We start from the raw sequence: 114,340 nt of genomic DNA, 5'->3' as shown, positions 1-114,340 counted from the left end.
CAGCTCTTCACTGGCCGATCCGTAAATCTGGCGGAGGCGCTCATTCGAAAGCTGAGTGCTCGGGCCGTCGAAGACGACCGTGCCCGCCTGCATGGCGATGGTGCGCGCGCAGAAACGGCGGGCATATTCGACCTGGTGCAGCGCCACGACGACGGTGATGCCGTCCTGGCGGTTGATGTTTTCGAGCGTCTCCATCACGCGGCGGGCGGAAGCCGGATCGAGCGAGGCGATCGGCTCGTCGGCGAGGAGGATGCGCGCACCCTGAACGAGGGCGCGGGCGATGGCGGCGCGCTGCTGCTGGCCGCCGGAAAGCGTGGAGGCGCGCTGGCGCGCCGTCTCGGCGATGCCGACGCGCGTCAGGGCCGCCATGGCGGCCTGCTGCTCGATGAGCGGGAAAGCGCCGACGCTGCCGCGCCAGGCCGGGATCCTGCCGAGCACGCCGGTCAGCACATTGGTGAGCACCGACATGCGGCCGACGAGATTGAACTGCTGGAAGATGACGCCGATCTCACGGCGGATGTCACGCACATTGGCGGCGATGCGGCCTTGTGCCTGAACGGCGCGGTCATGGACGGAAATGGCGCCGCCCTGCTCCTTGTCGGCGGTGACGAGGCCGGCGATGTGACGGATGAGGGTGGACTTGCCGGAACCGGAAGCACCGATCAGCGCGACCATCTCGCCCTGGCGGATGGTCAGTGAAATATCGTCCAATCCTCGTTTGCCGCTGCTGAACGTCTTGCTCAATCGTTCGATACGGATCGCGTCCAACGTCATCCCCTTCATGGTTTCCAGACGCGTAGCGGCGTTGTGTGACAATCATCTGAAGGCTTTGTGTCAGTCGGACTAAGAGACGTGGTGTTCCACTGCCTGTGGAAAAACACAGGCATTCTCCCTAAATTCCACTGTTCACGATTGCGGGAGGACTTGTGATGACGACAGAAAAGGCACGCGACCCTCAGGATCTCGAGCAGTTCCTGATCGAGCGGCAATGGGCGGGCGATATCGACGGCATGGTGGCGTTGTTCGCGCCCGATGCGGTCATCGACACGGGCGAGGGGGCATTGATTCGCGGCCACGAGGCCATCCGGGCGCTGTTTGAGGGCTTTGCCGCCGAGGGTCGAAAGTTCGCCAAGGGCAAGCAGAGCCCGGCCGTGATCAATGGCGATGTGGCGCTCACCTCGACGCATCTACCCGACGGCAGCATCACCGCCGAGGTCGCCCGCCGGCAATCGGGTGGGACGTGGCTGTGGGTGATCGATCGTTATTCGGTTACGTAAGACCGAGTATCGGTTCAGAAAGCCTCTCTAAGACCCTCATGCTGAGGTGGCCGCGAAGCGGCCCTCGAAGCATCCCTCAGGATAGAGCGAGCCTGGTGAAACATGTCCTTCGAGGCTCGCTGCGCTCGCACCTCAGGACGAGGGAAATGAAGCCGCAAGCCCTTAAGCCGCTCGGGTCAAATCAAATTCACGCGTGCACACGGCCTTGCGGTCGGATGCGTCGTGGAAGATGCCGATGATGGCGGAGCCCTGGTCCCGCGCTTCGTCGATCATCTTGAGGACGCGCGCCTTGTTCTCCTGATCGAGCGAGGCGGTCGGCTCATCGAGGAGCAGGATCGGATAGTGCGCGGCGAAACCACGGGCGATGTTCACACGCTGCTGCTCGCCGCCCGAGAAGGTCATGGGTGAAAGCGACCACAGGCGCTCGGGGATGTTCAGCCTTTCGAGCAGCAAGGCGGCACGTTCGCGCGCCAGCTCCGGAGCAATACCGCGTTCGAGCAAGGGCTCGGAAACGATATCGAGGGTCGGCACGCGCGGGATGACGCGCAGGAACTGGGTGACGTAACCGATCGTGCGGCGGCGCGCTTCCAGCACCTGGCGCGGCTCGGCCTGCGCGAGATCGACCCAGCTGTCGTCATGGCGCACCAGGATCTCGCCCTGGCCTGCTTTGTAGGTGCCGTAGATGATCTTGAGCAGCGAGCTCTTGCCCTTGCCGGACGGACCGGTGACGGCCAGCGCCTCGCCCTCGGCGAGCTCCAGATGGAGGTCGTCGAAGACCGGAATGCGCACGCCGCCCTGGAGATGCAGGCGGAACTGCTTGGCGAGATTGCGGATCTTGAGAATGGTGCGCATCGGGTCACACTTGCAGGACGGAGGAGACGAGAAGCTGGGTGTAGGGCGCCTGCGGGTCCTCGAGCACCTGGTCGGTGAGACCGGTCTCGATGACCTTGCCCTGCTGCATGACCAGGATGCGGGTGGAGAGAAGGCGCGCCACCGCGAGATCGTGCGTCACGATGACGACCGACAGGCCCAGCGTGCGCACCAGCCCGCGCAGAAGGTCGAGCAGACGGGCTTGCACCGAGACGTCGAGGCCGCCGGTCGGCTCGTCCATGAAAACCAGGCGAGGGGCGGTGACGAGATTGCGGGCGATCTGCAGGCGCTGACGCATGCCGCCGGAATAATTGCGCGGGCTTTCATCGATGCGGTCGCCTGCAATCTCGACGCGGTTGAGCCAGTCGAGCGCGGTCGACCGGATGCGGCCATAATGGCGTTCGCCCACCGCCATCAGGCGTTCGCCGACATTGGCGCCGGCCGACACGCCCATACGCAGGCCCTCGCGCGGATCCTGATGCACGAAGCCCCAGTCGGTGCGCATCAGGAAGCGGCGCTCGGCCTCGCTCAGATCTGACAGCGACTCGGTGCGCCCATCGCGCAGGGAATAAAGCACGCGCCCGGCATTGGGGGCGATCTGCATCGACAGGCATTTGAGCAAGGTGGTCTTGCCCGAGCCCGATTCCCCGACGATCGCCAGGACCTCGCCCGGCCACAGCTCGAAATTCACTTTCTCGCAGGCGACGCGGCCGTCGTAATATTTGCTGATATTCTCGGCAACGAGCAGAGGTTTGGTCATGCCGCTTTCTCCTGCGCCTTGCGGCAATGGTCGGTGTCGGAGCAGACGAACATGCGCTTGCCCTTGTCGTCGAGAATGATCTCGTCGAGATAGGTGGTGGTCGAGCCGCAGAGCGCGCAAGGCTCTTCCCATTTCTGCACGCTGAAAGGATGGTCCTCGAAATCGAGGCTCGTCACCTTCGTATAAGGCGGCACGGCATAGATGCGCTTCTCGCGGCCGGCGCCGAAAAGCTGGAGGGCGGCGCAATCGTCGAGCTTGGGATTGTCGAATTTGGGGATCGGCGAGGGATCGAAGACATATCGCCCGTTCACCTTGGCCGGATAGGCGTAAGCCGTGGCGATATGGCCGTGACGCGCGATATCCTCATACAGCTTCACATGCATGATGCCGTATTCTTCGAGCGCATGCATCTTGCGGGTCTCGGTCTCGCGCGGCTCGAGGAAACGCAAAGGTTCGGGGATCGGCACCTGATAGACGAGGATCTGGTCCTCGCGCAGGCTGGCCTCGGGAACACGATGCCGGGTCTGGATGATCGAAGCCTTCTCGGTTTCTTCGGTCGTTGCCACACCGGCGGTGCGCACGAAGAATTTGCGGATGCTCACCGCATTGGTGGTGTCGTCGGCGCCCTGGTCGATGACCTTCAGCGTGTCGCCGGGGGTGAGGATCGACGCCGTCACCTGGACGCCGCCGGTGCCCCAGCCATAAGGCATCGGCATTTCGCGGCTGGCGAAGGGCACCTGGTAGCCCGGAATGGCGACCGCCTTCAGAAGCGCCCGCCGGATCATACGTTTGGTCTGTTCGTTGAGATAAGCGAAGTTGTAGCCGGTGGTCATTCCGCCGCCTCCTGATCGAGGCCTTGCGCTTCGCGGCGCAGGCGCCTCAGCAATTCGAGCTCGGCCTGGAAATCCACATAATGCGGCAGCTTCAGATGCTCGACGAAACCCGTCGCCTGCACATTGTCGGCATGCGAAAGCACGAATTCCTCATCCTGAGCAGGCGCCGTCTGCTCCTCGTCGAGCTCACGTACCCGCAGAGCGCGATCGACGAGCGCCATCGACATAGCTTTGCGCTCGCACTGGCCGAAGCTTAAGCCGTAGCCGCGGGTGAATTGCGGCGGCACGCCGGCCGAGCCTTTGAACTGGTTGATCATCTCGCATTCGGTGATGTCGATGGCGCCGATCTCGATCTCGAAGCCGAGTTCTTCCGGCGTGAAGCTCACCGCTACCTCGCCATAACGGATCTCGCCGGCGAAAGGATGCGAGCGGCCATAACCGCGCTGGGTCGAATAGCCGAGCGCCAGCAGGAAACCTTCATCGCCGCGCACCAGGCTCTGCAGGCGCAGGTCGCGATCGGCCGGGAAAGCGAGCGGCTCGCGGGTGAGATCGCCCGGTTCGCCCGAGGTCGAGGAAGCGGCTTCGATCAGGCCTTCGGCGCCGATCAGGTCGAGAACGCGCGGCATGGTGCGGTCGAGATCGGCGGGACCGGTTTCGACAGGCGCTGCTGGAGTCTCGCTCGCCTCGAATTCGAGGAGGCGATGGGTGTAGTCGAAAGTGGGGCCTAAGATCTGGCCGCCCGGCATGTCCTTGAAGGCGGCCGAGATGCGGCGGCGGATCAGCATGTCCGAGGTCTCGATCGGCGTCGAATAACCATAGCGCGGCAAAGTGGTGCGTGAGGCACGGATGAGGAAGATCGCCTCGATGAGGTCGCCGCGCGCCTGCTTGATCGCCACGGCCGCGAGCTCACGGTCGTACAGCGAGCCTTCGGTCATCACCCGGTCGACGGCCAAGGTGAGCTGCTCGCCGATCTGCGTGGTGGTGATTTCGGGAATGTCGGGATTTCCACGGCGTTCTTCGCCAAGGAGGCGATGCGCCGCATCGATAGCCTTTTCTCCACCTTTGACCGCGACATACATCAGGCCTGACCTTCTCTCTTGATTTGCGTCGAGCGCGGCAGGGCCGCGATTTCCTGAGGCGCGGCGAAATAGACATCGCGTCCCAAGGGGAAGAGCTGGTGATTTTCATCCATCAGCGCCCAGAAACGAGCGTCGAGGCCGGCGGTGGTGAAAGCGCGTTCGTCCTTGATGCCGGGACCCTTCAGCGTCAGCCTGTCGCCTGAGAAATCGGGGACCTGGATGACGAGGGTCGCCGAGGCATCGGGGTATTCGGCATTGCCGATACTGGCCCGGGCTAGCGCTTCGGCGGCGGTTGCCGGCGTGCAGAGAAGGAAGCTCGCCTGCGAGCTGTCATTCTCGATGCGTGCACCCGTGTGGAACCGCAGATAGTCGATGACGGCCGCCTCTCGCAGGCTGTCGTCGAGCCAGAGCGGCGTGTCATAGTCGCACAGGGTCAGGCAGATCGCCGCGGTGGAGTCGAAGAGCGGCGCCGGCGCCGCGAAATCAGGCTTCAGCGGCAGGATACGGCCGGGCTGCGCCATGGCGTCGAGCATCACCCGGAAGGCTTCAGCGCTGCCGCGCGCCTGGTCGGTGAAACCGCTCAAGAGTTCAGTCGACATCGCCCCTCACCATCGTAAAGAAGTCTACTTTCGTCGCGGCGTTCTTGAGCGCCATCTGGCGTTCGCGCTCGGCGCGCTCATGGGCCAGCGGCGTGATCACCGCTTCCGTCAGCTGCGCGTTTTCGGCGCCCTGCAGCAGAGCGTCGCAGACCGCGGCGCTCACCGCATGCTCATGCGAGCGGCCCATCACGAAAGCATGGCCGACCGTGCCATTGGCGAGGCGGATGCTGCAGCGCGTCAGCGTGGCTTCGCCGACATTGAACGGGCTGCCGGTGCCGCCCTGGCGACCGCGCAGCATCACGAGACCGGTCTCGGGCTTGCGCAAATAGGTGAAGGAGGGGCGGCGGTCGCGTGGAAAAAGCGCATCGAGCCGCTCTTTCCTGGCGCCAGCGAGCAGCGACATCCATTTCTGGCGCGCCGTTGTTTCATTCTTGGATTGCGGGGAATCGAGGGCCATGGCGGGCTATCAAACAGCCCATTGTAAAAGTTCTGTGACAGTCGGCTCAGTCTTTTGTGGACGGTGCTATGCGCGTCGTGGAAAGCCGCAGCTAAGGCACGAGACGCACCGTCATGCCGGGCTGAAACTCGGCTTGGTCGCTTTGCGGGTCGAGACGCAGACGCAACGTATTGCGGTCGTGGTCACCTACTGTCCGCTCGGCCTGCCACGTCGCGAAGGTCCCGATCGGCATGAGCTCGCTCACCACCGCCTGGGTGACGCCGTCCTTGCCCGCGCGGGCGACCTTGACGGTCGAGCCGATGGCCAGGCCGCGTAATCCATCCTCACGCAAATTGATGGAAAGCCAGGGTTTGCCATTCGCTTCGATGGCCAGCACCGGCTGGCCGGCGCGCACCGCCTCACCGATCTCGCCGACGATCACGCTGACGGTCCCGTCGGTCGGCGCCCGCAGAACAGTTTTCTCCAGGCGGCGCTCGAGCACCGCGAGCGCGGCTTCGGCGGCATGGACCTGCGCATCGGCGATTGCCCGCTCCTGCGGCGTCGCGCCGGCTACCGCCGCCGCATGTTCGGCCTTGGCACCGGCAAGGGCGGCGCGGGTGGTCGCGACATTCCTGGTGGCCTCGTCGAGCGACTGCTGCGAGGCGAAATCGCGCGACGCCAGATAGGTGGAGCGCTCGAGCTCCTTCTCGAAGAAGCTCAGGCTGGACTGGGTCTTGGAGACCTCATCTGCCAGTACCGCGATCTCCTCGGCGCGCACGCCGGCATAGATGTGATCGCGCTCGGCGCGAGCTGCGGCGAGAGTCGCACGGGCCTGTCCGACCGATGCGGTCAGCTCCAGCGCCGACAATTCGGCGACGATGTCACCCGCCGCGACGTGATCGCCTTTGCGGACCTTGATCGTGGCGAGATGCCCGCCCACTTCGGGCGCGACACGCAATTGGGTAGCCCGGACGACACCCAAAGCCGGTTGTGGTTCGGCCGATGGCCACAGGGCAAATCCAGCCCCGACGCCGGCGAGGAGCAGAAGGGCGATGGCAAGCTTGCCGATGCTACGCTTTGACATGGTCTCGCCTCAGAAAATAAGCGGAAATCACTGCGAGCAGAAGATAGACGACGGTCAGGATCGCGAGATCGCGCCAGTCATGCCCCACTTCCCACAGACGGGCGCCGAGCTGATTGATGCGCACCAGTCCATCGATCGCCGGATCGGCCGGAAAAATGCGGCCGGCGGCTAGGACTGCATCCGGAATGGCTTCGCGCGGCCAGGAGAAGCCGGTCAGGAAGAACTGCGGCAGGCTGGTGGCCAGGAAGATAAGTGTGGGCGTTTCGGGATTCTTGAACCAGGCGCCCGCCATCTGCCCCATGAAGCTGGTGGCGAGCACGAAGAGAGAAGCCAGTACGGCGAGCTGCAACGGATCACCGAGCGCCGAGAAACCGTAGAAGCGCGGCAGGACGATGAGATAGAGAGCGAGCACCGGCAGATAGAGCGTGAGATGCGCAACACCGCGACCGAGCACGTTGGTGAAGGCGCTGCCATGAAGCGTCGTGCCGACGGTCATCATGGCGGCGCCGATGAGCAAGGTCTGCTGCAGGATCAGCACGAAGGCCGCCGGCACGATGTAATTGGCATAGCCGCCCACCGGATTGAAGATCGGCTGGAGCAGGACATTGGCGGGACTGACGGAAGCGAGCGTCGTCCGGGCCAGACTGCCGTCGCGGCGCGCGCCGGCGAGAGCGATGTCGGAGGAGAGCGTGTTGATGGCGACGGCGATGGCGCTTGCCGTCGATCTGAAGATGAACAGATAGGTGGCGTCGGCATAGACCGGAATATGCGCTTTATTGCCCTTGAGCACGTCGCGCTCGGTGCCGGTCGGAATGCCCACGGCGGCGAAGGCCTCACCGCGCTGAATGACATCGTGGGCCTCGGCCAATGTAGCCACATTCGCCGCCACCCGCACGGCCCCGCTGGCATCGAGTGTCTGCACCAGAGCGCGACTGAGCTCACTGAGGTCGTTGTCCACGACCACGATAGGGACTTTGCGCAGGATCTGCGTGAGATAAGGTTGCGGATAGTAGGCGCCGTAGATCAGCGGTGCGAGGACGAGCAAAGCGAAGGCGCCGCGGGTCGCAAGAACGCGCCGCCATTCTGTGGCGAAGGCCTGGCCCAGTCCGCGGGGTGCTTCCGTGATCGATCTCGCCGGCGCCACTTCTTTTTCGCGAGAGGGCTTGCGGATGATCGCCCCGAGACGGAACAAAGCGAGCAGTGACAGGCCGACGGCCAAAGCGGCGAGCATGGCGAAGGCATGCGCCGACTGATGCGGCGGCAGCCCGCGCGCCGCCTGGCCCAGCAGGACGGCCATGTACCAGCGCAAGGGCAGGATGGTGCTCCAGCCTTCCGCGAAGGCGTTCATGCCGAGTGTCGGGAATCCTACGCCGGCATAACCGAAGGCCGGCGAGACGATGAGGCCGGCGAGACCCAGCCCGGTGGCGAGGTCGCGCACCAGAAGCTGCAGGAGCGCGCCGAGCGCCATATAGCCGACGATCAGCAGCATGCCGGCGGCGATCATCATCGCTACATTTCCCTTGAAGGGAATCTGGAACCAGCCTTCGAGGATCAGCACTACAGACAGCATGATGACGACGAAGATGGCGAAGAGCGGCGCCATCTTGCCGGCGAGCGCGACGATCGGGTTTCCCCCGGCGCAAGCGAGCCAGCTGCGCATGCTGCGGCGCCGGAACTCCGACCCGACCGAATAACCGGCGGCGATGGTGATCACCACATGAATGACCATGGGCAGCAACGCGCGCAGCAGGAATTGCGCATAGTTGCGCTGCGGATTGACGAGCGCGATGGTTTCGGGGACGAGCGATCCGCTCCGCGAGGCGGCAGGCGCCGTGGCACGGATAGGGGCTGCCTTCGTCACCGCGGCGGCGAGGGAATCGCCCAGGCCCTGTGAGGCTATGCCGGCGGCGGTCAGGAACTGCTGATTGTGGAAGGCCACGACCTGCGGGCGACGCTGCGCCTTCAGGTCCCGCTCGAAATTCGCCGGAATATAGATAGCTGCAATGGCATCGCCGGCCCTGACCGCGCGCGCCGCTTCGGCGAGGTCGCCTGGGCGCTCGACGATCTTGAGGCCGGGAGCGGTTGCGACCTCCTCGATGAAGGCCCGCGAGGTCTCCGAGCGATCGGCATCGACGACCACCGTGCCCAGCCCGCGGATGACGGGCTGGCTGAAGACGGCGCTCAGCACCAGAAAGGCGAAGAGCGGCACGCCGAAGATGAGGATGAGGGCGGTACGGTCGTGAAACAGCCAGCGGCATTCGCGCCGGGCGACGAGCCAGAAACCAGGTTTCGCCGGTCTTTTCATTTGCGCGCGCGCCAATCGAGATAGGCGCTCATGCCGGGCCTGAGCTCCGGCACCGGCGTAACCGGATAGGCGCGGATCGCAAAGGTGCGCAGATCGAAATCACCGGTCGAGCGGGTGGCGCGCCAGCTCGCATATTCGCCCTTGGTGGCGATCAGCTTGACCTCGACCTCGATCGCGCGATCGGCGAGCGCCGGGATGCGGACCGTGAAGCGGTTGCCGACCTTGATGTCTCTGACCAAATCCTCACGCAGGTCGAAGTGGACCCAGACATCGGAGAGATCGATCAGCGTCACCAGCGTGGCGCCCGGCGAGACATATTCGCCCGGTTCGATATTGCGCTGATAGACCTGGGAGGCGAGCGGCGCGTAGACGGTCATCTGATCGATGATCGACTGCGCCGCGGCGATGTCGGCCGCGGCCTTGTCCACATTGGCGGCAGCGATCTGGCGTTCCTCGGCCGTATAACCGTTGACGGCTTGGTCATAGGCGGATCGGGCCTGGTCGACACCGCGCTGACTTTCATGCAGTTCGTCCGAAACCTGGTCGAGCCTGGCCTGCGGGGCATTGCCGCGCGCCACGAGCTGGTTGACCCGATCAAAAGACTTCTGCACGAATACGACGCCCGCTTCTGCACGTTCGAGCGCGGCCTTGCGCTGGGCTATAACCTCGGCGCGCGTTCCTGCTGCGATATTGGCGAGCTGGGCTTCGGCGACCGCTTTGGCCGCGACGGCCTGCTCGTGCTTGGCCACTGTCTCGGGATTGTCGATCTTCACCAGAACGGCACCCGAGGCGACATTCTGACCGCGTTCGGCCACGACCTCGCTCACCCGCCCATCGACGCGCGCCGCGATATCGAGGCGAGTGGCGTCGACCTCGCCCTGAACGATCAGCGGTTCCGGATGAATGAGATACCAGATCGACAGCGCGGCGATAGCGAGCGAGATCAGCACAACGATGGTAGGCGCGATCCATCCGGAAGCTGGGGCCTTCCTGGGGGGCGGTCGGGGTGGAGATGGTGTGGATGGCGGTGTGGCGCTGGGTCGGCCCGACGGCCTGGAGCGTTGAGCGGGGGGAGGCTCGACTGGTTTTTCCACGACAGCCCTCGGTAGTGACAGATGGAAGACTCACGTTCCGGCATCATCGGCGGGGATTTGCGCGAAGGCAATACTGGCAAATGCCCCCGTTCCGGCGTGCGTCTTCTCCGCCACCCGGGTTTTGCGTCGCGCGCCGTCTCGTGCTTGAATGGAACTTGACCAGGGGGCTGTCTGGTCGGCTGGCGGCGGAATTTGCGCCAGATCAAAGACGGGGCGGAAAGCGCTCGTCTAGAGATAGTGCAAGGGGGGTCACGCGATGATCATCTTGACTATAGTGGCAGCAACATCATGATTGCACGGTTGACGGTCGCCGAACGGCAATCGGCTTTACTCATTCTTATTGTGATGTCGTTTCTGGGCCTCGCCATGGCGGTGGCGGGACGCGGCACACCCTTCGGCCTGCATGGCTTCCTGGTCATTGCCGCCTCGATCGGCGTCGGCATCCCGCTCTTGCGTAAATTCTACGCTCCGGAGCCAAATCCTGCGCAATTTGAACAATATTACGACGATCCGACCAAGGTCGGCATCGTGCTCGCGATGCTGTGGGCGATCGCCGGCATGTTCGTGGGTGTCTGGGTCGCGGCGCTGCTCGCCTGGCCGGACCTCACCATCGATGCCGCCTGGGCGAGCTTCGGCCGCCTCCGCCCCATCCATACCAGCGGCGTCATCTTCGGCTTCGGCGGCAATGCGCTGATCGCCACCTCGTTCCATGTGCTGCAGCGCACCTCACGCGCCCGTTTGCCGGACCAGCTGAGCCCGTGGTTCGTGCTCCTCGGCTACAACCTGTTCTGCATCGTCGCCGCCACCGGCTATATGATGGGCGTCACCCAGTCGAAGGAATATGCCGAGCCCGAATGGTATGCCGATATCTGGCTGGTCATCGTCTGGGTCGTCTATTTCCTGATCTATATCCGCACCCTGGCGCGCCGCAAGGAGCCGCATATCTATGTTGCCAACTGGTACTACATGGCCTTCATCCTGGTCGTGGCGATCCTCCATATCGTCAACAACCTGGCGGTGCCGGTATCGTTCGGCGGCTTCAAGAGCTACTCGGCCTTCTCGGGCGTCCAGGACGCGATGACGCAATGGTGGTACGGCCATAATGCGGTGGCCTTCTTCCTGACCGCCGGGTTCCTCGGCATGCTATATTATTACCTGCCGAAGCGCGCCGGCCGGCCGATCTTCTCCTACCGTCTGTCGATCATCAGCTTCTGGGGCATCACCTTCATGTATATGTGGGCGGGCTCGCACCACCTGCATTACACGGCGCTGCCGCAATGGGTGCAGACCCTCGGCATGACCTTCTCGATCGTGCTCCTGGTGCCGTCCTGGGCATCGGCGGGCAATGCGCTCGCCACCCTCAATGGCGCCTGGCACAAGGTGCGCGACGACGCCACCTTGCGCTTCATGATGGTCGCCGCCGTCTTCTACGGCATCTCGACCTTCGAGGGCTCGTTCATGGCGATCCGCGCCGTAAACTCGCTGTCGCATTACACCGACTGGACTGTCGGTCATGTGCATGCGGGCGCCCTTGGCTGGGTGGCGATGATCACCTTCGGCTCGATCTACGCGCTGGTGCCGTGGATGTGGAAGCGCGAGACGATGTATTCGGCGCGCCTCATCGAGGTGCATTTCTGGCTCGCCCTCGTCGGCACCGTCGTCTACGTCTTCGCCATGTGGAATTCCGGCATCATCCAGGGGCTGATGTGGCGGACCTATACGGACAGCGGGACGCTCGCTTATTCCTTCATCGACTCGCTCGTCGCGATGCATCCCTATTATATCGCGCGCGCCTTTGGCGGCCTGCTGTTCCTCCTGGGCGCGATCGTCGGCACCTATAATGTGCTGATGACGATCCGCGTCGCCAAGCGGGAGCGGGCGCAAAGCGATGGTGGGACCGATGTGCCGAGCTATGGCCGCGATCCGGTCCTGCAGGCGGGGGAGTGACGGACATGTCCGAATTCCACCGCAAGATCGAACGCAATACGATACGCTTCGTGCTCGCCATCATCTTTGTCGCCTCGATCGGCGGCATCGTCGAGATCGCACCGCTCTTCACCATCAAGAACACGGTCGAGGCGGCCCCCGACATGCGGGTCTATACGCCGCTCGAGCTCGCCGGGCGCAATATCTACATGCGGGAAGGCTGCTATGCCTGCCACTCGCAGATGATCCGTACCTTGCGCGACGAGGTCGAGCGCTATGGGCCTTATTCGCTGGCGGTCGAGTCGCAATATGATCATCCGATGCTGTGGGGCTCGAAGCGCACCGGGCCCGACATCGCCCGCCTCGGCGAGAAATATTCCGACGCCTGGCATGTCGCGCATCTCTACAATCCGCGTGACGTCGTGCCGGAATCGGTCATGCCGGCCTATCGCTGGCTATTGCGCAACGAACTGAAGATCGATGACCTTCCCGGCCATCTGAGAGCCATGCGCGATGTCGGCGTGCCCTATACGGATGCGATGATCGAGAATGCGGCGAAGGATGCTTTCGGCCAGGCGACGCCCGAAAGCGACGCGGCCGCCGGCGTCACCGAGCGCTATGGCGCGGCGACGCATATGCGCGCCTTCGACGGCAATGCCGGACGGCTCACCGAGATGGATGCGCTCGTCGCCTATCTGCAGATCCTGGGCAAGCTCACCGACGCCGCCCAGAAGACCGAACAGACCAAGATTGGAGAGTGATCATGCATGATATGGTCGTCGCCTTCTCCAAGAGCTGGGGCCTCTTCTATCTCATCGCGCTGGCGGTGGGCGTGGTGATCTATGCCTATTGGCCGGCCAACCGCGCGGGCTTCACCCGCGCCAAGAACAGCATTCTCGACAAGGATGACAGACCGTGGAGCTAGGCAAGCGTGATCCGATCACCGGCCGCGAGACGACCGGTCATGAATGGAACGGCATCGAGGAGCTCGACACGCCGGTGCCGCGCGTCGTGCTGTTCTTCCTCACCGTCACGACATTGTTCGCCATCGGCTACTGGATCGCGATGCCGGCCTGGCCTCTGTGGTCGACCTATACCAAGGGCATATTGGGCATCGACCAGCGCGAGATCGTGGCCAAGCAGGTGGCGGAGGCCCGCCAGGGGCGGGCGCCCTGGGTGGACAAGATCGCGGCGATGGATTTCGCCGCCATTCAGGCCGATCCCGATCTCATGGGCCGGGTCCAGATCGCCGGTCGTACGCTGTTCGAGGACAATTGCGCCGCTTGCCACGGTGTGAAGGCGAGCGGCGGTCCGGGCTTCCCCAATCTCAGCGCCAAGTCCTGGCTGTGGGGGGGTGAGCCCGACAAGATCGCCGAGACGATCCGCGTCGGCATCAACTCGACCAATGAGGATACACGCATCTCGCAGATGACCGCCTTCGGCCGCGACGGCGTGCTCGATGCGACGCAGATCAGCAATGTCGTCGCCTATGTGCGCTCGCTCTCCGGTCTTGGAAGCGACGATCCGGCGGAAGCGCCGGCCGTCGCAGTCGGCAAGGAAGTCTTTGCCGCCAATTGCGTGAGCTGTCACGACGAGGACGCCAAGGGCAAGCAGGATATGGGCGCGCCGGACCTCACCGACAAATATTGGATCTATGGCGGCAGTCTCGATACCGTCTTCACCAGCGTCTATTCCGGCCGGCAAGGTCACATGCCGCATTGGGGCAGCAGACTCTCGGATGTCGATATCAAGATCCTGGCGCTCTATGTCGACGCACTGAGGCCACCACAATGACGGTGCTGGCCAGAGGGCGATGGTCGTGGCGGTTCTTCGCCTTTGCCGTGGCGGGGTTCTGTCTCGTCATCCTCCTCGCCGCCAATGCGCATCTCGTTTATGTCGCGGTGACGTCGCAGCCCGATTGCGTGCCGCATCAAAAGGGCGAAGGCGGCGCCTATCAGGCCGCGAAGTCCGCCTGTTGAAAGGGAGATCCGGGATGACCGCCTCGAGCACGACGAATGAGACCGGTGATCGGCCCTATATCGAGCGCAACCGCCGCAATCTGCCGGCCGGCGCCGCTTTCGCATGGCTCAAGGCCGGCTGGCGCGATTTCCTCACCCAGCCAGGACCGAGCCTTGCCTATGGGCTTGCCGTCTTCGCCGTGTCGCTCGCCATCGTCTGGGGCCTCTACCGGCTCGGCTATGACTATATCCTCTTTCCGGCGCTTGCCGGTTTCATGGTGGTCGGGCCGCTCCTCGCCGTGGGTCTGTACGAGAAGAGCCGCGCCCTCGCCAACAAGGAGCCGGTCTCGCTCGCCCGCATGATCTTCGTCAGGCCGCGCTCGGGCGGGCAGATCTGGTTCACCGGTGCCATCCTGTGCGGCCTGATGCTGCTGTGGATGCGCGCCGCCGTGCTGATCTATGCCCTGTTCTTCGGGCTGACGCCGTTTCCGGGCCTCGATCACATCGCCCAGATGCTGTTCACCACCTGGACCGGCTGGGCCATGTTGCTGGTCGGCACGGCGGTCGGCGGACTCTTCGCCGCCTTTTCCTTTGCCATCAGCACCTTCTCCATTCCGATGCTGCTCAACGAGGATGTCGACGCCTTCACCGCCATGGGCACCAGCATCTCGTTGGTGTGGAACAATCTGCCGGTGATGATCGCCTGGGGCATCATCGTGCTGGCGCTGTTCCTGGTGAGCGTGGCGACGGCGCTCATCGGGCTCATCATCGTCTTCCCGCTGCTCGGCCATGCCACCTGGCATGCCTATAAGGCCATGAGATGAGCTGCTGCGGCCAGGCGGCGACGGCCGGCGCCCAGCTGCTCGGGCCGCCATCGGCCGACGAGGTCATCCTCGCCAGCCGCGATCTCGGCGACGGCCTGCGCCAGAGCGATCTTTCGGTTCCCGGCATTCATTGCGCGCATTGTATCGGCGCCATCGAAAGCGCCTTCAAACACGTCACCGGCGTCGAGGCGGCGCGGGTCAATCTGTCGAGCAAGCGGGTTGCGGTGAAATGGCGGGGCGCCGCGGCGCCGCCGATCATCGAGACCTTGCGCGATCTGGGTTATGACGCGCATCTCTTCACGCCGGAGGAACGCAGCGATCCCGAGCTCGCCCGTCTCATCCGTGCCATGGCGGTGGCCGGCTTCTGCTCGATGAACATCATGCTGCTGTCGGTATCGGTGTGGTCCGGCGCGGAGCCCGATACGCGCCAGGCCTTCCACTGGATCTCGGCCGGTCTCGCTCTGCCGGCGCTCGTTTATTCCGGCCGCATCTTCTTTCTCTCCGCCTGGTCGGCGCTGAAGCGCGGGCGCACCAATATGGATGTGCCGATCTCGATCGGCGTGCTGCTCGCCTTCGGCTTGAGCCTCTATGATACGATCATCGGTGGTGCCCATGCTTATTTCGATGCCGCCGTCTCGCTCATCTTCTTTCTGCTGATCGGGCGCGTGCTCGATCACCTGATGCGTGAGAAAGCACGCTCGGCGGTCCAGGGGCTCGTGCGGCTCACGCCCCGCGGCGCCACGGTCATCCACGCCGATGGCGCCAGAGACTATCTGCCCGCTCAGGCCATCGAGCCTGAGATGCTGCTGCAGGTGACGCCGGGCGAGCGCATATTGGTCGACGGCGTGGTCGAAACCGGCCAGTCCGACATCGACTGCTCGCTCGCCACCGGTGAGACGCAGCCGCAAAAGGTGGCGGCCGGCGACAAGCTCCGCTCCGGCATGCTCAATCTCACCGGTGCTCTCACCTTGCGGGCGCAATCGAGTGTCGCCAACTCCTTCCTCGCCGAGATGACGCAATTGATGGAGGCGGCCGAAAACAGCCGCGGCCATTACCGCCGTGTCGCCGACCGGGCCGCCAGCTATTACGCGCCAGTCGTGCACAGCCTGGCGCTGCTGACCCTCGTCGGCTGGCTCATCGCCACCGGCGACTGGTACCGCTCGATCAGCATCGCCATCGCCGTCCTCATCATCACCTGTCCCTGCGCGCTGGGCCTTGCCGTGCCGATCGTTCAGGCGGTGGCGGCGCGGCGGCTATTCGAAAGCGGCATCATGGTCAAGGACGGCGCCGCGCTCGAGCGCCTCGCCGAGATCGACCAGGTCGCCTTCGACAAGACCGGCACGCTCACGCTGGGCCGTCCGCGTCTCGTCAATGAGGCGACGATCGACAAGCGGGCGCTTAATATTGCTGCTGCCTTGGCGCAGCAGTCGAACCACCCGCTCTGTCGGGCGCTGTCACTTCACGACGATGGCCGGACGCATGTCGCGACGGATTTCACCGAGGTTCCAGGTTCGGGGATCGAGGCCAGGATCGACGGGCGTCTCTATCGGCTCGGGCGTTCCGCGTGGGCTGGTGGGGGCGATAAAGACGCCACAGTGCTGTGCGAAGACGGCAAGCCGGTCGCCAGCTTCATCTTCGAGGACGATCTGCGGCCGGGCGCCAAGGAGGCCGTGGCTGAGGTTCGCGCTTTGGGAGCAACACCTCTCATTCTGTCGGGCGATGCGCGGCCCATCGTGCGCCGCCTCGCCGATGGGCTCGGTATCGAAGAGGCGATGGGCGCCATGCTGCCCAAAGAGAAGACGGACTATGTCGCGGGTCTCGGCAAGGCGCTGATGGTCGGCGACGGGCTCAATGACGCGCCGGCGCTGGCGCGCGCCTATGCCTCGATGGCGCCTGCAAGTGCTGCCGATATCGGGCGCAATGCCGCCGATTTCGTCTTCCTGCATGGCTCGCTCACCGCCGTGCCTTTCGCCATGCGCATCGCGCGGGAGGCGAAGAAGCTGGTGGGACAAAATTTCGCGCTCGCCATTTTCTACAATGTCCTGGCGCTGCCTTTCGCCATGGCCGGCTATGTCACGCCGCTGCTTGCGGCGCTCGCCATGTCGGCGTCATCGATCGTCGTCGTCGCCAATGCGCTCCGATTGCGCGGGAGGGCCACATGAGCAGTCTCGTCTATCTCGTCCCCCTGGCCTTGCTCCTCGGCGGAGCGGCGCTATGGGCGTTCCTGTGGTCGTTCAAAAGCGGCCAGTATGAAGATCTCGACGGCGCCGCCCAGCGCATCCTGCTCGATGACGAGATGGAGCGTTAGAGCGATATCCTCATGCTGAGGTGCGAGCGTAGCGAGCCTCGAAGCATGATCCAGGTACATGGGCCTTGCCGCTTGCCCCCCTTAGAGGCCCGCCTTCGGCGGGCACCTCGGGGGTAGGGGTGGTAGCTCTACACACGTCCGACATGGTCGAGCAGGCGCGCACCATCGACGACGGTGACGCGCTTGCGGGTGCTGCGGACGAAACCCTGATGCTCCCAGGCGGTGAGCAGGCGGCTCACCGTGTGCAAGGTCGTGCCGGTCATGTCGGCGATGTCTTGGCGGGAAATCGGAAAGCCGATCTCGATGCCATATTCGGTCCGCCGCCCGGTCTGCTCGATGAGGCGCAGAAGCACATGGGCGACGCGCCGGTCGACGAGGGCGGTGGCGAGCTCGACGACGCGCTCATGCGCCTCCTCCATGCGGGCGCTGACCATCTTGTAGGTATTGGCGGCAAAGGCCGGATAGAGGCGGGCGAGCTCGTGCCAGGCCTCGTTCGGCCAGGCGAGGGCCAGCGAATCGACGGCGGCGATCGCCGTCGCCGGATAGGTCGTGCGGCCGAGCGCAGTGGCGATGCCGATGAGCTGACCGGCGCTGATATATCTCATGATGACCTGCTGGCCGTCGGCGGTGGTTTTCACGACGCGGACATGACCGTCGAGCAGCAGGAAGAAGGAATGCGCCTCGGTATCCTGCTCGAACACCGCCTGGCCCGCGGCGATGCGGAGCGGCCGCGCCTTCTCCAGGATCACATCGAGATCGGGGCGGCTCAGGCCTGAAAAAGGCGGCAGGCCGGCAATCAAAGATCGGTCGAGCGTGTACACGCGAAAGGCGCTCCTGCCAGCAGCGGACGGGACGGAAGGTCGCAGTCTCGCATGCCGGTTATTTGCGGTGCAGCAAAGTCAGAGAGGGCGGGACAAGTCAATAGTTGGCCGTAACGAAGCGAATGGAGACTGTGTCATGAGAATTCTGGCCCTGCCGTTGGCCGCCCTCCTGGTGCTCGGCGCGGGCGATGCGCTCGCAGCGGATCATCAGGTCCACATGCTCAACAAGGGTGCCAAGGGAACCATGGTGTTCGAACCGGATTTCGTCGCGGCGGTGCCCGGCGACACGATCACTTTCATTCCCACCGACAAGTCGCACAATGCCGAAGCGATCAAGGGCATGCTGCCGGAAGGGGCGGCAAGCTTCAAAAGCGCGGTGAACGAGACCTTCACGCTCACGCTCGGCCAGGAAGGCGTCTATGGCGTCAAATGCACGCCCCATTACGGCATGGGCATGGTGTTTCTGGCGGTGGCCGGAAAGCCGGTCAATCTCGATACGGCGAAGGCCGTGAAGCATCCGGGCTTCGCCAAGAAGCGGTTCGAGGCGATCTTCGCGGAGATGCCGCCGAACAACTGAGGACGTTAAACCCATGGCGATCGCGCGCGTCAGGCCTGGCAATTATCCGGCAGTCCTCTCTTACGGCTTCCGGCCATTCTTCCTGCTGGGGGCACTCCAGGCGGGGTTCGCGATCGTCTTCTGGTTGCCGCTCTTCCATGGCGAGCTCGCCACCAGGAGCTTGTTCGCGCCGATCGATTGGCATGTGCATGAGATGCTGTTCGGCTATCTGCCCGCAGTCATGACCGGCTTCCTGCTCACCGCCATTCCCAACTGGACCGGGCGCCTGCCGGTGCAAGGCCTGCCGCTGCTCGGCCTCGTGCTGCTCTGGCTCGCCGGTCGGGTTGCGGTGTTCTGTTCGGAGGAGACAGGCTGGATGATCGCGGCCGCGATCGATGGCGCCTTCCTCCTCGCCGTGGTCATGGTGGCGGCGCGCGAGATCATCGCCGGCAAGAACTGGCGCAATCTCAAAGTCCTGGCGCCGGTCAGCATGCTGTTCGCGGCGAATCTCCTGTTTCATTGGGAGGCCAGCCAGTATGGCATCACCGATTTCAGCCGCAGGCTCGGCCTTGGTGCCGTCATCGTGCTCATCATGGTCATTGGCGGGCGCATCATTCCGAGCTTCACCCATAACTGGCTCATGCGCGAGAATCCGGGACGCCTTCCCATTTCGTTCAATCGCTTCGACGCGGGGGTGACCCTGTTCTCGGCGGTAACGCTGGCGGCCTGGACCTTTGTGCCCGAGCATGCCGAGACCGGCGTGCTGCTGATCCTCGCCGCCGGCCTCAATGCCGCGCGCCTTCTGCGCTGGGCCGGTTATCGCACCTGGCGCGATCCGCTGGTGCTCATCCTGCATGTCGCCTATGCCTTTGTGCCCCTCGGCTTTCTGCTTAATGGACTTGCAGCCCTGGCGCCTGATCTCGTCCCAGCGGCGGCCGGCATTCACGCCTTCGGCTCAGGCGCCATCGGCGCGATGACGCTCGCGGTGATGACCCGCGCCACGCTCGGCCATACGGGGCAAGCGCTCAAAGCCGGACCAGGCACGTGTCTGATCCTTCTGGCGGTCATCGTCGCGGCGTTGCTGCGGCTCGCCGCCGCCTGTCATCCTTCCCTCGCCGGGCTGATGCCGTTCTCCGGCGTGACCTGGGCTGTGGCCTTTCTGGGATTTTCCGTCTTCTTCGCGCCTCTCCTACTCAAGCCCAGAAAGCGGGCGCAGCCTCTCGCCGCGCCCGCCTGACACTCAGGCCGGGATCGGACCCGGGGCTACGACCTGGGTCATCAGGTCGTCGTTCCATTCGCCATCCACCATCACATGCGCGGTCGCGCCAAGCTCGGCCGCCTCGATCAGATTGTGGTTCACATAGGCGTAAAGGCCGGGCTGCAGGAACGTGTAGAGCGCCGCTCCCGCCGATCCGCCGCGGATGAACCAGGTCTCGAGATCACGCGCCGGCGGGTTGTTGAACTTGCCCATCTCCCAGACGAAATCGCCATGGCCGCCGATCAGATGTGGGCGGGTATCGCGATTGGCTTGCGCATGCACCATCAGCACGGTCTCGCCGACCTTGGCCTTGAGCGCCTTGTCGCCGGTGAGCGAAGCGACGGCGCCGTTGAACACGACATGGGTCGGGATCAAGCCGCGCATCACCTTCAACGTGTCCTCGTAGCTCTCGCCGATCGAGTCATAGGCCTTGTATTTGCCGTCGCCGTCGCGTGGGACATAGAGGTCGTGCTCGCCGACATAGAAGATGCGGTCATATTTGAGCGGATTGCCGTCTCCGTCCTTCAGGCCGTCGCGCGGCAGCACCATCAGCACGCCGCTCATGCCTGAAACGACATGCCAGGGAATCATGCCGGGTGGCGCGCAATGATAGACAAAGGTGCCGGGGCGGGTCGCCTTGAAGCGCAGCACCGCCTGCTCGCCGGGATTGATCTCGGTCAGCGCGCCGCCGCCCAAGGCGCCGGTCGCGCCGTGGAAGTCGATATTATGCGGCAGCTCGTTGCTCGCCGGATTGATCAAGGTGATCTCGACATAGTCGCCCTGGTGAACGACCATCATCGGGCCGGGCATGCTGCCATTATAGGTCATGGCCCAGATCCTGGTGCCATCGGGGTCGATGACGAAGGGCTTCTCCTCGATGGTCAGGGTGAACTCGACCACCTTCGGGCCGTCGGTCGCGACCTGCTTGTGGCCATGCACGAATGGCGGGGCAATCAGGGTGATCTTCTCGCGCGCCAGGCCGGCAATCTCGGCGGCCTGAACCGGTGTCGGGGCGAAGGGCAGGGAGGCGGCAGCGGCCGCTCCCATCGCGCCTGCCCACAGAGCTTCGCGGCGTGTCAGCATCGACATTCTCCTCCATCAAAGATGTCATGACGGGAAGAGTAGGTGTGACCGCGCAGACGGTCTTTGTTGCAGTGCAAAAAGAAAGTGGATTTAATCTTTTTCCGTCGCCGCGGCGTCGAGCAAGAGCTTGTTCTGCCGGCGGATGGCGGCGCGCAGTTCGGCGATGGTCATGGCTTCGGTCTTCACGAAGACGGTGAACATCATATTGGTGTTGTTGAAGATCATCTCGCCGACGCTCTTCGCATCGATGTCACGGTGGACCAGCTTCAATTCCTGCAGGCGCTTGATCAGCGCGCAGGTCTGGTCGGTCAGCGCCCGGTCGAGATCGCCATAAGTCTTGCCGAACGGGCTTTCCGGCTGCTGCGTCGAGATCGCCATCGCCTGGCGCCACATTTCCTTGCTCAGATAGACGAGGGAATGTTCGATATAGCCGATGACGAGCTTGTCGACCGCCTTGGCGACATGGGCGGGCGGGTTCTCGATCACCTGGTGTCCGGCATTGAGAACCTCGTTGACCTCCATGGCGACGATGGCGACGAGCAGGTCACCCTTGTTCTCGTAGTAATTATAGATCGTGCCGATTGAAACCTCGGCCAGAGAGGCGATAGCCTCGATCTTGGCGCCTTCGTAGCCGGAGCTGCGAAATAGCTCTGATGCGGCCTGTAGAATCCGCTGATGCCGGTCGGCCTTCTGGCGTGCGCGCAGTCCTGTCATGGACTCACTCTGGCATATTTTTGGAATTGACTCAATTTTAGAAATGGTTCATTTTTTATTTCATAACATAAATTCTGGGAGGAGCAGACATGAAAACTCTGACGCGTTTCAAGAACGCTTTCCGCAAATTGGCGCTCTCCGCCACCGCCCTTGTGGCGCTCGGCCTTTCGCCGGCGCTCGCGGAGGAGATCAATGCGCTGGTCTGGTGCGATCACTCGGCGCCCGAATTCCTGAAACCCTTCGAGGATGCGAGCGGCATCAAGGTGAATGTGAAGGAATTCGAAGGCACCGGCGCCGGCATGGCGCTGCTCGATCAGTCGCAACCCGGCGACTGGGACGTGATGGTGATCGATTCCATCGACGTGCGCCGCGGCGTCGAGAAGGGGCTGTTCGAACCGCTGCCCGAGGACAAGCTGCCCTTCGGCGATCTCTATCCACAAGTGGTTCTCGATGCCTTCACCAAGCTCGACGGCAAGCGCTACGGCATCACCGAGAAATTCGGCTACAACACTATCGGCTTCAACAAGGATAAGGTCGACGGCAGCGACATGCAGACGCTGCAGTCGCTGGTGAGCGACAAATACAAGGGCCGCATCGCCATCTATGACTATTATCTCCCGGTGATGGGCATGGCGGCGCTGGCCGCCGGCAAGAAGACCGCCGACCTCACCGAGGCCGATCTGCCCGCCATCAAGGACGTGCTCCTCAAGATGAAAGCCAATGCCAAGCTCGTCGGCGAGGTGACCGCCAGCCAGACGGCGCTTGCCACCGGCGAGGTCGACATCCTGGTCGGCGGCGGCGAATGGGTGACGGCCGGACTCGCCAAGGAGAATCCGGCGCTCGACTTCTCAATCCCGAAAGAAGGCGGCATTCTCTGGTCGCAGTCGCTCGCCATGCTGGCGGCCAGCCAGAAGAAGGATGCGGCGCTCAAATTCATCCAATATGTGCTGAGCCCGGAAGGCCAGGCGCGGCTCGCCACCTCATCCTGCTATTGGGGCATGCCGTCGAACCAGAAGGCGACGCTCACCGATGAGCAGAAGAAGGTGCTGCGCTTCGACGAGCAGCCGGGCTTCCTCGCCCGCGCCCAGCTCTATCCGGCGCCCGACGAGAAGCTCGACAAGCAGATGCAGGATGTGTGGACCCAGATGCTGCAGGCGCAGTAGTCTGAAGGTCTGACCTCAGGCGGACTGTCTGATGACGCAAAGCGCGAATGCCCGTGGCGGCGCCGTGCCTTGGGTGGCGGTGGGGCCGGCACTCCTGTGGACGCTGGCCTTCTTCGCCGCGCCCTTCATCGCCATGGCGCTGGTGAGCGTCACGGTGAAGGGCGGCGGCTTCTCGCTCGCCAACTACCAGCAGTTCTTCACCGATCCGAGCTATTATCGGGCGCTGTTCAATTCGCTCGAAGTCACAGCGATCGTGACGGTGATTTCGATCCTGCTCGCTTATCCCTTCGCCTGGATCCTTGCCGAACAGATCCCCGAGCGCTGGCAGCGGCTGGCCCTCATCCTGGCGATCCTGCCTTTCTGGACCTCCTATGTGGTGCGCTCTTATAGCTGGCTGCTGGTGCTCGCTGAGAAGGGTGTCGTCAACAATACGCTGGTGCAGCTGGGCCTCATCGCCGAACCGATCCAGCTCGCCAATACGCGTTTCGCCACTGTCACCGGCTTCGTGCATTTCTTCGTGATGCTGCTGACGCTGACGATCTTCGCCAATCTCAAGCAGCTGAGCCCGAGCTACCGCAAGGCCGCCGCCGATCTGGGCGCCGGGCCGGTCAGGACTTTCCTGCATATCATTCTGCCATTGACCCTGCCCGGCATCATGGTCGGCGCCTTTCTCACTTTCGTGCTCGCGACCGGGGACTACATCACGCCGCAAATTCTCGGAGGTAACAATGAACTGCTGATGCCGCAGCTCATCATGCTGCAGATCGGCCGGCGCGGCGACTTCCCGCTCGCCTCCGCCTTGTCGATCCTGCTCATGCTGGTGGTGACGGTCGCCTATCTCGCCTGCGCCCGCTGGCTCAAGATCGAGCGGGCCTGATATGCGCAGCGCGATCCGCCTCGCCACCATCATCTACGCCGTTCTCATCTATGGCTTCATCTTCCTGCCGGTGGTGACGCTCGTCCTGTTTTCCTTCCAGGCCACGTCCTTTCCGATCCCGCCCTTCAGCGGTCCGTCCTTGCGCTGGTACCAGGCGGTGCTCGGTGATGCACGCCTCACTTCGGCGCTTCTCAATTCGCTGGCCGTCGCCGTGATCTCCTCGGCGGTAGCGACACTTTTGGGTTTCCTCGCCGCCTGGGGATTCGCGCGCTTCCGGCTGCCGGCCTCCGCCCTCATGCGCGGCCTCATCACCCTGCCGCTGACGGTGAGCTATCTCATCATCGGCATGGGGCTCCTCGTCCTCTTCAACAGCATCGGCTTTCCCAAATCGCTCACCGCCGCCGGCATCGGACATGTCGTGATCAACCTGCCGCTCTGCTTCGCCATTCTCTACAGCCAGATGGGCGAGCATCAGGCGAATATCGAACGCGCCGCGCGCGATCTGGGCGCCAAGGAATGGCAGGTGCTGACGCTGGTCACCGCGCCGATGCTGTGGCCGGCCTTGTTCGCGAGCTTCTTCCTGTCGATGACGTTCTCCTGGGATGAATTCGTCATCTCGTTCCTGCTCACCCGCTTCGACACCACCTTGCCGGTCGAGATCTGGAACTTGCTGCGCTCCGGCCTGAACCCCAAGACCAATGCGGTCGGCTCGCTCGTCTTCCTGGTGTCGATCGCCTTCGTGCTCCTGTTCGAACTCGTCTTCTTCCGGAAATCCAGATCATGACACCACTGGTCCAGGTCAAATCCGTCTCGCAGAAATTCGGCGCCATGTGCGCCCTCGATGATGTCTCACTCGATATCGCGCCCCGGAGCTACACAGTGCTGCTCGGTCCTTCGGGCTCGGGCAAGACGACCTTGCTGTCAATCCTGGGTGGCTTCCTGGTCCCGACCACCGGCCAGGTGCTGATCGAAGGACAGGATTGCACTGGCATGCCGCCGGCCAAGCGGCCGACCACGACGGTGTTCCAGGACTATGCGCTGTTTCCCCATATGACGGTCGGCGCCAATGTCGGCTTTGGCCTGCGTATGCGCGGCGTCGCTTCCTCTGAGCGTGACAAGCGGGCGCAAGAGGTGCTGAAGCTTGTCGGCCTGCCGGAAGCCTTCGGCAAGAAGCCGCATCAGCTCTCGGGCGGCCAGCGCCAGCGCGTGGCGCTCGCCCGTGCGTTGGTGGTCGAGCCGTCGGTGCTTCTGCTCGACGAACCTCTGGGCGCGCTCGATCTCAAGCTCCGGCGCCAGATGCAGGAAGAGCTGAAGGCGATCCAGAAGCGGGTCGGCACTGCCTTCGTCCATGTGACGCATGACCAGGAAGAGGCGATGGCGCTCGCCGACCACTGCGTCGTGATGAGCAATGGCCGTATCGAGGATGAAGGTCCGGCCGAACGCGTCTATTCGAAGCCGGCGAGCCGCTTCAGCGCCACCTTCATGGGCGAAAGCACGATCTTCTCTGGCCGCGTCATCGGCTCAGGCGAGATCGAGACCGTCTTCGGCCGCTGGCAGCTTGCAACCGACGTCAAGCCCGGCAGCGAGATCGTTCTGGCGCTCCGGCCCGAACATGTCGTCATCGACCAGAAGCAGCTGTTGCCACTCGGCGAAGGCCGCGTCAGCGATGTCGTCTTCCAAGGCAGCTTCAAACGTGTCACCGCAAGTCTCGTCAAGGACGAGAGCCTGATGCTGCTGGCGCGTCTGCCCGCCGATGCTGTAGTGCAGACGGGTGATATGGTTCATTTCGCCTGTGATCCCAAACATGTGCTGGTGCTGACGCGATGAGGGTTTCCGCCACCGACTGGTATGAGACGATCCGCCTCGCGGACGACGTGACCCTCATCCATGAACCGTGGATCAAGCCCTTCTATCGCTGCAATATGTGGCATGTGCGCGGGCGCGACCGCGATTTGCTGTTTGATTCAGGGCTCGGACATTTCAGCCTGCGCCGGCATGTGGCGCTGGTGCGTGAGCGACCGCTTTTATGCGTCGCGAGCCATACGCATTTCGATCATATCGGCTGCCATCATGAGTTCCCCGACCGGGCGGTGCATGAAGCCGAAGCCGCCATTCTCGCCGACCCGCGTAACGAGCTGACCTGTGCCGACAATTATGCGACGGAAGAGATGTTCGACCGAGCGCCCGAAGGCTGGAAAACGGAAGCCTATCGCATCAAGCCGGCGCCGGCGGAACGTATCCTCAAGGCCGGCGACATCGTCGATCTGGGCGACCGCGCCTTCGAGGTCATCCACACGCCCGGCCACTCACCGGGTGGCATCGGGCTCTTCGAGCGCAAGACCGGCATCTTCCTGTCGGGCGATGTCGTCTATGACGGGCCGCTGATCGACGATGCCTATCATTCGGACCGTCGTGACTATCAGGCGACCTTCGAGCGTATCCGGTCACTGCCGGTGAGCATCGTGCATGGCGGCCATTTCCCGAGCTTCGGGCCGGTGCGCTACAGGCAGCTGATCGATGAATATCTGGCCGGGCTGCGCAAGGCCGGCTGTCATCTTCCTTCTTCCTGATGCTGCTGCATGCGGCGAACCCACATGGCGATGTGGCTGCGCCGGATATAACCGACACTTTCCCAGTCGCCGAGCTCCATGGCGGCGAGGATGTCGGCCACTTCGCGGCGGAAAACGGCGACCTCGTCCTTGAGGTCGAGCAATGGCGCCGATCGGAGCCAGACGCGGTTGGTCAGGAAATAGAGGCGTTCGGAGATCTCGCGCAGCGGCTGGTTGCCGATCATCGCCGCGAGCTCATGGAAGAAATCCATATTGAGCCGGGCATAGGCCTTGGGGTCCGGGGCCTGGATGAGCGCGTCGCAGCGGCCGAGCAAGGCGCGCACGCGGGCGAGATCCTCCGGCGTTCGCGGGATCGGATCGAGCTTGCCCATCAGGGCCGCGAGCTCCATGCGCAAGCGATAGACGGGAAGCAAGGCGTCGAGATCGACATTGATGACGAAGGTGCCGACGCCATGCCGGCTTTCGAGCAGGCCTTCGCCCTCGAGACGGCTCAGCACGCGACGCAAGGGCGTGCGCGAGACGCCGAATTCGCGCGCCAGCTCCTCTTCGGCAAGGCGCGCGCCCGGCTCATATTCGATCAGGCAGATGCGGTCGCGGATCGTATTGTAGATGCGCTCGAAACGCTCGCGCGCCAGCGTCAGCGGCTTGTCGTCATTGTCGGCGGCAATACTCATCCGGCCTCCAGGACGGCATGCAGGAACTGCTTGGTGCGCTCATTCTGCGGATTACCGAAGAAAGCCTTGGGCGGACCCTGCTCGCAGATCTTGCCCTGATAGAAGAAGCAGACGCGGTCGGCGAATTCCTTGGCGAAGCCCATCTGATGGGTCACCATCAGCATGGTCAGGTCATGTTCGCTGCCCAATCTGCGGATCACCTGAAGCACCTCTCCGACGAGCTCCGGGTCCAAGGCGGAGGTCACCTCGTCAAACAGCATGATTTTCGGGCGCATGGCAAGAGCCCGGGCGATGGCGACGCGCTGCTGCTGGCCGCCCGACAGCTGGGCGGGATAATGCTCCTTCTTCTGGCTGAGCCCCACCATCTCGAGCAGACCCGCGGCGCGTTCCTCGGCCTCCTTGCGGTTCATGCCGAGCACGGTGATCGGCGCCTCGATGCAATTGGCCATCGCCGTCATATGCGGGAAGAGATTGAACGACTGGAACACCATGCCGATCTTGGCGCGGATCTTGCGGATATGGGCGCGGTCGGCCGGGATCAGTTTGCCATTGCGCTCCATATGGGTGAGCGGCTCGCCCTCGACCCAGATCACCCCGTCATCGATCGCCTCGAGCGTCATCAGCATGCGCAGGACCGTGGTCTTACCCGAACCCGACGGGCCGATGATGGCGACCTTCTCATTGCGGGCGATGTCGAGCTCGAGCGAATCGAGCACGGTCAGCGGGCCGTAGCGCTTCGAGACCTTGTCGAAACGAACCATCGGTCGATCTGTCATCGGGCTGGTCTCCGGTTGAGCAGGCGTTCGGCGGCGCGGATGAAAGTGGCGGAGACGAGGCTCATCGCCAGGAAGAACAAGCCGACCAAGGTGATGGGCTCGGTATAGCGGAAGGTCTCCGAGCCGATGATCTTGGCGGTCTGCATCAATTCGAGGACAGCGATGGCCGAGAGCAGCGGCGTCTCCTTGAAAAGCGCCACCAGATAATTGCCGAGCGCCGGCACGATGGGTGGAATGGCCTGCGGGATGATGATGTCGCGGAAGGTCGTCCAGGGGCTCAGATTGAGGGCGATGGAGGCTTCCCACTGGCCGCGCGGGATATTGTCGAAGCCGGCGCGATAGACCTCGGAGCAGTAAGCGGCATAGTGGATGCCAAGCGCCAGGACACCCGCGGTGAAGGCGTCGAGCGTCACGCCGAAGGAGGGGAAGACGAAATAGAGAAAGAAGATCTGGATAAGGAGCGGCGTCGAGCGGATGAGCTCGACCAGCACCGAGATCGGCCAAGCTGTCCAGGGAAAAGCGATGCGCAGCAGCGCGAGGACGAGGCCGAGCGTCGCGGCGAGCACAAAGCCGAAGAGTGTCGCCTCGATCGAGATCACCGCCGCCTTGGCGAGGGTGGGCAGGATCTCGAAGGTGAAAGCCCAGTCCCACATCAGGCGGTCCTCCCGCGGGCGAGGCCCTTCGCGGCGCGCTGTTCGAGGAGGCGCATGCCGATGGTGATGAGAAGCGACAGAACGAGATAGATCAGGAGAACGAGGGTGAAGATCGGGATGGTCTTCATCGTCGTCTGGTTCATCTGCTGCGCCTTGAAAGCGAGATCGGACAAAGTGATCAGCGAGACGAGGGCCGTCGATTTCAAGAGCTCGATGAAAAGATTGCCCCAGGGCGGGATCATGGCGATGAAAGCCTGCGGCAGGATGATCCGGCGCAGCATCTGGATGCGCGTCATGTTGAGGGCGGTGGCGGCTTCCCACTGGCCGCGCGCCACCGACTGAATGGCGCCGCGTACGCATTCGGCGCCATAAGCCCCGATATTGAGGCCGAGGCCCAGCACCGCGACAGCGAAGGGATCGAGGCTGACTCCGAATTGCGGCAGGACGAAAAACAGCCAGAAGAGCTGGACCAGAGCCGAAGTTCCGCGGAAGATCTCGATATAGAGATTGGCGAGCCAGCGGATCGGCGTGGGGCCATAGAGTTTGCCCAGCGCCGAGAGGATCGCCATGGCGACGGCGAGAAGGCAGCCGAGCACGGTGATCTGGGCAGTGAGCGCCGCGCCCTGGAGGAGGCCGGGGAGAAACAGACTGTAGGTGTCGCGCGTCGCCAGATAGGCGATCAGCAAAATGGACGCCACCAGCATGACGATGAGCGTGCGAATGCCCATACGTTTGCTTCTCCCCTTTCAACGACCCCACGCTGAGGTGGCCGCGAAGCGGCCCTCGAAGCGCCCATCAGGATAGGGCGAATATGCTGCAACACACCCTTCGAGGCTCGCTACGCTCGCACCTCAGGGTGAGGGGCCTAGCTCACCATGTCGGCGTGACAGAGATTATTCACCCTTGCAGAGCTGTTCCATCGTCTTGTTCGGCAGGTAGTCTTTGCCGAAGCCGAAGGGCGTCACCAGCGCGATATGCTCCGGCGTGCCGAGAAAGGCCTTCAGCTGCGTGTTGAAGGCGTCGATGAGATCGGTGTCGTCCTTGCGGAAGCCGAAGGCGCCATGGCCTTTCACCGACTTGCCGGCGACCTCGCCGAAAGGCGTCGTCGATTCCACACCTTCACCCTTCTTCGCCATGTCGGCGATGGAAAGCGCGGTCAGAGCGGCGCCATCGGCGCGGTCCGACTGCACGGCGGCGACGAGGCTCGACTGGTCGGGAAGAATGACGAGTTGCTCCTGCGGTACGCCCGCGTCCTTGGCGTAGCCGGCTTCGACGGCGCCCGCCATTACCGCGAGCTTGAGGGCGGAATTGTCCTTGAAGCTCGCATAGTCCTTGATGGCCTTGGGGTTGCCCTTCTTCACCAGCATGGCCTGGCCGATGCCGTAAGAGGGTTCCGAGAAGGCGATCTCGGCGCAGCGCTTCGGGTTGATGAACATGCCGGCGGCGATGACGTCGAAGCGGCCAGCCTTGAGGCCGGGAATGAGCGAACCGAATTCGGTGAGCACGCCGTCGACCTGGGCGACGCCCATCTTGGCGAGCACCGCCCTGGCGACTTCCGGCGCTTCGCCGGTGAGCTTGCCGTCGGGCGTCGCATAGCCGAAGGGCGCTTCATTGGCGAAGCCGATGCGGATGTACCCTTGAGCCTTGGCGCGCTCCAGTGTCGTCTCGGCATGAGCGATCGACGTGAAAGTCGTGGCGGTAAAAGTAAGGCCGGCCGTTCCCGCGAGCAGGCGGCGGCGCGTGATCATCTTGGACATGCGTATCTCCCGGGATTGTCGCGTTTCCTGCCCGGTCTCATCGCCGGGTGTCATTGTTGTATACATCTTATCTAGACATACCGCAAGCGAAGATGTAATTTGGCGTGAATAACACGAAAGGGCACAACGATAAGGTAATGTTGTGCACATTTAGGGAGTTCGATGGGGTTTTCCCTTGAAGCCGTCCGGGAGGCGCACAGGCTCATCCAAGGCCTTGCCCGCACGACGCCGCTGGTCGAAGCGTTAAGCTTCTCGGACCAGGCGGGCCAGCCCATCCTGCTCAAGCTCGAAACCCTGCAGCCGATCGGCGCCTTCAAGATCAGAGGGGCGGCGCATGCCTTGCTGCGTCTCGATGAAGCGGCGCGCCGGCGCGGCGTCGTCTGCTGTTCGACCGGCAATCACGGCAAGGCTGTCGCTTATGCGGCACGCCATCTCGGCATCAAAGCCACCATCTGCCTCTCCAATCTCGTACCCGAGGCGAAGGTCCAGGGCATCGCGGCGCAGGGCGCCACGATCCGGCGTTGCGGGACGAGCCAGGATGATGCGCAGCGGGAAGCCGACCGGCTGGTGCGCGAGAAGGGCTATACCGACATTTCGCCTTTCGATCATCGCAATGTCATTCTCGGCCAGGCGACGATCGCGCTCGAGCTACTCACCGAATGTCCCGATCTCACCCAGATTGTCGTGCCTTTGTCGGGCGGCGGTCTGCTCGGAGGCATCGCTGTCGCCGCCAAGCAGATCAAGCCGTCGATCCGCGTGACCGGCGTCAGCATGGCAGAAGGCGCCGCGATGCACGAGAGCCTCAAGGCCGGTCACCCGATCCACGTCGCCGAAGCCCCCTCACTCGCCGACACACTGGGCGGCGGCATCAATCTCACCAATCAGTGGACCTTCAAACTGTGTTGCGATTTCGCCGATGAGACGTTGCTGGTGAGCGAAGAAGAAATCTATCGCGGCATGCAGGCGCTGTTCCGGCGTGAACGCCTTATCGCCGAAGGCGGTGGTGCCGTCGGCATCGCGGCGCTCCTCGCCGGCAAGCTCAAGCTCGACGGCCCTACGGCCATGATCATCTCCGGCCAGAATGCCGATCTCGACCAGATCATCGCGGTGGCGAAGGGCGAGCCGGTGCGCGTGGGCGACCGCATGGTGAAAGGATAAATCATGGGCGACATCGCCATTCTCACCGAAGCCGATCTGCGCCGCGCGGTCACGCTTGGTGCGCCGGTGCTCAAAGCCGTCGAGGACGCGTTCCGGCTCCTCGCCTCGGGCAAGGTCGTCATGCCGCCGATCCTCTCGATGGAAATCGCCGAGGCCCATGGCGAGGTCGATGTGAAGACCGCTTATCTGCCAGGCTTCGAGCATTTCGCCATCAAGGTCAGTCCGGGCTTCTTCGACAATCCGAAGCTCGGCCTGCCGAGCCTCAACGGGCTGATGATCCTGTTCTCGGCGAAGACCGGGCTCGTCGCGGCACTGCTGCTCGACAATGGCTATCTGACCGATATCCGCACCGCCGCGGCCGGGGCCATCGCCGCCAAATATCTGGCGCCGAAGAAGGTCGAAACCGCCGCCGTGCTCGGCACCGGCGCCCAGGCGCGCCTGCAGATCATCGCCGCGCATCAGGTGCGGCCTTTCAAGAAAGTGATCGTCTGGGGCCGTGATCCGGTGCGTGCCCAAGCATGCGCCGAAGACATCGCGACGGCGCTCAAGATCGAGGCGGACGTGGTGAAGGATGCCGCCGCCGCCGTGGCCGAGGCGCAATTGGTGGTGACGACGACATCGGCGCGCAAACCGATCCTGCGCGCCGAATGGCTGCATAAGGGATTGCATATCACCGCCATGGGTGCCGACCAGGCCGGCAAGAACGAGATCGACCCACGTGCCGTGGCGCTCGCCGATCTCTATGTCTGCGACCGCGTGAGCCAAGCCGCCGCTCTCGGAGAATTGCGCGCGGCGCGTGCCGCCGGCCTGATGAATGGCGAGACACCGCCCGAGCTCGGCGCCATCGTGGCCAGAACCAATCCGGGGAGGCCGTCAGAGACAGCCATCACCCTCTGCGACCTGACTGGCACCGGTGCTCAGGATACCGCCATCGCTTCCTACGCCTTTGCCGCAGCACGGAAGCTCGGCATCGGCACCAAGATCACAGCCTGAGAGATAGAATGAGCAACATTCCCTTCACGCGCGCCGAATATGCCGAAAGGTTCGCCCAGGTCAAAGGCCGCATGGCAATAGCCGGCTTCGATCTCATCGTCTGCCAGGACCCGGCCAATATGGGCTGGCTCACCGGCTTCGACGGCTGGTCCTTCTATGTGCCGCAATGCGTGCTGGTGCATCGGGACGAAGAGACGCCAATCTGGTTCGGCCGCGCCCAGGACGCCAAGAGCGCCCACCTCACCACCTATCTGCCGGCGAAGAATATCGTGCCCTTCTCGGAACATCTGATTCAGCATCCGGTCGGCCATCCCTATGACGAGCTTGCCGAGCTCATCCGGGCGCGCGGCTGGAGCAAAGCCCGCATCGGTGTCGAGATGGACGCGCATTATTATACGGCGCGCTGCCATGCTCACCTGACCAATGGATTGCCGGAAGCAGCCTTCAGCAACAATGGCGATCTCGTCAACTGGGCGCGGCTGGTGAAGTCAGATGCAGAGCTCGTTCTCATGCGCGAGGCGGGACAAATCTGCAGTCATGCGATGAACCGCGCCATCGAAGTGATGAGACCGGGTGTGCCGCAATATCAAGTGATCGCCGAGATCTATCATGCGCAGACCATAGGCGTGCCGGGTGCCGGCGGCGACTATGCCGCCATCTGTCCGCTGATGCCGGTGGGCGAGGGAACGAGCACGCCGCATCTCACCTGGAGCGATGCGCCTTTGCCGACGTCAGGCCTCGCCATGCTCGAGATTGCCGGCGCCCGGCGGCGCTATCATGCGCCGCTCACCCGCACTATTCATCTGGGCAAGCCGCCGCAAGCGATCACGGATGTCGCCAAGGCGGTGGTCGAGGGCGTCGATGCCGGCCTCGCCAAAGCGAAGAGCGGCAACACCGCGGCGGAAGTCGAAGGTGCCTGGCAGGCGGTGTTACGCAAGCACGGTCTCAAGAAGGAAAGCCGCGTCGGCTATTCGATCGGACTCGCTTATCCGCCGGATTGGGGCGAGCGCACGGTGAGCCTCAGGCCCGGCGATGAGACGGCGCTCCAGGCCGGCATGTGCTTCCATATTCAGTCGGGCGTATGGCTCCAGGATTTCGGTGTCGCGATCTCCGAGTCCTTCGTCGTCACCGACACAGGCGGCGAGCGGCTGTGTGACGTCGCGCGCGAATTGATCGTGATCGACTGACATGTTCGACAATCCCTTCAGCGGCGCGGAGATCGCCCGGCGCTTGCGCCGGCTGCGGGCCGAGCTTGAGCTCCGAGGGCTCGAAGCGGCGATCCTCGCCAGCCCCGAAAATGTCTTCTATCTGACCGGGCTCGATCATTGGGGCTACTTCGCGCCGCATTTGCTTCTCGTGCCGCTCGAGGGCGAGCCAGTGCTGGTGACGCGCGCCATGGAGCGCGTCTCGGTCGAGAAGCAGGTTAAAGCGGCGCGCTTCTGCGGTCATTCCGACAGCGAGACAGCCGCCGACATGATGGCGCGTGTGCTGCATGAGCTGAAGCTCGCGGGCAAGGCGGTCGGTCTCGAATGTTGGACCTCAGGGTTGAGCTATGGCCTTGCGCTCTCGCTCACAAAGCAGGTCATGGCGCATTGGTCGGATGCGAGTGGCTTCGTCGATGCGATACGATTGGTGAAAAGCACTGAAGAGCAAGTGCTGATGCGCCGTGCGGCGCGGGTGAGCGATGCGGCGGGGGAGGCGGCAATCTCTGCCATTGCCGACGGCGCAAACGAAAGCGAAGTGGCGGCGGAATGTTTGGCGGCGATGATCCGCGCCGGTGGTCATCCGCCGGGCTTTGGCCCTTTCATCCGTCCAGGCAGCCGGCTTGGCGAGGAGCACGCGACCTGGGGAGACGGCCGCTACAAGAGAGACGAGCCGGTCTTTCTCGAATTGTCGGGCTGCGTCTCGCGCTATCATGCCCCCTTGGGCCGCCTTGTCCATATCGGCGCGATCCGCGACGGAGATGCACGGATCGCAGGTATCGTCCGACAGGCTTTCGACGCGGTCGTCGCGGCGATCCGGCCGGGTAACAGAGCGCGCGATGTCTATGCCGCCTGGCAAACGGTCGTCGATGAGGCCGGGCTCGCGCATTACCGGCGCCATCATTGCGGCTATTGCGTCGGTATCGGCCAGCCGCCGTCCTGGACCGGCGGCAATAGCGTGACGGGGCTACGGCATGATTCCGATCTCGAGATCAGAAGCGGCATGAGCTTCCATATCCTCTCCTGGTTGATGGGAAGCGGCCAGGGCGACGACTTCCTGTCGAACACCGTGCTCTTGACCGAGGCCGGGCCGGAAGTCCTGACGCAGCTGAAGAGCGGGCCGATCGTGGTTTGATCTTGCACTGGTGATTGCAGTAACCTCGCGCACGGGAGACCTCGTTGAGCAACCGTTCGCATTTTCCTTTCGACATATTGACGGTGGACAGATCGGCGCGTCTGCCGGCCCATCGCCAGCTCTATGACACGCTGCGTTCGCTCATCCTTAGCGGTCGCCTCAGGGCGGGCAGCACCTTGCCGGCGACACGGGGCCTGGCGCAGCAACTGAAGCTCGGCCGCAACACAGTGAGTGCTGCCTATGAGCGGCTTCTCACTGAAGGTTATGTCGAGGCGCGGCCGGGACGTGGCACCTGGGTGGCCAATCTGCCCGACCGTCCGGCGCCACCACCGGGAGCGCCGCCTGCCCAGAACCGCTCGCCCATCTCGCGGCGTGGCGAAGCGCTGGCGACACGGCTTCAACCTCTGCGCAATCCGGACAAGATCAATTTCCAGCCAGGCTTTCCGGAAGTCTCCAACTTTCCCTTCGCCACCTGGGCGCGTCTCCTTGCCCGCAATGCCAGGCGGCGCAGCGGCGATCTGCTGGGCTATTATCATTTTTCCGGCCATCCGCGTCTGCGCGCGGCGATCGCCGACTACGTCACAATATCACGCGGTGTCTCCTGCAGTCCTGAGCGTGTGGTGGTGGTTACCGGCGCCCAGGCCGGCCTCGATCTCGCGGCGCGGCTGCTGCTCGATGAGGGCGATCCGGTGTGGATGGAGGAGCCCGGCTATTGGGGGGCCCGCAGCGCGCTCGAGGCCGCCGGCGCCAGACTGCATCCGCTCTCCGTCGGTGCCGAGGGCTGGGCGCTCGATGATGCCGCCCTTCCGGCTCCGCGCCTCATCTATGTGACGCCCGCCTGCCAATGGCCGCTTGGCGCTACCATGCGCATGGAAGAGCGACTTCATCTTCTCAGCCATGCCGAGCGGCATGGCGCCTGGATCATCGAGGACGACTACGATGGCGAGTATCGTTTTCGCGGTCAGCCGATGCCGGCCATGCAGGGTCTCGACCGCGCCGACCGGGTCATCTATCTCGGCACTTTCAGCAAGACATTGTTCTCGTCGCTGCGCATCGGCTTCCTGGTGGTGCCGGATGCACTGGTCGAGCCGTTCAATCGCGCGGTCGGCGTCACCGGCCAATTCACGCCGTTGATCCTGCAGGTGACACTTGCCGATTTCATCGAGGAGGGCCATTTCGCCACCCATCTCAAACGCATGCGCCGTGTCTATGGCGAGCGCCAGAAGGAGTTCATCACTTTGTGCCGCCAGCATTTGAATCCGTGGATCGTGGTCAGCGACAGTGACTCCGGCATGCAGGTGATCGCCCGCTTCACGGCGAAGATGGACGATGTGAGGATCGCCGAGATCGGCCATGCCCATGGCATCGACCTGCAACCGATCTCGATCAACTATCATCACAAGACACCGGAGCAGGGGCTCCTGCTCGGTTACGCCGCTCTCAATGAGCGGGATATCCAGACCGCAGTCATGGCGCTGAAGGCCAGCTTCACGGAGGCCGGCAAACGGCGGGCCCCTAAACTTGGCTCTATATGAAATACAGAAATTGGCTCTATTGGGGGAGCCATGGAGGGGTTAAGCTTCTGATTGGAGTGGAGCAAGTCGGCGCGAGCCGGCTTATTTTCGAAATCAGATTTGGAACGTTCCACATCTTCATAACCTTGCCGCAGAGCAAGGCGTAATGACGGCTCAAAAAGGAGGTAAGCCCATGAAAAGACTGATTATCATCATGCTGGCTCTGATTGCCGGCATGATCTCGACCTTGGTCTCGCCAGAGCTCAAGGCCGACGAAAAGAAGATGCAGGTGATCTTCATCACCCATGGCCAGGCCGGCGATCCCTATTGGAACGCCATCAAAAACGGCCTCGCCGAAGCCGCCAAGACCTTCGAAGCGGATGTCCAATATGAAGCGCCCGATGTGTTCGACATGTCGGCGATGGGCAAGATGATCGACTCGGCCGTGGCGCGCAAACCCGACGGCATCGTCGTCTCCATTCCGGACGCCGATGCGCTGAAGGCGCCGATCCAGTCGGCGCTCGCGGCCGGCATTCCGGTGATCGGCATCGATTCCGGCCTCACCAAATACAAGGAGCTCGGCATTTCCGCTTATCTCGGTCAGGACGAATACCAGGCCGGCGTGGCGGTAGGCGAGAAACTGAAGGCCGCCGGCGCCACCCACATCATGTGTATCAACATGGAAGTGGGCAACACCGATCTCGACAATCGCTGCCGCGGTGTGAAGGACGGCTCGGGCGTCAAGCAGACGATCGTGCCGGTGACGATGACCGACCCGGTCGATGCCAAATCCCGCATCGCCAGTGCCTTGCAGCAGGACCAGACGATCGACGGTATCATCGCGCTCGGCCCCACCAGCGCATCGCCGATGCTCGCCGCCGTCGAGGAGATGGACGCCAAGAGCCGCCTCAAGGCGATGGCGACCTTCGACATGACGCCGGAGATCCTGGAGAAGGTGGCTGACGGCACATTGCTCTTCGCCACCGATGCCCAGCAATTCATGATGGGTTATCTGCCGGTCGCCTTGTTCAAGAACTACAAACTTTATGGCGTGATGCCGACCACGGCTTGGCCGACCGGGCCCGGCTTCATCACCAAGGACACGGCCGGCAGCGTTATCGAGCTCAGCCGCAAGGGCTTCCGCTGAGGCCCTGGTGATCCAGCGTGGCGGCTCTCTCCCGGCCGCCACGCTTTTTCCCGCTTTCATCATTCCCGCATTCTGTCAGGATGGAGCTTCGAGACGCCGATGTCCGCTGTAGCCCATAGCAAGATGTCCGACGAAAGGGTCCGCGCCATTCCGACCTGGCGCTTCCTGCTCGGCCGGCCGGAGCTGGGGGCGGTTGCCGGCACCATCCTGGTCTTCGGCTTCTTTCTCACCTTTGCCGGGGATTCCGGCATGTTCAGCGCCAAGGGCATCATCACCTTCCTCGATGTGTCAGCCCAGGTCGGCATTCTCGCCGCCGCCGTGGCGCTTCTGATGATCGCCGGCGAGTTCGACCTCTCCATCGGCTCGATGATCGGCTTCGCCGGCATCGTCATCGCCATCCCGGCAGTCGAATGGGGCTGGCCTCTTTGGTCCTGCATCCTGCTCGCCTTCCTGGTCGCCCTGGTGATCGGATTCATCAACGGCTATCTCACCATCAGCACCGGACTTCCCTCCTTCATTGTGACGCTCGCCAGCATGTTCATCCTGCGCGGCCTCACGCTGGCGCTCACCCGCGCCGCCACCAACCGCACCGTCGTGTCGGGCATTGGCGACTATGCCAAGGACGACTGGCTGGCGCCGATCTTCTCAGGCTATGTGCTCAAGGACCTCTTCCAGTGTATGGGCAGTCTCGGCTGGCTGCAGATGCGCACCGACGGCACACCTTTGGCGCCCGGCATCCCGATGGCGGTAGTCTGGTGGATGCTGCTCACCTTGCTCGGCACCTGGATCCTCATGAAGACGCGCTTCGGCAACTGGATCTTCGCTTCCGGCGGTGATCCGGTGGCGGCGCGCAATGTCGGCGTGCCGGTGACGCGGGTGAAGATCCTGCTCTTCATCGGCACCGCCTTTGCCGCCACCTTGCTGGCCGTCATCCAGGTTCTCGAAGCGGGATCGGCCGACACGCTGCGCGGTCAGCTCAAGGAATTCGAGGCGATCATCGCCGTGGTGGTGGGCGGCACCTTGCTCACCGGCGGCTATGGCTCGGCGATCGGCGCCGCTTTGGGCGCGCTCATTTTCGGCACGGTGCAGATGGGCATCTTCTTCACCGGCGTCGATACCGACTGGTTCAAGGTGTTCATGGGCGCCATGGTGCTGATCGCGGTGCTGTTCAACACCTATGTCCGCCGCAAAGTGACCTATTCACGGTGATGGCCATGACCGAGACATCGGATTTTCTCGAGCTCGCCCAGGTCAGCAAATTCTTCGGCTCCGTCATCGCGCTGAAGGAAGTCTCCTTCGGCGTGCGCCCGGGTGAGATTCATTGTCTGCTCGGGGACAATGGCGCCGGCAAGTCGACGTTGATCAAATTGCTGTCGGGCGTGTTCCAGCCGACGGCCGGCGAGATCCGTATCGCCGGCAAGGCCGTCACGCTCGCCTCGCCGCGTAACGCGCTCGATCAGGGGATCGCCACCGTCTATCAGGATCTGGCGACGGTGCCTTTGATGAGCATCGCGCGTAATTTCTTCATGGGCCGCGAGAAGACCAAAGGGCGTGGCGTCCTGCGCCGGCTCGACTGGGACTTCATGAACCGCACTGCGCGCGACGAGATGAGCAAGATGGGGATCGATATCCGCGATCCCCGCCAGGCGGTCGGCACCTTGTCGGGCGGCGAGCGCCAGTGCCTTGCCATCGCGCGCGCCGTCCATTTCGGCGCCCGCATCCTCATTCTCGACGAGCCGACATCGGCGCTCGGCGTGCATCAGGCCTCTGTCGTGCTGCGTCTTATCGCCCGGGCGAAGGCGCGGGGCCTCGGGGTGATCTTCATCACCCACAATGTGCATCACGCCTATCCGATCGCCGACCGATTCACTCTGCTCAACAGGGCGAAGAGCCTCGGCACGTTCGCCAAGGCCGAAATCTCGCGCGAGAAAGTCACCGACATGATGGCCGGCGGCAAGGAGCTGGTCGATCTCGAAGCCGAGCTCGAAGCGATCGCGGCGAGCGAGACGGCACAGCCGACGGCCGAACCGCGCCTGAAGCGCGCTGCGGGCGTGTGATCAACCACTTTTGCTCTTCTTGAGCGGTGCGGTCGAGCCGCGCACGATGAGGCCGCAATCGACGATCTGGCGCAGATGGCCGCCGGTCAGCTCGCCCTTGATGCGCGACGCGATCGTCGACACCGCAATGCGCGCCATCATCTCCTTGGGCTGTACCACCGTGGTCAGATTGATCCGCCGGAGACTCGCCAGCATGACGTCGTCGAAGCCGACGACGGAGAGATCCTGCGGCACCCGGACGCCCAGACGGTCGGCGCAATCGAGAAGTTCGATGGCGCCGAGATCGTTCGAGGAGAAGACGCCGGTCACCCGGTCGTCGCCGAGCAGTACCTTCTCGATCGTGGTCTCCTTGAGCGTTTTCCCTTCCGACCCTTGCCAGTGATAGACGGCGGTCGGCAGGCCCGCTTTCACCATGGCGCGGCGATAGCCGGACTGGCGCGCCTGATCGGCGGCATCCTCGACGGAAGGATCGGCGATGTAGGCGATGCGGCGGTGGCCGAGCTCGAGCAGATGCTCGGTGGCAATGCGCCCGCCTTTCTCGTCATCGGGAGAAACGACATCGCCCCAATCGGCAGTGCAGGTGAGAAAGAGGGCGGGCACGCGGCTTTCGGTGACGAGGCGGGCGCTTTCCTCATCTCCCGCATAAGCAAGGAAGATCAGACCGGCGATGCGGTAATCGAGCAGGCCGCGCAGCCCGGCGAGCTCGATATGCTCGTCGATCTGGGTGTTGCAGAACATCACCTGATAACCGTGCTGGCCGGCATAACGCTCGATCTGCTTGGTCATTTCCGAGAAGAACGGATTGGCGAGATCGCCCACCACCACGCCCAGCACATTGGTGCGCTGCTGGACGAGCTGGCGGGCCAGCACATTGGGACGGTAGCCAAGCTCATCGATGGCGGCGCGCACCCGGGCAATGGTCTGCGGCGCGATGCCCTTGGCGTCGCGGATGACATTGGAGACCGTCGACTTGGAAACCTTGGCGAGCCGCGCGACATCGAGAATGGTCGCGGGCTTCACCGATTCGGACGGGCCTTTCATGAGCTCGGGCCATGCATGTTCATGCCCTTCTGTTACTCCAGACCAAGTGGCTGATCCAGCTTGTCATTCCTCATCAACCGCGGGGAGGAGCGGGTGCGAGGGAACCGGCGAAGTCAAGCCAGCTCGATACTCGCACCCGCACTCTCTCCCCGGTCGCGGGTGAGAGGTTAAACTGTCAATCGGTCGCGGCCGCCGCGAGCAGCCGCCCCGCCTCGATGATGCCGGCCTTGGGCTCGACAAAGGGATCCTCATGCTCGATGGCGAGGGTCGTGACCGTGCCGGACTTGCCGAGATCGGCCAGGAAAGTCCGCCACCACTGCGCATTCCTGCCGCGCCCGACGGTGGCGAAATTCCACGGCATTTCGTCCGGCGGCTTCGGCCAGCGATTGTCGAGGAGCCCATTGAGGGCGAGTTGGTCCTTCTGGAACAATACGTCCTTGCCATGGGCATGGCCGATGCGGCTGCCGAGCCGCTCCACGATGCGATTGGCATCCATGCCCATCCAGAAAAAGTGACTGGGATCGATATTGGCCGAGATCGCCGGGCCGAGCGCGGCCAGGCGCTCGAAGGTCTCGACATTGTAAGCGATCGTGCCGGGATGGAGTTCGAGGCAGATCATGACGTCGGGGTGAGTCTCGCGGGCGAAGTCGGCGAGCCTGGTCCAATAGGGGACGATGCGGTCCTGCCATTGCCAGTCATGGATATTCTCGAGATAGGGCAGCCAGCCCCCGCCTGCGAAATGCGGGGTCTTGTCGCCAGCAGCACCCGCCGGGCAGCCGGCCATGGCGACGATGCGGTCGACGCCGGTCTCGGCGGCGAGCCGGATCGTGGCGCGCAGATCCTCGTCGTGCTTGCGGGCGATCGCCGGATCGGGATGGAGCGCATTACCCCAGACATTGAAGGCGGCGAGCCTCAAGCCCCGGGCCGCGATCTCCTCGCGCCAGGACTGTCGGGCGCCCGGATCGCGCAGGAGGAGCGGCATGTCGCAATGGCTGGTCGGCGCATAGCCGCCGGTGCCGATTTCGAGATCGGTGATCTCGGGAACTTCGGCGACGAGCCAGTCCATGAGATCGGTGAGCGCCATATTGGCGAGCGGTTCGGTGACGAGGCCAAGACGGGGAAGACGGTGAGACATGTGGATCGTTCCATCATAGTTTTATTAGGCGATTCTGTGGCACGCCCTACGAAAGGTCCCGGAAAGCAAGATTTCCGAACAGTGCAATAAGTGAGTTCTTGACAGAGTTTATACTGGCTTTTACGATTTATGGAACGTTCCAAAAGAGGGTTGCATGAAGAGGCTGCGTGTCGGGGTGATCGGCTGTGGATTGGTCGCGCAGGTCATGCATCTGAACTATCTGCGCGAACTGGCGGACCGCTATGAGATCGTGGCGCTCTGCGATATCTCCGAGAGCGTGCGCGAGGCCTGCGCCCGCGACTACAATGTTACCAAGACCTTCGGCGACTGGCGCGACCTGCTGAAAGAGCGGCTCGATGCCGTTTTCATCCTCACGCCCGGCAGCCACGCGCCGATCGCCATCGCGGCGGCGGAAGCCGGCATCCATGTACTCGTCGAAAAGCCGATGTGTTTCTCCGTGGCGGAAGGCCAGGACATGATCACCGCCGCCGCCCATGCCGGCGTGGTGTTGATGGTCGCCTATAACAAGCAATATGATCCGGCCTTCGTCCGCCTCAAGCAAGAAGCGAGATCGCTCGAGGATCTGCGCCTCATCCGTGTCACCACGCTTGAATCGCCGTTCAAGCCCTATGTCGATCATTATGTGCTCCATCGTGGCGGCCACGTGCCGGCCGATCTGCTCGCCAGGCTCGCCGCCGATACCGACCAACGCATCACCAAAGCCATCGCCACCCAGGATCCCTTGGCGCGCAGGGCCTATCACCTCGTGCTGCTCGACAGCATGGTGCATGAGTTCAACGTGGTGCGTGGCATCCTCGGCGAGCCGGATGAACTCGCCTTCGCCGATATCGGCGAGACCGGGCTCACCGCGATCCTGCGTTATGGCAAGGCGCAGTGCACGATCAACTGGGTCGATCTGCCGGGCATCGCCCGTTATCAGATGGAATTCGCCTTCTACACGCCGGCGCGGCGCCTTACTCTGTCGATGCCGTCGCCGTTCCTGCGCAGCGCGCCGACGCTCCTCGTCGATGAGGGCGGCGATGCGGCGTCGGCGAAATCCTACCGGAATGAAGAAATCGTCTCCTACAGCGAGAGCTTCAAGGAAGAGCTTCTGCATTTCCACGACTGCGTGACCAAGGGACTGAGCCCCCGCACCTCCGGGCCCGATGCCTTGCGTGACATCGCGCTCTGCCAGTCGATCATCAAAGCCCATCTGACGCGCCAGCCTGTCGCGCGTCCAACCGATATGGCGAGTTTTAGCGCCTGAAGGACAGACCATGACGCAGACCGCAAAAGACAAGATCGTTCTCGCCAATGCGCCGGTGAGCTTCGGTGCCTTCGAGATCACCGTCGGCATCGATCCCCATGTGCCGGACGGCGAAGGCATTCTCGATGCCGTATCGGGCGCCGGCTATCGCGGCATCGATCTCGGCCCCGCCGGCTATCTGGGCCAGGGCGACGAATTGAAGAAACGCCTCAACGACCGCAAGCTCGGCCTCGCCGGCGGCTATCTGGAGCTGCCCTATAGCGAGCCCGCGCGCATGAGGCCGGCGCTGCATGAGCTCGACATCCTGCTCGATGTCTTCGACGCGGCGGGCGTGCCGGAGAGCGGCCTCAAACCCAAACCGACGCTCGCCGATCTCGGCAGCGACAGGCGCAAGGCACATCCGGGCCAGGCGGCAACCAACCGTGATCTCGGTTTCGACAAGGAAGGCTGGAAGCGTTTTGCCGACGGGCTCGAAAGCGCCGTGGCGCGCTGCCGCGAGCGTGGTTATGAGCCGACATTCCATCACGAGACCGGCACCCATATCGAAGCGGTGTGGGAGATCGAGAAGATGCTGGAGCTGACCAGCATCGATCTCTGCCTCGATACCGGCCATCTGCTGCTCGGCCAAGGCGAGCCAGTCAAGGCGCTGAAAGAGTGGAACGGGCGCATTAATCATATTCATCTGAAAGATGCGCGCATCAATGTGATCGACAAGATCGTCAAAGAAGCCGCACCGGTGATCGAGATCTGGCGGCGTGGCGCCTTCTGCGCACTGGGCAAGGGTGACGTCGATATCGACGGTGTGCTCGATCACCTGCGCCGGCATTATGCGGGCTGGCTGGTGGTCGAGCAGGACATATTGCCCGATGCTTCGGCGCCCGACCGGCCGGCCAAGGACCAGGTCGCCAATCTGAATTATCTCAGCCAGCGGGGCTTCTGAGCCATGGCGCGGTTCCGGCTGGGACTCGTCGGTGCGGGCCGGATGGGCCAGACGCATTTGCGCGCCCTTGCCGGCAGCGAGCGCGTCGAAGTGGTGGCGGTCGCCGAGACGTCGGAAACGATCCGCTCCTCACTCAAGCTGCCCGACGGCGTCAAGCTCCATGCCGATGTCGAGGAGATGTTGAAGGCCGGCGGCATCGACGGCGCGCTGGTCGCGGTGCCCAGCAGCCATCACGTCAATATGGTGGCGCGGCTCGCGGTCGCCGGGCTTTCCATCCTGTGCGAAAAGCCCTGCGGCATCACGGCGCGCGAGGCGCGCATCGCGTCCGAGATCGCGGCGAAGGAAAATGTGCTGCTCCAGGTCGCTTATTGGCGACGTTTCGTGCCGGCCCTCAAACGCCTCAAGGACCGGATTGCGCAAGGCGAGTTCGGCGATCTCTATCTCGTCTCCTGCTATCAGTGGGACGAGATGCCGTCGCCCGCTTCCTTCCGCGCCACGAGCGGCGGCGCCTTCATCGACATGGGCGTGCATGAATTTGACCAGTTGCGCTGGCTGACCGGCCAGGAGATCTCCCATCCGCGCGTCGCCACCGCCAACACCGTCTTCGCCGAGAGGATCGAGGTCGATCCGGATGCCGCCCAAGCGCTCTGCGACCTGTCGGGAGGCGCCAGCGGCCTCATCTCGCTGGGCCGTCGTTTCCCGCTGGGCGATTCCTGCTGGGCGCAGGTCTTCGGCACCAAAGGCTTCGAGGATTGCCGGTTCTTCTGGCCGCCCAACGGCGAGAAAGTGTTCCTCGATGCGTTGAGGCTCCAGGCGGAAGGCTTTGCCGAAGCGGTCTGTGGCCGGCCGTCGGAAGGCGCCACGGCGGCGGATGCGATCGCTGCCCTCACTGCCGCCGAGCAGGCTTCGGCCGCCATGATGAAAGGGAGGACGAGATGACTTCATTGCCAAGAGTCCGCATCGGCATGATCGGTTATGGCGGCATGGGCAAGGCGCATTCCTATGCCTATCGGGCGCTCAATACCTTGCGCAAGCTTCCCGTCGAACCTGAGCTCCATATCATCAGCGGCCGACATCAAGCCGGCGTCGAGAAGGCGGCCGCCGCCTACGGTTTTGCGCGCTCGACCGCCGACTGGCGGAAGATCGTCGAAAGCCCCGATGTCGACATCGTCGATATCTGTACGCCGCCCGGCACCCATGCCGAGATCGCCGCCGCCGCCGCGGCGCATGGCAAGGCGGTGATTTCCGAAAAGCCACTCGCCACATCCTATGAAGAGGGCCGTATGGCGCTCGAGGCGGTCAGGAAAGCCGGTGTCCTGAACGCCGTCGGCTTCAACTACCGCAAGCTCCCGGCTGTCTCGCTGATGAAGCGGATGATCGACGACGGCAAGGTCGGCAAGATTCAGCACTGGCGCGCCATCTGGATGTCGGACGAGTTCATCGATCCGAACATCCCCTTCGACTGGCGTTTCGAGCGCAAGATGGGCGGCACCACCATTGCCGATCTCGGCGCCCATCTGATCGACATGGCGCAGTGGATGGTCGGCGATATCGCCGAGGTCAGCGCCCAGTCGGAGACTTTCGTGCGCGAGCGCACCGATCCGGCGAAACCCGGCGGCACGCGCAAGGTCGAGATCGACGATGCTTCATCGGCCCTGGTGCGGTTTTCGAACGGCGCGCGCGGCATCATGGAAATGACGCGTTCCTGCGTCCGGCGGCCCTGCGACTTCACCGTCGAAGTGAATGGCACGCTGGGCACGCTGCATTTTGATTATGCCAGGCTCAACGAGCTTCTCTATGGCGACGGCAGCGACGCGGTCGAGCTCTATGGCATGCGCCGAATCCGCGCCGAGCATATATCGCATCCTTATGCCGCCAATTGGTGGGCGATCGGCCAGGGCGTCGGTTATGGCTCGAGCTTCGTCAATCATTTCGGCGATCTGCTCGAGAAGTGGCCGCAGGGGCCGTGGGATCCCGACTTCGCGCAGGGCCTCAAGGTGCAGGCGGTGTGCGATGCAATGGAGCAGTCGGCTGCGGGCCGTCAGTGGGTGTCGGTGGCGAGCATCGGCAACTAGGCGTCCTGGAGCCAGCCGTCGCTCACTTCCGGTAAGGGAATGGAATCGCGCAGCAGCCGCGTATAGGCATGCTGTGGCTTGTCGAAGAGTGTGACGGTGTCGGCGTCTTCGACGATCTCGCCCTTGCGCATCACGATCACGCGGTCACACAGGCGGCGCACCACCGACAGGTCATGGCTGATGAAGGCCATGGTGAAGTTCATCCGGGCACGCAGCTCCATCAGCAGGGCCAGGATCTGCGCCTGACTCGACACGTCGAGACCCGATACGATCTCGTCCGCCAGGATAAAACGCGGCTTGAGCGCCACGGCGCGGGCGATGCCGACGCGCTGGCGCTGGCCGCCCGACAATTCATGCGGATATCGCGCGGCAAAGGAAGCCGGCAAGCCGACCTGAGTCAGCGCTTCCAGAGCGAGATCGCGGGCCTCGCCGCCGGCCGTCGCGACTTTGTGCAGGAGAAGCGGTGACGCGATGATGGCGCCGACGGTCTTGCGCGGGTTGAGGGAAGAGAAGGGATCCTGAAAGATGATCTGCAGGTCGCGCCGCAGCGGCCTCAGCGCCTCGTCGTCGAGACCGGCAATATCACGTCCGGCAAAGATGATCCGGCCCGCGTCAGGTGTGAGAAGGCGGATCAAAGTGCGACCGAGCGAGGTTTTGCCTGAGCCCGATTCCCCGACAATGCCGGTGATGGCGCCTTCCGGCACGGTGAAGCTCAGGCCTTTGAGGATCGTGATGCGCGGCGCCGTGCCGAAGAGCGGCTTGCGCGCCAGATCAGGAAGCGAGAGATGCAGATCTTCGACCTTGAACAGAGCGTCAGCCATGCGCCCGCTCCTTCGCCCAGAGAGCGTCGGTCTCGGCCACTTCGCGGGCGAGCTCACCCATGAGCTCGGGCGAGGCGGGTTTGAGGGACTCCTCGGGTCGGTCGTAGCGTGGCGTCGCCGCCATCAAGGCGCGCGTGTAAGCATGTCGAGGGTCGGCGAAGAGCCGGCGCACGCTCGTCTGCTCGACCACCTTGCCGGCATAAAGGACCGATGCCGTCTGGCAGAGCTTCGCCACCACGCCGAGATTATGGGTGATGAAAAGAAGGGCGGTGCCGTGGCGCGCCTGCATGCCGGCAATGAGCGCCAATATCTGCCGCTGCACCGTGACGTCGAGCGCCGTTGTCGGCTCGTCGGCGACGATCAGCCGGGGCTCGCCGGCAAAAGCGGCGGCGATGAGCACACGCTGGCGCATGCCGCCCGACAATTCATGCGGATAGAGCCGCATCACCCGTTCGGGATCGGCGATCTTCACTTCTTCGAGGAGGGCCGCGGCGCGTTCGTGCGCCTTGGCCTTGGGCATGCCCAGAATATGGATCAGGCGGTCAGAGATCTGATCGGCGATCCGCTTCGACGGATTGAGCGCGGTCAGCGGATCCTGGGGGATGAAGGCGGCGCGCTTGCCGATGAACAGACGGCGCGCGGCCTCCGACATGCCATTGAGATCGGCTCCTTCGATGGTCACCTGTCCTTCGAGGATCGTCACCGCTTTCGGCAGGATGCCGAAGACGGCGCGGGCGATCATACTCTTGCCGGCCCCCGACTCACCCACCAGAGCGTGGACCTCGCCCGGCCTCACGGCGAGCGATACCCGGCGCAGCAGACGGTCGCCGCTATGCTGGAGAGCGACACTCAGATCGCGAATGTCGAGGTAGGCCTCCGTCACCGCAGCACCGGATCGAAGCGCTCTTTCAATCCCTCGCCGAACTGGCTGAAGGCCAGCACGGTCAGGAACAGGGCGATCATCGGGAAGACCAGCACCCACCAGGCCTGATAGATGATGCCACGGCCTTCGGCGATCATGCTGCCCCAGGTCGCCTGGTCGGTCGACACCGAGAGATTGACGTAGGACAGAATGGCTTCGACGATCACCGCAATGCCCATTTCGAGCGACAGCAGCACGATGATCGCCGGCAAGACATTGGGCAGCACCTCGCGCGCCAGAGTGGCGATCGAGCTCAGGCCCATGGCACGGGCGCTTTCGACATAGTCCATGCGGCGCTGCTGCATCGTCTCGGCGCGCACCACGCGGCAGAAGCGGGTCCAGTCGATGATGGCGATGGCGATGATGACCGACTGCAGGCTCGGATTGAGGAAGGCGACCAGCAGGATGGACAGGAGCACCGGCGGAAAGGCCATCCAGATATCGACGATGCGCGAGATGACGCGATCGGTCCAGCCGCCGAAGAAGCCGGCGATCAATCCCAGCACCGAGCCCAGGATACAGGCGGCGAGGCCGGCGCCGATGGCGACGAAAAGCGCCGGGCGCGCCGCCGAGATCAAGCGTGACAGCACATCGCGGCCGAGGCTGTCGGTGCCGAGCAGATAACCGGGCTCATGGCCGGCGACCCAGGCCGGCGGCAATTTGCCGAGCATGAGGTCCTGGGCGAGGGGATCATGCGGCACGATGAGCGGCGCAAAAATGGCGGCGAGCGCGAAAAAGGTGAGCCACAGGCCCGACAGCCACAGCCGCGGGCCTGCTTTCACCCGGATGACACGCGCCTCAGCCATGACGGAGCCTCGGATTGAGCAGCGCATAGCTCAGATCGACGATGAGATTGATGACGACGAAGATCAGCGCGAAGACGAGGACGATGCCCTGGATCAGCGGCAGGTCGCGGTTGATGACCGCGTCGATCGCCATATTGCCGAGACCTTCATAAGAGAAAAGCCGCTCGACGATGACCGTGCCGCCGATCAGGAAGGTGAACTGCACGCCGGCGAGCGTGAGCGTCGGGATCACCGCATTGCGCAGGGCTTCGGAAATCAGCACGCGGGTCTCGGAAAAGCCCTTGGTGCGGGCGAGCATGACATAATCCTGCTGCATCGCCTCTTTCAGCGAGGTCTTGAGCAGCTGGGCGATGACGGCGGCAAGCGGCAGCGCCAAAGCCAAGGCCGGCATCAGCATATGGCGCATGAGGTCGAGGAAGATGTCGACGCGCAGGCGCAGGATGCTTTCGATCAGATAGAAGCCGGTGACGAAGGGCAGATCGAGGCTTGGCGAGACGCGGCCGGATATGGCGAAGACCGGGATGAGCACGCCGAAGAGCAGAATGAAGGTCAGGCCCCAGAGAAAGTCCGGCATGGCGAGGCTGGCGCCATTGGCGAGATCGATGCCGGTCTCGACCGCGGTGCCGCGGAAACGCGCAGCGGTGATGGCAAGGGCGCCGCCGAGCGCCATGGCAATGACAAGCGCCAAAGTGGCGAGCTCGAGCGTCGCCGGGAGACGGCCGAAGATCAGGCTCATCACATCCTGGCGCAGCGAGATCGACATGCCGAAGTCACCCTGCAGCGCGCGGCCGAGCCAGATCCAGAACTGGGTCAGTATCGGCTTGTCGAGGCCGTAATGGGCGGTGAGCAAAGCGATATCGGCATCGGAGGCGCCGGGCGGCAGCATCATGGCGATGGGGTTGCCGGGCACGACCCGCACCAGGATGAAGACGATGAACGCCACGCCGAACAGCGTGACCATCGTTGAGCCGAGGCGGATCAGCAGATTTCGGCTCATACTTTTGTGAAACCTTGCAAAGCGGTGCGGGAGGGGCGCCGGGGGCGCTCCTCCCGCTTGACGTTAGGCCGGCGTCATCAGCGCGGGCAAGAGGGCGCCCGAGACATGCGGCGTGACCTTGACCGACTTGGCATGAATGATCGGCTGCACATATTGCAGCAGCGGAATGACATAACCCTGCTCGGCGATGTATTTGCTGACCGCCTTCCAGCCTTCGATGCGCTTGGTCTCGTCCTTCTCACCCCAGAGCGGGATGATCATGTCGATGAGGTCCTTCGAATCCCACACCGAATGCGGGCTCGGGCCGAACATGGCGAAGCCGGTCGAGGTGGTCGGGTCGCCGATCGCATTGCCCCAGTTGTAGAAAGCGGCCGGCGCCAGCGTGTCGGCGGCGCGCAGTTCGTAATGCTTGGCGATCTCGTAGATCTCGATCTCCGCCTCGATGCCGACCTTGCGCCACATGCCGACGATGGCCTGGATCATCTCGTAGTCCTTGGGCTTGAAGCCCTTGGTGGTCTGGATCTTGAACTTCACCGGCTTGTCGGGCCCGAAGCCCGAGGCGGCCAGAAGCGCTTTGGCTTTCTCGGGATCAAAGCCGACCTTGATCGAGGCGTCATAGGCCGCATATTGCGGCGTCTCGAGCGTGTCGATCGGAATGCCATAGCCGTTAAGCAGGCGGTCGATGATGAGCTGCTTGTCGATGGCGTGATGGGCGGCGAGGCGGACATTCTTGTCGAGCATCACATCGATGTCGTTCAGGAAGATCATGCCGATATCGGAGATCGGCGTGGTGATGCCGGCAAGCCCGTCCTTGGCCTTCAGCCGGTCGAATTCGTCATAGGGAATTTCGAGCGTCACCTGCGAGGAACCGGATTCGACCTCGGCGACGCGGCTCGTCGAATCGGGCACGAATTTGATTATGACGGTTTCGAAAGCGGGCTTGCCGCCCCAGTAGTTCGGATTGGCCTTGAGGCGCACGAACGCGTTGCGCTCGAACTTCTCCATCATATAGGGGCCGGTACCGATCGGCGCCTTCTCGAAACCTTCGGCGCCGACCTTTTCGTAATAGGCCTTGGGCAGCACATAGCCGGTGAGGAAGGACATCCATTTGAACAGGACCGGCTCGAACTCCTTCACATCGGCGGTGATCTTATTGCCGTCGACCTTGAAGTTGCCGATCTTGCTCCACACGAACTGGATCGGATTGCCGGTCTCGGGCTTGCCGGCGCGCTCGAGCGACCAGGCGACATCCTCGGCGGTGAAGGGCGAGCCGTCATGCCAGGTGACGCCGTCGCGCACCTCCATCTCGACTTTCGTCTTGTCGTCGTTCCAGCCCCATTTGGTGACGAGGCCCGGCGCGAAGGAGAGATCGGGGTTCTGGGCGATATACATGTCGAAGACCGACTGATAGACCGCCTGGATGGTCGGGTTCACCGCCGAGGGACCGACCGTCGGGTCCCAGGAGGGCAGGTTCACATTATAGGCAATGGTGAGCTCGGCCCCTTGCGCGGAGACTTCCGCGCCCGGAAATCCGGCTATCAGAGCGGCGCCGCCAAGGGCACCGATTTTCAACAGATCACGCCTGGATGTCGTCATGTTTCTCTCCCTGTCGCCCCTTATTGTGCGGGCCATTGATAGATACTTTAGGTCTAAACTAAATCCCCCGCAAGCTCACTTGCTGAGCATCTTGGCCAGCATGAAACCCGACCCGGCGCCGACGCCGGCCCCCGGCCAAGTGGATGCGCCGACGAGATAAAGTCCCGGGACCGGCGTTTTATAGCGCGACCATCCGGGCGCCGGGCGAAAGAGAAAATTCTGGCTCAGATGATGGCTGCCGCCGAGATTGTCGCCACCCAGCAGATTGGGATTTTCACGCTCGAGATCGATCGGCGAGAAGACGGCGCGGCCGAGGATCTTGGCGCCGAAGCCCGGCGCGTAGGTCTCGAGAATGGCGAGCACGCGGTCGGCATAGGCCTCCTTGTTCTGGTCCCAGTCGGTGCCGGTGATCTCACTTTTGCCGTCGCCCCTGATCTCGGCCGGCAGGACACGGACCTGCAGCCAGAGAATATGCTTGCCGTCGGGGGCTCGGCTGGAGTCGATGGCGGTCGGCTGGCCGACGACGACGACCGGCTCCGCCGGCAGGAGCCCCGCCAGCGCCTCGTGATAGACGCGGCTCATCATGTCGAGCGAAGGGGCGAGATGGAGATAAGCGAAACGCTTGAGCTCGTCCCCCGCCGTCCAGTCGGGGAGGCCATCGCAGGCGACATGAATCATCATCGTGCCGGGGCCGGGCCGGAACGCCTTCATGCGGCGGTCGGTTTCGGCATCGCCGCTGCCGCCGTCGAGGAGGCGGCCGAAAACGGCCTGCGGCAAGGCATTGGCGATCACCGCGCGGGTCGCCTGGAACTGCCGTCCGTCGGCGAGCGTGACGCCGGTGGCGCGGCCGGCGCTCCTGTCGATGCGCAGGACCTCGGCGTCGAGATGGATTTCGCCGCCGAGCTCCTTGAGATAGCTGGTGAGCGCCTTGATCATCACATCGGCGCCGCCTTTGCCGAGCGCCATGCCGAAACTCTGGTCGGCCATCGCCTCGAGATAAGGAAAAAGCGCGCCGCCCGCGATATCGGGCGCGAAATCGAGATGCAGGCCCCAGGCGGCAAGCGTCGCCTTGATCTTCTCGGAGTCGAAGGTCTGGTCGAGAAAAGCGCGGGGCGAGGAGACAAGCAGCTTCAGCGTGTCGATGATCCAGGCGGCGCCTTGCGCCCGCCAGGCCTTCCAGCCCAAGGGCAGAAGATCGCGGGACGGCATCGGGCTGCCGAGCAAAGCGAAGATATGCGGCGCGTCGCGGCCGAAGCGATCGCTCAAGTTCCTCCAGGCCTCGGCGTCCTTGGCCGAGAAGCTCTGCGCCCGGGCGATGTTCTTCTCCTTGTCCATCGAGACGCCGAACCAGCTGCCATCGGCAAAGGGCGTTGCGAAGCAGTCGCCCGCGCCGGCGAAAGCCAGGCCGTGCCTGGTCAGCGCTTCGCCATGGGCGCGCATAAAGGGTGAGCCGGCGAAGAGGCCGAGATTCATGGCGAAGAGATCATGGCGGAAGCCGGGAAGCGTCACCTCGCGGGTCTGCACCGCGCCGCCCGCCACTTTGTTGCGCTCGAAGACGCCGACCTTCCAGCCTTGCCTGGCCAGATGCACGGCCGCGGCAAGCCCGTTATGGCCGCTGCCGACGATGATCGCGTCATAGTTCATGGCCGTCCCCTCCGGCAGACATACTGGCATATGCATATAATCTGTCCATGAGATTCCTTAGCGCTTGATAAAGTCCAGATTTGTTACTTGCATTTGCATGCATTGGGCATAGGATGCTGGACCAGAACAACAACACGCAGCGGAGGAATGCCTATGGCGCAGAAAGCCGATCTCACTTCATTGGCGGAAGCCCTTCTGTCGGGAGCCGTCGACGTCATCGATCTCTCGGCGCCGCTCGGGCCTGAGACGCCGCTGATCAAGCTGCCGCCCGAGATCGGCAAGAACACGCCGACGGTCGAGGTGCACAATATCTCCAATTACGATCAGAATGGTCCGTTCTGGTCATGGAACTGGCTCAAGCTCGGCGAACATTCCGGCACGCATTTCGACGCGCCGGTGCATTGGATCACCGGCAAGGACTATGCTGACGGCACGACCGACCGGATCGCGCCGAAGAATTTCGTGGCGCCCGTCAATGTCATCGACTGCAGCGCCGAGGTGAAGAAGAATCCGGACTTCCTGCTTACCGCCGATGGCGTGCGCGCCTGGGAGAAGACCCATGGCGACATCGCCAAAGGCACCTGGGTGCTGATGCGCACCGACTGGTACAAGCGCAATGGCAGCGAGAAGGAATTCCTCAACGCCAATGAGACGGGACCGCATTCGCCGGGCCCGACGGTCGACTGCATCGAATATATCCTGTCGAAAGGCGCCATCGGCTGGGGCAGCGAGACGGTCGGCACCGATGCCGGCGCCGCCGGTGGCATGACGCCGCCCTTCCCGGCGCATAATCTGATGCACAAGGCGAACCGCTATGGCCTCGCCAGCCTGTGCAATCTCGACAAGCTGCCGGCCAAAGGCGCCATCCTGATCGCGGCGCCGCTGAAGATCGTCAATGGCACCGGCAGCCCGTTGCGTGTGTTGGCGCTGGTCGCGCGCTGAGACACCCTCATCCGGCCTTCGGCCACCTTCTCCCGCAGGCGGGAGAAGGGAAAAGAGGAGAGAGGCTCAGAAACGAACATGGCCGATCCTGACTATGTGATCGTCGGCAGCGGTATCAATGCCCTGGTCTGCGCGGCTTTGCTGGGCCGCCAGGGTAAACGCGTGCTGCTCGTCGAGCGCAATGACCGGATCGGCGGCTGCATCCGCAGCGAAGAGATCACCGCGCCTGGATATGTCCATGACGTGATGGCGACGACCTTCGTCCTCTTCATCACCTCGCCCGCTTATGCCGCGCTCGCCGCCGATCTCGGCCGGCATGGGCTCGAATTCTGCCACACGGACCACCCCTCAGGCGTGCTTCTGCCGGATGGGCGTTCGGCCGTCATCAGCATGAAACGCGTCGCCAATGGCGCGGCGCTGGACCAACTCGCCTCAGGCGACGGCGCCCAGCATCTCGCCGATGTCGGCGGTGTCGAGCGCAACGCGCCTTTGCTCTTCGCCTTGCTCGGCGGCCAGCTGTGGAGCTGGCCGACGGCGAAGCTCCTCGCCCAGGAAGCGTGGCGGCGCGGTCCGCGCCAGCTGGCGCGCTTCTTCGGCGAGGCGCTCACCCCGGCGCGCACCTGGCTCGAGGCGAATTACCAATCCGACGTCGCCCAAGCGCTCTGGGCGCCGTGGGTGCTGCATACCGGCCTCGGGCCGGAAAGCGCCTATTCGGCGCAAATGGCCAAGGTCATCGCTTTCGCGCTCGAAGCGGCAGGCGCGCCGATCGTCAAAGGCGGCGGCCAGAAACTGCTCGATGCCTTCGCGGCCTTGATCGCGGAGACGGGCGGCGAGATCCGTACCGGCGCCGATGTCGTCTCGGTGCTTGCCGGCAGCGGCGGTGTGGCACGCGGGGTGCAACTTGCCGACGGTTCGGAGATCATCGCGAAATCAGGCGTCATCTGCTCGGTCACACCGACCCAGCTCTATGAGCGCCTGCTCCAGAGCTTCGACAAACCGCAAGGCCTTGCGGACGAGGTCCGCAACTATCGTTATGGCAAAGGCAATTTCCAGCTCCATTATGCGCTGAAGGCGAAACCGCGCTGGCTCTCGCCCGGTCTCGACAAGGTCGCGCTGCTCCATCTCACCCCGGGACTCGATGGTGTTTCGAAGGCGGCAAACGAGGCCGAGCGCGGCATGCTGCCGGAAGTGCCGACCATTTGCGTGGGCCAGCCGCATGCGCTCGATCCGAGCCGCTGCCCGGAAGGCGCTGCGATCCTGTGGCTGCAGCTGCCGGAAGCGCCGCGCCATATCAAAGGCGACGCGGCAGGCAAGATCGCGGTGCCGGCGGATGGCGCCTGGAGCGAGGCGGTGCGCGAAGCCTATGCCGACCGCGTCGAGGCGATCCTGGCGCATCACATCACCGACTTTGCCTCCATCAAGCTGGCGCGGCGGGCCTATTCGCCCGCCGATCTCCAGGCCATGAATGTGAATCTGGTCGGCGGCGACCCCTATGGCGGCTTCTGCGGGCTCGATCAGTCCTTCCTGTGGCGGCCGTTCAAATCCTCGGTCAACCACCGCACCTTCATCCGCAATGTCTATCATATCGGCGCTTCGACCCATCCGGGAGCCGGACTCGGCGGCGGGTCGGGCTTCATGCTGGCGCAAGCCTTGAGGTGATCAGATGGTCGGACGCTTCGGAACCACTCTCCTCAAACCCTCCAATTCGGTCGATGACGCGATCCCGTCGATCGGCGAGATCGGGCTCAATCACTTCGCGCCCTATCTGATCAACCGCATCTCGGCGCGCTGGAATGCCGACATGCAGGAGGCGCTGAAGCCCTTCGACCTCACCACCGCCAAGATGCGCACCCTTGCGGTGCTGTCGATCACGCCCGGCATGACGGCGAACGATCTGGCGCTCCACACCATCACCGAGCAGTCGACCATGAGCCGCACGCTCGATGCGATGGAGGAGCAGGGGCTGATCAAGAGCCGGCCGCGCAAGGGCGATCTCCGGGTCCGCGAGGTCTATCTGACCGACAAGGGCCGCCAGCTCTTCGCTGAATTCTGGCCTTTGATGTATAAGCTTTATTCAGAAGTCTTCAGTGGCGTCAGCGAGGCCGAATACGAGACTTTCATTTCGGTCCTGCACAAGATGCTGCAGAATGTGAACCAGGACTGAGGAAGGCGCCATGGCCGAACGTTCCTTCGCGAAAGAAGTCCAGCAGCTGAAGATCGGCGCCGGCGAAGAGTTCCGCGGTGAAGGCATTCTCGCCATCACCAAGGCGCTCCTTCAATGCGGCGTCGGTTATGTCGTCGGCTATCAGGGCGCGCCCATCTCGCATCTCATGGATGTGCTCGCCGATGCGCAGGACATATTGGGCGATCTCGGTGTTCACTTCGAAGCGAGCGCCAGCGAAGCCGCGGCGGCGGCGGCGCTTGCGGCCTCGGTGCACTATCCGATCCGCGGGGCGGCGACCTGGAAATCGACGGTCGGCACCAATGTCGCCTCCGATGCGCTCGCCAATCTCTCGTCGGGCGGCGTCACCGGCGGCGCCCTCATCATCGTCGGCGAGGATTACGGCGAAGGCTCCTCGATCATGCAGGAGCGCAGCCATTCCTTTGCGATGAAGTCGCAGATCTGGCTGCTCGATCCCAAACCCAATCTCGAAGCGATCGTCAAGGCGGTTGAGGACGGCTTCGCGCTTTCGGAGGCGACCAACACGCCGGTAATGCTGGAAGTGCGCATCCGCTCCTGCCATGTGCATGGCCGCTTCATCGCCAAGGACAATCAGCGCCCGCCGATGTCGGTGGCCGACGCCTTGGAATCACCGCGCCGCGACACGCAGCGGATCGTGCTGCCGCCCGCCTCCTTCCTGCATGAGCAGGAGAAGATCAAGAAGCGCTGGCCGGCGGCGATCGACTTCATCAAGACGCACAAGCTCAACGAAATGGTCGGGCCGAAGCGCGGCAAGGTCGGCATCGTGCTGCAGGGCGGCATGTATAATGGCGTCATCCGCGCTTTGCAGCGGCTGGGCCTCGCCGATCTCTATGGCACTTCGATGGTGCCGCTTTATATCCTCAACGTCACCTATCCGCTGGTCGATGACGAATTCCTGGAATTCTGCGAGGACAAGGATGCGGTGCTGGTGGTCGAGGAAGGCCAGCCCGATCATCTCGAACAGGCCTTCGGCCACATGCTGCATAAGGCGGGAGCGTCGACGCGGCTGCATGGCAAGGGCTATCTGCCGATGGCCGGCGAATATTCCGGCCAGGTGATGCTCGACGGCCTGTCGGGTTTCCTGCGCGATCATGCGCCGGCATTGCTCTCCGCCAAGATCCGCCTGCCCAACGCACCGGTGGCGCCGCCCGATGTGTCGCATCTGGCGCAAGTGGTGCCGATGCGGCCACCCGGCTTCTGCACCGGGTGTCCGGAACGGCCGATCTTCTCGGCGATGAAGCTGGTCGAGCAGGAGCTCGGGCAACATCATGTCGCCGCCGACATAGGCTGCCATCTCTTTTCGATCATGCCGCCCTTCAATATCGGCGCGACCACGATGGGGTATGGGCTCGGACCTGCCTCCGCCTCGGCCTTCAACATGCCGGCGAAGAAACGCTCGATCTCCATCATGGGCGATGGCGGCTTCTGGCATAACGGCCTCGCTTCCGGCATCGGCAATGCCGTCTTCAACAAGAATGACGGCGTCATCCTGGTGGTCGACAATTATTATTCGGCGGCGACCGGCGGGCAGGACATTCTCTCGTCCCGTGCCAATAACCGCACGCGTTCGACCAAACATCCGATCACCGATGCGGTGAAGGGTGTCGGCGTCAACTGGGTGCGCCATATCGACCGTACCTATGACGTCCAGAAGATGCGCGATACGCTCAGGGAAGCGCTGACGACGGACGAGAAAGGGCCCAAGGTCATCGTCGCGTCGTCGGAATGCATGCTCAACAAGCAGCGCCGCGAGAAGCCGCTGATCGCCAAGGCCATTCATGACGGCAAACGCGTGGTGAAGCCGCGCTTCGGCGTCGATGAGGAGGTCTGCACCGGCGATCATGCCTGCATCCGCCTGTCAGGCTGCCCGTCGCTCAGCGTGAAGCAGCTGGACGATCCGTTGCGCGACGATCCGGTGGCGTCGATCGACCAGTCCTGCGTCGGCTGCGGCAATTGCGGTGAAGTGGCGGATGCCGCGGTGTTGTGCCCGTCTTTCTACCGCGCCGATGTGATCAGCAATCCGAATCGTCTCGACCTCTTTCTCGCAAAACTGCGGCAGAAGGTGATCGGCTTTCTGCAGAAACGACGCGATGCGAAGTCCCTGCGCTTCCTCAAGGCAGGCACCGCGCAATGAACATGCAGCCGGCCCGCCAGAACCAGATCATCAAGCTCGCGATATTGGCGGTGGGCGGGCAGGGTGGCGGCGTGGTGTCGGACTGGATCGTGCATCTCGCCGAGGAAAATGGCTGGTATGCGCAGGCGACTTCGGTGCCGGGCGTGGCCCAGCGCACCGGCGCCACGATCTATTACATCGAAATGGTGCCCGATCGCGGCAGGACGCCGATCCTGGCCTTGATGCCCTCGCCCGGTGATGTCGACATCGTCATCGCCGCCGAGCTGATGGAAGCCGGGCGCGCGATGATGCGCGGCCTGGTGACGCCGGAACGCACCACCCTCATCGCCTCCTCGCACCGTGCTTTCGCCGTGTCGGAGAAAATGGTGCCGGGCAATGGCATCGCTGATGGCGCGGCCGTCATCGAGACGGCACGCAAGACGGCGCGTCGCTTCGTCGCCGCCGATCTCGAGGCGATCGCCCAGCGCAATGGCAGCGTCATCTCGGCGAGCCTGTTCGGCGCGCTCGCGGCGGCCTCGGTCCTGCCTTTTCCGCGCGAGAGTTTCGAGGCGACGATTCAAAGCGGCGGCAAAGGCATCAAGGCCAGCCTCAGGGCCTTTCATGATGCCTTCGACGCCGCGAGGGCGCCGGTCGCTGCCGCGGTCCCACCCGAGCGCGCCTCCGACCTGATCCAGGGACCGCCGGCTTTACTCGACCGGTATCGGACGCTGATCGCCCGCATCGACGATGAAATGCCGGCCGACAGCCGCGATATGGCGAAGCGTGGCCTCGCAAAAGTCGTCGAGTTCCAGGACATGGCCTATGGCGAGGAATATCTCGGCCGGCTGGTGAAGATCGCGGCGCTCGATCATGATCTGGGCGGCGACGGCAAGGGCCGCGCGCTGACGCGCGAAGCGGCGAAATACATGGCCAATGCCATGGCCTATGACGACGTCATCCGGGTGGCGCGGATCAAGACCGAGCGCCGCCGCTTCGAACGGGTGCGCGATGAAGTCCATGTCCGCGATGAGCAGATTTTGAAGCTCACCGAATTCATGCATCCGCGCTTGGAGGAGGTCTGTGGCATGCTGCCCACGAAACTCGGCCGCGCAATCGAAAGCCGCCCAGGCCTGTTCAAGGCGCTCGACCGCATGGTCAATCGCGGCCGGCATGTGCGCACCGACGGGATCTTCTGGTACACGGTGCTTTATGCACTCTCAGGTCTGCGGCGCTTCCGCCGCCGTCTGCTGCGCCATGAGGTGGAGCAGGCGCATCTCACGCGATGGCTCGGAGAGGCCGAGCGGGTCGCCCGGAGGAATTACGAGCTCGGCGTCGAGGTGCTGCGCTGCCGCCGCCTCATCAAGGGGTATAGTGACACGCATACGCGGGGGCTGTCGCGTTATGACAAGGTGCTCTCGGCGCTGCCGCTGCTCGAAGGGCGCGAGGACGGCGCGCAATGGCTGCGGCGCCTGCGCGAAGCGGCACTCAAGGACGAGAATGGCACGGCGCTCGACGGGGCGCTGAAGACGGTGGCGACCCTCTGAAACAGGCCCGATACAGGGATTTTCAGGGAATTACAGGGAATTTTTCGGAAAAAAGTGCCGCCTCCAACGATTTCAAAGGCTTGGAAGGCCGGTGATTGATCATGCAGGGAAATCGCCAGGACACTCTGCCGTTAGTTTCCCGTCGTTACGCCAGGATGAAATTTCCCAATTCCACGCCATAATGCGTAATTGCAAGGGCGCTACGCGCGGATCTCGTCCTGGATCCATTTGCGGAAGGCCTGAATGCGACGGTCGGTGCGCTTGCGGCTCTGATAAGCGAGATACCAACCACCGGACTGGGCGACTTTCGTCTTCATCGGCTCGGCAAGCTTGCCGGCGAGAATGTCGCTCCGCACCAATAGCTCGGGCGCGACCATGAAACCCAGGCCGTCGATGGCGGCTTCGATGGCAAGCAGATAGGAATCGAACTTCTCGACTGTTTCCGGTCTTGCGCGGCGGTCACTCGAAAACCAGGTTTCGAGATCATCGGGTGCGCTCGACACTTCGAGCGCCGTGAGATTTGCGAGATCCCTGGCCTTGGCGATCCGGCGGGCGAGCTTGGGGTTTGCGACGAGAACGAGAGATGTATCGAACAGATGCACATAATCGATGCCCGTCCGCTTCGGCGCCTGGGCATAGACGATCGCCATATCTGCCGCCTTCGGCACAAAGTCCCAGTCCATGAGGCTCGAATCAATGGCGAGGCGGATATCGGGATGGGCATGGCGGAAACGGTGCAGCCGCGGAATGAGCCAGCGCACCGCCAGGGTCACATAGATCTGCAGCGTCAGGCCGCCTTCGCTCTGGTCGCGCCTGAGAAGCGCTGTGCCGTTTTCGATCTGGTCGAAAGCCTCGCGCATGAAGGGGATCAGGATCTCACCCGACGCGCTGAGCTGCACGCCGCCGGGCTGGCGGACGAAAAGCTTTGTGTCGAGGGAGGCTTCGAGCGCCGCGATCTGATGGCTGACCGCCGATTCGGTGACGTTCAGCTCGCCCGCGGCCCGGCGAAAGCTGCCGTGCCGCGCGACGGCCTCGAAAGTCCGCAGGCCGACGAAGGAAGGGATGGCGTGTCGCTTGGGCATGGGTTTCATTCATGTAGCGGGAGCATGAGTTTAACTCATGTCGATGTGAAATACCATCGTTTGACCCGGCCGCGGATTCCGTCAGCCTGGAACCCGCAACAAGGGTTAAGGATCGCATCATGTCGAACAAGCCAAGGGAAGCGGCCTTGAAGGGGCTCGGACGGCGGGATTTCATGAAAGTCGCCCTGGGCGCCGGCATGAGCCTCGCTTCGGCGCAGCTTCTCTGGTCGCGCCGCGCCAAGGCCGAACCCAAGAAGGGCGGCCGCCTGCGCGCCGGTCTAGCCCATGGCTCGACAACCGACATTCTCGATCCGGCGACCTATGAAAACGGCTTTACCCAGGCCGTCGGCAACAGCGCCTATAACCGGCTCACCGAGGTTGGCCCCAAGGGTGACCTCGTGGGCGAGCTCGCCGAATCCTGGGAGCCGAGCGCCGACGCCAAGACATGGCGCTTCAAATTGCGCTCAGGGGTCCAATTCCACAATGGCAAGAGCTTCTCCAGCGACGATGTCGTCGCCTCGATCAACCATCATCGTGGCGAAGGCAGTACCTCGGGCGCCAAGGGTATCGTCGGCGAGATCGCCGAGCTCACGGCAGACGGCCCCAACGCCGTCACCTTCACGCTCAAGGGCGGTAACGCCGATTTCCCTTTCATCCTCTCGGATTTCCATCTCGGTATCTGTCCGGCGACGGCCGAAGGCAAGATGGACTGGGCGTCGGGCGTGGGCACCGGCGCCTATACGATCGCGCGTTTCGAGCCGGGCCAGCGAGCGGCCCTCAAACGCAACGCCAATTACTGGAAAGAAGGCCACGGGCATTTCGATGAAGTCGAGCTGCTGTCGATCGTCGATGTGAATGCCCGCACCAACGCGCTCGTCGCCGGCGATATCGATGTGATGGACCGCTGCGACCTCAAGACGGTCGGGCTCCTCAAGCGCAATCCCGCGATCCGCATCGAGCAGGCCTCCGGCACGCAGCATTATACCTTCGCCATGCAGACGGACGTGGCGCCGTTCGACAATCGCGACGTGCGCCTGGCGCTCAAGCTGGCGATCGACCGCCAGGAGCTGGTCGACAAGATCCTCATGGGCTACGGCTATCTCGGCAACGACCATCCGATCGGCAAATTCAATCGCTATTTCGCCAGCGATCTCGAGCAGCGGCAGTATGATCCCGATCAGGCCCGCTCGCTGCTGAAGAAGGCAGGGCACGAAAATCTGAAAGTCTCGCTGAGTGTCGCCGATGCCGCTTTCGCGGGCGCCGTCGATGCCGGGACGCTGTTCGCCGACAAGGCGGCCAAGGCCGGGATCACGCTCGATATCGTGCGCGAGCCCGATGACGGCTACTGGACCAATGTCTGGCTCAAGAAGTCTTTTGCCGCGGTCTATTGGGGCGGCCGGCCGACCGAGGACTGGATGTTCTCGACCGCCTATGCCGCCGGCGTGCCGTGGAATGACACGCATTGGAGCAATGAGCGGTTCAACACGCTCCTGCAGCAGGCACGGATCGAGCTCGACGATGCCAAGCGGCGGTCCATGTATGGCGAGATGCAGCGGCTGGTGCGTGACGATGGCGGCGCCGTCATCCCGATGTTCGCGAATTTCGTCTTTGCGATGTCCGACAAGGTCGCGCATGCGCCCGAAATCTCGGCCGAATGGGATCTCGACGGCCTGAAATTCGCGGAGCGGTGGTGGTTCCAGTAAATCTGCGGGATCTGATCGACTCGGCCGCCGAACTCTATCTCGCCACTGGCAATGCCCGCGCGGCGGAGGCGGCGAAGCTGATGCGCGCGGCGGTGCCCGAGAGACCAGCCGATCCACCGCAGGTGTTGCCGGTCCTCAGTCATTTGCCGTCCATCGCGATGCAGCATGAGCTGGCAAATCTTCCCTGGACCGATGGCGGCTTCTCCCTGCCGGACCCGATCCGGGGGCGCAATGCCTTTGCCGAGCTGATCGGGCCGGAAGGGCCGTTTCTGAGCGCCAAATGCCGCTTCGGCTTCTATTTGCAGGCGCCGGATTGTTTTTATCCGCCGCATTCGCATGCCGCGGAAGAGTTCTATTTGCTTCTCAGCGGCTCTGCCGAATGGCAGCTCGACGACAGCAGGTCTTTCACGCCACCCAGTCCCGGTCTGGTACATCACCAGCCCTGGCAAAAACACGCCATGCGCACCGGCGCTTCTCCGCTGCTCGCCTTGTGGGTGTGGCTCGGCAATATCAGCTACGGGACCTATTCGATCTGATCTGAATTACTTCATATCTATAGCATTGTCCGGAAAATAGTTTAGTTCTATAGTAATTCCAGGTGCCGCAAGAAAGACACCGGACCTGGCAAGGCACCGGCCTGTCCCGGAGGAACGCAACATGCTGAAGAAATTTGCCGCGTCGTTGTCGCTCAGCCTTTGCCTCGCCACGCCTGCGCTCGCCGGATCGCTGCCGGGTCTGCGCGGCCATGATCATACCGGCGTCACTGTTCCCGATATCAAGCAGGCGCTGGACTTCTTCACCAATGTGCTGGGCTGCCAGCATGCGATGACCTTCGGGCCCTTCTCAGACGACAAGGGCACCTTCATGCAGGATCTGCTCGACGTCCATCCGCGCGCCAAGATCGAGCAGATCTCGCTGGTGCGCTGCGGCTATGGCTCGAATATCGAGCTCTTCCAATATTCTTCGCCCGACCAGAAAGATGCGAAGCCGAAGAACAGCGATATTGGCGGCTATCACATCGCCCTCTATGTCGATGACATCAAGGCCGCGGCCGATTATCTCAAGGCCAATAATGTGCGCACCATGATGGGGCCGTTGCCGGTCGATCAGGGGCCGGCTGCCGGGCAATCGATTCTTTATTTCATGGCGCCCTGGGGGCTGCAATTCGAGCTCATCAGCTATCCCAAGGGGATGGCCTATGAAAAGGACGGCGGCACTGTGTTATGGTCGCCCAAGGATCCGGCGAAATAGCGAGAACGAATGATGCGGATCAAGGTGATCGGCGGCGGCCCCGGCGGCCTATATTTTGCTCTTCTCACCAAGAAGGCGAAGCCCAACTGGGACATCGAGGTCATCGAGCAGAACAGGGATGACGACACTTTCGGCTTCGGTGTCGTCTTCTCCGACGACACGCTCGATGAGTTCCTGTCGCATGATCCGCCGTCCTATGAGCGCATCCGCGATAAATTCGCCTATTGGGACGATGTCGCCATCCACTACAAGGGCAACGAGGTCCGCTGCGGCGGCAATGGCTTCTGCGGCCTGTCGCGCATGACCTTGCTGCAACTGCTGCATGCGCGCTGCCGCGAAGTGGGCGTGGGGCTGACCTTCAGCCGGCGCATCGATCCGGAAGAGATCGAGCAGCTTTGCTCCTCGGCCGATATCGTGGTCGCGGCCGACGGCATCAACTCGCTCATCCGTGACCATTACAAGGAGCATTTCAAGCCGGCCGTTTCGGTCAAGGCGAACCGCTTCTGTTGGATGGGATCGACCCGGCCAATGGGCGAGTTCAATTATTTCTTCAAGCAGACACCGCATGGGATCATCTGCGCCCACACTTATCAATATGAGAAAGGCAAATCGACCTGGGTCTTCGAGATGGACGAAGCCTGCTGGCAAGGCCATGGCTTCACGGAAACGGACGAGGAAGATTCGAGAGCAAAGCTCGAGGCGCTCTACAAAGATGAGCTCGAGGGCCATCCTCTCCTGCTCAATCGCTCGTTCTGGCGGCGTTTCCCCCGCATCTTCTGCGAGAACTGGAACCACAAGAACATCGTGCTGCTCGGCGATGCCAAGGCCTCGGCGCATTTCTCCATCGGCTCCGGCACCAAGCTCGCGATGGAATGCGCCATCGGCCTGTCGAATGCGGTGGTGAAGCATGCGGCGAGCGACGTAAAGGCCGCCTTCGCCGCCTATGATGCGGCGCGGCGCGTGCCCTGCCAGGTCGTCCAGCACAATGCCGATGTGTCGCTTGCCTGGTTCGAGCATATGAAACGCTCCTTCGATATGGAGCCGATGCAGTTCGCCATGGTGGTCATGTGCCGGGCCAAGACCATCACCTATGACAATCTGCTGGTCCGCGATCCGGGCTTCGTCGCCAAGGCCGACAGCGAATGGTACGAACGTTATTACCGTGAGACCGGCCACGACTATCGCAGTTCACGGCCGACGCCGATGTTCACCAAATTCCAGCTGCGCGGCATGGAGGTGGCGAACCGTGTGGTGATGTCGCCAATGGCGCAGTATTCCGCCGACACGCAAGGCAATCTCACCGACTGGCATTTCGTGCATTATTGCTCGCACGCGCTGGGCGGCATGGGGCTGATTTTCGCCGAGATGAGCTGCCCTTCGCCCGATGCGCGGATCTCGCTCGGCTGTCCCGGCCTGTGGAGCGACGCGCAGGAAGCGCAATGGAAACGTATCGTCGATTTCATCCATGCGTCGTCGGATGCGAAGATCTGCATGCAGCTCGGCCATTCCGGCCGCAAGGGGTCGACGCAGCTCGGCTGGGAAGCGGCCGATCATCCCATCAAGGAGGCGCAAGACAACTGGCCGCTGGTGTCGGCCTCGGCCCTTCCTTATTTCGATGGGATCAGCGCCCTTCCGATGGAGCTCGACCGCGCCGGCATGGATCGCATCAAGGCCGAGTTCGTCTCGGCGACGAAACGCGCGGCGCGAGCCGGCTTCGACATGCTGGAGCTGCATTGCGCCCATGGCTATCTCTTCGCCTCCTTCATCTCGCCGCTCACCAATGAGCGCGATGACGATTATGGCGGCGGCATCGAGAACCGGTTGCGTTATCCGCTCGAAGTCTTTGCGGCGATGCGCGCGGTGTGGCCGGAAGACCGGCCGATGTCGGTGCGCATTTCAGCCTCGGACTGGAAAGACGGCGGCATCAGCGAGGCCGATCTCTTCGTCATCGCCGAGCGATTCCGCGATGCGGGCTGCGACCTGATCGATGTCTCCTCCGGCCAGACGGTGCCCGATCAGAAGCCCGTCTATGGCCGCATGTATCAGGTGCCCTTCGCCGAAGCGATCCGCAATGTGCCGAAAATGGCGACCATGGCGGTGGGCGCCATCACCGAAGCGGCGCAGGTGAACACCATCCTGCATACGCGGCGCGCCGATCTCGTGGCGCTGGCGCGGCCGCATCTGTGGAATCCTTATTTCGCCCATCAGGCGCAGGCCTGGTACGGGGCCAGGGATCAGAACTGGCCGAAACAGTATCTGCCCGGGCGCAACCAGGCTTTCCGCGAGATGGAGCGGCTCAGGCAGAAGCAGATGGAATTGCAGATCAAAGCGCGGCCGAAACGTCACGCAGTGAAAGAGGAGGGCGCGTGACATGAGCGACGTAAAACGGGAACCTTTGCATCGCATTCTGCAGCCTGAGGGATGGCCGCGGCCCAAGGGCTACGCCAATGGCATATTGGCGCAAGGCCGGCTGGTCTTCACCGGCGGGCTTGTCGGCTGGAACGAAGAAGGCGTCTTTCCGGATGGTTTCGTGCCGCAAGTCCGCCAGACGCTGCACAATATCGTGGCGGTGCTGAAGGAGGCAGGTGCGGGCCCGGAGCATCTCGTGCGCCTGACCTGGTATGTCACCTCGATCGAAGACTATCTCGCCGATCCCAAAGGACTGGGGGGGGCCTATCGCGAAATCATCGGCAAGAATTTTCCCGCCATGGCGACGGTCCAGGTCACGCGTCTCGTCGAGCCCAAGGCGCTGGTCGAGATCGAGGCAACGGCGGTAATCCCGTAGAGGTTCAGATGGAATCTAGAGGGGGATCTGGATCTTTGGGCGGGTGACACAGTAACCGGCGCGATCGACTTCAGCCGAGACGATTTTCGGAACCGCCTTGCGTTTTGCGAACAGCCGCCACCGCGCCGCCGATGCCTTCTCGGGCAGTCCTGCGCCTTGCGGCACCGTCAGCAGAAGCGTCTTGCGCTCGACATGGCGATACACATCATACATAGCGTGTCCCTTTCCGGGGAAAGCAAGCGCGCATCGCGGCGAAGTGGTATCACTTCGCCGAAAAGGACTCGCGCAAAATCAATATCCTGAAGCGAATCCTCGTCGCCGAAGTCTTCGACTTTGGCGGGATTTGCTCCAAGCAGCTATTGCCCCGATGAACGGGTGAAGGATTTGACGGGAGCGCGCGGCATGCCGGATTTTTCGGCGATCTTGCGGTCCTGCTCCTCGATCAAGGAAGCGACGGCCTTGTCGCCGTCCAGCTCTCCGACATGCTCGGCCGGGATGCGGCGACGCGAGGATTTCGTACCGTCTTGATAGACGATATCGTACAGGACGAAGCTTTCAGGAGCGCGTGTCTTCTTTTTACCCATCAGCCAATCTCACTTTCGTTGATTCGTGTGTGCGCTGACGGGATGCGCGCTAAGTCGTTGAGCCCGGTGTCTTTTCGGCAGTCGGCGCAGCGCCGGCCGGTTGTGGCGAGCGGAAGAGGTCGCGCGGCTTTACCGGGCGCTCCTTGGGCTTGGGCGGAGGAAGCAGTCCCTCACGCTGGGCCTTCTTGCGGGCCAGCTTTCTCATCCGACGGATCGCCTCGGCCTTTTCGCGGGCCTTCCGTTCGGAGGGCTTTTCATAGGCCGAGCGCCGCTTGATTTCCCGGAAGACGCCTTCGCGCTGCATCTTCTTCTTCAGGATTCTGAGCGCCTGGTCGACATTGTTGTCGCGAACAAATACCTGCATGACACCTCACGCTCAAAACCAATTGAAATCCAATGCCAAGCAGAACAGCCGGTACATCCGCGGTCTGTTCTGCCGGCGTCGAAGGTTACGCGTTTTCCAGATTGTCGGCCGAGACCTTACCAGTACGGCGGTCGGTAGCCGCTTCAAACTGGACCTTCTGGCCTTCGCGGAGCGTGCCGAGATTGGCGCGCTCAACGGCGCTGATATGGACGAAAACGTCCTTGCTGCCGTCGTCCGGCTGAATGAAGCCGAAGCCCTTTTGGGTGTTGAAGAATTTAACTGTTCCTACCGGCATGATTATAACCTTTCACAAGCCAGGCGCCGCGGAAGCGCATCATCGCGCCCGCTCAAACGATCGATGTTCAGGAGAGAGGTCGTCAGTTGGCGCTGGGCTTGCCCCGCGCGAGACCGATAATCAATGCGGCCGAAACTCGAAGTGCCGTATATGGGCGTAATTCATCGATTTTGCAAGCCATAATCGGCCACTGGTCCGGGATGCGGGAAACGGCGCCGGTTTTTCGCCGTATTCGTGATTATTCGTCTGTCTCCACGTGAAAGCGCGTACCGCATTTGCGGCATGTCATGGCATTCGCCGAGGGACCCTCGGGGCTTTCGAACAGCTTGCCGGAAAGGCCCATGCGGACGAAGCAATTCGGGCACTCATATTCCCTTGCAATGACCGGCACATAGCTTCTCGCCCTTTCCATCGCGGATTGAGCGGCATCGCAGCCTTTTTCCAGAAACATGATCTGCTCGCGCGCTTTCACGAGGTCGATGCGATATTGCTGGAGCCGTGACAGAAATTCCTTCTCCAACTCGCCGGCGCGCTTGCGAAGCACCGCTTGGACGCCGTCCATGTTGAGATCAGTCTTTACCGCCACGACGTCATCTCCCTGATCGAGGCGTCACTCCGCCTTCTGGGAGACATGGTCTTCCTCGACCTTGACCTGGCTTGCCAGGCGCAACTTGCGCAACCGATCGGTTTTCAGCTGGCGTTGCTTCTGCTCGGCCTCGATGATTTTCATGGCCGTAACATGAGTCGATTGCGCCTTGAATTCTCGGGTCGTGCGGCTGACCATACTCTCCGCTCCTTCGGATGGCGGGAGCGCGTCCGCTCTCAGTCGTCGGAATGCCTTGGCGAGGAAGTGGTCTGACGATGGACGATTATTGCACAATATGGCGGCCAACGACACAGCTATTTGGTACGTGGAAATATCCAAACAGCTGCCGCTTGGTAGCCCAATCCTCTCAGAGCAGGCACGGGTGGAAACAAGTTTAGAGCATTACGCGTCGATAGGCGCGCCGCCCTCGCGGCTGCGCCTCGCGATGAAGTCATCAAGCTGATCACGCAAGGCGATGTCGAGCGCCGGCGCTTCGAAGTCGCCCAGCTTCTGTTTCCAGATCCGGTTGGCGCGCTCGGTTGCGCTCTTCGCGCCGGTCTCGGTCCAGCGGCCGAAATTCGACCAGTCAGATACCAGCGGCTCGTAAAAGGCAGTCTGGTAACGCTCCATCGTGTGGGACGTCGCAAAGAAGTGTCCACCCGGGCCCACGTCGCGAATGGCGTCGAATGCCAGGTCCTGCTCGTCGCAGCCGACCTGCCTGAACATCTCGGCGAATGACTGGAGGAGCTCGAGATCGGTGATCAGCTTTTCGAAGGACGCCGTCAGGCCGCCTTCCAGCCAGCCGGCGCCGTGCAGCAGGATGTTGCAGCCGCTCATCACGGCGCCCCAGGCGCTCATCTGTGTTTCGTAGTCGGCTTGCACATCAGGCATATTGGACGCCGTTCCGGCCGATGAGCGCCAAGGGATTCCCAGTCGCCGCGCCAGCTGGCCCGCCCCGAATGACGTCTTCACATGCTCGGGTGTTCCGAATGCCGGCGAGCCCGATCGCATGTCGACATTGGAGGCAAAGCTCCCATACATGACCGGCGCGCCCGGGCGAACCACCTGGTACAGGGTGATGGCGGCGAGCGCTTCGGCATGCTGCAAGGACAAGGCTCCCGCAATGGTGATCGGCGCCATGGCGCCGGCCAGGCAGAAGGGTGTCGCGATGAGCATCTGACCCGCTTCGGCGAAATCGATGATCCCCTGCGTCATGGGGACGTCCAGCTGAAGCGGCGAATTCGTATTGATGACCGTGTAGCAGTGCGGCGACCGGACGAATTCGTCTTCCGACAGCCCGCGGGCGATGCGGACCATCGCGAAACTGTCCTGCACCTGTCCGGCGCCGCGGCAGAATACCCAGGGCACCTTGTCGCTCAAAGTGAGCGCGGCCCGCATCGTCGCATAGTGGCGGAGATGAACGGGCACGTCCTGCGGCTCCATGACGGCGGCGAGCATATGCAGGATGTCGAAGCTCTGCGTCAGCCTTATGAAGTCTTCGAGATCAGCGAGCGTTCCCGGCCGCTTGCCACGGTCGATATCCGTGGCATGCGGGGCGCCGGCGACTGAAAGAAAGGCCACATTGCGCCCGCCCAGGGAAACATTTCTGGCCGCCGATCTGCCGATGAGCTCAATCGTGCGGGGCGCCGTCGCCAGAGCGTGTTCGACAAGACCCGTGTCGAAGCGCACGATCTGCGAGCCTTCATCGACGCTGGCGCCGGCGGCCTTGAGCCTTGCCCGGCCGTCCTGATGCAGCACGCGCATGCCGATTTCCTGGAGAATGCGCAGAGCGTTCCGATGGATCGCTTCGACCTGATCATCCGTGAAGACACGGATCGGCTCAAATGGATTGACCAGCTTTGTATAATCGGTCACCCGGCCTGAACTGCCCGGCCGCGGTTTGCGTCTGCGCCTGTGATCCTGCACGCCTGTGTCCATGACGACCTCCGGTGCTCTGAACACATGTGTACAGAGAGTTGCGTAACGGTGCAAGAACGTTATGCCGGCGGCTCGCGCGGCCGCGATAGAAGCGCGAGCTATAGGTATTTTGGCACATCCGCATTACGCTGCTCGCAGGGCAATACGAGTGGACATGCGTGTCCAGGATCGGTAATTTCCAGGTGAAATGAGAGGGAGCGGTCTCATGCAGGCACATGCACGGGTGGTGGTAGTCGGTGGTGGTTGCGTCGGGGCCGGGATCCTCTACGGCCTGGCGCGGCGCGGCTGGTCGGATATTGCGCTGCTCGAGCGCACCCAGCTGACCGCCGGTTCGACCTGGCATGCGGCGGGCCTGGTCCCGTCCTATACGAGAAACTTCAATATCGGCCGCATGATCGCCAGGACGATCGAGATCTATGAAGGGCTCGAAGCCGATACCGGGCAAAGTGTCGGCTGGCATAAAAGCGGCCAGCTGCGCCTGGCGACCAGCCGCGACCGGCTCGATGAGTTCAAGAGCTATATGAGCGTCGCCGATGCGCAGGGCACGCGGGCCGAGCTGCTGACGCCGGCAGAAGCCCGCAAGCTCTGGCCGCTGCTAGCCAATAAGGACATGCTGGCCGCCCTCTATAATCCCGATGATGGCCATATCGCGCCGGCGGATGTGACGCAGGCGATGGCGAAGGGCGCCCGCGACCGCGGCGCAAAGGTCTATCTGGAGACCGAAGTCCGTAGCTTTACGAGACTGCCCGGCGGCGAGTGGCGGATAACGACCAACAAGGGCGAGATCACCTGCGAGCATGTCGTCTGCGCGACCGGAAACTATGCGCGCCAGACCGGCGCTCTGCTGGGACTCGATATCCCGGCGATCCCGATCATCCATCAATACTGGATCACCGAAGCCGTGCCGGAGCTGGTCGAGCGCAAGCAGCAAGGCCTGCCCGAAATGCCGATCCTGCGTGATGAGGATGTCGAAGGCTATATCAGGCAAGAGGGCGACGGGCTGATGTTCGGCCCGTATGAGCGCACCGAGAAGCTCAAGCTCTTCGCCGAGAACGGCGTGCCCGAATGGTTCGGCGCCGATCTCCTGGAAGAGGACTTCGATGCCGTCGAGGTGAATTGGGAGCGCGCCATCGAGCTGCTGCCGGCGCTCGGACGCGCGGGCATCAAGGCGAATGTCCGCGGGCCCTTCCAGATGACCGCCGATGAGCTGCCCTTGATGGGGCCGGCCTGGGGCCTGAGGAATGTCTGGCTCGCCGAAGGCGTGCCGGGGGGAATTCTCTGGGGCGGCGCCATCGGCTATTATCTATCCGAGCGCATCGTGGAAGGCGGCAACAGCCTCGATACCTCCGATCTCGATCCACGCCGCTTCGGCGACTATGCCAACAAGAACTGGACGCGGGAAAAGGTGCGCGAGGCCTGGGGCACGCATGCCATTCAGCATTATCCCGGCGAAAGCCTGCCGGCGGCACGCCCGCAGAAGACCGCTCCTTCCTATGATCGCCTGAGCGAGCTCGGCGCTCAATGGGGCGTGCTCAATGGCTGGGAGTTTCCGAACTGGTATCGCCCGAATGGGGTCGAAACCGACGGCGCCTATAGCTGGCGGTGGACCGGCTACGACAAGTACATCGGCGAAGAAGTCCGCGCGGTGCGCACTGCCGTCGGCCTCGTCGAAATGACGCCGATGACGAAGTTCGAGGTCAGCGGTCCCGGCGCCGAAAAATGGCTGGATGGCATTCTCGCCAATCGCCTGCCGAAGCCCGGCCGGGTCAATCTCAGCCATCACCTCACGAAGAATGGCGGCGTGCAGGCCGAGTATATCGTGGCGCAGCTCGCCGCCGGTCTGTTCTATCTCATATCGACGCCGCGCGCCGAGCGCTGGAATTTCGACGAGCTGTCGCGGCTCCTGCCCGAGGACGGCAGCGTCCGCTTAAGCAATGTCACCAATGATCGCGGCTGCTTCACCATCGTAGGGCCGAATGCGCGGCAACTCCTTCAGCCCCTGACCGAGATCGATCTGTCCAACGAGGCCTTTCCCTGGTTCACCGTTCGCACAGGCGCGGTGGGGCTCGCCAGCGATGTGCGCCTGCTCAGGGTCAATTATGAAGGCGAGCTCGGCTGGGAGCTCTATCATCCTTTGGCCTATCAGCGACATCTGCTCGACCTGCTGCTGCAGGCGGGGCAGGCGCATGGTCTCAGGCCCGTCGGGCTCTATGCGCTCGAATCGCTCAGGCTGGAGAAGTCGTTCCGGGCGATGTTCCGCGACATCAATCCGGAGCTCTCGGCCTGGGAGAGCGGCATCGATCGCTTCATCGCCTTGGACAAAGGCGACTTCGCCGGCCGCGCGGCCCTCGTCCGGCAGAAGGAGGCGGGCGTCGCGCGGCGGCTGGTGACGCTTGCGATCGAAACCCAAGGTGCCAGCGCGCTGGCGCATGAAGGCGTCTATCAAAATGGCAGGCTGGTCGGGCGCATCACCTCGGGCGGCTTTGCCCACACGCTTGGACACGATATCGCTTTGGCGCTCCTGCCTCTTGGCCTTGGCGTTACCGGGACGGCGCTCGACGTGCCGATATTGGGCGAGATGCGCAAGGCGCGGGTGATCGACGATTCGCCTTACGATCCCCAGTCCCTGCGCAGCCGCAGCTAGAGCGCGTTACGCCGCGTTCCTGGCCGGATCGCGGGCGAAGATCTCCTTCACCTTATCGGCGATCGCCTTGCCGAGATCCTTGTTGTTCTCAGCAGTGAAGTGGATGCCGTCACAGCCGTCGGTCGAGACGAAGTCTCCGGCATTGAGGAAGTCCACTTTCATGAAGTCGGCCATGTCGCGATATTGCCGCGCCAGCTCACGCGACTTGGCGGTGCCGCCTTCGAACATGCCCTGGAAATAAGGATGCGGCATCTCGGTCAATGGCGGCGGCGCCACGACCAGCGCTTTGGGGGCGGGATAAGGCGTTCCGATGCCACCGCCGCCGGTCAGAATCTGACCGACCAGCTTCGACATGCCCATGGCGATCTCATAGGGCGTGCGGCGGAAATAGGACTTCGTGTCATTGGTGCCGAGCAGAACGATGACGAGATCGAGCGGCAGATGGCTGGCTATGGCCGACGGCAAATAGGCGCTGCCATTGAGCCGCGGGTCATTGGGATCATCGAGGCTGGTGGTGCGGGCGCTCAAGCCCTCTTCGATGATGCGATAGCCGTCGCCCAATTGCGCCGCCATCGCGCCGGTCCAGCGCTCGGCATAGGCATAACGCAATGTCGGCGAGCCCTCCGCAACGGGGATCCAGCCCCAGGTCAGGGAATCCCCGAAACAAAGAATGGACTTCTGCTCCATAATACTCTCCTCGACTGCTCGTGATGGTTTTCAGGATCAGGGCTTGGCGCTGCGTACCCCGTAGAAGATCGCCGCCAGAAGGATGATGAAGCCCTGGATGATCAGCTTGCCCGGCTCATCGACGCCCAAAGTCGTCATGAGGATGAAGAGCAGAGCAAAGGACAATACACCGAAGAACGGCCCCCATACGCCGCCTTCGCCACGTCCGAACACGACACCGCCGAGGATCGTCGCCGCGACCGCCAGGATCGGCAGATCGAGGCCGACGCGCACGCTGCCGACCGCGATGGAGGCGGTCTGCACCAATGCGGCGAGCGCCGCCATCAGTCCGGCAAGGATATGGGCGACGATCACCGTGCGCTCCACCGCGACGCCGGAGAAATGCGCGGCGCTCAGATTCTCGCCGACCGAGGCGACCGCGCGCCCGAAGACGGTGCGCGCCAGGAACAGCGACATCAGAAGGGTGAGCACGATCCACAGCAGCACCGGCGTCGGGATGCCGAGAAGCTTGGTGTTGTAGAGGGCGGCGAACATCGCCGGCACGTCGCCCGGCGGCTTGCCGCTCGAGAGATATTGCACGAAGCCGACCAGCACGATGCTCACCGCCAGCGTGACGATCACCGCCGAGACACGCCGTTTGGCGATCATGACGCCGTTGAACGTGCCGATGACGAGGCCGGTGGCGATCGCCATGGCGACGAAAGTCATCATCGAGGCGCCGGGGAAGAGGCCTGAGGAAATATAATAGTTGATCAGCAGGATCACGCCGCCGCCCGACAGGTCGATGCTGCGCACGCGCATGACCAGGAGCTGGCCGAGTACGAGAATGCCGAGCGGCACGATCTGGCGGATGAAGATACCCAAGATATTCGGGTTCATCATATGCGGGCGCAGCACCCACAAAGTGAGCAGTAGCGCCGCGAAGACGAGATAAGAGGGCGGGATGCGGCGCAGCCGCTGCCAGGTCTTGTCGGCCAGGATCATCGCCATCTCACAGCCCCATCTTCTTGCGCGACTGCAAGCCGACGACGAGCAGGAGGATCGCCCCCTTGACCGTCGTCTGGATGAAGGGCGACATGTTGGTGAGATTCATGCCATTGGCGAGAAGCGCCATGACCAAAGCGCCGATCACCGTGCCATGGAGGCTGCCGACTCCGCCCGACAATTGCGTGCCGCCGATCGCCACCGCGGTGATCGCGTCGAGCTCGAAAAGAAGGCCGACATTGGGATCGCCCGATACGATGCGCCCGGCGAGAAAGACGCCGGCAAGGGCGGCGAAGCAGGAGCAGGTGACATAGGCAAGAAGGATATTGCGCCGCTCGGCGACGCCGAAATTATGCGCGACCTTCTCCATGCCGGAGGCGATGCCGCCGCCGATGGCGAAAAGATGCAGCCCGAAACGCGCGCCATGCAGAAGCTTCCAGGAGAGGAGCAGCACCGCGATGCCCCAGAAGACGGGGAGCGGAATGCCGAGCAACGTGCCCGACACCGAGGCGATGACGATATCCGGCACCGTTCCGCCCGAAACGGGGCGCAGAATGCGCGTGACGCCGAGCACGATATATTGCATCGACAGTGTCGCGATGATCGGATGGACATTGAGCCTAGTCACGACGAGGCCGTTGACGGCGCCGATCAAAGCGGCCAGCAGGAACACCGCGGGGATCAGCACATAAGCGGGACCGCCCAGCGCCAGTATCGCGGTCGACAGGCTGATCACCGAGCCGACCGACAGATCGAGACCGCCGATCAAGATGACGAACATCTGTCCGATCGCGGTGATGATCAGCGGCATCGCCTGGGTGATCAGGTTGAAGAGATTGCCGGTGCTGGTGAATTGCTGCGTCGTGAGGCTCAGACCCAAAGCGATGGCGAGCGCAATGAAAAGGGGCAGGCTCCACAGGCCCTGGCGCGAGCCCTGGCCCAGGAGCCATTTCAGATAACTGGGCTTCATGGGTTGAGCGGGATGATCAGGCGACGAGGGCGGCATCGAGAATCCTGTGCTCCGTGGCCTCCCTGGCCGGCATCTCGCCCACCAGCGTATTGGCATGCATGACATAGATGCGGTCGCAGAGCCCGATCAGCTCGATCGTCTCGCGCGACAGCACGATCGCAGCGCCACCCTTGGCGGTGAAACGCCGCAGCAATTTGTAGATTTCGGATTTGGCGCCGATATCGACGCCACGTGTCGGCTCTTCGATGAGCAGCACGTCCATGTCGGCGGCGAGATAGCGGCCGAGCAGCACTTTCTGCTGGTTGCCGCCCGAGAGCGAGGCGACGGGCGCCTCGCTGCCGGCCGACTTCACCTGCAGGCTCGCGAGGGTCTCGGCGATTTCGCGCTGATAAGGTTTGGCCAGCGCCAGCGATGGGCGCCCGGCATGCAGCGCCATGGTGATGTTGTGGCTGACCGGCAGGCCGAGGAACAGGCCTTCATCCTTGCGGTCCTCGGGGATGAAGCCGATACGCGCCGCCTGCAGCCGGCGGATGCCGGAAGCCGCCGAGGCCGGCAAAGGCAGCGTCGTCCCGCCCTTGCTCACCGTTCCGGCGGCCGGTTGGAACAGGCCGACCAAAGCGCGCAGCAATTTCTGCTGGCCCTGACCCTCGAGGCCCGCCAGCGCGATGATCTCACCTTTGTGCAGCGACAGCGAAAAGGATTTCGCGGCGGCATCGATGCGGAAGTCCCTTATGTCGAGGACGACCTCGCCAAGCTCGGTGGCGCGCGGTGGAAACAGGTCTTTCAGCTCGCGGCCGACCATCATGGCGATGAGCCGGTCGGGCGTCATCTGGGCGAGCGGCTTGGTGCCGACGAGCTCGCCGTCCTTCAGCACGGTGACCGTGTCGCAGATCGCGAAGATCTCGTCCATACGATGCGAAATGTAGACGATGGCCTTGCCGGCATCGCGCAGGCGGCGGATCTGGCGGTTCAGCTTCTCGACATCGGCGGCGTTGAGCGCCGCGGTCGGCTCGTCGAGAATGAAGACATTCGCGTCGGCCTTGATGCCATGGGCGATCTCGACGAATTGCCGCTCGGCGATGGTGAGATCGGCAACAAGGGTGCGGGGATCGAGACTGAGACCGAGCTCCGCCAGGGCCCGCTCCGCCAGCTGGTTCATCGTCGGATAGTCGACGGTGCCGAGCCAGCCGGTCGGCTCGCGGCCCAAAAACATGTTCTCGGCGATGGTGAGATTGGGCAGGAGCGAAAGCTCCTGGAACACGGTCGAAATGCCGGCGGCGATGGCGTCCTTCGGACGGGCGAAGGTCACGCGTTCGCCCTTGATGCGGATTTCACCGGCGTCGGGCTGGTGCACGCCGGCGAGGATCTTCATCAAGGTCGATTTGCCGGCGCCGTTCTCGCCCATCAGCGCGTGAACGCTTCCCGGCGTCAGCGCGAGCGACACACTCTTGAGCGCGATGCTGCCGCCGAAGGCTTTGGCGATATTCGACATCTCGACGAGGCTGGCCATGGGACTATCCATGTATTTGCGAAAATCCCTCTCCCGGCGCCGTACGACGGGAGAGGGGACGTCGTCACTTCACGCCGTAGAGTTCCTTGAGCTGCTCCTCGGTGAGCTCGGAGGGCCACCACACATTGGCGGAGAGATCTTCGCGATAGTATTTCTTGACCTTCTCGAGATCCCAGCCCGGCGGGTTGTAGTCATAGTGCTTCATGAGCGCCTTGCCTTCGAGCAGCGCCACGGCGGCGCGGATGCCGGCCGCCCCCTGGGATGGGCTGTATTCGGCCGAGATCGACTTGAAGCCGTCCTTGATCCACTGGCCGAAGAAGCCGTTATTGCCTTCGCCGCTGATCGGCGGGATGGGTGTGCCGAACTGCTTGAAGACGTCGACGCAGGCGCGCGTCATGTCGGCGCCCGACGACCAGATGCCGTCGACCTGCGGGTTGTTCAGATAGAGCGTCTCGCAGACCTTCTTGGTCTTGTCATATTGCCAGTCGCCATGCTCCTCGACGATGATCTTGATGTCGGTGCCTTTCAGCGACTGCAGCAGGCCGTTGTAGCGGTTGGTGTCCTCAGGGTGCCCGGCGAGACCGCGCAGCACCCAGATATTGCCTTTGCCGCCGAGCTCCTTCACCAGGAAGTCGCCCATGACCTTGCCGAAATGCTCGGCACCGCCCTGGATCTCGGTGGTGAAGGCGTCGGTCTCGATGCGGCCGGTATGGACGATGACCGGAATGCCGGCGGCGACCGCTTTCGCTATGCTGGCATCGGCCGAGGTCGAGGTGACGGGCTGCACGATGATCGCATCGACCTTCTGGGCGATGAGGTCTTCGATGTCGGCGACCTGCTTCTTCTGATCGAAGCCGGCGTCGAGCAGGATGAATTTGCTGATGCGCTTGTCCTTCGCGGCGGCGGCCTTGGATTCATGCGCGACCTGGACCGTCCAGGTATTGGCGTTGACGCCGAAATGGCTCATGCCGATGACCCAGGGCGGGTCCTTCTTGAACTTGCCGGCTTCGACGGTCGAGTTGCCTTCGGCGCGCGCGGTGACGCCATCCAGCAGATTGACCTCGTCGGCCATGGCCGACGGCGTGAGGATGGTCGCGGCGAGCAAAGCGCCGGCGACGAGTGATTTCACCAGATGTCTCATTGAGAGTCCTCCCATTGGGCTCATGTCGGTCACGGTCGTTCCGGGCGCCAATTTTGAATGCAGTTCCCCCTTCACCGGACATCACAGTGATGGCCGGCGCGGCAGCGGGAATTCTTACGGAATGACTTCGAGGGTCAGAAAACACATTGTTTTTGGGCTTGTCAATAGTTATTCATGTTGAATGAATAACTCGCGACTTGTCACCCATCCTCCCGAATGGCATCGTCCGGGTGGCGCCGAGGATATCCCGGAGCGCCCCCTAAGCTTTGATTTTGCTGACAATTCGGGGAGATCGGCGGTGCGCACGGTGCTCTGCTTCGGCGATTCGAACACGCATGGACAAGTTCCGGGCGGCACGCCTCTCGACCGCTATGGCTGGACACAGCGCTGGCCGGGCGTGCTCGCCCGTGAGCTCGGTTCCAAATGGCACGTCCTCGAGGAAGGCCTGAGCGGACGCACCACGGTCCGCGACGATCCGATCGAAGGCGTCCACAAAAACGGCCGGCGTTATCTGCGGCCTTGCCTGCAGAGCCATGCGCCGCTCGATCTCATCATCATCATGCTCGGCACCAATGATCTCAAGGCGCGCTTCCAGCAGCCGCCATCGGAAGTGGCGATGGGCATCGGCTGCCTCGTCTATGATATAAAAGAGCTGGCGCCCGGTCCCGGCGGGCATGTGCCCGAGATCATGATCGTCGCGCCACCGCCGATGCGCGACGACATCAAGGAATGGGAATCGATCTTCTCGGGCGCGCAGCAGAAGTCGCACCGTTTGGCGCTGGAATTCGAGATCCTCGCGGACTCGCTCGAAGTGCATTTTTTCGACGCAGGCTCGGTGATCCAGTGTGATCCGCTCGACGGATTCCATATCAATGCCGAAGCCCATGCGGCGCTGGGTGTCGCCCTGGCGAGCGAGGTCGTGACGATCGGATGGAGCGATCATGCCTGACATGCGCTTCGCACCGCCCAATCCGCTGCGCATCGCCGATCGCGCCGCTGGCCTGAACGCCACCAGCGTGCGCAGCTACAATGAGCGGCTCCTCCTGTCGCTGCTCCTACAGAATGACGGCATCACCCGGCTCGAGATCGGCGAAAGCACCGGGCTTTCGGCCCAGACCGTATCGGTGCTGGTGCGCTCGCTCGAGCAGGAAGGCCTTGTCATGAAGGGCAAGGTGCAGAAGGGCCGCGTCGGACCGCCGACCACGCCCGTGGTGCTCAATCCGGAGGGCGCCTATTCGGTCGGCATCAGCATCGGCAGCAAACGCGCCCATATCGTGCTCATCGACTTCGTCGGCGCCGTGCGTTTCCACGCGACGCTGCCCAACCCTGAGCCCAACAGCAAAAGCAATCATCCGGAATTCCTCGAGACGATCCAGCGCGCCCTCGAAGTCCTGCCGCCCGGCACCCAGGATCGGCTGGCTGGCATCGGCCTCGCTCTGCCCGAATCGCGCTCGGGCCTTACGGCCGGCAAAAGCGATCCGAAGCACCGCTATGCGGCGCTGCAGGAGGAAATCGAGAAGGAGATCGGCCAGGCGGTGTTCGTGCAGAACGACATCACCGCCGCCGCGGCCGGCGAGAGCATGTTCGGTTCGGCCAAGCCCCATGCCGATTATCTCTATTTCTATCTGGGCCATGAATTGCACAGCCGGCTCGTCCTCAATCACCAGATCTATAACAGCAACTCGCCCTTGAGCTTTGACATCGGACTCGGCGCGCTCGAACGCCTGGCGGGCGGCAAAGGGCTCCCGACGGAGCCGCTCTGGGACCGGGCCGATCTCCTGCTCACCTGGGAGAATGATCTCATCGCCTCGATGCGCAGCTCCATCACGGCGCTCGCTCAGTTCGTCGAGGTGAGGACAGTGATCCTTTCGTCCTACATTCCCGAAGATGTCTGCCAGGCCTTATGCGCGAAGCTCGGCACGGTGCTGCCGGGCGTCACGGTCATTGCCGGAAAACTCTCGCCGTCGCCCAAGGCCGTCGGCGCGGCGGGCTTGCCCTTCAGTTCGAGATTTATGGTGGAATAAAATCTAGCCGAGCTTCCCGTTCGTCTCCGCCAGCCGCAGGAGCAGTTCCGACGGTCGCCAGAACCAGGCATCCTCCTTGGCCAGCGCTTCGATACGGCGCAGGACGGCCTTCACGCCGATCTCGTCGGCCAAAAACATCGGGCCGCCGCGCCAGCGCGGAAAGCCGTAGCCATTGACCATGACGACATCGATGTCGCTGGCGCGAAGGGCGATGCCTTCCTCGAGAATGCGGGCGCCTTCATTGATCATGGCGAGCAGGATGCGGTCCATGATCTCGTCCTTGCTGAAGGTGCGCGGCGTGATGTTCCGATGTTTGCGTTCCTCCGCGATGAGAGCCGAGGTCGCCTCATCAGGCGTTGGCGTCTTGCCGGCGTAATTGTAATAGCCGCTGCCGGTCTTGCGGCCGAAGCGCCCGCTCTTGCAGATGAGATCGACGATGCGGACATAACGCTCGCGCGGGTCGCGTGTGGGGGCGAGAGCCTTGCGGTTGGCCCAGATGATGTCGAGCCCGGCCATATCCTGCATCTCGAACACGCCCATGGGCAGGCCGAAATCGCGGAAGGCGGCATCGATCTCGGCCGGGGCGGCGCCGTCCTCCATCAGATATTCGGCCTGCTTGCGATAGGCCGAGAGAATGCGGTTGCCGATGAAGCCGTCGCAGACGCCGGCGCGGACCGCGATCTTGCCGAGCCTACGGCCAAGGGCGAAGCCGGTCGCCACGGTTTCGGGCGCCACCTTGGGCGGCACGACCACTTCGAGCAGCTTCATGATATGGGCGGGCGAGAAAAAATGCAGACCGATGACCTGCTGCGGCCGCGCCGTCACATCGGCGATGGCCCCGACATCGAGATAGGAGGTGTTGGTGGCGAGGATGGCGTCGGGCTTCGCGGCCTTGTCGAGATCGCGGAAGATCGCCTGCTTCACGCCCAGATCCTCGAAGGCGGCCTCGATCACCAGATCGGCGGAAGAGAGATCGGCCATCGTCGCGGTGGTGCGCAATCCGCCGGCGGCGATCCGGTCGAAGTCGGCTTGTGCGAGCTTGCCGCGCTCGACCGAGCTTTTCAGCAAGCCCAGAGCCCGGTCGCGGGCGAGATCAGCCGACGGCTGATCGCGCTCAAGCAAAGTAACGGAGAGGCCGGAGAGCAGAGCCGCGGCGGCGATGCCGGTTCCCATCAGGCCACCACCGATGACGCCCAGATGTGCCACCGGTCGCGGTTTCGCGTCGGCCTCGGGAATTTTGGCGATCTCGCGTTCGGCGAAGAAGATGTGGCGCAGCGCGCGTGCCTGCTCGGAATTGCGCAGCTCAGCGAAGACTTCCGCCTCGCGCGCCATGCCCTGCGCGAAGTCGAGATGTGCGGTCTCTTCCAGGACGTCGAAAGCGCGAACCGGACTTGTCTGGCCGCGCGCTTTCACCTGCTTGCGCAACTCGGCAAAATTTGCAGGCGCGGCGATGAGGTCGCGCACCCGCCTGACCACCGGCTTCGTTGCGAGGAAGGCGCGCGCCTCGGCGATGAGATTGCCTTCCCCGATCCTGTCGGCGATGCCGAGCTTAAAGGCTTCGTCCGCGGCCACGCGACGGCCCGAGGTGATCATGTCGATGGACGGGGCCATGCCGATGAGGCGCGGCAGCCGCTGCGTGCCGCCGGCGCCTGGAATGATGCCGAGCGTGACTTCCGGCAGACCGACAAAGGCGTGTCTGTTCATCACGCGATAGTGGCAGGCGAGGGCAAGCTCGAAACCGCCACCGAGGGCCGTGCCGTGAATGGCGGCGACGACGGGAATGGTGAGCGCTTCGAGCGCCGCGATGACATCGCGCAAGGACGGTGGTACCGGCGGCTTGCCGAATTCGCGGATATCGGCTCCGGCGACGAAGGTCTTGCCGGTGCAGGCGAGGATGACGCCGCGCAGCGACGTATCTTGCGTGATCTGCGTGATGGCTTCCGCCAGGCCCTGGCGCACGGAATGCGAGGTCGCGTTCACTGGCGGATTGTCGATGGTGATGATGGCGATGCCATCTTCGCGGGCAAGCGACACGGTCATGATCAGGCTTTCGTGGTGGGAGAGAGCAGCGAGCGCGCGATGATGACCTTTTGCACCGCGCTCGCCCCTTCATAGATGCGCAAGGCGCGGATCTCGCGATAAAGCTGCTCGGGCCGCGTGCCCGATTTGACGCCGAGCCCGCCGAAAAGCTGCACGGCGGTGTCGATCACCCGCTGCGCCGCTTCGGTCGCGGTGAATTTCGCCATCGCCGCCTCGCGGGTGATGCGCTCGGCGCCCTGGTCCTTGGTCCAGGCGGCGCGATAGACCATCAGCGCGGAAGCATCGACATCGAGCGCCATGTCGGCGATCTGGCCCTGCACCATCTGGAGGTCGGCGAGCACGCCGCCCATCAGGCGCCGGCTCGACACATGAATCAGCGCCTCGTCGAGGGCGCGCCGGGCAAAGCCCAGAGCGGCGGCGCCCACCGTCGAGCGGAAGATGTCGAGCACCGACATAGCGATCTTGAAGCCTTCACCGCCTTTGCCGATGCGGTTGCCGATCGGAATACGGCAATTGTCGAAGTGCAGGCGCGCCAGCGGATGCGGCGAGATGGTCTCGATGCGCTCGGCGATGCTGAGGCCCGGCGTATCCGCCTCGACCATGAAGGCGCTGAGGCCGCGGGCTCCCGGCGCCTCACCGGTGCGACAGAAGACGACATAACGATCGGCGATGCCGCCATTGGAGATCCAGGTCTTCTCGCCCTCAATGACGACATGTTCATTGCCGTCGGGCCGCGCGGTGCAGGCAAGCGCTGCCACATCCGAGCCGGCTTCGGGCTCCGACAAAGCGAAGGCCGAGATCGCCTTGCCTTGGGCGATGGGCGGCAGCCATCTGCGCTTCTGCTCCTCGGTGCCGAACAAGGTGACGGGACCGGTACCGAGGCCCTGCATGGCGAAAGCGAAATCGGCGAGCCCGTCGGCATAGGCCAGGGTTTCGCGGATAAGGCACAGAGAGCGCACGTCGAGTTTTTCGGCGCGCCCACCGTATGGCGCCGTCACCGCATGGCGCAGCAGACCGCTGTCACCCAAAGCGGCGACGAGCTTGCGGCAGGACTGGTCGGGGTCGTGATGATCGACGAGCGCGGGTACTTCATTGCGGGCGAAAGCCAGCACCTCCGCCTCGAGATCGCGATGCCTCTGCTCGAAAAACGGCCAGGCGAGGAAGCTGCGGTCGGTCATGCTCAATCGCCCTTGAAGACAGGCTTCTGCTTATTGGCAAAAGCCTCATAGGCGCGGCGGAAATCCTCAGTCTTCATGCACAGCGCCTGGGCGATCGCCTCGGCCTCCACCGCATCGTCGATGCTCATCGCCCATTCGGCCTGCAACATGCGTTTGGTCATGCCATTGGCGAAGGTCGGGCCCGAAGCGAGCTGACGCGCCAGCTTCGTCGCTTCCTCGATGAGATTGGCCGGATCGACGAGGCGGTTGAAGAAGCCCCAGCGCTCGGCTTCCGCACCGCCCAGGGCGCGGCCGGTATAAAGCAGCTCGGAGGCGCGGCCCTGGCCGATGATGCGGGGCAGCATGGCGCAGGCCCCCATGTCGCAGCCGGCGAGGCCGACGCGGTTGAACAGGAAGGCGATCTTCGACGCTTCGGTGCCGAACCGCAAATCGGAGGCCATGGCGATGATGGCGCCGGCGCCGGCGCAGATGCCGTCGATGGCGGAAATGATCGGCTGCGGGCAGGCGCGCATCGTCTTGACCAGATCGCCGGTCATCTCGGTGAAGCGCAGCAATTGCGGCACGTTCATTTCAGTGAGCGGCCCGATGATTTCCAGCACATCGCCGCCGGAGGAGAAATTGCCGCCGGCGCCCGAGATCACGAAGGCATGGGTGGTCTCGTCCTTGCGGGCGGCGGCGAAAATAGCGGTGAGCTCGTCATAGGAGTCGAAAGTGAGCGGGTTCTTCTTCTCCGGCCGGTTGAGCGTGATGGACGCCACGCCGTCCGTCACGGTCATCAGCACATGGCGGGCTTTGTAAGCGCTCAAGGGCGGTATCACGGCATGAGTGCGGTTCATGGCTGCTGCCTCGCCAGGATGGTTTCGCGTGTCGAGTCCTTGAGGGAGGCCAGGAGATCCATCAATTTGTCGATGTCCTTTTGCGACAGATGCTCGAAATATCTGGCGATCCAGTCGCCATGGACCTTGGCCATGCGGCGGAATTCGCGCCGGCCCTTGTCGGTGAGCCGGATGACCTGGGCGCGGCGGTCACCGCTCGATGTAGTGCGGGTGATATGGCCCGATTTGACGAGGCCCTCGACCAGGCTGGTGATGTTGCCGGCCGAGACCATCAGCCGCTTCGATACTTCGCCCAGCACCAGGCCTGCATCGGCGCGGTCGAGCTGCGCCAATATATCGAAACGCGGCAGGCTGAAATCGAACTCGGCATTGAGATGACGGCGGATGTCGTTCTCGATGAGGCGCGAGCAGGAGAGGAGGCGCAGCCACAGGCGCAATTCCATCTTATGGTCGGCGGGGCGCGCCGCCACTGTCGTCTCGGCGTCGATCCACAAGGGAGACTGCTCTTCGGGCGTCGTCACAAATCGCCTCCCGCAACGGTGATCGCCTGGCCGGTGATGGCGGAGGCGCCCTCGGAGCACAGCCACAGAGCCGCATTGGTCACTTCCGCCGGCGTGATCAGCCGGCCGCCAGGATTCGTCTTGGCGAAATGTTCGATCGCCTTGGCGGCGGGTATACCGGTCTTCTTGGCGATTGTGTTCGCAGCCTCGGCGATGAGATCGGTGTCGGTATAGCCGGGGCAGAGCGCATTGACTGTGATGCGGGTCTTGGCGAGCTCCAGCGCCAGCGCACGGGTCATCCCGATGATGGCGTGTTTCGCCGCGCAATAGGCCGAGACATAGGGATAACCCTTGAGGCCGGCGATCGAGGCGACATTGACGATACGGCCCGAGCCCAATTTCACCATGCCCGGCAGGGCGGTTCGCGTGGCGATGAAGGCACTTTCGACATTCACCGCCATCATGCGGCGGAAGAGATCGAGGCTGGTGGTGTGGAAGGGAGCGGATTCGGCGGCACCCGCATTATTGATCAGGATGTGATAGGGACCACTGTCGGCGACCGCCTGGCTCAGCGCCTTCTCATCGGTGACGTCGACGCTCAAGCCGCGCTTGGCGACGCCCTCGGCGATCGCTTGCGTCAAGGCGGCTTCCGTGCGGCCCATGATAGTGACATCATGACCAAGGCCAGAGAGCGCCATGGCAATGGCGCGTCCGATGCCTCGGCTTCCGCCCGTGACGAGTGCTCGCTGTTCAACCATGTACCCTGTCTTTCGTTGCTCACAGCGATTGTAAGGCCGGGCCGGAAATTATTTCAAGTCTAAAGCGTTTTTGCCGGGCGGCTGCAATTGACATTCGGAGCGATTATTTTAGAATTAAACTATCGGCGCGTGATCAGGAAAAGTGGAAACCGGTTTTCCGTCCGATCACGCGCCAATTGAATATACGATCACGTTTATCACTTCAGGCCATTGTGGCCTGAAGTGATCGTGATCTCACGGCGCGCGACCGCGCATTATATCCGTGAGGAGCCGCAATGATTCCGAGCGCCTATGCCGACACATTCGCCCGCGATCATCTGCCGCCGCGCGATCTGTGGCCCGATCTCATCTTCGATCGCCCGGAATACCGTTATCCCGACCGTCTCAATTGCGTGAGCGAGCTGCTCGACCGTTGGCTCGACAAGGGCTGGCACGACCGGCCGTGCATGATCACCGACAGCGCGACCGTCAGCTATGGCGAGATGGCCGAGCGGGTGAACCGCATCGCCAATGTGCTAACTGGCAAATGCGGGCTCGTGCCCGGCGGACGGGTGCTGCTGCGCTCGGCCAATAATCCGCAATTCGTCGCCGCCTATCTCGCGGTGATGAAAGCGGGCGGCATCGCCGTCGCCACCATGCCGCTGTTGCGCGCCAAGGAGCTTTCCTATCCGATCGGAAAAGCCAAGATTGCGCTGGCGCTCTGCGACGCACGCCTCGCCGAGGAGATGGAAAAGGCCAAAGCGCAGTCGCCGGATCTCAAACGCATCGTCTATTTCAACGGCGATGCGCCGGACGGGCTCGAAGCCCTGATGCGCCGGGCCTCGCCTCGGTTCACCGCCTGCGACACGGCGGCGGATGATGTCTGTCTCATCGGCTTCACCTCAGGGACAACGGGCGAGCCCAAGGGCACCATGCATTTCCATCGTGACGTGCTGCTCATCGCCGACGGCTATGGCAGGCATGTGCTGAAGGCCGAGGCCTCCGACCGGTTCATCGGGTCGCCGCCGCTCGCTTTCACCTTCGGCCTCGGCGGGCTGGTAATCTTTCCGATGCGGGTCGGCGCGTCCTCGATCCTGCTCGAAAAAGCCGCACCCGACGATCTGATCGGGGCAATCGACAAACATCAGGCGACCATCACTTTCACCGCGCCCACCGCCTATCGCGCCATGCTGGCGAAGCTCGGGAGGCAATCGGGCAAGTCCTTGCGCAAATGCGTGTCGGCGGGCGAGACCTTGCCCAAGGCGGTGTTCGACGCCTGGCTCGACCGCACCGGCATCAAGCTGATGGACGGCATCGGCGCCACCGAGATGCTGCATATTTTCATCGGCGCGCCCGAGGACAAGATCCGCGCCGGCTCGACCGGCCTGCCGGTGCCGGGCTACCAGGCGCGCATCGTCGATGCGGCCGGCAATGAAGCGCCGCGCGGCACGCCCGGCCGCCTGGCGGTGAAAGGCCCGATCGGCTGCCGCTATCTCGACGACAAGCGCCAGCGCAACTATGTCGAGAAAGGCTGGAACATCACCGGCGACACCTTCATCCAGGATGAGGACGGCTATTTCTGGTATCAGGCGCGCTCCGACGACATGATCATCTCGGCCGGCTACAACATTTCGGGGCCGGAGATCGAAAATGCGCTGCTTACTCATCCGGCCATCGCCGAATGCGCGGTGATCGGCGTTGCCGATGAAGAGCGCGGCATGGTACCCAAAGCCTTCATCGTTCTCCGGCCCGGAAATCCCAAGGACGCACAAATGGTGAAGCTCTTGCAGGACCACGTGAAGGCCGAGATCGCGCCGTACAAATATCCGCGCCGCATCGAGTTCCGCGATGCGCTGCCCAAGACCCAGACCGGCAAGCTGCAGCGTTTCGCGCTGCGCGCCGAAGAGGCCGGCAAATGATCACACGTGCGCAAGCCGAGGCGCTCGATCTCGCCGATCCGCTTAAAGGCAAGCGCCAGCTTTTCGTCCTGCCGGAAAACACCATCTATCTCGATGGCAATTCGCTGGGGCCATTGCCGCGCCATGTGGCGGAACGGCTCGCGGGCGCCGTTGCGGAGGAATGGGGCCAGAGCCTCATCCGCGGCTGGAACACACATGGCTGGTTCGATCTGCCGCGCGTGTTGGGGGATCGTATCGGCAAGCTCATTGGCGCCAAACCCGGCACGGTGCTGGCGGCGGATTCGACCTCGATCAATCTGGTGAAGGTGCTGACGGCCGCCTTGGGGCTCAGGCCCGGCCGACGCGTCATCCTCTCCGACAGCGGTAATTTCCCGAGCGATCTTTATGTCGCGCAAGGCGTCATCAAGGCGTTGGGCGGTGGCGTCGAGCTGCGCATCGTGGCGCCGGAAGAGGTCGAGGCGGCGCTCGGCGATGATCTCGCGGTGCTGATGCTGACCGAGGTCGACTACCGCACCGGCCGGCGTCATGACATGAAGACGCTCATCGCCAAGGCGCAAGCGAAAGGCGCGCTCGCCATCTGGGATCTCTGCCATTCGGCCGGCGCCTTTCCGGTCGATCTCAGCGGCGCCAACACGGATTTTGCGGTCGGCTGCGGCTACAAATATCTCAATGGCGGTCCGGGCGCGCCGGCCTTCGTCTATGTGCGCCCCGATCTCCAGGACAAAATCGTGCCGTCGCTGTCGGGCTGGATGGGCCATGCAGCGCCTTTCGCCTTCGATCTCGATTACCGGCCCGCACAGGGCATCGATCGTCTGCGCGCCGGAACGCCGGGCGTCCTGTCGATGATCGCGCTCGATTCCGCCCTCGATGTCTGGGACGGCGTCGATCTCACTCTGCTGCGCGACAAATCGGTGCGGCTCGCCGATCTCTTCATCTCTGAGGTCGAAGGACGCTGCGGAGCTTACGGCCTGAGGCTGGCGAGCCCGCGTGATGCGGCGCAGCGCGGCAGCCAGGTGTCGTTCCATTGCGACGACGGTTATGCGGTGATGCAGGCCCTCATCGCCCAGGGCGTCATCGGTGACTTCCGCGCCCCCGACATCATCCGCTTCGGCCTGACGCCGCTTTATATTGGCTTCACCGATGTCTGGGACGCGGCGCGCATTCTCGAGCGGGTGATGGCCGAGCGCCTGTGGGACCAGCCGCAATTCAAGAAGCGGGCCGCCGTCACATGAGCACGAAGCCCTTCGATCCGAAGAAGGATGGGGCCGAAACGGATTTCACGAGCCGCATGTCCTATGGCGATTATCTGCAGCTCGACAAGATACTGACGGCGCAGGCACCGCATTCCGTCGCGCATGACGAGATGCTGTTCATCATCCAGCATCAGACGAGCGAATTATGGATGAAGCTCGCCATCCACGAATTGAGCGCCGCGACGCGCGCCATCGCCAGCGACGATCTGCAACCCGCCTTCAAGATGCTGGCGCGGGTGGCGCGCATCATGGAGCAGCTCAATTCGGCCTGGGACGTGCTGCGCACCATGACGCCCAGCGAATATACGCTGTTCCGTGAAAGTCTCGGCCAGTCCTCGGGACTGCAATCCTTTCAATATCGCGCCATCGAATTTCTGGCCGGCAACAAGAATGCCGCGATGCTGGCGCCGCATGGACACAAGCGGGATATTCACGATTGGCTCGACGGCATAAGACGCAAGCCCAGCCTTTATGACGAGGCGATCCGCATCCTCGACCGGCGCGGCTTCGCCATCGATCGGGCGGTGCTCGACCGCGACGTGGCCGAGCCCTATCAGGCGCAAGCAAGCGTCAAGGCTGCCTGGGCGGTCATCTATCGCGACCCGGCGCATCATTGGGAACTCTATGAGCTCGCCGAGAAGCTCGTCGATTTCGAAGACTATTTCCGCCGCTGGCGTTTCAATCATGTGACGACGGTCGAACGCGTCATCGGCTTCAAGCGCGGCACCGGTGGCACATCCGGCGTCGCCTATCTGCGCCGCATGCTGGAAGTGGTGCTGTTCCCCGAATTGTGGGACGTGCGGACGGAGCTTTGAGTTTTCCCTTCTCCCGCTTGCGGGAGAAGGTGCCCGATAGGGCGGATGAGGGTCTCGCGGCAGCTCTTCAAGAGAAGCGATGAAGCTTCAATATTTCCCACACTTGATCGTTGCGGTGAGGCTGAGAGAACACCCTCATCCGGCCTTCGGCCACCTTCTCCCGCAGGCGGGAGAAGGGGAAGTCGGGGAGGGTGATCGCCGCCCAAGCGCATGAGCTGCCTTGGTTTTTTGGCTTTCGGCGGTTGCGTAATCCTGGCGTAATATACTGAAACAATTATGCTTTTTACTCCCTGGCCGCGAGACATTATCTGTTCCGGCGCAAGGGGAGCCCCTTGACGTCGGGCCTGTCAATTACTAGATCGACTGATCGATTAAAGATTTTGGACTCTCGGACCATGCGGAAAGTCGACCCGGAAAAATACGAAGCGAAGCGCCGTCAGATCCTCGATGCGGCGGTCGTCTGCTTTGCGCGCAGCGGCTTCCATAAGACGTCGACGGCGGAAATCTGCGCCGAGGCCGGCATGAGCCCCGGCAACCTGTTCCATTATTTCAAGAACAAGAACGCCATCATCGAGGCCATCGTCGACGAGGACCGCCGCAAGACCTCGGAATGGTACGAAAAGGCGAACCAGGCGGACGACCTGTTCGAAGAGCTGTTCAAGCTCATGCAGCACAATCTCGAGCTGATCGCCGAGCCGGTCTACCGCAAGATCGGCATCGAGATCTTCGCCGAGGCGATGCGCAATCCGTCCGTCGGCCATCTCGTCGCGCGCAATGATGCCGAGCAGATCGCCGCCCTCACCGGCATCCTCAAGAAGGCCGCCGCCAAAGGGCAGATCGACGCCTCGTTCGACATCGCCAAACTCGCCACCTGGATCGCCGCTTTGGGCGACGGCGCCTTCGGGCGCGCGGCGCTCGATCCCTATTTCGATCCGACCGACCAGGCCGGCGTGCTGCGCGAAATCCTGACCCGCATCCTCAAGCCCAAGGCGGAACGGTGAGATCATGCCAGCGTCCTCCGCAATCCGATTGAAACGGCAGCTGCCGCTCTACGGACTGTTCGCTTCCGGCTCGCTGGCGCTGCTCGGCAACGCCATCGCGTCGGTGGCGCTGCCGTGGTTCGTCCTGTCGCTGACCAAGAGCCCGCTGTGGACCGGCGTCGCCGCGGCGGCCGGTCTCGTGCCCCTGATCCTCGGCGCCTTTCTCGGCGGCAGCCTGATCGACCGTCACGGCGCACGCACCATCGCCATCATTGCCAGCCTCGTCAGCGCCGCCGCGGTCGCCGCGGTGCCGGCGCTCCATCATGCCGGTTTCCTCAGCATCGGGCTCCTCATCGCGCTGATCGCCATCGGCGCCGTCTTCGACGGACCCGGCATGACGGCCGAGGAAAGCCGCATGCCTGAGCTCGCGCGTCTCGCCCGTTTCAAGCTCGAAAAGGTGACGTCGATCGACAACCTCATCGAAGGCTTGGCGACGCTCATCGGTCCGGCCGTCGCCGGCCTCGCCATCGCCCTCGTCGGCATGCAGAACACCCTGTGGCTTACCGCGCTCTGCTCGCTCGTCGCCGCCTGTTTCATCGCCGTGTCGTTGCCGCGTGAACGTCCGCATCGTATCGCGCAGCGTGCGCAAGCGCCGCAAGACACGCTTGCCGGATTGAAGCTGCTGCTCGCCGATCCCCTGCTGCGGCCACTCCTGCTGTTCGCCGCCGCCTTCGTCGCCGTGGCTGCTTCGCTCGGCACGGTGGTGATGCCGGCTTTCTTCTTGCTGAGCGGACGCGAAGCGCTCGATCTCGGCCTGTTCCTTTCGATCCTCGGTGGCGCCACCATGGTCGGCACCGTGGCTTTCGCTCTGTGGGGCGAACATTTCAGCCAGCGCTGGCTATTCCTCTCCGGCTGCGCCGCCCAGGCGCTGGCATTCCTGGTATTGGCCTTTCACACATCGCCCGTGGTCCTGTGGGGCGCCGCGGCGCTCGCCGGTTTGGCCGGCGGTCCGCTCGGCCCGATCGCCAATGCGGCGCTGTACCGACGCATTCCCCTCGCGCTGCGCGGACGCGCCTTGGGTGCTGCGACATCGCTGGTGCTCGTCGCCACGCCCGTCGCCGTGATCATCGCCGGCGCCGCGGTGGAACTCACCGATGCCCGCGTCGTGCTGTGGGCCTCGGCGATCCTGCTCGGCGCCTTCGTTTTCGTCGCCTCGCTGCTGCCGGGCCTCTATGAACTCGACCGTTCGGACAAGGCCGCCGCCGGCGCCATGTCTCAAATTTGACACAGGACGCTCCTAGGAGCGCACATATCATGACGACCGATCTGAACAAAGCTGCGAACACGTCGAAGCCGAAACGGCGCTGGGGCATGATCCTGGTGAGCGTGTTGCTGGCGTTCCTCCTGATCGGCGGCGCCCTGGTCCTGCTCGACAGTCTCGAACCCGAAGCTTCGCCCGCCAGCACGAGCTCCGCCATCGAGTTACCACGCGTCACCACCATGCCGCTCGAAGAGCGCCAGATGGAGCGCAGCCTGGCGATCACCGGCACGCTGATGCCGCGCGACGAAATCTTCATCGGCACAGCACTTCAGGACCAGCGTATCCGTGAAGTGCTGGTGGAGGAGGGCGATCAGGTCGTTCAGGGCCAGGTGCTGATCCGGCTCGAGACCGACATTCTCACGACCAAGCTCAACGACGCCGACAGCCGGGTGGCGCGCGCCATCTCGGCCGTCGCCGAGAAGGAGGCGCAGCGCGCCGAAGCGGAAGCGAGCTTCCGCCGCACCGAGAAACTGCGCGAGACGGGCGTCGCCAATATCCAGACCTATGACGAACGCCGCGCCGCTTTCCTCACCGCCGATCACGCGCTGAAGGCGCTCAAGGCCGAGCTCACCCAGGCGGAAGCGCAAGTGGCGGAAGCGAAGCTGCAGCTCGAGCGCGCCGAGATCAAGGCGCCGGAAGCAGGCCTCATTTCCGAACGCCGGGCGCAGATCGGCGCCATGCCGGGGACCGATCCGTTGCTCAAGCTCATCCGCAATGGCGATGTCGAGCTCGCGGCCGACGTGCCCGAGGCCGATCTGCCGCTGGTCAAGCCCGGCCAGTTCGTGGCGGTCCGGTTCACCGGCATCGATCATGTCTTCGAAGGCGAAGTGCGCATCGTCGCCCCCAAGGTCGATCCGCGCACCAGGCTCGGCACCGTCAAGGTCATGCTGCCGAAGGACCCGATCGTCCGTCCCGGCATCTTCGCCAGAGGTGCCTTGCTCCTCGAGCGCCGCACTGTCGTTGCGGTCGCCGACACCGCCGTGCTCTTCGAGGAGCCCGGCAACAAGCCCTATGTCTATGTGGTCAATGACGAGCAGCGGGTGATGCGCCGCTTCGTCGAACCGGGCATGCGGCGTGATGGCTATGTCGAGATCCGCTCCGGCCTCGGCCCGCAGGAGCGCGTGGTGCGCAGCGCCTCGGCCTTCCTCCAGGAAGGTGACAAGATCCTGCCCGTCACGGAGACCGGTTCGCTCAAATGATGTCGAATATTTCCGCCTGGGCGATCAGGAGGCCGATCCCGACCATCCTGCTCTTCGTCGTGCTCACTTTGATGGGCTGGGCGTCCTTCGCCAAATTGCCGATCAATGCCGATCCGAATGTCTCGTTTCCGATCGTCAATGTTACGGTGACGCGTTCGGGCGCGGCCCCCGCCGAGCTCGAAACCCAGGTCACGCGCAAGGTGGAGAGCGCCGTCGCCGGGCTTGCCGGCGTGCGCCACATTACCTCGACCATCGAAGACGGCGTGTCGACCACGACGGTCGAGTTCCGTCTCGAGATGGATGTCGACCGCGCCACCAATGACGTGCGCGACGCCGTCGCCAATATCCGCAGCGACCTGCCGGGCGATGTCGAGGAACCGATCGTGGCGCGGCTCGATATCGAAGGCAGCGCCATCCTCTATTATGTCGTCCAGTCGCCGACCATGTCGCTGCGCGATCTCTCCTGGTTCGTCGAGGACACGATCGGGCGCGAATTGCTGGCGGTGCCGGGCGTGCAGAAATCGCAACGCTTTGGCGGCATCGAGCGCGAGATCAAGGTCGAGCTCGATCCGGCCAAGCTCACCGCTTTCGGCATCACCGCCGATCAGGTGAATACCGAGATCCGCAGCCTCAATGCCAATATGCCGGGCGGCCGCGCCGAGCTCGCCGGGCGGGAGCAGTCCGTGCGCACGCTGGGCAGCGCGCTCACCGTCGAAGCTTTCGCCGACACTCAGATCCCCCTGCCGGGTGAGCGCTGGGTGAAGCTCTCGACGCTCGGCACGATTGTCGACGGGGCGGCCGAGGAGCGCAGCTTCGCGCGGTATGATGGCCAGCATGTCGTCGGCTTCTCGGTGTCGCGCGCCAAAGGCTCGAGCGACACGACGGTCGCCGATGCGGTGGCCAAGAAGCTCGAAGAGATCGGCACGCGTTATCCGACGGTGAAAGTCCATCAGCTCGTCTCGACCGTCGACTATACGCGCGAAAGTTATGACGCGGCGATGGAAGCGCTGGTCGAAGGCGCCTTCCTTACCGTATTGGTGGTGTTCCTGTTCCTGCGCGACTGGCGCGCGACGCTCATCGCCGCCCTCGCCATGCCGCTGTCGATGCTGCCGACTTTCGTCGTCATGGATTGGCTGGGCTTCACGCTCAACAGCATCTCGCTCCTGGCGCTCACGCTGGTCATCGGCATCCTGGTCGATGACGCGATCGTCGAGATCGAGAATATCGACCGCCACATCCACATGGGCAAAAGGCCTTATCTCGCCTCGATCGAGGCGGCGGATGCGATCGGCCTCGCGGTGGTGGCCACCACCTTCACCATCGTCGCCGTGTTCACGCCGGTGAGCTTCATCGGCGGCATCATCGGCCAGTATTTCAAGCAGTTCGGCATCACCGTCGCCGTCGCGGTGCTGGCGTCGCTCCTCGTCGCCCGCCTGTTGACGCCGCTGATGGCGGCCTATCTGATGAAGCCGAAGAAGAAGCCCGAGCATGCCGAAGGCGGTGCGCGGCAATCGCGCCTCGTGGCGGGCTATCTGGGGCTCCTCGGCTGGACGCTCGACCATAAGATCACCTCGATCGCCACCGCGGTCGCCATCTTCATCGGCTCGATGGCGCTGACGCAGTTCCTGCCGTCGGGCTTCCTGCCGGTGAGCGACAGCAATCTCTCGACCATCAAATTCGAGCTGGCGCCGGGCGCCCGCCTCGCCGACACCGACAAGGTGGCGCTCGATCTGGTCGAAAAGCTGCGCCAGCGTCCAGAAGTCGCCCATGTGCTGGCGACGTCGAATGAGATTCGCAAGGCCGATCTGCTCGTGGTGCTGAAGCCGCGCGGCGAGCGCAACATCACCCGCCAGCAATTCGAAGTGGCGGTCAGGCCGCTCCTGCAGGCCGTTCCGGATATTCGCTTCACCTTCCAGAGCGATGGCGGTGGTGGCGGGCGCAATGTCTCGGTCGTGCTGGCCGGCGATGACCCGCAGAAGCTGACCCAGGCGGCGCAGGATCTTGCCGCCCAGATGAAGGGCCTCACGCAGATCGCCAATGTCGCCACGACCTTGCCGCTGCCGCAGCCGGAGCTTCTCATCCGTCCGCGCTTCGACGAGGCGGCGCAGCTCGGCGTCTCGATCGAGGCGATCGGCACCGCCTTGCGCATCGCCACGATCGGCGCCACCGACACGGGCTCGGCCAAGTTCAATCTCGGCGACCGGCAGGTGCCGATCCGCGTGGCTTTGATCCGCGAGGCGCGCGCCGATCTCGACGCTATAAGGTCGCTACGCGTCACCACGGCGTCAGGCGTCGCGGTGCCCTTGAGCTCGGTCGCCGATATCGGCTTCGGCACCGGCGAGGCGGCGATCGAACGCTTCGACCGCAAAAGGCGGGTCAATGTCGAGGCCGATCTCAACAATGCGACGATCGGCGACGCGCTTGGCGCGATCGCCCAGCTGCCGGCCATGAAGAACCTGCCCAATGGCGTGCAGGAGATCAAATATGGCGAAGCCGAATTCATGCAGGAAATGTTCATGAGCTTCGCGCTCGCCATGGCGACCGGCATCATGATGGTCTTCGTCGTGCTCATCCTGCTGTTCAAGGACTTCCTGCAGCCGGTCACGATCCTGATGGCGCTGCCGCTGGCGATCGGCGGCGCCATGATGGGCCTCCTGCTGTATGGCGCGGCGCTCGATCTCTCCTCGATCATCGGCCTTCTGATGCTGATGGGCATCGTGACCAAGAACTCGATCCTGCTCGTCGACTTCGCCATCGACCGCATGGAGCAGGGCATGAGCCGGCGCGAGGCGCTGCTGAAAGCCGGCGCCACGCGGGCGCGGCCGATCATCATGACGACCCTTGCCATGGTGGCCGGCATGCTGCCGGCGGTGCTGGGCTTCGGCGCCGGCGCCTCCTTCCGTGGCCCCATGGCGGTGGCGGTGATCGGCGGCCTCATCACCTCGACGCTCCTGAGCCTCGTCTTCGTGCCGGTGGTCTTCGTCTATATGGACATGCTGCGCGGCTGGATCGGCCGGAAGCTGTCGCGCCTTACCTCGGTGACGGAAGAGGACCGCAAGGCGGGAGCGGTGGGGTAACATTATACCCTCGCCCCCAACGGGGGAGAGGGAGGGACCCAATGCGAAGCATTGGGAGGGTGAGGGGGAACGGACAGTGCAGTTCTTCGCGAGCCAAAAAGGCTTGTCTGCCCATTCCCCCTCACCCTAACCCTCTCCCCGCAGGGGGAGAGGGGATATGCCTCCATGCTTGAGCTTTCATTCCTTACAAGGCATCGTGAGATGAAAAGCGGGCGCCGGGCGTAGATGTCCGGCGGGAGGTGCGGTGAAGATACGTCGTGAGCAGAGGCCGGGCGGCAGCGTCGTCCAGATCGAAAGGGATGGCGCCTGGACCGAGTTGAGCGACAGCGAGGCGGCGCAGCTCGGCTGGCTCCTTGCCTTGCCGCCGCCCGCCCATGGGACACTGCCGTTCCAGCCGCGCTCCTTTCGCGACGTGCTGCTTTATGAAGATCACTGGGTCCAAAGCTCGCGGGGTTATGTCCGGCGTTTCATGCCGGCCGCCTTCCGGGTGACCGCGCTTTACGAGAAACTCACCGGCGCGGTCTTTCCGGCCTTCCGGCCGCCGAAGCTCCTGGCGCGGCAGCCCATCTATTATTTCGGCAATCATCTCACCATGGTGGCGAGCGGCACACCGGTGAAGATACCCTCCTACAGCCGGGCGCTCGATTACGAGCTCGAGCTGGGCTGGGTGCTGGCCAGGCCGCTCTTCAACGCGACGCCCGATGAAGCGCTGGCGGCGGTCGGCGGGTTCGTCGTCGTCAATGACTTCTCGGCGCGCGATGTGCAGCGCGCCGAAATGCAATCGGGTTTCGGGCCGCAGAAGAGCAAACACTTCCTGAGCTCGATGTCGGTGACGATGGCCGGGCCTGAGAATATCCTGCCGCGCATCGATGCGCTCCCGGCGCGTGTCGAGATCAATGGCAAGCACGTCTCCTCTCTGACTTCCGCCGGCATGCGCTATTCGGTCGGCGAGGTACTGGCGCATCTTTCGCGCGACGAGCGGCTTCATCCGGGCGAGCTGATCGCCAGCGGCACCTTGCCGGGCGGCTCGGGTCTCGAAGCGGGCCGTCTCCTCCAAAGCGGCGACGAGTTGCGCCTCGTCATCGAGGAGGTGGGCGAGATCGTTCACCGGATCCTGTAGATGATGGACAAAGCCCAGTGGCTCACGGGACCCGACCGGAACGTGACGCGTTACGGCGAAGCGGCGAAATTCCGCGAGGGTCTCTATCGTCTGACGCCCCGGACCTATGCCTGGATGGTGCCGAACGGTTCCTGGGGCGAGACCAATCTCGGCCTCATCGAGTGCGGCGGCAAAAGTGTCGTCATCGATACCGGCTGGGATCTCCATTACGCGAATGAGTTCCTCGCCGCCGCCGCCGAGCTTATGGCGCGCTCGCCTGTTCACAGCGTGATCAACACCCATGCCGATGGCGATCACTGCTGGGGCAACCAGCTCTATGGTGACGTGCCGATCATCGCAACCCATGCCTGCATCGATCACATGCATCACATCGAGCCCCAATCGATGCGGCTTCTCGGCAAGGCCGCCTCCGTGATGAAACGGCTGCCGGTCGCCGGCATCGACGTGCTCGGCCATTATACGAGCGCGATGCTGGCGCCTTACGATTTCCGTGGCATCCGTCTCGTCGCGCCCAATCAAGGTTTTTCCGGCGAGACGACGGTCACGGTCAGTGGCATCGATCTCGTTCTCATCGAGCTGGGGCCGGCGCATACGCCGGGCGATGCGATGATCCATGTGCCGTCCGAGAAGGTGCTGTATGCGGGCGATATCCTGTTCGCCCACGGCACGCCGGTGGTGTGGGCGGGGCCGGTCGCCAATATCGTCGCCGGCTTGCGCAAGGTGCTGAGCCTCGATGTCGATATCATCGTCGCGGGACACGGACCACTCGCGACGCGCCCCGACGTCGAATTGCAGATCGCTTATTGGGAGCTCATCCAAGAGGAGCTGCATCGCCGCCGTGGCCAGGGCATGACCGCCGCCGAGGCGGCGAGCGATCTCCTGCTCGGCGTTGAGTTTCAGGCGACGACTTTCGCGCGCTGGGATTCGCCCGAGCGGTTGCTCCGCAATGCGCAGGCGCTCTACGAGGAATGGGGCGAGCGGCCGAGCCCGATGCCGGACAAGATCGCGCAGCTCAACACGATGCGCCAGCAAGCCCTGCTGGCGATGAAGCTGCCCGATGCGACGCCGCGCGTGATGCATCACAGATAAGAACAGGGAGTTCCCCTGATAATCCCTGCAGAATCTACAGGGGATCTGCAGCAGATTTGCAGGGGAAGAACAGGGAACAACAGAGGATTTGCGATTTCCGCTGTTCCTTGAGCCCTTCTCCCCCGGAACCATTTCCCGAATGTCACGGTCCGGCCCGCGATTGCAAGGGCATGTCCAGGCGCCGCGTGATGCCGATCCGGGCGAGGAATGTCTCGTCATGGCTGACCACCAACAGCGCGCCGTCATAGGCGGCGAGCCCGGCTTCAACCGCGGCGATCGAATCGAGGTCGAGATGGTTGGTTGGCTCGTCGAGGATCAGAAGGGATGGGGGCTCGCGCCCGCCGAGCACGCAGGCGAGCCCGGCGCGCAGCATCTGGCCGCCGCTCAAGGCGCCGACATTCTGCAGCGCCGCGTCGGCCCTGAACATGAAACGGGCGAGGGCGGCGCGGCAGGCATTCTCGTCGGCTTCAGGATTGAGGCGGCGGAAATTGTCGCGGATCGTGTCTTTGGGATCGAGCAGGCTGACCCGCTGGTCGAGCATGGCGAAACGGCTTTTCACCGCGACGTTTCCGGACCAAGGCTGCAATTTGTCGGCAATGAGCGCCAGCATCGTCGTCTTGCCGGAGCCATTGGGGCCGGTAACGGCGATACGTTCAGGTCCGGTGATGGTAAAGGTGAAATCGCTGAGCACCAGCCGGCCCGGCACGTAGCCCGCGGCGACATTCTCCAGTCGCAGCACCACGCGGCTCGCCGGCAGGCCGGTCGACGGCACCGTCACCGCCAAGGGTTGCAGGATCTCGATCCGCTTGCGGGCTTCGGCGGCCGCCTCCGCCGCGTCGCCGCGCCGGCCTTCGGCAAGGCGTCTCAGGGCGCCACTGGTATTTTCGCTCTTCTGCTTGAGGCCGCCCAGGACGATGCGCGGCATGTCGCCTTTTGCACCCTTCCGGTGACCGGCGCTGTCCTTGCGTGCCTTGCGCTCAGTGGCGAGCTGCGTCTTGCGATCGAGCTCGGCGACACGTTTCTCGGCATCGGCGAGATCGTGGCGCGCCGCCGCCAGCTCCAGCGCCTTGCGGTCCTGATAGGCGCTCCAATTGCCGCCATACCGCGTCATGCCGAGCGAAGTCAGCTCGACGATGGCGTCCATGTGGTCGAGCAATTCGCGATCGTGGCTGATCACGATGGCGCCGGCGCGCCAGTTGCTGAGCAGATCGATCACCGCCTGGCGGCCGTCGCGGTCGAGATTGTTGGTGGGTTCGTCGAGCAGCAGGAAATCGGGCTCGGCGAAGACCAGTGCGGCAAGGGCCGCCCGCGTGCGCTGGCCGCCGGAGAGCGTAGCGAGCGGCGTCGAGGCCTCCGCCGCAAGGCCGACGCGTGTCAGCGCTTGAGCGAGCCGTGAGGTGAGAGTCCACTCGGCATCGGCCAGCTCCCCCGCCGTCGCATCGCCGGTCTCGGCGCGGCGCAGCAACGCCAGTCCTTCCGTGACGCCGAAGAGATCGGCGATGGTTTCACCGTGCCGCAGCTGGACCGCCTGGGTGAGGATGCCGAGCCGGCCATTGACGGAAACCGTGCCCGTATGGGCGCTGAGCTCGCCGGTGATCAGCTTGAGAAGCGTGGTCTTGCCGACGCCGTTACGGCCGACGAGCCCGGTCAGCTCGGGCGCGAAGCTCAGATCGAGATTGACGAAGAGCGGACGGCCGTCAGAAGTGGCGTAGGACAGATGGGAGAGGACGATCGATGCAGACATGATGAATTTCCCTGATGGCAAGGCGGGTGGGCGTTGCGGTCAGGTTGAAATCCATTGCTGCGGTGGTCCTCGTGAAGTTGCGGGTGGGTGTTATTTAGGCAGGCGGCGGCGTTCGATCAAGGCCTGTGCTCGCGTGAAGGATCCGGGACTTACCTCGCCCCGCGAAGCGGGGAGAGGGAGGGGCCCATTGCGAAGCAATGGGAAGGTGAGGGGCGCCCGATCTCTTGGTGCAAGAATGCTCAACGGGTCTATTGGGACTGTGGCGCTGGTTAGAAAGAGGTAACAGGGATGCCCCTCACCCTCCCAACGCTGGCGCGTTGGGCCCCTCCCTCTCCCCACTCGCGCGGGGCGAGGGGAAGACGCTTTCGCCGGGGTGACGGACTGTCAGATCTTCCCGCGATTCCAGCCACGGCCGAGATCGCCGTAAGGTTCATAGCCGTCCTTCGTCACCGCCACGGTATCCTCGAGCTTCACATAGCCACGCTTAGGATGCGGCAATGTCGTTTCGATCGAGATGACCATGCCTTCCTCGAGCGGCAGGTCTTCGTCATAGGCGGGATAGGGAACGGGACCAGTGCCGGTCAGGCGCGGCGCCTCATGGGTGATCATGCCCATGCCATGGGCGCAGAAATGCATGATGCTGTGATGCGGCGCGCTCTTCCAGACCTTGCCGGACTCGACATAGATGTCGCCGCCGCGGGCGCCGGCCTTGATGGGCGTCCTCGCCGCCTGCTGGATCATCTCGACCTCACCGAGCAGATCTTTCAGTTCCTGGTCGGGCTCGCCCAGAAAGGCCATACGGCAGAGATCGCCGATATAGCCTTTGTAATTGCCGCCGGAATCGAGCGAGAGAAGCTCGCCCTTGTTCCAGGTGTCGGGCGAGGGCGAGCGGTTGTGGCTGGCGCCGACCGTGATCAGGCAATATTCGAAAGTGAGGCCGCGCTTGATCTCCTCGAGGCGCAAAGCCTCGTTCATTTCGCGCTTGGTTGCGCCCGGGCCATGGTTTTCCATCACTGCCAGCATGGACGAGACGACACCTTCGGAGGCCTTCTTCACCAAAGCCAGCTCTTCCGGCGTCTTGACGGCGCGCAGCCTTTCAAGCGGCAGGAGCGCATCGGCGATCTCGCAATTGGGCATCGCGTCGCGCAGAGCCGCATGGGCATCGGCGGGCAGGAAACTCATCTCGACGCCGATCGACCGGATGGTGCCGAGCTTCTTGAGGTGAGCCGCGGCCAAAGCGATCACGTCCTTGGTGCCCCAGGATTTCGTCTCGACCGTCGCCGGCCAGAATTTGTCGAGCTGGCGTTCATAGGTCTCGAGCCCGTTGCCGAAATAGGCGGCCTGGTCGGGCCGGCCCTTGGGATAGATCAGCACCGGCAGATAGCGGCTGACCCCGATCGCATCCATGAAGTCGAAGAAGAAGAAGCGATAGCCGCCGAGCAGATACTGGATATTGTGCTTGGAGGTGACGACGAGGACGTCGAGCCCTGCCTTGTCCATCAACCGGTCGAGCTTGGCCTGATCGAAAGGTACCGGTTTCGTCATGAGGTCTGTCTCCCTGGGCTTCATTCTTGCTGATGAGCTATTTGTGTTACAATAGCCGGAAGGTCGCCGGAAAGGAAACAGCGAATGCGCAGAATGGGTCTCGTCATCGGTCTCAGATCTGAGGTCATCCCGGAATATAAGAGGATCCATGCCGAGGTGTGGCCGGAGATCCTGGCGCTGATCAGCCGCTGCAATATCCGCAATTACACGATCTTCCTGCGCGAGCCGGAGAACCTGCTGTTCGCGAGCTGGGAATATCACGGGGAGGATTTCGAGGCCGACATGACGCTGATGCGCGCCGATCCGCGCATGCAGGATTGGTGGCGCATCACCGACCCGATGCAGGTGCCGCTCTCATCACGCAAGAAGACCGAATGGTGGGCGCCGATGGAAGAAGTGTTCCATCACGATTGAGCGGCGGCAGGCAGAAGCGCGCCACCGGGCCGGTGGAGGGGCAGCGAGAGGCGGAATGTCGACCCTCTGGCATCGCTCGCCACCAATGTGAGATCCCCACCATGCTGCCGGGCGATTTCTCGTGAAATATAGAGCCCGAGGCCGGAGCCTTTAGCCCGCTGGCCCGGGACGCGGTAATATTTCATGAATACGAGCTCGTGGTACTCGGCCGCCACGCCGATACCCCGGTCCATCACGTGTATGAACGCCAAGCCTCGATCAGTAGAAAGTCGAACAATCACGCAATCGGTCGCCGATGTGTATTTCAGTGCATTGTGGATCAGGTTATGCAGCGCAATCTCAACCAGGGTGGGGCTACCCTCTACAGTCGCTTCGTCAGCGAGAATGAAGCTCACGCGACTGGCGGCGTAATCATCCAGGGCCGCCCTGGCCGTGCGCAATACATCATTCAGCTCGAATATCTCCATCACGGCGGGCGGCGCTTGTCCTGCGCCGAGCCGCTCGTCGGCGAGGACATTCTCGATCAGCATGGACATTCTTTTTACCGTCTGCCTGATCCTGGTCGTGCGCAGCTTGATGTTGTCGATGCTCACGGGCGAGGAAAGCGAGAGGTTCTCCGCGGCGGCCGCGATAACGGCCAAGGGAGCACGAAAGTCATGCGACACCAAGGTCACAAAATTCCGTTGCTGAGCCAGGGCGTCGTTGACCTGGTCGAGAGACCGCCTGAGCTTGGCCTCCAGCAGGTGACGCCGGTCTATTTCCGTGTTGAGCGTGGCATTCCGCTCCGCCAGCTCCGCGGTCCTCTCGCGCACCTTGACCGTCAACTCCTGCTCAGCCGATCGTGACAAGGCAATGGCGCGATCCTTCTCGGCGCTCAGACTGCGCTCGGCGAGCTGCGCGCGCCGCGCGACGGCCGCGCTCAGCAGCACCAGATGAATCAGGATCCCGACGGCCATGACCCTGGCGAGGGAGCTGTCGATCCGGAACGGATTGGCTCCGGTATATTGCATCTGCATGACCAGGCTGATGGCGATCACGCTCGCAAAGGCGATCGCCGGCAGCAGATACTGATATTGCCGTCGGAACATGATCAGATAGAGAGCAAACAGGGCAATGAAGATGAAAGACCATTGCTGCAGCCGCGACACGAACAGCCCCACGTCACCGTAGTGACCGGCAACCGCGAACAGCAAGGCGATGAAGTTGAGAAGGACGATGGCTTGTGCGACGCGCCAGGCCCAGATCCCGTGGCGGTGGAGTTCGAACAGCCGGGCCAGAAACAGCACCATGACCACGCTGTACAGGCAGACTATGGCGCCCCAGCTTCGATAGATCTGCTGTTCCTCGAGGAAGAACAGGAGCTCGGCGGCATAGCCCATATGAAAGACGGTCAGCAGTCCGGCTTCGAGAAGGACGGCCGCATAGAGGAGGTATAGAGAGTCGCGCAGCCAGGCGGCGTAAAGGAGATTGGCAAGCATCATGGCGCCAATGGCGCCGACCACTATTCCCATGATCCAATCGTCGGAACGACGATAATTCTCATAGCCCCGCTCCTGCCAGATGTTGAATGACGTGGTCATCGACGTCGACGACTGGAGGCGAACATAATATTCGCTCTCTGCCAGCGGCACGGAGATTCGAAAGAGATTCGGATAGGCGCGAACCTCGCTTTCATCTTCCGGATAGACGTGGCGTGGAGGCGAGATCGCCAGGCGTCCCGCTCCATCAGGAACATAGAGCGTGACCTGTTCGATCAGAGGTCGCTCCACTTGCAACAACCACTGATTGCCGGCCGTCGGGGCGGACAAGGAGAAGCGGACCCAGACAGCTGCGTCCTTTCGATAGCCTTCGGTCAGCATCGACGGGATGGGCTTGAAGTCCAGACCCCGGCGGCCGGAAATGATGTCGTCTATCGTCAGCACGCCGGTCGGATCATGCAAGACGGCGAGATGGCCGCCGAGCGAGACGGGATCTTTGATTCCGTCAGCCGTATTCAATTGAAGGGCCGATGATTTCTGCGACGCAAGACATCCGAACAGGATGGACAAAACAATGATTATGTGAATACGGATGTTGAAGAAGTGCTTCATGGGGGATGCTGGATGATGGCGGAGGAAGTATCTAAGCAGGGTGGCGCCACGATCACTCCCCTGGTCTATCTTGTCGATGACGACGGGGATTTCCGTGACGAAATGGTCCTTGGATTATCCAGCTTGGGCCTGGAGGCGCATGGATTTCACGATGCCGCCGCGCTCTATCGCGTCTGCGCGGCCAGGCCGCCCGATATCGTCGTCCTCGATATTGGTCTGGACGGTGAAGATGGCCTGAGCATCGCCGCCCATTTGCGGGTGTCGCAATCGCTCGGCATCGTCATAGCAACGGCGCGGAGCTCCGTGGACGACCGGGTTGACGGCCTCATGAAGGGCGCAGACGCTTATCTCGTCAAGCCAATCGACGTCCGCGAACTCGCGGCTACGGTCGTCACGCTCAACGAACGCCTCAAAGGCCTGCGGGCAGCTTCGCGGCCGCTGCCCGCGACCCCAAAATGGGCGCTGGTGGAAAGCGGCTGGGTGCTCACCGATGGGCTTGGCCACCGTCTCCGCTTGACCACTTCGGAACAACGTTTCCTCGGACGCCTGTTCAGCGAACGCGGCAAGACCGTCGAACGGCGCGTGCTTGTCGAAGCCTTGGGGGCGGATGTGTATGATTTCAATTACGGTCACCTGGACACCATCGCGAGCCGCCTGCGCCGGAGAGCGGAAAAATCCAACATGTCTCTTCCCCTGCACACCATTCGCGGATCAGGCTTCACCTTCAGCGATTAGGATGATCCTGCGTCTGTTGTCTAGATAAAGTTGGTTCGTCGCAGAACCACTGCAAGTAGCGGTCCTTCGCCGATGCGCGTGTCACGCCGCGCCGGAGAGCATTTGCAAGAGAGTCGACCGCGACGCTTGGCGTCTATCCGAATGAGTGACAGCAAGTGACATGATCCGACAGCTACTGTGTTTGTTGAAGATCGATCGATGCAATAAATCTGGCCCGGCGAGAGGTGAAGCTTCGAAGGGGCTGAATATGAAAATTGCGATTGGTCTTGGAACTTTTGCGTTTGTCCTGGCGCTCGGCGCCGCCGGTGCCCAGGCTGCTGATGTGGAATCCGCGTCTGAGGAGTCATTTGACTGGAGCGGCTTTTATGTGGGTGTTCACGGTGGCTATGGCCAGGGAAAGTCGAAATACTCATACGAAGGACACACGGAATATTGGGACGACAATCTCACGGATCCGACAGCTCCCGGAGATCCTGGTTACGGAACCGGAGATACTCTTCAGTTGTATCCCGAGTTTTCCAATGAACACAGCGGTGGCAACTCGCAGGATCTGAGTGGCGCATTCGGTGGCGCGCAAATCGGCTATAATCTTCAGCTTTCGAGCTTGGTCATCGGGGCGGTAGCTGACATTTCGGCCGCCGATTTCGAGAGTGACACCGCCAACATAACCATTGGCGATTCCGGAAACTTTGGCAGCGGTAGTGATTTTTCTGTCAGCAGCAAGGTCGACTGGTTTGGCACGATCCGTGGCCGCGCCGGCATCGCCTTGGACAAAGTGCTCTTTTACGGCACCGGCGGCCTTGCCTATGGCCGTGTGAAGACGTCGTATGACTATAGCGTCGATGGTGATGATTACAGCGGATCGACATCCGCGACGAAGTGGGGTTGGACCGCTGGCGGTGGCGTCGAATTCGCGCTGACCAGGAACATCACACTCGGTACCGAATATCTGTATGTCGATCTCGGCAAGAGTGACGTGCTTGATGGAAGCCATGAGATTGACCGCGTCGATCACGTCAACGGAGGCGTTTGGACGGGTTACTCGGGCTACTATCTGGATTCGATGAGTGCGGAGACGCAGTTCCATACCGTCAGGGCCACACTGAACTACAAGTTCTGATCAAGAAATGGCGACAGGAGGCGCGCTTTCGAGCTTGCTCTGCTGCCCAGATGTGGGAACGCGGCGGACGCTGGCTGAAGCGCAGGACCACGAGCGAAAGCACCGTAATAACACCGGTGCTTTCGCCCGTGTCGACCTCCCCGTCGCCGAACCCTCCGAAGTAAGCGATGGCAAATCGCTTGACTTCCAAGACCGTCGCTTCCTCCGCTTCGCGCCGGAAGGAGAAGGATGTATGAATTTGAGGGCGTCCACGGGATGAGAGGCTAGCCGAAGGCTGGGTCAGGGTTTTCTGCTTCAGCCCGACCGCTGATTCAGAAGAGCCCTCATCCGTCCTCTCCTCGCGAGCTTGCCGCCCAAGTCACTCCCCCGTACCCACCTTCGCTATGATGGTGCGGATGCCGGCGTCCTCCAGCATCTTGGCGTGCTCGGTGGAGAGACCGTCATCGGTGATGAGGGTGGAGATGCGCGACAGCGGCAGCACCGTGTAGCGGGTGCGGATCGCGAATTTTCGGCTGTCGGCGAGCAATACCAATTCGTCGGCGCGCGACAGCAGCCGTTCGGATTCGCGCGCGATCAGCGGGTGCGATTCCATGATGCCGTTGGGGCCGATGCCCTGGGCGCCGAGAAACAGTTTCGAGGCGAAGAAATCGGGCGGGCCTGAGGCCTGGGCATAAAGAATGCCGGGCTCGCGATAGAGCTCGCCGCCGCCCAAGGTCAGATGGCAGGAGCCGTCTTCCCACAGACGCGCGGCGAGCGGCATCGAATTGGTGTAGATCCGCACATTGCGGCGGGCGAGCCGCAGTGCGAAGAGATAACAAGTGGTGCCGCCATGGATGATGATGGCGTCGCCGTCGCGCACCAGCGCTTCCGCCTCGCGCGCAATGGCGCGCTTGGCGTCGACCGCCAGCATGCGGTTCTCCTCGAAGGGACGGGCGGCGAGACGCTCCGGCGCGTCGTCACGCTCGGCAGCGGCGATGCCGCCGAAGACTTTGCGCACATTGCCGATCTCATGCAGCTTGGCGATGTCGCGGCGGATGGTGGCGGGCGAGACCTTCAGCACGTCGAGCAGGTCCTTCACCGTCGCGAAGGGACGCTCCTTCAGCTCATCGAGAATGAGGCGGTGGCGTTCGCTTTCATCCATGGCGCGAGGCACAGATTTTACCTCGCCCCGCGAAGCGGGGAGAGGGAGGGGCCCATTGCGAAGCAATGGGAGGGTGAGGGGCGCCTGGTCTCTTGGTGCAAGGATGGCGTGGCGCCTCAATTCGCGTGCAGGGAGAAGAAGGGGTAACAGGGATGCCCCTCACCCTCCCAACGCTGGCGCGTTGGGCCCCTCCCTCTCCCCGCTGAAGCGGGGAGAGGCGGTTACAATGATCGGCGATGATCATCGTCGTGATCACGCGCTCACGCTGATTTGTCATATGATTGCGATTCATGGCTTGACCATAATTGCTCATCATTGTTCAATCTTAATCACAACGGGGCCGTCATGCAACGGCGTGTTCAGGCTCCGAGGCTTCCGCGAGCGGTCCGGATTCTATCGTGGAAATCCAATAAAATAGGCGAATCCGGATGGGAGGAGCAGGCGCATGCGCGGCATCGCAGCGGTTTTTCGCCAAGCCGTCAGGAGGACCAGCCGGTCCGGCGCCTCTCGTCATACCCGAGCAGATTTGAGCAAATATAATCATCATGAGCGCGGGGCCGCGCCATGACGCCGCTGGTCGAACTCACGGGCATCTCGAAGTCCTTCGTCGGCGTCAAAGTGCTCGACCATGTCGATTTCGACGTGCGCCCGGGCGAGGTGCATGCGCTGCTCGGTGAAAACGGCGCCGGCAAATCCACCCTGATCAAGATCATCGCCGGCGTGCATGCGGCTGACGAAGGCGAGATCCGGATCGGCGGCGAGGCGATGAAATTTGCCAATCCCGGCCAGGCGGTGAAAGCCGGCATCGCCATCGTCTATCAGGAGCTGCTGCTGTTCCCCGAGCTTTCGGTCGCCGAGAATATCTTCCTCAATCACGCGCCGCGCACGGGGTGGGGCGGGCTCGACTGGGCCGAGATGCGCCGCAAGGCGCGCGCACTGCTCGATGATCTCGAGTCGCATCATCTCGATGTCGACACCAAGGTCGGCTCACTGTCGGTCGCCAACCGGCAGCGCATAGAGATCGCCAAGGCGCTGTCGCAGAATGCCCGCGTCGTCATCATGGACGAGCCGACCGCATCGCTCGCCGAAGGCGATGTGCAGCAATTGATGACGATCATCCGGCGCCTGCGCGAAAGGGGCGTCGGCATCGTCTATGTGAGCCACAAGCTGCCGGAGATCTTCGCGCTGGCCGACCGGGTCACCGTGCTGCGCGACGGCCATTATGTGGGCACCAAGGATATCAAGGAAGTGACCGAACGCTCGCTCGTCGCGATGATGGTGGGCCGCTCAATCGACCAGCTCTTTCCCAAGGAAGATGCCCCGATCGGCAAGGTGCTGCTCGAATTGCGCGGCGTCTCTCATGGGAAGCAGGTGCGCGATGTGTCCCTCACTTTGCGCGCCGGCGAGATCCTCGGCATTGCCGGGCTGGTCGGCTCAGGGCGGACCGAGACGGCGCTCACCATTTTCGGCATCACGCCGGCGACCGCGGGCACGATCCTGATCGACGGCAAACCGGTCCAGATCAGCTCGCCGCAGCAGGCGCGCGATCTCGGCATCGCCTATGTGCCGGAGGATCGCGGCCTGCAGGGCCTGGTGCGGCCGCAGACCATCGCCGAGAACATCTCGCTCACCGTGCTCAAGAAACTCGCGCGTGGCTTCATCGTCGATCGCGGCAAAGAGGATTCACTCGCCCGCGACTTCATCAAGCGGCTCGGCATCAGGGCACGCGGTCCCGGCCAGGCGGCGCGCCAGCTGTCGGGCGGCAATCAGCAGAAAGTGGTGCTCGCCAAATGGCTCGCCGCGGAGCCCCGCATCCTCATCATGGACGAGCCGACGCGCGGCATCGATGTCGGCGCCAAATCGGAAATCCATGCGCTGATGTCGAAGCTGGCGCAGAACGGCCTCGCCATTCTCATGATTTCGAGCGAATTGCCGGAAGTGCTGGGCATGAGCGACCGCGTGCTGGTCATGAATGGCGGGCGCATCGTCGCCGAGATCGCCCGCAAGGACGCGACGCCGGAAACGGTCGGCGCCGCCATGACGCTGGTGCAGGAGCGGGAGGCCGCGGCATGAGCGACATCGCGCTCCCGGTCAGGCGGCCCTCCAGCTTCGCGCGGCTCTTCGAGGCCTATGGCCAGGAGATCGTCGTGCTCGCCGCCATCGTGGTGCTGTTCGCCATCGTCGGCTTGGTCAATCCGCGCTTCCTCTCCGACACCAATCTCACCAGCATCTTCTCCGGCAATGCCTATATCGCGGTAGCGGCGATCGGCATGGCGATGGTGATCATCTCCGGCCATATCGACGTCTCGGTCGGCTCGCTCATCGGCGTGCTCGCCACCATTGCCGGCACGCTGGCAGTGTCGGGCTATCCGATCTGGGTCGCCTGGCTGGTGCCGGTGCTCGTCGGCATCGCCATCAATACCTGTCTCGGCGCGCTCATCGCCTATATGCGCATTCCGTCCATCGTGGCGACGCTCGGCATGCTGTCGATCCTCAAAGGCGGCCTCATCAGCGCCACCGGCGGCACCTGGATCACCGGCATGCCGCCCGGCTTCTTCATCGCGCAGGCGCGGCTCTTCGGCATTCCCTCGCCCGTCTATTTCATGGTTGTCCTCACCATCCTCGTCGCCCTGTGGATGCGCTATTCGGCGACCGGGCGCTCGATCTATGCGGTGGGCGGCAATGCGGAAGCGGCGCGCGCCTCCGGCCTCAATCCGGAGCGCACCTGCGTCCTCGTCTTCGCGCTGCATGGCTTCTTCGCCGGCATCGCGGCGCTTTTGTTCGCCACGCAATTGCAGGTCATCCAGTCGACCGTGCCGCCCAATCTCGAGCTCACCGTCATCACCGCGGCGGTGATCGGCGGCGTCTCGATCCTCGGCGGCACCGGCACGGTGATCGGCTCGACACTCGCCGCCATTCTCTTCGCCTGCATCGGCTCGGCGCTCATCTTCCTCAATGTCTCGGCCTATTGGCTGCGCGCCGTGCTGGGGCTCCTGATCCTCGCCACCGTGCTCGCCGACATGGCGCGGCGCCGCCGGGGTCTCTCGCCATGAGCGCCGCGTGGAAGAATCTGCTGTTGCGCCATGAGACGATCCTCGGCGTCCTTCTCGTCATCACGCTGATCGTGCTCGCCTTCCAGTCCGACCGCTTCTTCACCGCCGACAATCTGCTCAATCAGGGAAGACTGATGGCCGAGGTCGGCTTGGTGGCGCTCGCCATGACTTTCGTCATCGTCACCGGCGGCATCGATCTGTCGGTCGGCTCGATCCTGGGCCTCGTCGCGATATTGCTCGGCGTGTTCTGGCAGAAGCTCGGGCTTCCGCTGCCGCTCGCCATGATGCTGGGCATCGTGGTCGGCGGCGTGGCGGGACTCGTCAACGGGCTCATCATCACGCGCTTCGGCGTGCCGCCGCTCATCGCCACGCTCGCCACCCTGGCGCTCTATCGCGGGCTGGCCGAAGGCATCAGCCAGGCGCGCTCGGTCAGAGGTTATCCCGACTGGTTCTTCATGCTGGGCCAGGGCGAGTTTCTGGGCGTGCCGGTGCAATTGTGGATCTTCGGCCTCTGCGCCGTCATCGCCGCGGTCATTCTCGGGCTCTCCACCTTCGGGCGCGCCACCTATGCGATCGGATCCAATGCGGTCGCGGCGCGGTTCTCAGGGCTGAGTGTCGACCGCAGCCTGCTGCTCATCTACACGGCCTCCGGCCTGATCGCCGGGCTCGCCGCGGTCATCTTCGTGTCGCGCGTCTCGACCACACGCTCCGACATGGGCACCGGGCTCGAGCTCGATGTCATCACCGCGGTGGTACTGGGCGGCACCAGCATCTTCGGCGGGCGCGGCACCATCATCGGCACGCTGCTCGGCCTCGGCCTGATGCAGGCGTTGAAAAACGGACTGGCCCTGGCGGGGGTGAAAGGCGACGGCACCATCGTGGTGATCGGCGCCGTGCTCATCGGCACCATCCTCATCAGCAACATCTTTCGCAAGGACGCAGACGGTTGATCGAAATGGGAGAGTCCGGGCCACGACCGTCGGCATGTAACACACAAGGCTTGGACAGAAGCGCAAGGAGCATGAAATGATACGCAAGACATTATTTGCTGCCGCCGCTCTCGCCGCCATGGCGGGAAGCGCCTTTGCCGCCTCGGCCTGGACCGGCGGCGACGACCTGCCGACCAACCCGCTTGCCTGCGACGGCACGGCAGGTGCGGCCGCCGCCAAACCCTATGATGGCGGCGAACCCACCGGCGCGCCCGATCGCAAAGGCAAGAAGATCACCGTGGTCGACGTGCCGAAGCTGATCGGCATCGGCTATTTCAACGCCACCTCGAAAGGCATCGCCGACGCCGCCAAGGAGCTCGGCAATGTCGATGCCAAGACCGACGGGCCGACGCAGGCCAATATCGACCAGCAGATCACCTTCATCGACAATTACATCACCAGCGGCGTCGACGGCATATTGTTCGCCGCCAATGATCCGGTCGCCATCGCGCCGGTGCTGAAGAAGGCCCTGTCCAAGGGCATCAATGTCGTGGGCTACGACGCCAATTCGCAGCCCGATGCGCGCCAGTGGTTCGTCAACCAGGCCGAGTTCAACGGCATCGCCAAGGCCATGGTCGACAACCTGGCCAAGGAGATCGGCGAGGAGGGCGCCTTCGCCATCGTCACCTCGACCTTCACCACGCCGAACCAGGCGCGCTGGATCGCCGAGATGGCGGCCTATGCGGAGAAGTGCCATCCCAAGATGAAGTGGCTGGAGACGGTCGAGGCGCAGGAGGACAATGTCCTGTCGTTCAACCAGGCGACCACGCTCATCAACAAATATGGCGATGAGCTGAAAGGCATCTTCGGCATGACCAGTGTCGCGACGCCGGCGTCGGCCGAAGCTGTGACGCAGGCCAACAAATGCGGCACGATCGCCGTCGTCGGCCTCGCCACGCCCAATGCGATGAAGCCTTATGTCGAGAAGGATTGCGTGAAGTCGGTGGTGCTGTGGAACCCGGTCGATCTCGGCTATGCCGCGATGCAGGTGCTGCGCGCGGTCGCCGATGGCGATCTGAAGCCCGGCGCCACGTCGGTGAAGGCCGGCAAGCTCGGCGAGCTCCAGGTCATCAACGGCTCGGAGATCCTGCTCGGCGCCCCCTTCGTCTTCTCGAAGGAGAATATCGGGCAGTTTGATTTCTAAAGACGACTTTCACTCTCACCAATATTTCCCCTCTCCCGCTTGCGGGAGAGGGGAACACCCTCATCCGGCCTTCGGCCACCTTCTCCCGCAGGCGGGAGAAGGGGAACGGAACGGTAGAGGGGCTAGATGACAACGAAAGGTTAGTATCCATGACGAAGACCGCCATTCCCGATCTGTGGGACGACAAGATCGCCGCCAGCTTGAGCGAGCCGGGGCTCTTGCTCTATCGCTCGAACCTGTTGGGCAGCGATCTCAGGATCACCAATTTCGGCGGCGGCAATACTTCGGCCAAGGTGAAGATGACCGATCCGTTGACGCGCCGGGAGGAGACGGTGCTGTGGGTGAAGGGATCGGGCGGCGATCTGGGCTCGATGAAGCTCGACGGCTTTTCGACGCTCTATCTCGACAAGCTTTATGCGCTGAAAGGCCTCTATCGCGGTATCGACCATGAAGACGAAATGGTCGATTACCTGCCGCATTGCACCTTCAATCTCAATCCGCGCGCGGCCTCGATCGATACGCCGCTGCATGGTTTCGTGCCGGCGATCCATGTCGACCACATGCATGCCGATGCGGTGATCGCCATTGCCGCGGCGAAGGATTCGGAGAGTCTGACGAAAGACATATTCGGCGATGAGATGGGCTATCTGCCGTGGCAGCGGCCGGGCTTCGATCTCGGCCTCAAGCTCGGCGAAATGGCGGAGAAGAATCCGCATTTCGTCGGCGTGGTGCTGGGCGCCCATGGGCTCTTCACCTGGGGGGCGACGGCCAAGGAGTCCTATCAGACCACTTTGCGCATCATCAACAAGGCGGCCGACTGGCTGGAAGACCATCGCGCCAAGCCGTCCTTCAAGGGCGCGCGTTTCGACAGCCTCGGCGCCCAGGAGCGCGCCGATGTCGCACGGCGGCTGATGCCGGAAATCCGCGGCCGCATCGCCAAGGACGAACGCAAGATCGGCCATTTCACCGATGCGCCGGAAGTGCTCGATTTCGTCAACAGCAATGCGCTCGATGCGCTGGCGCCGCTCGGCACGTCCTGCCCCGACCATTTCCTGCGCACCAAGATCAGGCCGCTGGTGCTGCCTTATGACCCCAAGACGCGCAATCTCGATCAGGTGGTGGCCGGGCTCGATGAGACGCTGGAGGCCTACCGGCAGGATTATGCCGCTTATTATGAGCGCGCCAAACATCCCAACTCGCCCAAGATGCGCGATCCCAATGCGATCATCTATCTGGTGCCGGGTGTCGGCATGCTGTCCTTCGCCAAGGACAAGGCGACGGCGCGCATCGCGTCGGAATTCTATGTGAACGCCATCAATGTCATGCGGGGAGCCTCGGGTGTGTCGGACTATGTCGGGCTGCCGGCGCAGGAGGCGTTCAATATCGAATATTGGCTGCTCGAAGAGGCGAAGCTGCAGCGCATGCCGAAGCCGAAGAGCCTCGCGGGACGCATCGCTTTCGTCACAGGGGGCGCGGGCGGCATCGGCCAGGCGATCGCGCACCGGCTTCTGAGCGACGGGGCCTGCGTGGTCTTCGCCGATATCGACCAAACGGCGCTCGATGCGACGGTCGCGGGCTTCGGTGCGCGTTTCGGCAAGGACCAGGTGCATGGCGTGCTGCTCGATGTCACCCAGGAGGACGCCGTCATCGCCGCGATGGCGGAAACGGTCCTGCGTTATGGCGGCGTCGACATCGTCGTCAACAATGCCGGCATCTCGTCGGCGGCTGCCGTCGAGGACACGACGCTCGAGCTTTGGAACAAGAACATGTCGATCCTCGGCACCGGCTATTTCCTGGTGGCGCGCGAAGGCTACCGGCTGATGAAGACGCAGAAGCTCGGCGGGTCGATGGTGTTCATCGGCTCGAAGAATGCGATCGCCGCCTCGGCCGGCGCGTCCGCCTATTGCACCGCCAAGGCGGCGGAAGTGCATCTGGCGCGCTGCATGGCGCTGGAAGGGGCGCCGCTCGGCATTCGCGTCAATGTCGTCAATCCGGATGCGGTGCTGCGCGGCTCGAAGATCTGGCAGGGCGAATGGCGCCAGCAGCGGGCGCAGTCGAACAAGATCAAGGAAGAGGAGCTCGAGGAGTTCTACCGCAAGCGGTCATTGCTGCAGCGTTCGGTCTATCCTGAGGATATTGCGGAGGCCGCCTATTTCTTCGCGTCCGACCTTTCCGCCAAGTCGACCGGCAATTTCCTCAATGTCGATGCCGGCAATGCGACGAGTTTTACGCGGTGATCAAATACC

106 protein-coding genes (1 of these 106 only partly in view) are annotated in these 114,340 nt (G+C 63.2%); 58 read left to right on the top strand and 48 right to left on the bottom strand.

Annotation, left to right across the window (positions count from 1 at the left end):
- Positions 1-774 carry the 5' portion of a phosphonate ABC transporter ATP-binding protein gene (phnC, locus tag JHL16_RS21210; RefSeq protein WP_246770992.1) on the bottom strand. 72 nt of this gene lie to the left of the window's left edge, so the window shows 774 of its 846 coding nt (coding positions 1-774); it begins with the start codon at positions 772-774; its stop codon lies off the left edge, out of view.
- Positions 775-929: 155 nt separating this feature from the next.
- On the opposite strand from phnC, the gene JHL16_RS21205 reads away from it, so the two are divergent.
- A complete protein-coding gene (locus tag JHL16_RS21205) occupies positions 930-1,277 on the top strand; it encodes a YybH family protein (RefSeq protein ID WP_200186811.1) in 348 nt (115 codons plus the stop codon).
- A gap of 162 nt (positions 1,278-1,439) precedes the next feature.
- Here the strand turns inward: JHL16_RS21205 and phnL are convergent, their stop codons facing one another.
- From phnL to JHL16_RS21160, 9 genes are all read right to left on the bottom strand, one after another.
- Positions 1,440-2,129, bottom strand: coding sequence for a phosphonate C-P lyase system protein PhnL (gene phnL, locus JHL16_RS21200; protein ID WP_200186810.1), 690 nt, complete (start codon positions 2,127-2,129; stop codon positions 1,440-1,442).
- Positions 2,130-2,133: 4 nt separating this feature from the next.
- Entirely contained in the window at positions 2,134-2,907 is a 774-nt protein-coding gene (gene phnK, locus JHL16_RS21195; RefSeq protein WP_200186809.1) for a phosphonate C-P lyase system protein PhnK, read from the bottom strand.
- Complete coding sequence (locus tag JHL16_RS21190) at positions 2,904-3,740, bottom strand: alpha-D-ribose 1-methylphosphonate 5-phosphate C-P-lyase PhnJ (RefSeq protein WP_200186808.1); 837 nt, start codon at positions 3,738-3,740, stop codon at positions 2,904-2,906. Before JHL16_RS21190 ends, phnK begins: the two co-directional genes overlap by 4 nt.
- Positions 3,737-4,819, bottom strand: coding sequence for a carbon-phosphorus lyase complex subunit (locus JHL16_RS21185; protein WP_200186807.1), 1,083 nt, complete (start codon positions 4,817-4,819; stop codon positions 3,737-3,739). Before JHL16_RS21185 ends, JHL16_RS21190 begins: the two co-directional genes overlap by 4 nt.
- On the bottom strand, positions 4,819-5,418 hold the full coding sequence (gene phnH, locus JHL16_RS21180) for a phosphonate C-P lyase system protein PhnH (protein WP_200186806.1): 600 nt from the start codon (positions 5,416-5,418) through the stop codon (positions 4,819-4,821). Before phnH ends, JHL16_RS21185 begins: the two co-directional genes overlap by 1 nt.
- Positions 5,408-5,875 carry a phosphonate C-P lyase system protein PhnG gene (gene phnG / locus JHL16_RS21175; protein WP_200186805.1) on the bottom strand — a complete coding sequence of 156 codons (468 nt, stop codon included), beginning with the start codon at positions 5,873-5,875 and terminating at the stop codon, positions 5,408-5,410. Before phnG ends, phnH begins: the two co-directional genes overlap by 11 nt.
- 91 nt (positions 5,876-5,966) lie before the next feature.
- Complete coding sequence (locus tag JHL16_RS21170; protein WP_200186804.1) at positions 5,967-6,938, bottom strand: HlyD family secretion protein; 972 nt, start codon at positions 6,936-6,938, stop codon at positions 5,967-5,969.
- A complete protein-coding gene (locus JHL16_RS21165; RefSeq protein ID WP_200186803.1) occupies positions 6,925-9,243 on the bottom strand; it encodes an ABC transporter permease in 2,319 nt (772 codons plus the stop codon). Before JHL16_RS21165 ends, JHL16_RS21170 begins: the two co-directional genes overlap by 14 nt.
- Positions 9,240-10,193, bottom strand: a complete 954-nt coding sequence (locus JHL16_RS21160; protein ID WP_348647245.1) for an HlyD family secretion protein — start codon at positions 10,191-10,193, stop codon at positions 9,240-9,242. The genes JHL16_RS21165 and JHL16_RS21160 overlap by 4 nt, the downstream gene beginning before the upstream one ends.
- A gap of 432 nt (positions 10,194-10,625) precedes the next feature.
- Here JHL16_RS21160 and ccoN point away from each other — a divergent pair, with 432 nt between their 5' ends.
- Genes ccoN through ccoS form a run of 8 tightly spaced genes read left to right on the top strand, consistent with a single transcriptional unit; the run spans position 10,626 to position 17,353 of the window.
- The gene (gene ccoN, locus JHL16_RS21155; protein ID WP_200186802.1) at positions 10,626-12,284 is read left to right on the top strand and encodes a cytochrome-c oxidase, cbb3-type subunit I; all 1,659 of its coding nucleotides are present in this window, start codon (positions 10,626-10,628) and stop codon (positions 12,282-12,284) included.
- A gap of 5 nt (positions 12,285-12,289) precedes the next feature.
- Positions 12,290-13,024 (top strand): cytochrome-c oxidase, cbb3-type subunit II, encoded by a 735-nt coding sequence (ccoO, locus tag JHL16_RS21150; protein WP_200186801.1) that lies wholly within the window; start codon positions 12,290-12,292, stop codon positions 13,022-13,024.
- A 2-nt stretch (positions 13,025-13,026) separates the two neighbouring features.
- A complete protein-coding gene (locus JHL16_RS21145) occupies positions 13,027-13,188 on the top strand; it encodes a cbb3-type cytochrome c oxidase subunit 3 (RefSeq protein WP_200186800.1) in 162 nt (53 codons plus the stop codon).
- Positions 13,179-14,057 carry a cytochrome-c oxidase, cbb3-type subunit III gene (ccoP, locus tag JHL16_RS21140; protein WP_200186799.1) on the top strand — a complete coding sequence of 293 codons (879 nt, stop codon included), beginning with the start codon at positions 13,179-13,181 and terminating at the stop codon, positions 14,055-14,057. Before JHL16_RS21145 ends, ccoP begins: the two co-directional genes overlap by 10 nt.
- Positions 14,054-14,242 carry a hypothetical protein gene (locus JHL16_RS21135; RefSeq protein WP_200186798.1) on the top strand — a complete coding sequence of 63 codons (189 nt, stop codon included), beginning with the start codon at positions 14,054-14,056 and terminating at the stop codon, positions 14,240-14,242. The genes ccoP and JHL16_RS21135 overlap by 4 nt, the downstream gene beginning before the upstream one ends.
- Before the next feature lie 14 nt (positions 14,243-14,256).
- Entirely contained in the window at positions 14,257-15,045 is a 789-nt protein-coding gene (locus JHL16_RS21130; RefSeq protein ID WP_200186797.1) for a DUF2189 domain-containing protein, read from the top strand.
- Positions 15,042-17,207 carry a heavy metal translocating P-type ATPase gene (locus JHL16_RS21125; protein ID WP_200186796.1) on the top strand — a complete coding sequence of 722 codons (2,166 nt, stop codon included), beginning with the start codon at positions 15,042-15,044 and terminating at the stop codon, positions 17,205-17,207. Before JHL16_RS21130 ends, JHL16_RS21125 begins: the two co-directional genes overlap by 4 nt.
- Positions 17,204-17,353: a cbb3-type cytochrome oxidase assembly protein CcoS gene (ccoS, locus tag JHL16_RS21120; protein WP_137859805.1), complete on the top strand. Its 150-nt coding sequence runs from the start codon at positions 17,204-17,206 to the stop codon at positions 17,351-17,353. The genes JHL16_RS21125 and ccoS overlap by 4 nt, the downstream gene beginning before the upstream one ends.
- Positions 17,354-17,481: 128 nt before the next feature.
- Here the strand turns inward: ccoS and JHL16_RS21115 are convergent, their stop codons facing one another.
- Positions 17,482-18,174, bottom strand: a complete 693-nt coding sequence (locus JHL16_RS21115) for a cyclic nucleotide-binding domain-containing protein (RefSeq protein ID WP_200186795.1) — start codon at positions 18,172-18,174, stop codon at positions 17,482-17,484.
- A gap of 136 nt (positions 18,175-18,310) precedes the next feature.
- On the opposite strand from JHL16_RS21115, the gene JHL16_RS21110 reads away from it, so the two are divergent.
- Both JHL16_RS21110 and JHL16_RS21105 read left to right on the top strand, forming a co-directional pair.
- On the top strand, positions 18,311-18,751 hold the full coding sequence (locus tag JHL16_RS21110; protein ID WP_200186794.1) for a pseudoazurin: 441 nt from the start codon (positions 18,311-18,313) through the stop codon (positions 18,749-18,751).
- Between the two features lie 13 nt (positions 18,752-18,764).
- A complete protein-coding gene (locus tag JHL16_RS21105) occupies positions 18,765-19,967 on the top strand; it encodes an NnrS family protein (protein WP_200186793.1) in 1,203 nt (400 codons plus the stop codon).
- A 3-nt stretch (positions 19,968-19,970) separates the two neighbouring features.
- On the opposite strand, the gene nirK is transcribed toward JHL16_RS21105, so the two are convergent.
- Both nirK and JHL16_RS21095 read right to left on the bottom strand, forming a co-directional pair.
- Positions 19,971-21,071 carry a copper-containing nitrite reductase gene (nirK, locus tag JHL16_RS21100; protein WP_200186792.1) on the bottom strand — a complete coding sequence of 367 codons (1,101 nt, stop codon included), beginning with the start codon at positions 21,069-21,071 and terminating at the stop codon, positions 19,971-19,973.
- Between the two features lie 90 nt (positions 21,072-21,161).
- Positions 21,162-21,785, bottom strand: coding sequence for a TetR/AcrR family transcriptional regulator (locus tag JHL16_RS21095; RefSeq protein WP_200186791.1), 624 nt, complete (start codon positions 21,783-21,785; stop codon positions 21,162-21,164).
- An 89-nt stretch (positions 21,786-21,874) separates the two neighbouring features.
- On the opposite strand from JHL16_RS21095, the gene JHL16_RS21090 reads away from it, so the two are divergent.
- Genes JHL16_RS21090 through JHL16_RS21070 form a run of 5 tightly spaced genes read left to right on the top strand, consistent with a single transcriptional unit; the run spans position 21,875 to position 26,395 of the window.
- Positions 21,875-22,948 carry a polyamine ABC transporter substrate-binding protein gene (locus JHL16_RS21090; protein WP_200186790.1) on the top strand — a complete coding sequence of 358 codons (1,074 nt, stop codon included), beginning with the start codon at positions 21,875-21,877 and terminating at the stop codon, positions 22,946-22,948.
- A 31-nt stretch (positions 22,949-22,979) separates the two neighbouring features.
- Entirely contained in the window at positions 22,980-23,825 is an 846-nt protein-coding gene (locus tag JHL16_RS21085; RefSeq protein WP_200186789.1) for an ABC transporter permease, read from the top strand.
- Between the two features lies 1 nt (position 23,826).
- The gene (locus JHL16_RS21080) at positions 23,827-24,609 is read left to right on the top strand and encodes an ABC transporter permease (protein ID WP_200186788.1); all 783 of its coding nucleotides are present in this window, start codon (positions 23,827-23,829) and stop codon (positions 24,607-24,609) included.
- Entirely contained in the window at positions 24,603-25,652 is a 1,050-nt protein-coding gene (locus JHL16_RS21075) for an ATP-binding cassette domain-containing protein (RefSeq protein WP_200187219.1), read from the top strand. The genes JHL16_RS21080 and JHL16_RS21075 overlap by 7 nt, the downstream gene beginning before the upstream one ends.
- The gene (locus tag JHL16_RS21070; protein ID WP_200186787.1) at positions 25,649-26,395 is read left to right on the top strand and encodes an MBL fold metallo-hydrolase; all 747 of its coding nucleotides are present in this window, start codon (positions 25,649-25,651) and stop codon (positions 26,393-26,395) included. Before JHL16_RS21075 ends, JHL16_RS21070 begins: the two co-directional genes overlap by 4 nt.
- On the opposite strand, the gene JHL16_RS21065 is transcribed toward JHL16_RS21070, so the two are convergent.
- The 5 genes from JHL16_RS21065 to ehuB all read right to left on the bottom strand — a co-directional run bounded on the left by JHL16_RS21065 (position 26,377) and on the right by ehuB (position 30,255).
- Positions 26,377-27,069 (bottom strand): GntR family transcriptional regulator, encoded by a 693-nt coding sequence (locus JHL16_RS21065; RefSeq protein ID WP_200186786.1) that lies wholly within the window; start codon positions 27,067-27,069, stop codon positions 26,377-26,379. The genes JHL16_RS21070 and JHL16_RS21065 overlap by 19 nt on opposite strands.
- Positions 27,066-27,845, bottom strand: a complete 780-nt coding sequence (ehuA, locus tag JHL16_RS21060; protein ID WP_281436028.1) for an ectoine/hydroxyectoine ABC transporter ATP-binding protein EhuA — start codon at positions 27,843-27,845, stop codon at positions 27,066-27,068. The genes JHL16_RS21065 and ehuA overlap by 4 nt, the downstream gene beginning before the upstream one ends.
- The gene (gene ehuD / locus JHL16_RS21055) at positions 27,842-28,501 is read right to left on the bottom strand and encodes an ectoine/hydroxyectoine ABC transporter permease subunit EhuD (protein WP_200187217.1); all 660 of its coding nucleotides are present in this window, start codon (positions 28,499-28,501) and stop codon (positions 27,842-27,844) included. Before ehuD ends, ehuA begins: the two co-directional genes overlap by 4 nt.
- On the bottom strand, positions 28,498-29,226 hold the full coding sequence (gene ehuC / locus JHL16_RS21050; RefSeq protein ID WP_200186785.1) for an ectoine/hydroxyectoine ABC transporter permease subunit EhuC: 729 nt from the start codon (positions 29,224-29,226) through the stop codon (positions 28,498-28,500). Before ehuC ends, ehuD begins: the two co-directional genes overlap by 4 nt.
- 165 nt (positions 29,227-29,391) lie before the next feature.
- A complete protein-coding gene (ehuB, locus tag JHL16_RS21045) occupies positions 29,392-30,255 on the bottom strand; it encodes an ectoine/hydroxyectoine ABC transporter substrate-binding protein EhuB (RefSeq protein ID WP_200186784.1) in 864 nt (287 codons plus the stop codon).
- A gap of 162 nt (positions 30,256-30,417) precedes the next feature.
- Between ehuB and eutB the strand changes: the two genes are divergently transcribed.
- The 8 genes from eutB (at position 30,418) to JHL16_RS21005 (ending at position 39,461) form a co-directional block, all read left to right on the top strand.
- Complete coding sequence (eutB, locus tag JHL16_RS21040) at positions 30,418-31,413, top strand: hydroxyectoine utilization dehydratase EutB (protein WP_200186783.1); 996 nt, start codon at positions 30,418-30,420, stop codon at positions 31,411-31,413.
- Positions 31,414-31,416: 3 nt separating this feature from the next.
- Positions 31,417-32,406 carry a cyclodeaminase gene (locus JHL16_RS21035; RefSeq protein ID WP_200186782.1) on the top strand — a complete coding sequence of 330 codons (990 nt, stop codon included), beginning with the start codon at positions 31,417-31,419 and terminating at the stop codon, positions 32,404-32,406.
- An 8-nt stretch (positions 32,407-32,414) separates the two neighbouring features.
- The gene (locus JHL16_RS21030; protein WP_200186781.1) at positions 32,415-33,593 is read left to right on the top strand and encodes a M24 family metallopeptidase; all 1,179 of its coding nucleotides are present in this window, start codon (positions 32,415-32,417) and stop codon (positions 33,591-33,593) included.
- A gap of 1 nt (position 33,594) precedes the next feature.
- The gene (locus JHL16_RS21025; RefSeq protein ID WP_200186780.1) at positions 33,595-34,743 is read left to right on the top strand and encodes a M24 family metallopeptidase; all 1,149 of its coding nucleotides are present in this window, start codon (positions 33,595-33,597) and stop codon (positions 34,741-34,743) included.
- Positions 34,744-34,787: 44 nt separating this feature from the next.
- Entirely contained in the window at positions 34,788-36,278 is a 1,491-nt protein-coding gene (gene mocR / locus JHL16_RS21020) for a rhizopine catabolism transcriptional regulator MocR (protein ID WP_200186779.1), read from the top strand.
- Between the two features lie 172 nt (positions 36,279-36,450).
- Positions 36,451-37,404, top strand: a complete 954-nt coding sequence (locus tag JHL16_RS21015; protein ID WP_200186778.1) for a sugar ABC transporter substrate-binding protein — start codon at positions 36,451-36,453, stop codon at positions 37,402-37,404.
- 99 nt (positions 37,405-37,503) lie between these two features.
- A complete protein-coding gene (locus tag JHL16_RS21010; RefSeq protein ID WP_200186777.1) occupies positions 37,504-38,613 on the top strand; it encodes an ABC transporter permease in 1,110 nt (369 codons plus the stop codon).
- Positions 38,614-38,618: 5 nt separating this feature from the next.
- Positions 38,619-39,461, top strand: a complete 843-nt coding sequence (locus JHL16_RS21005; RefSeq protein ID WP_200186776.1) for an ATP-binding cassette domain-containing protein — start codon at positions 38,619-38,621, stop codon at positions 39,459-39,461.
- On the opposite strand, the gene JHL16_RS21000 is transcribed toward JHL16_RS21005, so the two are convergent.
- Both JHL16_RS21000 and JHL16_RS20995 read right to left on the bottom strand, forming a co-directional pair.
- A complete protein-coding gene (locus tag JHL16_RS21000) occupies positions 39,462-40,502 on the bottom strand; it encodes a LacI family DNA-binding transcriptional regulator (protein WP_200186775.1) in 1,041 nt (346 codons plus the stop codon).
- A 175-nt stretch (positions 40,503-40,677) separates the two neighbouring features.
- Positions 40,678-41,637, bottom strand: a complete 960-nt coding sequence (locus JHL16_RS20995; protein ID WP_200186774.1) for a sugar phosphate isomerase/epimerase family protein — start codon at positions 41,635-41,637, stop codon at positions 40,678-40,680.
- 154 nt (positions 41,638-41,791) lie between these two features.
- On the opposite strand from JHL16_RS20995, the gene JHL16_RS20990 reads away from it, so the two are divergent.
- Genes JHL16_RS20990 through JHL16_RS20975 form a run of 4 tightly spaced genes read left to right on the top strand, consistent with a single transcriptional unit; the run spans position 41,792 to position 45,919 of the window.
- The gene (locus tag JHL16_RS20990; RefSeq protein WP_200186773.1) at positions 41,792-42,904 is read left to right on the top strand and encodes a Gfo/Idh/MocA family protein; all 1,113 of its coding nucleotides are present in this window, start codon (positions 41,792-41,794) and stop codon (positions 42,902-42,904) included.
- A 10-nt stretch (positions 42,905-42,914) separates the two neighbouring features.
- Positions 42,915-43,844: a TIM barrel protein gene (locus tag JHL16_RS20985; RefSeq protein ID WP_200186772.1), complete on the top strand. Its 930-nt coding sequence runs from the start codon at positions 42,915-42,917 to the stop codon at positions 43,842-43,844.
- Positions 43,845-43,847: 3 nt separating this feature from the next.
- Positions 43,848-44,783, top strand: coding sequence for a Gfo/Idh/MocA family protein (locus JHL16_RS20980; protein ID WP_200186771.1), 936 nt, complete (start codon positions 43,848-43,850; stop codon positions 44,781-44,783).
- Positions 44,780-45,919: a Gfo/Idh/MocA family protein gene (locus JHL16_RS20975; protein WP_200186770.1), complete on the top strand. Its 1,140-nt coding sequence runs from the start codon at positions 44,780-44,782 to the stop codon at positions 45,917-45,919. Before JHL16_RS20980 ends, JHL16_RS20975 begins: the two co-directional genes overlap by 4 nt.
- On the opposite strand, the gene JHL16_RS20970 is transcribed toward JHL16_RS20975, so the two are convergent.
- The 6 genes from JHL16_RS20970 to JHL16_RS20945 form a co-directional block, all read right to left on the bottom strand.
- Positions 45,916-46,740 carry an ATP-binding cassette domain-containing protein gene (locus JHL16_RS20970; RefSeq protein WP_200186769.1) on the bottom strand — a complete coding sequence of 275 codons (825 nt, stop codon included), beginning with the start codon at positions 46,738-46,740 and terminating at the stop codon, positions 45,916-45,918. The genes JHL16_RS20975 and JHL16_RS20970 overlap by 4 nt on opposite strands.
- On the bottom strand, positions 46,733-47,623 hold the full coding sequence (locus tag JHL16_RS20965) for an ATP-binding cassette domain-containing protein (RefSeq protein ID WP_200186768.1): 891 nt from the start codon (positions 47,621-47,623) through the stop codon (positions 46,733-46,735). Before JHL16_RS20965 ends, JHL16_RS20970 begins: the two co-directional genes overlap by 8 nt.
- A complete protein-coding gene (locus JHL16_RS20960; RefSeq protein ID WP_200186767.1) occupies positions 47,620-48,468 on the bottom strand; it encodes an ABC transporter permease in 849 nt (282 codons plus the stop codon). The genes JHL16_RS20965 and JHL16_RS20960 overlap by 4 nt, the downstream gene beginning before the upstream one ends.
- On the bottom strand, positions 48,461-49,465 hold the full coding sequence (locus JHL16_RS20955; protein ID WP_200186766.1) for an ABC transporter permease: 1,005 nt from the start codon (positions 49,463-49,465) through the stop codon (positions 48,461-48,463). Before JHL16_RS20955 ends, JHL16_RS20960 begins: the two co-directional genes overlap by 8 nt.
- A gap of 63 nt (positions 49,466-49,528) precedes the next feature.
- Entirely contained in the window at positions 49,529-51,061 is a 1,533-nt protein-coding gene (locus JHL16_RS20950) for an ABC transporter substrate-binding protein (RefSeq protein WP_200186765.1), read from the bottom strand.
- A 75-nt stretch (positions 51,062-51,136) separates the two neighbouring features.
- Positions 51,137-52,705: a phytoene desaturase family protein gene (locus JHL16_RS20945; protein WP_200186764.1), complete on the bottom strand. Its 1,569-nt coding sequence runs from the start codon at positions 52,703-52,705 to the stop codon at positions 51,137-51,139.
- Between the two features lie 153 nt (positions 52,706-52,858).
- Here JHL16_RS20945 and JHL16_RS20940 point away from each other — a divergent pair, with 153 nt between their 5' ends.
- The 5 genes from JHL16_RS20940 (at position 52,859) to JHL16_RS20920 (ending at position 59,507) form a co-directional block, all read left to right on the top strand.
- The gene (locus tag JHL16_RS20940) at positions 52,859-53,647 is read left to right on the top strand and encodes a cyclase family protein (protein WP_137859779.1); all 789 of its coding nucleotides are present in this window, start codon (positions 52,859-52,861) and stop codon (positions 53,645-53,647) included.
- 78 nt (positions 53,648-53,725) lie between these two features.
- A complete protein-coding gene (locus JHL16_RS20935) occupies positions 53,726-55,306 on the top strand; it encodes a phytoene desaturase family protein (RefSeq protein WP_200186763.1) in 1,581 nt (526 codons plus the stop codon).
- 4 nt (positions 55,307-55,310) lie between these two features.
- On the top strand, positions 55,311-55,811 hold the full coding sequence (locus JHL16_RS20930; protein WP_200186762.1) for a MarR family winged helix-turn-helix transcriptional regulator: 501 nt from the start codon (positions 55,311-55,313) through the stop codon (positions 55,809-55,811).
- Between the two features lie 10 nt (positions 55,812-55,821).
- Positions 55,822-57,984, top strand: coding sequence for a thiamine pyrophosphate-dependent enzyme (locus tag JHL16_RS20925; protein WP_200186761.1), 2,163 nt, complete (start codon positions 55,822-55,824; stop codon positions 57,982-57,984).
- Positions 57,981-59,507, top strand: a complete 1,527-nt coding sequence (locus tag JHL16_RS20920) for an indolepyruvate oxidoreductase subunit beta family protein (protein WP_200186760.1) — start codon at positions 57,981-57,983, stop codon at positions 59,505-59,507. Before JHL16_RS20925 ends, JHL16_RS20920 begins: the two co-directional genes overlap by 4 nt.
- A 200-nt stretch (positions 59,508-59,707) precedes the next feature.
- Here the strand turns inward: JHL16_RS20920 and JHL16_RS20915 are convergent, their stop codons facing one another.
- Positions 59,708-60,589: a LysR substrate-binding domain-containing protein gene (locus JHL16_RS20915; protein WP_200186759.1), complete on the bottom strand. Its 882-nt coding sequence runs from the start codon at positions 60,587-60,589 to the stop codon at positions 59,708-59,710.
- 119 nt (positions 60,590-60,708) lie between these two features.
- Here JHL16_RS20915 and JHL16_RS20910 point away from each other — a divergent pair, with 119 nt between their 5' ends.
- The 5 genes from JHL16_RS20910 (at position 60,709) to JHL16_RS20890 (ending at position 66,328) form a co-directional block, all read left to right on the top strand.
- A complete protein-coding gene (locus JHL16_RS20910; RefSeq protein WP_200186758.1) occupies positions 60,709-62,292 on the top strand; it encodes an ABC transporter substrate-binding protein in 1,584 nt (527 codons plus the stop codon).
- The gene (locus JHL16_RS20905) at positions 62,280-62,828 is read left to right on the top strand and encodes a dimethylsulfonioproprionate lyase family protein (protein ID WP_200186757.1); all 549 of its coding nucleotides are present in this window, start codon (positions 62,280-62,282) and stop codon (positions 62,826-62,828) included. The genes JHL16_RS20910 and JHL16_RS20905 overlap by 13 nt, the downstream gene beginning before the upstream one ends.
- Before the next feature lie 121 nt (positions 62,829-62,949).
- Positions 62,950-63,543, top strand: coding sequence for a VOC family protein (locus JHL16_RS20900; RefSeq protein WP_200186756.1), 594 nt, complete (start codon positions 62,950-62,952; stop codon positions 63,541-63,543).
- 12 nt (positions 63,544-63,555) lie between these two features.
- Positions 63,556-65,913 carry an oxidoreductase gene (locus JHL16_RS20895; protein WP_200187216.1) on the top strand — a complete coding sequence of 786 codons (2,358 nt, stop codon included), beginning with the start codon at positions 63,556-63,558 and terminating at the stop codon, positions 65,911-65,913.
- A 1-nt stretch (position 65,914) separates the two neighbouring features.
- The gene (locus JHL16_RS20890) at positions 65,915-66,328 is read left to right on the top strand and encodes a RidA family protein (RefSeq protein WP_200186755.1); all 414 of its coding nucleotides are present in this window, start codon (positions 65,915-65,917) and stop codon (positions 66,326-66,328) included.
- Between the two features lie 15 nt (positions 66,329-66,343).
- Here the strand turns inward: JHL16_RS20890 and JHL16_RS20885 are convergent, their stop codons facing one another.
- From JHL16_RS20885 to JHL16_RS20855, 7 genes are all read right to left on the bottom strand, one after another.
- Entirely contained in the window at positions 66,344-66,541 is a 198-nt protein-coding gene (locus tag JHL16_RS20885; RefSeq protein ID WP_137859769.1) for a hypothetical protein, read from the bottom strand.
- 143 nt (positions 66,542-66,684) lie between these two features.
- Complete coding sequence (locus tag JHL16_RS20880) at positions 66,685-66,912, bottom strand: hypothetical protein (protein ID WP_200186754.1); 228 nt, start codon at positions 66,910-66,912, stop codon at positions 66,685-66,687.
- Positions 66,913-66,961: 49 nt separating this feature from the next.
- Complete coding sequence (gene rpsU, locus JHL16_RS20875) at positions 66,962-67,276, bottom strand: 30S ribosomal protein S21 (RefSeq protein ID WP_200186753.1); 315 nt, start codon at positions 67,274-67,276, stop codon at positions 66,962-66,964.
- A gap of 85 nt (positions 67,277-67,361) precedes the next feature.
- Positions 67,362-67,571, bottom strand: coding sequence for a cold-shock protein (locus tag JHL16_RS20870; protein ID WP_137859766.1), 210 nt, complete (start codon positions 67,569-67,571; stop codon positions 67,362-67,364).
- A 238-nt stretch (positions 67,572-67,809) separates the two neighbouring features.
- Positions 67,810-68,157: a hypothetical protein gene (locus tag JHL16_RS20865; RefSeq protein WP_200186752.1), complete on the bottom strand. Its 348-nt coding sequence runs from the start codon at positions 68,155-68,157 to the stop codon at positions 67,810-67,812.
- 24 nt (positions 68,158-68,181) lie between these two features.
- Positions 68,182-68,355, bottom strand: a complete 174-nt coding sequence (locus tag JHL16_RS20860; RefSeq protein ID WP_171028693.1) for a hypothetical protein — start codon at positions 68,353-68,355, stop codon at positions 68,182-68,184.
- A 204-nt stretch (positions 68,356-68,559) separates the two neighbouring features.
- Positions 68,560-70,095 (bottom strand): trimethylamine methyltransferase family protein, encoded by a 1,536-nt coding sequence (locus tag JHL16_RS20855; protein WP_200186751.1) that lies wholly within the window; start codon positions 70,093-70,095, stop codon positions 68,560-68,562.
- A 205-nt stretch (positions 70,096-70,300) separates the two neighbouring features.
- On the opposite strand from JHL16_RS20855, the gene JHL16_RS20850 reads away from it, so the two are divergent.
- Positions 70,301-72,739: a GcvT family protein gene (locus JHL16_RS20850; protein ID WP_200186750.1), complete on the top strand. Its 2,439-nt coding sequence runs from the start codon at positions 70,301-70,303 to the stop codon at positions 72,737-72,739.
- Between the two features lie 6 nt (positions 72,740-72,745).
- On the opposite strand, the gene JHL16_RS20845 is transcribed toward JHL16_RS20850, so the two are convergent.
- From JHL16_RS20845 to JHL16_RS20825, 5 genes are all read right to left on the bottom strand, one after another.
- Positions 72,746-73,426, bottom strand: coding sequence for an SGNH/GDSL hydrolase family protein (locus tag JHL16_RS20845; RefSeq protein WP_210346038.1), 681 nt, complete (start codon positions 73,424-73,426; stop codon positions 72,746-72,748).
- A 36-nt stretch (positions 73,427-73,462) separates the two neighbouring features.
- Positions 73,463-74,416 carry an ABC transporter permease gene (locus JHL16_RS20840; RefSeq protein WP_200186749.1) on the bottom strand — a complete coding sequence of 318 codons (954 nt, stop codon included), beginning with the start codon at positions 74,414-74,416 and terminating at the stop codon, positions 73,463-73,465.
- Between the two features lies 1 nt (position 74,417).
- On the bottom strand, positions 74,418-75,380 hold the full coding sequence (locus JHL16_RS20835; protein WP_200186748.1) for an ABC transporter permease: 963 nt from the start codon (positions 75,378-75,380) through the stop codon (positions 74,418-74,420).
- Between the two features lie 16 nt (positions 75,381-75,396).
- The gene (locus JHL16_RS20830; RefSeq protein ID WP_200186747.1) at positions 75,397-76,890 is read right to left on the bottom strand and encodes a sugar ABC transporter ATP-binding protein; all 1,494 of its coding nucleotides are present in this window, start codon (positions 76,888-76,890) and stop codon (positions 75,397-75,399) included.
- 64 nt (positions 76,891-76,954) lie between these two features.
- Complete coding sequence (locus tag JHL16_RS20825; RefSeq protein ID WP_200186746.1) at positions 76,955-78,031, bottom strand: ABC transporter substrate-binding protein; 1,077 nt, start codon at positions 78,029-78,031, stop codon at positions 76,955-76,957.
- A gap of 298 nt (positions 78,032-78,329) precedes the next feature.
- Here JHL16_RS20825 and JHL16_RS20820 point away from each other — a divergent pair, with 298 nt between their 5' ends.
- Both JHL16_RS20820 and JHL16_RS20815 read left to right on the top strand, forming a co-directional pair.
- Positions 78,330-78,980 carry an SGNH/GDSL hydrolase family protein gene (locus JHL16_RS20820; RefSeq protein ID WP_348647242.1) on the top strand — a complete coding sequence of 217 codons (651 nt, stop codon included), beginning with the start codon at positions 78,330-78,332 and terminating at the stop codon, positions 78,978-78,980.
- On the top strand, positions 78,973-80,055 hold the full coding sequence (locus tag JHL16_RS20815; RefSeq protein WP_246770991.1) for an ROK family transcriptional regulator: 1,083 nt from the start codon (positions 78,973-78,975) through the stop codon (positions 80,053-80,055). Before JHL16_RS20820 ends, JHL16_RS20815 begins: the two co-directional genes overlap by 8 nt.
- A 3-nt stretch (positions 80,056-80,058) precedes the next feature.
- On the opposite strand, the gene JHL16_RS20810 is transcribed toward JHL16_RS20815, so the two are convergent.
- From JHL16_RS20810 to JHL16_RS20790, 5 genes are read right to left on the bottom strand one after another with little or no spacing between them, the layout of a single operon-like run.
- Positions 80,059-82,095 (bottom strand): 3-hydroxyacyl-CoA dehydrogenase NAD-binding domain-containing protein, encoded by a 2,037-nt coding sequence (locus JHL16_RS20810; RefSeq protein WP_200186744.1) that lies wholly within the window; start codon positions 82,093-82,095, stop codon positions 80,059-80,061.
- Positions 82,096-82,097: 2 nt separating this feature from the next.
- The gene (locus JHL16_RS20805) at positions 82,098-83,273 is read right to left on the bottom strand and encodes an acyl-CoA dehydrogenase family protein (protein ID WP_200186743.1); all 1,176 of its coding nucleotides are present in this window, start codon (positions 83,271-83,273) and stop codon (positions 82,098-82,100) included.
- Between the two features lie 2 nt (positions 83,274-83,275).
- A complete protein-coding gene (locus tag JHL16_RS20800) occupies positions 83,276-84,109 on the bottom strand; it encodes an enoyl-CoA hydratase family protein (protein WP_200186742.1) in 834 nt (277 codons plus the stop codon).
- The gene (locus JHL16_RS20795; protein ID WP_246771106.1) at positions 84,106-84,603 is read right to left on the bottom strand and encodes a MarR family winged helix-turn-helix transcriptional regulator; all 498 of its coding nucleotides are present in this window, start codon (positions 84,601-84,603) and stop codon (positions 84,106-84,108) included. The genes JHL16_RS20800 and JHL16_RS20795 overlap by 4 nt, the downstream gene beginning before the upstream one ends.
- Before the next feature lie 23 nt (positions 84,604-84,626).
- The gene (locus JHL16_RS20790; protein ID WP_200186741.1) at positions 84,627-85,367 is read right to left on the bottom strand and encodes an SDR family NAD(P)-dependent oxidoreductase; all 741 of its coding nucleotides are present in this window, start codon (positions 85,365-85,367) and stop codon (positions 84,627-84,629) included.
- Between the two features lie 275 nt (positions 85,368-85,642).
- Between JHL16_RS20790 and JHL16_RS20785 the strand changes: the two genes are divergently transcribed.
- The 9 genes from JHL16_RS20785 to JHL16_RS20745 all read left to right on the top strand — a co-directional run bounded on the left by JHL16_RS20785 (position 85,643) and on the right by JHL16_RS20745 (position 98,119).
- Positions 85,643-87,265 (top strand): benzoate-CoA ligase family protein, encoded by a 1,623-nt coding sequence (locus JHL16_RS20785; RefSeq protein WP_200186740.1) that lies wholly within the window; start codon positions 85,643-85,645, stop codon positions 87,263-87,265.
- Positions 87,262-88,497 carry a kynureninase gene (kynU, locus tag JHL16_RS20780; RefSeq protein ID WP_200186739.1) on the top strand — a complete coding sequence of 412 codons (1,236 nt, stop codon included), beginning with the start codon at positions 87,262-87,264 and terminating at the stop codon, positions 88,495-88,497. Before JHL16_RS20785 ends, kynU begins: the two co-directional genes overlap by 4 nt.
- A complete protein-coding gene (kynA, locus tag JHL16_RS20775) occupies positions 88,494-89,333 on the top strand; it encodes a tryptophan 2,3-dioxygenase (RefSeq protein WP_200186738.1) in 840 nt (279 codons plus the stop codon). Before kynU ends, kynA begins: the two co-directional genes overlap by 4 nt.
- 395 nt (positions 89,334-89,728) lie before the next feature.
- Complete coding sequence (locus tag JHL16_RS20770; RefSeq protein WP_200186737.1) at positions 89,729-90,334, top strand: TetR/AcrR family transcriptional regulator; 606 nt, start codon at positions 89,729-89,731, stop codon at positions 90,332-90,334.
- Between the two features lie 4 nt (positions 90,335-90,338).
- Positions 90,339-91,598: an MFS transporter gene (locus JHL16_RS20765; RefSeq protein WP_200186736.1), complete on the top strand. Its 1,260-nt coding sequence runs from the start codon at positions 90,339-90,341 to the stop codon at positions 91,596-91,598.
- Positions 91,599-91,627: 29 nt separating this feature from the next.
- Entirely contained in the window at positions 91,628-92,833 is a 1,206-nt protein-coding gene (locus JHL16_RS20760) for an efflux RND transporter periplasmic adaptor subunit (RefSeq protein WP_200186735.1), read from the top strand.
- On the top strand, positions 92,830-95,910 hold the full coding sequence (locus JHL16_RS20755) for an efflux RND transporter permease subunit (protein WP_200186734.1): 3,081 nt from the start codon (positions 92,830-92,832) through the stop codon (positions 95,908-95,910). The genes JHL16_RS20760 and JHL16_RS20755 overlap by 4 nt, the downstream gene beginning before the upstream one ends.
- Positions 95,911-96,154: 244 nt before the next feature.
- Complete coding sequence (locus JHL16_RS20750) at positions 96,155-97,030, top strand: fumarylacetoacetate hydrolase family protein (protein ID WP_348647241.1); 876 nt, start codon at positions 96,155-96,157, stop codon at positions 97,028-97,030.
- On the top strand, positions 97,031-98,119 hold the full coding sequence (locus JHL16_RS20745; protein ID WP_200186733.1) for an MBL fold metallo-hydrolase: 1,089 nt from the start codon (positions 97,031-97,033) through the stop codon (positions 98,117-98,119).
- A 142-nt stretch (positions 98,120-98,261) separates the two neighbouring features.
- Here the strand turns inward: JHL16_RS20745 and JHL16_RS20740 are convergent, their stop codons facing one another.
- Together JHL16_RS20740 and JHL16_RS20735 are read right to left on the bottom strand one after the other, a co-directional pair.
- Positions 98,262-99,863 (bottom strand): ABC-F family ATP-binding cassette domain-containing protein, encoded by a 1,602-nt coding sequence (locus tag JHL16_RS20740; protein ID WP_200186732.1) that lies wholly within the window; start codon positions 99,861-99,863, stop codon positions 98,262-98,264.
- A 384-nt stretch (positions 99,864-100,247) separates the two neighbouring features.
- Complete coding sequence (locus JHL16_RS20735; RefSeq protein WP_246770990.1) at positions 100,248-101,408, bottom strand: M24 family metallopeptidase; 1,161 nt, start codon at positions 101,406-101,408, stop codon at positions 100,248-100,250.
- Between the two features lie 84 nt (positions 101,409-101,492).
- Here JHL16_RS20735 and JHL16_RS20730 point away from each other — a divergent pair, with 84 nt between their 5' ends.
- Positions 101,493-101,822 carry an L-rhamnose mutarotase gene (locus tag JHL16_RS20730; protein ID WP_200186730.1) on the top strand — a complete coding sequence of 110 codons (330 nt, stop codon included), beginning with the start codon at positions 101,493-101,495 and terminating at the stop codon, positions 101,820-101,822.
- Here JHL16_RS20730 and JHL16_RS20725 read toward each other — a convergent pair.
- Positions 101,813-103,912 carry a sensor histidine kinase gene (locus tag JHL16_RS20725; RefSeq protein ID WP_200186729.1) on the bottom strand — a complete coding sequence of 700 codons (2,100 nt, stop codon included), beginning with the start codon at positions 103,910-103,912 and terminating at the stop codon, positions 101,813-101,815. The genes JHL16_RS20730 and JHL16_RS20725 overlap by 10 nt on opposite strands.
- Before the next feature lie 12 nt (positions 103,913-103,924).
- Here JHL16_RS20725 and JHL16_RS20720 point away from each other — a divergent pair, with 12 nt between their 5' ends.
- Both JHL16_RS20720 and JHL16_RS20715 read left to right on the top strand, forming a co-directional pair.
- Complete coding sequence (locus tag JHL16_RS20720; protein WP_246770989.1) at positions 103,925-104,647, top strand: response regulator transcription factor; 723 nt, start codon at positions 103,925-103,927, stop codon at positions 104,645-104,647.
- A gap of 247 nt (positions 104,648-104,894) precedes the next feature.
- The gene (locus tag JHL16_RS20715) at positions 104,895-105,767 is read left to right on the top strand and encodes an outer membrane protein (RefSeq protein ID WP_200186728.1); all 873 of its coding nucleotides are present in this window, start codon (positions 104,895-104,897) and stop codon (positions 105,765-105,767) included.
- Between the two features lie 358 nt (positions 105,768-106,125).
- Here JHL16_RS20715 and JHL16_RS20710 read toward each other — a convergent pair whose 3' ends face one another.
- Positions 106,126-106,908: a DeoR/GlpR family DNA-binding transcription regulator gene (locus JHL16_RS20710; RefSeq protein ID WP_200187210.1), complete on the bottom strand. Its 783-nt coding sequence runs from the start codon at positions 106,906-106,908 to the stop codon at positions 106,126-106,128.
- Between the two features lie 564 nt (positions 106,909-107,472).
- Between JHL16_RS20710 and JHL16_RS20705 the strand changes: the two genes are divergently transcribed.
- The 5 genes from JHL16_RS20705 to JHL16_RS20685 all read left to right on the top strand — a co-directional run bounded on the left by JHL16_RS20705 (position 107,473) and on the right by JHL16_RS20685 (position 114,331).
- Positions 107,473-108,981, top strand: a complete 1,509-nt coding sequence (locus JHL16_RS20705; RefSeq protein WP_200186727.1) for a sugar ABC transporter ATP-binding protein — start codon at positions 107,473-107,475, stop codon at positions 108,979-108,981.
- The gene (locus JHL16_RS20700) at positions 108,978-109,961 is read left to right on the top strand and encodes an ABC transporter permease (protein ID WP_200186726.1); all 984 of its coding nucleotides are present in this window, start codon (positions 108,978-108,980) and stop codon (positions 109,959-109,961) included. The genes JHL16_RS20705 and JHL16_RS20700 overlap by 4 nt, the downstream gene beginning before the upstream one ends.
- A complete protein-coding gene (locus JHL16_RS20695; RefSeq protein ID WP_200186725.1) occupies positions 109,958-110,911 on the top strand; it encodes an ABC transporter permease in 954 nt (317 codons plus the stop codon). Before JHL16_RS20700 ends, JHL16_RS20695 begins: the two co-directional genes overlap by 4 nt.
- 76 nt (positions 110,912-110,987) lie before the next feature.
- Complete coding sequence (locus JHL16_RS20690) at positions 110,988-112,094, top strand: autoinducer 2 ABC transporter substrate-binding protein (protein ID WP_200186724.1); 1,107 nt, start codon at positions 110,988-110,990, stop codon at positions 112,092-112,094.
- A gap of 149 nt (positions 112,095-112,243) precedes the next feature.
- A complete protein-coding gene (locus tag JHL16_RS20685; protein WP_200186723.1) occupies positions 112,244-114,331 on the top strand; it encodes a bifunctional rhamnulose-1-phosphate aldolase/short-chain dehydrogenase in 2,088 nt (695 codons plus the stop codon).
- Positions 114,332-114,340 lie beyond the last annotated feature (9 nt).

It is taken from the genome of Taklimakanibacter albus (assembly GCF_016595235.1).
GTDB classification, from domain to species: Bacteria; Pseudomonadota; Alphaproteobacteria; order Rhizobiales; family Aestuariivirgaceae; genus Taklimakanibacter; species Taklimakanibacter albus.
This window is presented reverse-complemented; position numbering and strand designations above follow the sequence as displayed.

Coding starts and splice junctions, on each gene's coding strand:
- JHL16_RS21205 (WP_200186811.1), top strand. CDS start 930: ATGACGACAGAAAAGGCACGCGACCCTCAGGATCTCGAGCAGTTCCTG.
- phnL (WP_200186810.1), bottom strand. CDS start 2,129: ATGCGCACCATTCTCAAGATCCGCAATCTCGCCAAGCAGTTCCGCCTG.
- phnK (WP_200186809.1), bottom strand. CDS start 2,907: ATGACCAAACCTCTGCTCGTTGCCGAGAATATCAGCAAATATTACGAC.
- JHL16_RS21190 (WP_200186808.1), bottom strand. CDS start 3,740: ATGACCACCGGCTACAACTTCGCTTATCTCAACGAACAGACCAAACGT.
- JHL16_RS21185 (WP_200186807.1), bottom strand. CDS start 4,819: ATGTATGTCGCGGTCAAAGGTGGAGAAAAGGCTATCGATGCGGCGCAT.
- phnH (WP_200186806.1), bottom strand. CDS start 5,418: ATGTCGACTGAACTCTTGAGCGGTTTCACCGACCAGGCGCGCGGCAGC.
- phnG (WP_200186805.1), bottom strand. CDS start 5,875: ATGGCCCTCGATTCCCCGCAATCCAAGAATGAAACAACGGCGCGCCAG.
- JHL16_RS21170 (WP_200186804.1), bottom strand. CDS start 6,938: ATGTCAAAGCGTAGCATCGGCAAGCTTGCCATCGCCCTTCTGCTCCTC.
- JHL16_RS21165 (WP_200186803.1), bottom strand. CDS start 9,243: ATGAAAAGACCGGCGAAACCTGGTTTCTGGCTCGTCGCCCGGCGCGAA.
- ccoN (WP_200186802.1), top strand. CDS start 10,626: ATGATTGCACGGTTGACGGTCGCCGAACGGCAATCGGCTTTACTCATT.
- ccoO (WP_200186801.1), top strand. CDS start 12,290: ATGTCCGAATTCCACCGCAAGATCGAACGCAATACGATACGCTTCGTG.
- JHL16_RS21145 (WP_200186800.1), top strand. CDS start 13,027: ATGCATGATATGGTCGTCGCCTTCTCCAAGAGCTGGGGCCTCTTCTAT.
- JHL16_RS21135 (WP_200186798.1), top strand. CDS start 14,054: ATGACGGTGCTGGCCAGAGGGCGATGGTCGTGGCGGTTCTTCGCCTTT.
- JHL16_RS21130 (WP_200186797.1), top strand. CDS start 14,257: ATGACCGCCTCGAGCACGACGAATGAGACCGGTGATCGGCCCTATATC.
- JHL16_RS21125 (WP_200186796.1), top strand. CDS start 15,042: ATGAGCTGCTGCGGCCAGGCGGCGACGGCCGGCGCCCAGCTGCTCGGG.
- ccoS (WP_137859805.1), top strand. CDS start 17,204: ATGAGCAGTCTCGTCTATCTCGTCCCCCTGGCCTTGCTCCTCGGCGGA.
- JHL16_RS21110 (WP_200186794.1), top strand. CDS start 18,311: ATGAGAATTCTGGCCCTGCCGTTGGCCGCCCTCCTGGTGCTCGGCGCG.
- JHL16_RS21105 (WP_200186793.1), top strand. CDS start 18,765: ATGGCGATCGCGCGCGTCAGGCCTGGCAATTATCCGGCAGTCCTCTCT.
- nirK (WP_200186792.1), bottom strand. CDS start 21,071: ATGCTGACACGCCGCGAAGCTCTGTGGGCAGGCGCGATGGGAGCGGCC.
- JHL16_RS21095 (WP_200186791.1), bottom strand. CDS start 21,785: ATGACAGGACTGCGCGCACGCCAGAAGGCCGACCGGCATCAGCGGATT.
- JHL16_RS21090 (WP_200186790.1), top strand. CDS start 21,875: ATGAAAACTCTGACGCGTTTCAAGAACGCTTTCCGCAAATTGGCGCTC.
- JHL16_RS21085 (WP_200186789.1), top strand. CDS start 22,980: ATGACGCAAAGCGCGAATGCCCGTGGCGGCGCCGTGCCTTGGGTGGCG.
- JHL16_RS21080 (WP_200186788.1), top strand. CDS start 23,827: ATGCGCAGCGCGATCCGCCTCGCCACCATCATCTACGCCGTTCTCATC.
- JHL16_RS21070 (WP_200186787.1), top strand. CDS start 25,649: ATGAGGGTTTCCGCCACCGACTGGTATGAGACGATCCGCCTCGCGGAC.
- JHL16_RS21065 (WP_200186786.1), bottom strand. CDS start 27,069: ATGAGTATTGCCGCCGACAATGACGACAAGCCGCTGACGCTGGCGCGC.
- ehuA (WP_281436028.1), bottom strand. CDS start 27,845: ATGACAGATCGACCGATGGTTCGTTTCGACAAGGTCTCGAAGCGCTAC.
- ehuC (WP_200186785.1), bottom strand. CDS start 29,226: ATGGGCATTCGCACGCTCATCGTCATGCTGGTGGCGTCCATTTTGCTG.
- ehuB (WP_200186784.1), bottom strand. CDS start 30,255: ATGTCCAAGATGATCACGCGCCGCCGCCTGCTCGCGGGAACGGCCGGC.
- eutB (WP_200186783.1), top strand. CDS start 30,418: ATGGGGTTTTCCCTTGAAGCCGTCCGGGAGGCGCACAGGCTCATCCAA.
- JHL16_RS21035 (WP_200186782.1), top strand. CDS start 31,417: ATGGGCGACATCGCCATTCTCACCGAAGCCGATCTGCGCCGCGCGGTC.
- JHL16_RS21030 (WP_200186781.1), top strand. CDS start 32,415: ATGAGCAACATTCCCTTCACGCGCGCCGAATATGCCGAAAGGTTCGCC.
- JHL16_RS21025 (WP_200186780.1), top strand. CDS start 33,595: ATGTTCGACAATCCCTTCAGCGGCGCGGAGATCGCCCGGCGCTTGCGC.
- JHL16_RS21015 (WP_200186778.1), top strand. CDS start 36,451: ATGAAAAGACTGATTATCATCATGCTGGCTCTGATTGCCGGCATGATC.
- JHL16_RS21010 (WP_200186777.1), top strand. CDS start 37,504: ATGTCCGCTGTAGCCCATAGCAAGATGTCCGACGAAAGGGTCCGCGCC.
- JHL16_RS21005 (WP_200186776.1), top strand. CDS start 38,619: ATGACCGAGACATCGGATTTTCTCGAGCTCGCCCAGGTCAGCAAATTC.
- JHL16_RS21000 (WP_200186775.1), bottom strand. CDS start 40,502: ATGAAAGGCCCGTCCGAATCGGTGAAGCCCGCGACCATTCTCGATGTC.
- JHL16_RS20995 (WP_200186774.1), bottom strand. CDS start 41,637: ATGTCTCACCGTCTTCCCCGTCTTGGCCTCGTCACCGAACCGCTCGCC.
- JHL16_RS20990 (WP_200186773.1), top strand. CDS start 41,792: ATGAAGAGGCTGCGTGTCGGGGTGATCGGCTGTGGATTGGTCGCGCAG.
- JHL16_RS20985 (WP_200186772.1), top strand. CDS start 42,915: ATGACGCAGACCGCAAAAGACAAGATCGTTCTCGCCAATGCGCCGGTG.
- JHL16_RS20980 (WP_200186771.1), top strand. CDS start 43,848: ATGGCGCGGTTCCGGCTGGGACTCGTCGGTGCGGGCCGGATGGGCCAG.
- JHL16_RS20975 (WP_200186770.1), top strand. CDS start 44,780: ATGACTTCATTGCCAAGAGTCCGCATCGGCATGATCGGTTATGGCGGC.
- JHL16_RS20970 (WP_200186769.1), bottom strand. CDS start 46,740: ATGGCTGACGCTCTGTTCAAGGTCGAAGATCTGCATCTCTCGCTTCCT.
- JHL16_RS20960 (WP_200186767.1), bottom strand. CDS start 48,468: ATGGCTGAGGCGCGTGTCATCCGGGTGAAAGCAGGCCCGCGGCTGTGG.
- JHL16_RS20955 (WP_200186766.1), bottom strand. CDS start 49,465: ATGAGCCGAAATCTGCTGATCCGCCTCGGCTCAACGATGGTCACGCTG.
- JHL16_RS20950 (WP_200186765.1), bottom strand. CDS start 51,061: ATGACGACATCCAGGCGTGATCTGTTGAAAATCGGTGCCCTTGGCGGC.
- JHL16_RS20945 (WP_200186764.1), bottom strand. CDS start 52,705: ATGAACTATGACGCGATCATCGTCGGCAGCGGCCATAACGGGCTTGCC.
- JHL16_RS20940 (WP_137859779.1), top strand. CDS start 52,859: ATGGCGCAGAAAGCCGATCTCACTTCATTGGCGGAAGCCCTTCTGTCG.
- JHL16_RS20935 (WP_200186763.1), top strand. CDS start 53,726: ATGGCCGATCCTGACTATGTGATCGTCGGCAGCGGTATCAATGCCCTG.
- JHL16_RS20930 (WP_200186762.1), top strand. CDS start 55,311: ATGGTCGGACGCTTCGGAACCACTCTCCTCAAACCCTCCAATTCGGTC.
- JHL16_RS20925 (WP_200186761.1), top strand. CDS start 55,822: ATGGCCGAACGTTCCTTCGCGAAAGAAGTCCAGCAGCTGAAGATCGGC.
- JHL16_RS20920 (WP_200186760.1), top strand. CDS start 57,981: ATGAACATGCAGCCGGCCCGCCAGAACCAGATCATCAAGCTCGCGATA.
- JHL16_RS20915 (WP_200186759.1), bottom strand. CDS start 60,589: ATGCCCAAGCGACACGCCATCCCTTCCTTCGTCGGCCTGCGGACTTTC.
- JHL16_RS20910 (WP_200186758.1), top strand. CDS start 60,709: ATGTCGAACAAGCCAAGGGAAGCGGCCTTGAAGGGGCTCGGACGGCGG.
- JHL16_RS20900 (WP_200186756.1), top strand. CDS start 62,950: ATGCTGAAGAAATTTGCCGCGTCGTTGTCGCTCAGCCTTTGCCTCGCC.
- JHL16_RS20895 (WP_200187216.1), top strand. CDS start 63,556: ATGCGGATCAAGGTGATCGGCGGCGGCCCCGGCGGCCTATATTTTGCT.
- JHL16_RS20890 (WP_200186755.1), top strand. CDS start 65,915: ATGAGCGACGTAAAACGGGAACCTTTGCATCGCATTCTGCAGCCTGAG.
- JHL16_RS20885 (WP_137859769.1), bottom strand. CDS start 66,541: ATGTATGATGTGTATCGCCATGTCGAGCGCAAGACGCTTCTGCTGACG.
- JHL16_RS20880 (WP_200186754.1), bottom strand. CDS start 66,912: ATGGGTAAAAAGAAGACACGCGCTCCTGAAAGCTTCGTCCTGTACGAT.
- rpsU (WP_200186753.1), bottom strand. CDS start 67,276: ATGCAGGTATTTGTTCGCGACAACAATGTCGACCAGGCGCTCAGAATC.
- JHL16_RS20870 (WP_137859766.1), bottom strand. CDS start 67,571: ATGCCGGTAGGAACAGTTAAATTCTTCAACACCCAAAAGGGCTTCGGC.
- JHL16_RS20860 (WP_171028693.1), bottom strand. CDS start 68,355: ATGGTCAGCCGCACGACCCGAGAATTCAAGGCGCAATCGACTCATGTT.
- JHL16_RS20855 (WP_200186751.1), bottom strand. CDS start 70,095: ATGGACACAGGCGTGCAGGATCACAGGCGCAGACGCAAACCGCGGCCG.
- JHL16_RS20850 (WP_200186750.1), top strand. CDS start 70,301: ATGCAGGCACATGCACGGGTGGTGGTAGTCGGTGGTGGTTGCGTCGGG.
- JHL16_RS20845 (WP_210346038.1), bottom strand. CDS start 73,426: ATGGAGCAGAAGTCCATTCTTTGTTTCGGGGATTCCCTGACCTGGGGC.
- JHL16_RS20840 (WP_200186749.1), bottom strand. CDS start 74,416: ATGGCGATGATCCTGGCCGACAAGACCTGGCAGCGGCTGCGCCGCATC.
- JHL16_RS20835 (WP_200186748.1), bottom strand. CDS start 75,380: ATGAAGCCCAGTTATCTGAAATGGCTCCTGGGCCAGGGCTCGCGCCAG.
- JHL16_RS20830 (WP_200186747.1), bottom strand. CDS start 76,890: ATGGCCAGCCTCGTCGAGATGTCGAATATCGCCAAAGCCTTCGGCGGC.
- JHL16_RS20825 (WP_200186746.1), bottom strand. CDS start 78,031: ATGAGACATCTGGTGAAATCACTCGTCGCCGGCGCTTTGCTCGCCGCG.
- JHL16_RS20815 (WP_246770991.1), top strand. CDS start 78,973: ATGCCTGACATGCGCTTCGCACCGCCCAATCCGCTGCGCATCGCCGAT.
- JHL16_RS20810 (WP_200186744.1), bottom strand. CDS start 82,095: ATGACCGTGTCGCTTGCCCGCGAAGATGGCATCGCCATCATCACCATC.
- JHL16_RS20805 (WP_200186743.1), bottom strand. CDS start 83,273: ATGACCGACCGCAGCTTCCTCGCCTGGCCGTTTTTCGAGCAGAGGCAT.
- JHL16_RS20800 (WP_200186742.1), bottom strand. CDS start 84,109: ATGAACCGCACTCATGCCGTGATACCGCCCTTGAGCGCTTACAAAGCC.
- JHL16_RS20790 (WP_200186741.1), bottom strand. CDS start 85,367: ATGGTTGAACAGCGAGCACTCGTCACGGGCGGAAGCCGAGGCATCGGA.
- JHL16_RS20785 (WP_200186740.1), top strand. CDS start 85,643: ATGATTCCGAGCGCCTATGCCGACACATTCGCCCGCGATCATCTGCCG.
- kynU (WP_200186739.1), top strand. CDS start 87,262: ATGATCACACGTGCGCAAGCCGAGGCGCTCGATCTCGCCGATCCGCTT.
- kynA (WP_200186738.1), top strand. CDS start 88,494: ATGAGCACGAAGCCCTTCGATCCGAAGAAGGATGGGGCCGAAACGGAT.
- JHL16_RS20770 (WP_200186737.1), top strand. CDS start 89,729: ATGCGGAAAGTCGACCCGGAAAAATACGAAGCGAAGCGCCGTCAGATC.
- JHL16_RS20765 (WP_200186736.1), top strand. CDS start 90,339: ATGCCAGCGTCCTCCGCAATCCGATTGAAACGGCAGCTGCCGCTCTAC.
- JHL16_RS20760 (WP_200186735.1), top strand. CDS start 91,628: ATGACGACCGATCTGAACAAAGCTGCGAACACGTCGAAGCCGAAACGG.
- JHL16_RS20755 (WP_200186734.1), top strand. CDS start 92,830: ATGATGTCGAATATTTCCGCCTGGGCGATCAGGAGGCCGATCCCGACC.
- JHL16_RS20745 (WP_200186733.1), top strand. CDS start 97,031: ATGATGGACAAAGCCCAGTGGCTCACGGGACCCGACCGGAACGTGACG.
- JHL16_RS20740 (WP_200186732.1), bottom strand. CDS start 99,863: ATGTCTGCATCGATCGTCCTCTCCCATCTGTCCTACGCCACTTCTGAC.
- JHL16_RS20735 (WP_246770990.1), bottom strand. CDS start 101,408: ATGACGAAACCGGTACCTTTCGATCAGGCCAAGCTCGACCGGTTGATG.
- JHL16_RS20730 (WP_200186730.1), top strand. CDS start 101,493: ATGCGCAGAATGGGTCTCGTCATCGGTCTCAGATCTGAGGTCATCCCG.
- JHL16_RS20725 (WP_200186729.1), bottom strand. CDS start 103,912: ATGAAGCACTTCTTCAACATCCGTATTCACATAATCATTGTTTTGTCC.
- JHL16_RS20720 (WP_246770989.1), top strand. CDS start 103,925: ATGATGGCGGAGGAAGTATCTAAGCAGGGTGGCGCCACGATCACTCCC.
- JHL16_RS20715 (WP_200186728.1), top strand. CDS start 104,895: ATGAAAATTGCGATTGGTCTTGGAACTTTTGCGTTTGTCCTGGCGCTC.
- JHL16_RS20710 (WP_200187210.1), bottom strand. CDS start 106,908: ATGGATGAAAGCGAACGCCACCGCCTCATTCTCGATGAGCTGAAGGAG.
- JHL16_RS20705 (WP_200186727.1), top strand. CDS start 107,473: ATGACGCCGCTGGTCGAACTCACGGGCATCTCGAAGTCCTTCGTCGGC.
- JHL16_RS20700 (WP_200186726.1), top strand. CDS start 108,978: ATGAGCGACATCGCGCTCCCGGTCAGGCGGCCCTCCAGCTTCGCGCGG.
- JHL16_RS20695 (WP_200186725.1), top strand. CDS start 109,958: ATGAGCGCCGCGTGGAAGAATCTGCTGTTGCGCCATGAGACGATCCTC.
- JHL16_RS20690 (WP_200186724.1), top strand. CDS start 110,988: ATGATACGCAAGACATTATTTGCTGCCGCCGCTCTCGCCGCCATGGCG.
- JHL16_RS20685 (WP_200186723.1), top strand. CDS start 112,244: ATGACGAAGACCGCCATTCCCGATCTGTGGGACGACAAGATCGCCGCC.